Here is a 114,085-nt window from a genome sequence, read left to right as displayed (position 1 = left end):
CTGACATCAACGGTGGCGCGGCAGGCGGACGGAACGTCGAAAGATGCCCATCCGAACCGAAAGGGTCGCAAGCGCGTACGGTGCACACGTTCGACCCTGGTGCGGTCGTTCAGTGCCGCATCTCAGTCATCTTCCAACACCTTTCGAAATGCGCCCCAGTCGTGCGCCCCCACCAGGGCTAGCGTCCCTGAGCCATGGGACACCTGGACCACGCCACCTTCGGCTGGCTGACCCCCGTGCTGTCGTATCTGATGGCCTGCATCGGCGCGGCGCTCGGCCTGCGCTGCACCGTGCGCGCCCTCAACGCCACCGGCCGCACCCGGCGCAACTGGCTCATCACAGCGGCCTCGGCCCTCGGCACCGGGATCTGGACGATGCACTTCGTGGCGATGCTCGGCTTCGGCGTCACCGGTACCGAGATCCGCTACAACGTGCCGCTCACCATCCTGAGCCTCGTCGTCGCGATGGCCGTCGTCGGCGCCGGGGTCTTCGCCGTCGGCTACAGCCGCGAGCGGACCCGGGCCCTCGCCCTGGGCGGCCTCACCACCGGGCTCGGTGTCGCGAGCATGCACTACCTGGGGATGGCCGCCCTGCGTCTGCACGGCAGCATCAGCTACGACCCGCTCCTGGTGGCGCTGTCCGTGGTGGTCGCCGTCATCGCCGCCACCGTGGCGCTCTGGGCGGGCCTCAACATCAAGTCGCCTGCGGCGGTGGCGGTCGCGTCCCTGGTCATGGGCGGCGCGGTGAGCAGCATGCACTACACCGGCATGTTCGCGGTGAGCGTGCGCGTGACCCCCGCGACGACGTCGCTGCCCGGCGCCTCGGTGATGCAGTTCGTCTTCCCTCTCGCGGTGGGACTGGGCTCGTACCTCTTCTTGACCTCGGCGTTCGTCGCGCTGTCCCCGACCGCGCACGAACGGCGGGCCTCCGCGTCGGCCCAGCAAGCACTGGAGAGCAGCACAGCCCGCTGACCATCGGCCGCGACGCGTCCGCCGACCCCCATCCCGATCGAGGAGCCCATGCGCCCGCCCCGCAGTACTCCCGGCTCAGGCCCGCCACCGACCCCCGCGCCCCTGGCGCGCGGACGGCGCGCCCACGCCGGACCACCCGCTGCCGAGGACGCCGACGGGCTCCTGCCGGACGGGCGGCCCACGCGCGCGGGCCGCCGCCATCTGCGCCCCCGTACGGTCCGGGCGAAGATCATCTGTCTGCTGATGGTGCCCGTCGTCTCCCTGCTCGCCCTGTGGGGCTACGCGACCGTGGCCACCACCCAGGACGTCGCACGGATCCGGCAGGCGCAGCAGGTCGACTCCACGGTGCGCAAGCCCGTCATCAGGGCGGTGACGGCGCTCCAGGCGGAGCGGGAAGCGGCGGTGGGCTACGCCACCGCGCCCGCGGCCGACCGGGGCGATGTGCTCAAGCGGCTCGGCACCACCACCGATCGCGCAGTCGCCGCCCTGCGTACGGGCCGGGACACCACCGTGGCCGACGGCGTCGACCTGCCGCACGGCGTGGCCGACCGGCTCGCCGCCTTCGTCACGGGCGCCGAGAAGCTGCGCTCCGTACGCGTCGCGGTCCTGGAGCGCCGTACCGGCTGGGACACCGCCTACGGGCAGTACACCGGGAGCATCGGCACGGCCTTCACCGCGGTCGGGACACTCACCGGCATCCAGGACCCGGCATCGGGCTCCGACGCGCGCGTACTGCTCGAATTCGGCCGCGCGGCCGAGATGCTGTCCCGGGAGAACGCCCTGCTGACGAGCGCCCGGCTGACCGGAGACCTGGACGACGTGCGCCTCCGGCTGTTCATCGGCGCCGCCGAGACCCGCAGGACGCTCACCGACACGGCCACCACCGATCTGCGCGGGCCCGACCGAGCCGCCTGGAACCGCCTCGCGGAGGGGAGCGCGTACGGCGACGTACGCGCCGTCGAGGACCGGACGCTCAGCGCGCGGCCCGGGCGCAAGGCGCTCGCCGCGGCAGCCACGGACACCTGGGTCGTGGCACACGCGACCGTGCAGGACGGCATGCGCGCCATCGGTGCCGACACGACCACAGGCCGCGCCGGTCCGTTCACCAGGGGGCTGTTCACACCGGCGGGAGCGGCCGTGCTCTTCGGCCTCGTCGCCGTGGCCGCCTCGCTGGTGATCTCCGTCCGGATCGGCCGCGGCCTCGTGGTCGAACTGATCAGCCTGCGCAACACCGCCCTGGAGATCGCCCGACGCAAACTCCCGCACGCGATGGGCAAACTGCGGGCCGGCGAGGAGATCGACGTGGCGGCGGAGGCGCCCCAGGGGCCACCCGCGGAGGACGAGACCGGACAGGTCTCGGAAGCGCTCACCACGGTGCACCGCGCGGCCCTGCACGCAGCCGTGGAGCGCGCCGAACTCGCCAACGGCATCTCCGGTGTCTTCGTGAACCTGGCCCGCCGCAGCCAGGTGCTCGTCCACCGTCAACTCGGGCTCCTGGACAGCATGGAGCGCCGCGCCGAGGACCCCGGCGAACTCGGCGACCTCTTCCGCCTCGACCACCTCACCACCCGGATGCGCCGCCACGCGGAGAGCCTCATCATCCTCTCCGGAGCCGCACCGGGCCGCGCCTGGCGGGTACCCGTCCCGCTGACGAACGTCTGTCGTGCGGCGGTCTCGGAGATCGAGGACTACGCGCGCGTGGAGGTACGCCACCTCGCGGCCGTCGACGTCGCGGGCGCCGTCGTCGCCGACCTCACCCACCTGCTGGCCGAACTCGTCGAGAACGCCGCCCAGTTCTCACCTCCGCACACCAAAGTGCGCATCAATGGCGAGCCCGTCGCCAACGGCTATGCGATCGAGATCGAGGACCGCGGTCTCGGCATGGGCAGAGAGGCCCTCGACGAGGCGAACGAACGCATTCAGCAGTCCGAGACACTCCACCTGTTCGACAGCGACCGGCTCGGCCTCTTCGTGGTGAGCCGCCTCGCCCGTCGGCACGACATCAAGGTCAACCTGCGCACCTCCCCCTACGGGGGCACCACAGCGGTGGTCCTCATGCCGACCTCCCTGCTGCACAAGGACGTCGCCGAGACCGCCGACACCCCGCACCCACCGTCCGAAGAAGAGCGCCGCTACGCGCGCGTGCCCGAGCCCGAAGCAGCGCCCATGAACGGAAACCCCGTCCCCGCACCGACATCCCGCCCGGCGCTCGCCCCCTCGGCGGGACCGGCACCCGACGAAACGCCGCATCCTCCCGGCGTCACCGCGCTCGGGTCGCGCGTGCCCCCGAGCCCGGAAGGCGACGACTCCGAGGACACCAGAGGTCTGCCGCGCCGGGTGCGCCAGGCCAGTCTCGCGCCCCAACTGCGTACGCGCCCCGAGGACCGGCCGCCCTCCGTGCGTGGTGTTCCGGAGCCGGGGGAGCGCACCCCCGAACAGGTCCGGGCCCGGATGGCGTCCTTCCGGGACGGCTGGCTCCGGGGCGGCGGACGTCCACCAGGCAGTGACAGCAGCGGAGGAGACCTCACATGATCAAGGAACCGACGACGGGCACGGCCCACGGCTCCGGCGAACTCGACTGGCTCCTCGACGACCTGGTCACGCGGGTCACGGAACTACGGCACGCCGTGGTGCTCTCCAACGACGGGCTGGCCGTCGGCGCCTCCAACGGCCTCGTCCGCGAGGACGCCGAACACCTCGCCGCCGTCGCCTCCGGGTTCAACAGCCTCGCCAAGGGCACCGGCCGGCACTTCGGCACCGGCGGTGTGCGGCAGACCATGGTGGAGATGGACGACGGATTCCTTTTCGTGGCCGCCGCAGGTGACGGCTCCTGCCTCGCGGTCCTGAGCACCGCCATGGCGGACATCGGTCTCGTCGCCTACGAGATGGCCCGCCTGGTGAAGCGGGTCGGTGAACACCTGCGTACACCGACCCGGTTCGGCGGGTCGTCGGCCGGCGCGGTCTGAGCGAGCGGTTGCCACGCGATGGACGACGACGCGGACGACCCGCATCACCTGGACGACGACCTGTTCGACGACCCCTGGCAGACCCGCGCGGGCCCTCAGGAGCGCGGCCGTCCGGAAGTACCGGGCGGCCAGTGGTTCGATCACGAGGCCGGCCCGATGGTCCGTCCCTACACCGTGACGGCCGGCCGGACCTCGGCCGGCCCCCAGGGAGCGCAGTGCGACCTGATCGCCCTGGTGTCGCTGGAATCCGCGTCGTCGGACGTCTCCGACGACACCGACCTCGGGCCCGAGCACCGGTCGATCATCGAGATGTGCCGCGCCGAGACGCAGACCGTCGCCGAACTCGCCGCCGGCATCCAGGTTCCCGTGGGGGTGGTCCGGGTGCTCCTCGGTGACCTGCTCGAACGGGGCTGCGTCACGGTCAGCAGCCCCGTTCCGCCCGCACGGCTACCGGCCGAAACGATCTTGAGAGAAGTCATCGATGGACTCCGAGCACTCTGACGCCACCGCCGAGGGCGCGTCCCTGGCCCTGAAGATCCTGGTCGCGGGCGGCTTCGGGGTGGGCAAGACCACGCTGGTCGGCGCGGTCAGCGAGATCCGGCCGCTGCGCACCGAGGAACGCCTCAGCGAGCTGGGCCAGTCGGTGGACGACACCGCGGCCGTGGCCCGCAAGACCACCACGACCGTGGCCATGGACTTCGGGCGCATCACCATCAGATCAGGTCTGTCGCTCTACCTGTTCGGCACGCCGGGACAGGACCGCTTCTGGTTCCTGTGGGACGAGCTGTCGCAAGGGTCCCTCGGCGCCGTCGTCCTCGCGGACACCCGACGGCTCGAGGACTGCTTCCCCGCTGTGGACTACTTCGAGCACCGCCGCATCCCGTTCGTCGTGGCGGTCAACTGCTTCCCGGGCGCGAGGGCGTTCGGGGCGCACGAAGTGGCACAGGCCCTCGACCTCGACCGCGGGACCCCCGTGGTGCTGTGCGACGCGCGCGACAAGGACTCGGGGAAGGAGGTGCTGATCAGGCTCGTCGAGTACGCCGGGCGGATGTACACCGCCCGGCTGCTCGACTCGGTCGGCTGACCGGCCCGGCCGGTTCAGTCGGCTACGTCACCGAGCGCCACGACCTTGTCGACGCGGACCCGGACGACGAGTTCGCCGGGTACTCCGTTGCGCCTGCCGAACTCCTCGGCGCGGTCCGCGCCCATGTACCGGCCGCCGATCCGGGTGGCCGATTCCACCAGTTCCACCGGGTCCTCGCTGAGTTCGGCGTGGCCCTGGATCGTCACGAACGAGAACGGCGGCCGTTCGTCGTCCACGCACAGGGCGACGCGGCCGTCGCGGGCCAGATTGCGGCCCTTCATCGTGTCCTTGCCGGTGTTGAAGACGATGTCGTCGCCGTCCAGGACGAACCAGACCGGCGCGATGTGCGGTCTGCCGTCCTCCCGCACCGTGGACAGCTTGGCCGTGCGCGTGCCCTCGGAGACGAAGGCATGCCATTCCTCATCGGTCATCTTGTGTGCCATGGGTCCATCCTGCTTGCCCGGAGCGCGGCCGTGGGGAAGGCTTGCGAGACACATCCTCCGGGCAGGGGAGCGCCGTGCCCGGGGACGGGGAGTCACAGGGGATCGGGGAGACAGGAACATGGCGGAGAACACGGGACTCGGTTGGCTGCTCGACGACCTGACGGGGCGTGTCGAACACGTACGCCACGCCCTCGTCCTGTCGAACGACGGCCTCGTCACCGGTGCCAGTACCGAGCTGGGCCGGGAGGACGCCGAACACCTCGCCGCCGTCTCGTCAGGACTGCACAGCCTCGCCAAGGGATCGGGCCGGCACTTCGGCGCCGGGGGCGTCCGGCAGACGATGATCGAGTTCGATGACGCCGTCCTGTTCGTCACGGCCGCCGGGGACGGCAGCTGCCTGTGCGTGCTCAGCGACGCGGAGGCCGACATCGGCCAGGTCGCGTACGAGATGACCCTTCTGGTCAACCGGGTCGGCGAACACCTCGGGGTCGGCAAGCGACAGCCGGAAAGGACCCCCGCGGCGGAGCGCTGACCTGCGGTTTTTCGGCGGCGGTGGAGTTATCCACAGGCTCGCACGGGGAGGGTCGATCCGCGCTACGGTTTTCCCAGTCGGTCACGGAGAGTGATCAGACGGTTCCGTTCGACGGGGGAGAACCATCGTGCAAGGCAACACCATGACCAGGCCCCAGGGCAGCGCTGCGCGTGAACTGGGGCTCAAACGAGGCGAGTTCGATCTGGCCGTGCGGCTCGGCCGGATCCGCACCGTCGCGGCACCGGACGGCGGGCTGCGCCGGGTCCCGCGCGAAGAGATCGACCGCATTCGCGAAGCCGAAGGATTTCCGGACGCCCTGCGTGAGCAGGTCCGCGTGGTGGGCACCGCGCAGGGCGCGTCGATCATGGACATTCCGTCGAGCCGCTTCACCCGGCTCGCCCGCGCCGGGCTGCTGAGGCCCGCGAAGTTCTACGTGAACCGGTACAGGACCGTGGTGTGGCTGTATCTGGCGGAAGAACTGCGGGAGTTCGCGCGGTCCGAGGTCCACGCCCCGCTCCTGACCGGCCGGGCTCCGGCGGAGATGCGCGTCCGGATCGCCGCCGGGGAGGACCTGCGGCCACGGACCTGGCGGGCCCGGCACGCCGGATATCTGCTCGGCCAGTGCGGCGATCCCTGGGAGCGGGCCGCCGCGATCACCACGTTCCTCGACGCGGACCTGCTCGCCGAGATGGTCGAGAGCCCCCGCGAGCGGACCCACCTGCTGCGGCTGCGGCCCCACGAGAGCTGGTACGGGGCGCCGGACTCGCCCACGGCACAGGTCGTCGAGCGGATCCTCGTCGCCGACGGCCCGGACGAGATCAGCTGGCTGCGGACCCATCTGCTGATGAGCCTGGACAAGGCCCGCCGACTGCGACCGGCGCCACCCCTGACCGCTCAACGGCCCGCACTCAACGGACCGCGAACGCCCGAGGACCCGACGCGTCCCGAGAACTTCACGATCCCCGCCCCGGCCGAGCCGGCCCGAAGCCTGTGGGGGCGCCTCCTCGGCAGACGAGGCTGAACGCGACGGCGGGACGGCCTATGCGGAGCCGCCGCCCTCGACGGCGTCCAGGTCCTGGGCGTAGTGCTCGATCGCGGGCCGGTAGCCCACGATGTCCGGGTCGGAGCTGGTCGCTGCCAGCACCGTCAGGAGCAGCCGCATGCCGTCATGAGAGCGCCCCACGTTGTACAGCGCCATCGCCAGGAACGTCCTGAGCGCGTTGTCCTCGGGAAATTCGACGGTCGCCGCGCTCAGCGTGGCGACGGCGTCCTCGTACCGGCCGAGGGTGCGGTAGGTGCTGCCCAGGCCGAGCAGCGCACCGCGCCGTTCCTCCGTGGCCAGCCCCGGACCCGCGAGCGCGTCGACATAGTGCGGGACGGCCTCCGCCTCGAGGCCGAGCACGTCGTGGACCCACGCCGCCTGGTAGGCGACACGGACGTCCTCGGGGAACCGGGCGCGCAGGGCGAGCAGTTGCTCGCGTGCCTCCTCCCGGTGGCCGGTCTCGCGCAGCCGCACGGACTGCGCCAGCAGCGTTTCCAGGTCGTCCGACTCCACGGCGCTCACGACCCGAGCTTCCGGAACAGGCCTTCCTGCACCACGGACACCAGCAGTCGCCCCTCGACGTCGTAGATGCGGCCGCGGGCCAGACCGCGGCCGCCCGTCGCGATCGGAGACTCCTGGTCGTACAGGAACCACTCATCGGCACGGAAAGGACGGTGGAACCACATGGCGTGGTCGAGCGAGGCCATGTCGAAACCGCGCGGGCCCCACAGCGGCTCGACCGGCAGCCGCACGGCGTCGAGCAGCGTCATGTCGCTGGCGTACGTGAGCGCGCAGGTGTGCACGAGCGGGTCGTCACCGAGGGGACCGACCGCGCGCATCCACACGGCGCTGCGCGGCTCGGCGCTCTCGACCTCCTGCGGGGTCCAGCGCAGCCGGTCCACGTACCGGATGTCGAAGGGCTGGCGCCGGGCCATGCGCTCCAGAGCCTCGGGCAGCGCCCCCAGATGCCCCTTGATCTCTTCGGCGATGGTCGGCAGCGACTGCGGGTCCGGAACCTCCCGGGCCGGCGGCAACTGGTGCTCGAAGGCTCCCTCTTCGGGCATGTGGAAGGAGGCGGTGAGATTGAAGATCGTGCGGCCCTGCTGGACGGCGGTGACCCGGCGGGTGGTGAACGAGCGGCCGTCCCGGACCCGTTCGACCTGGTACACGATGGGCACGCCCGGGCGGCCCGGGCGCAGGAAGTACGCGTGCAGCGAGTGCACGGGACGGTCGCCCTCGGTGGTACGGCCCGCGGCCACCAGGGCCTGCCCGGCGACCTGCCCGCCGAAGACGCGCTGCAGGGACTCCTGCGGGCTGCGCCCACGGAAGATGTTGACCTCGATCTGCTCCAGGTCGAGCAGGTCGACAAGCCGCTCCGCGGGATTCGTCATGCGTGGTTCTCTCTCGTGTGGGCGCCCGGACGGATCCGGCGCGAGGACGCGGCCGGACCCTGTCGTCCGGCCGGTCGGGCGACTACAGCTGACCGACGTCCGTGACCCGGACGATGGCCCTGCCCTCGGCGTCGGAGGCCGCGAGGTCGACCTCGGCGCTGATACCCCAGTCGTGGTCGCCGTTCGGGTCGGCGAAGGTCTGGCGGACCTTCCACAGGCCGTGCTCGGGATCCTCCTCGATCATGAGCAGCTTCGGGCCGCGCGCGTCGGGCCCGGTGCCGAGGTCCTCGTACTCGTCCCAGTACTTGTCCATGGCGTCGCCCCACGCGTCGGCGTCCCAGCCCGCGTCGCCGTCCAGCTCACCGAGTTCCTCGACGTTGTCGAGCGCGGCGAGCTCGACCCGGCGGAACATCGCGTTGCGGACGAGGACGCGGAAGGCACGTGCGTTCGCGGTGACCGGCTTGACCTGGTCGGCCTTCTCCTGGGCCTCCTCGGCGGTCATCACCTCCGGGTTGGCCAGCTGCTCCCACTCGTCCAGGAGGCTGGAGTCGACCTGGCGCACCATCTCGCCCAGCCAGGCGATCAGATCCTCCAGGTCCTCCGACTTGAGGTCGTCGGGCACCGTGTGGTCGAGCGTCTTGTAGGCGCTGGCCAGGTAGCGCAGGACGATGCCCTCGGTGCGCGCGAGCTCGTAGTGGGAGACGAACTCGGTGAAGGTCATCGCCCGCTCGTACATGTCCCGGATCACCGACTTCGGCGACAGCGGGTGGTCACCGACCCACGGGTGGCTCGTGCGGTAGGTGTTGTACGCGTGGAAGAGCAGGTCCTCCAGGGGCTTGGGGTACGAGACGTCCTGGAGTCGCTCCATGCGCTCCTCGTACTCGACCCCGTCCGCCTTCATCAGGGCGACGGCCTCACCGCGCGCCTTGTTCTGCTGGGCGTGCAGGATCTGCCGCGGGTCGTCGAGCGTGGACTCCACGACCGACACCATGTCGAGCGCGTACGACGGCGACTCCTTGTCGAGCAGGTCGAAAGCGGCGAGCGCGAACGTCGACAGCGGCTGATTGAGCGCGAAGTCCTGCTGGAGGTCGACGGTCAGGCGGACGATGCGGCCCGTGGCGTCCGGCTGGTCCAGCTTCTCGACGATGCCGCCGTCGAGCAGCGACCGGTAGATCGCGATCGCCCGACGGATGTGCCGCAGCTGGGCCTTGCGCGGCTCGTGGTTGTCCTCGAGCAGCTTGCGCATCGCCTCGAACGCGTTGCCCGGGCGGGCGATGACCGACAGCAGCATCGTGTGCGTGACGCGGAAGCGGGAGGTCAGCGGCTCCGGATCGGAGGTGATGAGCTTGTCGAAGGTGCTCTCCGTCCACCCCACGAAACCCTCGGGAGCCTTCTTGCGGACGACCTTGCGCCGCTTCTTCGGGTCGTCGCCCGCCTTCGACAGCGCCTTCTCGTTCTCGATGACGTGCTCGGGCGCCTGGGCCACGACGAAGCCCGCCGTGTCGAAGCCGGCCCGCCCGGCCCGGCCCGCGATCTGGTGGAACTCACGGGCGCGCAGCGTCCGCACCCGGGTGCCGTCGTACTTGGTGAGCGCCGTGAACAGCACCGTACGGATCGGGACGTTGACGCCGACGCCGAGGGTGTCGGTGCCGCAGATGACCTTCAACAGGCCCGCCTGGGCGAGTTTTTCGACGAGGCGCCGGTACTTGGGCAGCATGCCGGCGTGGTGCACGCCGATGCCGTGCCGCACGTAACGGGACAGGTTGCGGCCGAACTTGGTGGTGAACCGGAAGTTGCCGATCAGCTCGGAGATCTGGTCCTTCTCCTCGCGCGTGCACATGTTGATGCTCATCAGCGCCTGCGCACGCTCGACGGCCTGCGCCTGGGTGAAGTGCACGATGTAGACCGGGGCCTGCCTCGTGTCGAGCAGCTCGGTCAGCGTCTCGGTGAGCGGCGTGAGCCGGTACTCGTAGGACAGCGGTACCGGGCGGGTGGCCGAGCGGACCACCGAGGTGGGGCGGCCGGTGCGGCGCGTCAGGTCCTTCTCGAACATCGAGACGTCGCCGAGCGTCGCCGACATCAGGATGAACTGCGCCTGCGGCAGTTCCAGCAGCGGGATCTGCCAGGCCCAGCCGCGGTCGCCCTCCGCGTAGAAGTGGAACTCGTCCATGACGACCTGGCCGATGTCGGCCTGGGCGCCGTCGCGCAGCGCGATGGAGGCCAGCACCTCGGCGGTGCAGCAGATCACGGGCGCGTCCGCGTTGACCGACGCGTCGCCGGTGAGCATGCCGACGTTCTCCGTGCCGAAGATCTTGCACAGCTCGAAGAACTTCTCGGAGACGAGCGCCTTGATCGGCGCCGTGTAGAAGGTGACCTCGTCCCGGGCGAGCGCCGCGAAGTGCGCAGCGGCCGCGATCATGCTCTTGCCGGAGCCGGTGGGCGTCGACACGATCACGTTCGCACCCGACACCACCTCGATCAGCGCCTCCTCCTGGTGGGGATAGAGGGTGAGACCACGCTCCTGCACCCACGACTCGAAGGCGTCGTAGAGGGCGTCCGGATCTGCGGTCTGCGGGAGCTGATCGATAAGGGTCACGTCACCATCTTGCCTGCCTTCTGCTCCGATCCGGCAATCGGATGCCCGTACGAAGATCACGAAGGTTACTCTGGGTCGCCGACGGGGCGTCAGGGTGCGCACACCCTCAAGGGGTCAACGGAGCGTCGGTGCAAGGGACATGTCGACACCACGCGGACGGTCGGCACAAGTGGGACAGGGGCGGAACAGAACAATGATGGGACCGGCACACTCGTTGTCAGGAGCGGCGGCCTGGCTGGGGGTGGGCGCGGCGGCGGCGGCCGCGGGGCATCCGATGCCCTGGCCGGTCGTCCTGGTGGGCGCGCTGATCTGCGCGGGTGCGGCACTCGCCCCCGACCTCGACCACAAGGCGGCGACCATCTCGCGCGCCTTCGGCCCGCTCTCCCGCTGGCTCTGCGAGATCGTCGACAAACTCTCGTACGCCGTCTACAAGGCGACCAGGAAGCCGGCCGACCCCCGTCGCTCAGGTGGACACCGCACCCTCACCCATACGTGGCTGTGGGCCGTCCTCATCGGCGCCGGCGCCTCGGTCGCGGCGATCACCGGCGGCCGCTGGGCCGTCCTCGCCATCCTCTTCGTCCACATGGTGCTCGCCATCGAAGGACTGCTGTGGCGGGCCGCCCGCGGATCCAGCAGCGACGTGCTGGTGTGGCTGCTCGCGGCCACCAGCGCCTGGATCCTCGCCGGTGTGCTGGACCAGCCGACGAACGGGTCGGACTGGCTGTTCACCGACCCCGGCCAGGAGTACCTGTGGCTGGGCCTGCCGATCGTGCTCGGCGCCCTCGTCCACGACATCGGGGACGCGCTCACGGTCTCGGGCTGCCCGATCCTGTGGCCCATCCCCGTCGGCCGCAAGCGCTGGTACCCGATCGGCCCGCCCAAGCCCATGCGGTTCCGGGCCGGCAGCTGGGTCGAGCTGAAGGTGCTCATGCCCGTGTTCATGCTGCTCGGCGGAGTGGGGTGCGCGGCCGCGCTCAACTTCATCTGAGCCCGGCCGCCCACCGCACCCTGGCACGGTCACCCGTGCCAGGACCGCCACAGCGCGGCGTACGCCCCGTCGGCCGCGACCAGCTCGTCATGGCTGCCCAGCTCGCGGATGCGGCCGCCCTCGACCACGGCGATCACGTCCGCGTCGTGCGCGGTGTGCAGCCGGTGCGCGATCGCCACGACCGTGCGGCCGTCCAGCACCTGGGCGAGCGAGCGCTCCAGGTGGCGGGCCGCGCGCGGGTCGAGCAGCGAGGTCGCCTCGTCCAGGACCAGGGTGTGCGGGTCGGCGAGGACCAGCCGGGCCAGGGCGATCTGCTGGGCCTGCGCCGGAGTGAGCGCCGTCCCGCCCGACCCGACCTCGGTGTCGAGGCCCTCGGCCAGACCCTGCGCCCATCCGTCGGCGTCGACCGCGCCGAGCGCCGCCCAGAGCTCGGCGTCCTCGGCGTCGGTGCGGGCCAGCCGCAGGTTGTCGCGGAGCGAGCCGACGAAGACGTGGTGCTCCTGATTGACCAGCGCCACGTGCGAGCGGACCCGCTCCGCCTGCATCCGGGACAGCTCCGCGCCGCCGAGCGTGACCTGCCCGGTGCGCGGCGCGTAGATACCGGCGAGCAGCCGGCCCAGCGTCGACTTGCCCGCGCCGGAGGGGCCGACCAGGGCGAGCCGTGTGCCCGGCCGCACCTCGAGGGAGACCCTGCGCAGCACGTCGACGCCCTCGCGGTAGCCGAAGTGCACCTCGTCCGCGTGCACGTCACGCCCCTCGGGGCGTACCGAGGCGTCGCCCGCGTCCGGCTCGATGTCCCGGACGCCGACGAGCCGCGCCAGGGACACCCCCGCCACCTGCAGCTCGTCGTACCAGCGCAGGATCAGGCCCACCGGATCCACCAGCATCTGCGCGATCAGCGCGCCGGTGGTCAGCTGGCCGACGTCGATCCAGCCCTGGAGGACGAAGACGCCGCCGACCAGGAGGACGGACAGCAGCACCAGGACATGCACCGCGTTGATCACGGGGAAGAGGACCGAGCGCAGATAGAGCGTGTAGCGCTCCCACGCGGTCCATTCCTTCACGCGCCGCTCGGACAGCTCCACACGGCGGTCGCCGAGCCGGTGCGCCTCGACGGTGCGTCCGGCGTCCACGGTCTCCGCGAGCGCCGCGGCGACGGCCGCGTACCCCGCCGCCTCCGAGCGGTACGCGGACGGCGCCCGCTTGAAGTACCAGCGACAGCCGATCACCAGGACCGGTACCGCGATCAGGACCGCGGGAGCGAGCGGCGGCGCGGTGACCGCGAGCCCGCCGATGAGCAGGGCCGCCCACACGACACCGATGGACAGCTGCGGCACGGCCTCCCGCATGGCGTTCGCCAGGCGGTCGATGTCCGTGGTGATCCGGGAGAGCAGATCGCCCGTGCCGGCCCGCTCCAGGACACCGGGCGGCAGCCCGACCGAGCGCACCAGGAAGTCCTCGCGCAGATCCGCCAGCATCCGCTCGCCGAGCATCGCCCCGCGCAGCCGCACCTGCCGGGTGAACACGGCCTGCACGACGAGAGCGAGCGCGAACACGGCGACGACGCGTTCCAGGTGCAGGTCGCGCAGTGCGCCCGCACCGGCCGTGACGTCCTCGATCAGGCCGCCCAGCAGATAGGGACCGACCATCGACGCGACGACCGAGACCGTGTTGACGCCGATGAGCAGCAGAAAGGCGCGCCGATGGCGCCGGTACAGCTCGCGCACATAGCCGCGCACCGTCGCAGGCGCGCCGATCGGCAGGGTGTTCGCCGTGGTCGGGGCCGCCGGGTCGTAGGCCGGTGGCGCTACGCCGATCATGCCGTCTCCTCGATGTCGATCTCGATGTCGGCTTCGGAAGCCGACCGTGGGCCCGTGCGCACGGCCGCGGGCTCCGCGTCGGTCTCACGGGTGACGACCGCGCGGTACCGGGGTTCTGTACGCACCAGTTCGCGGTGCTCGCCGACCGCGACGGCCGCGCCGTCCTGGACGAACACCACACGGTCCGCGCGGTCCAGGAGCAGCGGGGACGAGGTGAGGACCACCGTCGTGCGGCCATGCCGCAGGGCGCGCAGTCCCTGGGCGATCCGGGCCTCGGTGTGCGAGTCGACCGCGGACGTGGGCTCGTCGAGGACCAGCGCCTCCGGGTCGGTGACCAGTGACCGGGCCAGGGCCAGCCGCTGGCGCTGGCCGCCCGAGAGCGAGCGGCCGCGTTCGGTGATCCGGGCGTTCATCGGGTCCTCGTCCAGGGACGCCTGTGCCAGGGCGTCGAGGACGTCCGCGCACTGCGCCGCGGCCAGCGCCTCGTCCGGCCGGACCGATCCCGAGGACGGTACGGAGAGCAGTTCGGCGAGCGTCCCGGAGAGCAGCACCGGGTCCTTGTCCTGGACGAGCACGGCCGAGCGGGCCACGTCCAAGGGCAGTTCGTCCAGCGGCACTCCGCCCAGCAGGACGGACGGCAGCCCGGTCTCCTCGGCTCCACGCTCGTCCGCACCGGCGGCGGTGCCATCCACGGAGTCCACGGAGTCCGTGGTGTCCGGGGTGTCCGCCGGCTCCGTCGAGGCCGGATGGCCGCCGAGCCGGTCGGCCAGCCGTCCCGCCAGATCCGGGTCACCGCACACCACGGCGGTGAGGAGCCCGGACGGGGCGAGCACGCCGGTGGCCGGGTCGTACAGATCACCGGACGGCGCGGTCGCGTCGAGAAGCCCGCCCGCGGGCTCGGTGACGCGCTGCAGCGAGAGCACCCTGGCGGCGCGCTGCGCCGACGGCCGCGAGAAGGAGTACGCCATGGCGATCTCCTCGAAGTGCCGCAGCGGGTAGTTGAGGATCATCACGGCGCTGTACACGGTGACGAGTTCACCCACACTGATCCGGCCCTCGCGGGCCAGGTGGACGCCGTACCAGACGACCACGATCAGCAGCAGCCCGGGAAGGAGGACCTGGATCGCGGAGATGAGCGACCACATACGGGCACTGCGTACGGCGGCCCTGCGCACCTCCTGCGAGGCACGGCGGTAGCGGTCGAGGAAGAGTTCCTCGCCGCCGATGCCGCGCAGCACGCGCAGCCCGGCGACCGTGTCCGAGGCGAGTTCGGTGGCGCGGCCCGCCTTCTCCCGCTGATGGTCCGCGCGCCGGGTGGCGCGGGGCAGCAGCGGCAGGACGGCGAGCGCGAGAACCGGCATGCCGATCGCGACGACGGCCCCCAGCGCGGGCTGGTACACCACGAGTCCGACGCAGACCAGGAGGACGGTGAGCGCGGCGGCGGCGAAGCGCGACAGCGCCTCGACGAACCAGCCGATCTTCTCGACATCACCGGTGGACACCGCGACGACCTCACCGGCGGCCACCCGCCGGGTCAGCGCGGCGCCGAGCGCGGCGGTCTTGCGGGCGAGCAGTTGCTGCACCCGGGCGGCCGCGGTGATCCAGTTGGTGACCGCGGTGCGGTGCAGCATGGTGTCGCCGAGCGCGATGGCGACACCGAGCAGCACGATCAGCCCGCCCGCGGCGGCGAGCCGGGTGCCGGAGCGGTCGACGACGGCCTGGACGGCGTAGCCAACGCCGTACGGGAGGCCGGCGACCGAGCTGAAGTGGAGCAGTCCCCAGGCGAGGGACTTGAGCTGGCCACCGATCTGGTTCCGGCCGAGCCAGAGCAGGAACCGGGGGCCGGAGCGTGCGTCGGCCACACCCGGATCGGAGTACGGAAGGTCGGAGATCTGCATGACGTCCCAGGTATCGACATGTCGATAAGAAGAGGAAGGGGCTGGCGGAGTTGACGGAGACGGGAGAGAGGGAAGAGGTCGCGGAGGCGGCGGAGAGGGAGAAGGAGGAGATCAGGAGGGGTGGAGACCGGATGCGGACGGGCAGAGCGGAAGCGGGCGGAACAAACCGTGAAAGGTTCGCGCCCCTCAGTGACCGGAGGCAAACGGTTTTTCGCCGGGCGGCAAAGATTCGGCCGGGTACGACCGCGGCGGCCGGGCCCGGCGCGGGGGTTCGCCGGCCGGAGTGCGAGCATGGAACGCATGCGTATTGCGGGTGCGGTTCGGGCGGGTGTCGCGGCGGCGGCCTGCGGGGTGTTGCTGACGACGGTGGCGGCGTGCGGCGCGGACGACGGAAGCGCCACGTCAGGAGCGCGCAGATCCGATGACGGCGCGCACACCGACGCGGCGCGCCGGACCGACTCGAAGACGATCCCGGACGTCGGCGCCCGCTACCAGAAGCAGATCCCCGCGAACTCACGGCAGGTCGTCGCGGTCTACGGGGACGGGAAGAACTCCGCGGACTCGACGATCGTCGTCTACACCAAGTCGGGCGACACCTGGAAGAAGGCCCGCAGCTGGTCCGGGCACAACGGCAAGAAGGGCTGGACGACGAACCACCGGGAGGACGACAAGCGCAGCCCCGTCGGAGTGTTCACGCTCAGCGACGCCGGTGGTGTGCTGGCCGATCCGGGGGCGAAGCTGCCCTACACGCAGACTGCGTCGATCCAGGCGCCGCACTACTGGGCGAAGTCGCACTGGCACGACTTCGACTACGTCATCGCCATCGACTACAACCGGGTGAAGGGCACCGCGCCGAACGACCCGACCCGACCGCAGGGTCAGACCAAGGGCGGCAGCATCTGGCTGCACATGGACCACGGCAGCGGCACCTCGGCCTGCGTGAGCCAGTCGAAGGCGAACATGGAGTACCTGCTCAAGACCCTCGACCCCGCGCAGCATCCGGTGGTGGTCATGGGGGACAAGGCCGAACTCGCGGCGACCTGACACCGGGCCCCGGCTCAGCCGGCGCGACGCGGGCGGGACCGCATGTCCCGCCCGCGTGGCCGACGTCGACCAGCACCGCCCGGTACTCCGCGGTGCCTACTCCTCGGCCGGCTTCTCCGAGTCGACGCCGCCGCGCTTCTCATGCCACTTGCCGCGCGTGAAGTCCGGGATCGGCTGCGGCGCGCCCTTCGCCTTGATGGAGAGATGGCTCAGCGGCACCGGCGAGGTCCAGGTCGCGGCGTCGTACACGTCGAAGTCCGGAACGAGACCGAGCCGCATCGTCTGCGTCAGGCGGTAGACCATGATGTAGTCCATACCGCCGTGGCCGCCGGGCGGGTCGGCGTGCTCCTTCCACAGCCAGTGGTCCCAGTCGGCGTACGTCGAGAAGTCGCCCCACTCGTCGTCCTTGTGGTCGGGCTCGATGTAGATGCGCTCCGGATAGTCCTCGAACACGCCCTTCGTGCCGCCGAGTTGATTGATCCGCGAGTACGGGTGCGGGGTGCTGACATCGTGTTCGAGCCGGATCACCCGGCCCTTCGCCGTCTGGACGAGGCTGATCGTGCGGTCCGACTCGATGTAGGACTCCTTCCAGCTCGGATCGCCGGCGGGCATGTTCGCGGCCCGGTACTCGGCGAGACCGAGGGACGGCGTACCGAAGCTGGAGATGTGCGTGACCCGGTCACCGCGGTTGACGTCCATGTAGTTGGCGACCGGACCGAAGCCGTGGTTGGGGTAGAGATCGCCGCGCAGCCGGGTGTGCCACAGGCGACGCCACGGGCCCTCGTAGTAGTCGGGGTCGAACATCAGGCCGCGCAGATCGTGGTTGTACGCCCCCGCACCGTGCAGGAGCTGACCGAACTTGCCGGCGTGCGCCATCCGCAGCACCCGCATCTCGTTGCGGCCGTAGCAGCAGTTCTCCAGCTGCATGCAGTGCCGGCGGGTGCGCTCGGAGAGGTTCACCAGCTCCCACAGCTGGTCGAGCTGGAGCGCGATGGGGCATTCGACGCCGACGTGCTTGCCGTTCAGCATCGCCGTCTTCGCCATCTCGAAATGCCGGTCCCAGGGGGTCGCCGCGTACACGAAGTCCACGTCGCCGCGCTTGCACAGATTCTCGTAGTCGTGATCGCCCTTGGTGTACGTCGCCGGGGCCGGCTGGCCCGCGGCCGTCACCTTGGCGGCGGCCCGCTCGGTCTTGTCCTTCACCGGGTCGCACAGCGCGACCACCCGTACACCCGGCATCGCCAGGAAGAGGTCGATCATGCTGCCGCCGCGGTTGCCGAGGCCGATGATCCCGACACGCACCGTGGAGCGCCGCTCGAACGGTACGCCGATCATCGTGGCGCCCTGCCGGGCGGGAGCCGCGCTCTGCTGCGTCGGCTCGTCCGCGGACGGCGCGGCGTGTGCCGTTCCCGACCCCAGCGTGCCGAGCCCGATTCCGGCTCCCGCGACGCCTGCCGTGCGCAGGACGTCGCGTCGTGAACGGCCTTCGTTCTCAGGGGTGTTGAGAGGCGGGGTGGCGTCGTGCATCGGACCTCCAGGGTGGTGGGTGCGGTGCGTGGCAAACGCAAGCCACCCTGGAGGCGGTGCAGGCGGGGCGCAAGAGCCCCACGTGGTCGGAGCGTTGGACTTTCTTTACCGGGCCTTTGGACTCCCGTGCTCGGGGCGACCGGCGCCCGCCGGCCGCGTCGCACGCTCCAGTTCCACGAGAACCGAGTAGTAGGTGCGGCCCGTGGCGTGATCCATGCCGACCTCGCACATCCGGTTCGCCGACAGATGCGCGTCGTAGGAGCGGGAGGTGACCTCCGCGGCCTCCTTCGCCGTCGCCGACTCGGTCAGCTCCTTGTGCAGCATGCCGCGGTCGCCGGCGAAGGCGCAGCAGCCCGCGTCGTCCGGCATCACGACCTCGTCGGCACAGGCCTCGGCGACCGCCCGCAACTGGTCCACGTCACCCAGGTGTTCCATCGAGCAGGTGGGGTGCAGCACGGCCGAGCCGATCGTCCGCTCGACGGTGAGGTGGGGCAGCAGCTCCTCGGCCGCCCACACCAGGGAGTCGACGATGGTCAGCTCGGCGTGCAACGCGCGGTTGTGGTCGGTGAGATACGGCACCACCTCGTGCGCGATGCCGAGCGTGCACGAGGACGCGTCCACGACCAGCGGGAGACGGCCGCCCGCGGTCCAGCCCCAGGCCGCCTCGACGATCCGGTTCGCCATGATCGTGTTGCCCTCGTCGTAGCCCTTCGAGTGCCAGATCGTGGCGCAGCACGTCCCGGCGACGTCGTCGGGGATCCAGACCGGCTTGCCCGCGCGCGCGGAGACCGCGACGACGGCCTGGGGGAGGGAGACGTCGCCGGGGGTGCCGAAGATGCGGTTCACACAGGCCGGGTAGTAGACGGCCGTGGCGCTCGGGCGTGTCGTGCGCGGCATCGTGCGGGCCGCCGCGGCGGGGATCTCCGGCAGCCACTCGGGAACGAGGTCGGGGCGGATCGCCTTGCGGGCGGCGGCGGTGACGCCCGTCAGCAGCCGGTCACTGATCTTTCCGGCGGCTCCCACGGCGAGCCGGGCCGACGCCTCGACGGCCTTGAAGTTCTTCGCGGTGAGCGCGGCCACCTTCTCCTCGCGCGGCGAGTGCCGGGCGTGCCGGAAGCCCTTCATGTAGGCGCCCGTGTCGATGCCGACGGGACAGGCCAGCTTGCAGGTGGAGTCCCCGGCGCAGGTGTCGACCGCGTCGTACCCGTAGGCATCGACCAGCTCGTCCTCGACCGGTGATCCCGACGGCTGCCGCATCATCTCGCGGCGCAGCACGATCCGCTGCCGCGGCGTCGTGGTCAGATCCTCGCTGGGACAGGTGGACTCGCAGAAGCCGCACTCGATGCACGGATCCGCGATCAGCTCGACCTTCGGGATCGTCTTCAGGCCGCGCAGATGGGCCTTCGGATCGCGGTCCAGGACGATCCGCGGGGCCAGCACCCCGTCCGGGTCGATGACCTGCTTGGTGCGCCACATCAACTCCGTCGCCCTGGGGCCCCATTCGAGCTCCAGGAACGGCGCGATGTTGCGGCCCGTGGCGTGCTCCGCCTTCAGCGAGCCGTCGAACCGCTCCACCGTGAGCGCGCAGAAGTCGTCCATGAAGGCCGCATAACGGTCCACGTCCGCCGGCTTCCCCGCGTCGAACGCCAGCAGGAAGTGCAGATTCCCGTGCGCGGCGTGACCCGCCACAGCGGCGTCGAAGCCGTGCCGGGTCTGGAGTTCGAGCAGCGCCTCACAGGCCTCCGCCAGGCGCCCGGGCGGCACGGCGAAGTCCTCCGTGATCAGCGTCGTGCCGGAGGGGCGTGAGCCGCCGACCGCCGTCACGAACGCCTTGCGCGCCTTCCAGAAGCCCGAGATCGTCTTCGCGTCCCGCGTGAACTCATTGGTCACCGAGGCGACGGGCGCGACCAGGTCGAGCCCGTCGAGCACCTGCGCGGCCTTCTCCTCGTACGCCTCCTGCTGCGTCTCGTCCGGCGCGCGGAACTCCACGAGCAGCGCCGTCGTCTCCTTGGGCAGCTGGGCCCAGTCCTGCGGAACGCCCTGGACGCTCACCGAGGCGCGCAGTGTGTTGCCGTCCATCAGTTCGACGGCCAGCGCCCCCGCCTCGTTGAAGACCGGCACCGCCGCTGCCGCCGCCGGCAGCGAAGGGAAGAACAGCAGCGCCGTCGACACCCTGCGGTCCAACGGCAGCGTGTCGAAGACGACTTCGGAGATGAAGCCGAAGGTGCCCTCCGAACCCACCATCAGGCCGCGCAGGATCTCGACCGGCGTCGAACCGTCCAGGAACGCGTCGAGCCGATAGCCGTTCGTGTTCTTGATCTCGTACTTGGCCCGAATGCGCCGGGTCAGCTCGGCGTCCGCCTCGATCTCGCTCTTGATCGCCAGCAGGCCCTCGCACAGCGCCGGCTCGGCCTGCGCGAGATCCGCGTCCGCCTGCGGGTCCGCGGTGTCGACGACCGTGCCCGACGGCAGGACGAAGGTGAGCGAGGCGAGTGTCCGGTACGAGTTGCGTGTCGTGCCCGCCGTCATGCCCGAGGCGTTGTTCGCGACCACGCCGCCGATGGTGCAGGCGATCGCGCTCGCCGGATCGGGGCCCAGGACCCGCCCGTGACGCGCGAGCGTGACATTGGCCCGCACGATCGTGGTGCCGGGGCCGATACGGGCCCGCTCACCGTCGCCGAGCACCTCGACGCCCGCCCAGAACCGTCGTACGTCGACGAGGATGTCCTCGCCCTGCGCCTGCCCGTTCAGCGACGTGCCCGCCGCGCGGAAGACGACCTCGCGGCCCTTGCCGTGCGCGTACGACAGCACGGCCGAGACGTCGTCGATGTCCTCGGCGACCACCACGACCTGCGGCACGAAGCGGTACGGGCTCGCGTCCGAGGCGTAGCGCACCAGGTCCGAGATCTTGGTCAGCACCTTGTCCGCGCCGAGCAGCTCGGTCAGGTCCGTGCGCAGCGGCTCGGGCGTGCCGCCGGCCTGCCGGTCCCGGACCCGGTCGGGCGCCGGGTCGGACGGTCGGGACCCCGGACGCAGGGCTTCCGGCTTCGGCTCCAGCAGCGGCATGGCCTCTCCTAGGTCGGCGGACGATCAGCGGCCCGCGGTGTCAGCAGCCCCGCTCCCGCGGGGCTTCGAACAGAGCGTTCAGCAAGACCGTCAGCTGGGCGCGCTGCTCCGTGTCCAATGGGGCCAGGATCTCCTCTGCCGCCGCTCGGCGCGCGCTGCGCAGCTCCCGCAGGGCGGCCCGGCCCCGCTCCGTGAGCTCGATCCGGATGACCCGGCGATTGGTCGGGTCCGGCACCCGGCGGACCAGCTCGCCCGCCTCCAGGCCGTCCACCACGGTGGTCACGGCGCGCGGCACCACTTCCAGCCGATCGGCCAGATCGGCCATCCGGGGCGGCGTCTCGTAATGGACGAGGGCGCGCAGCAGTCGGGACTGAGCGGGGGTGATCCCGACCGGCTCCAGCTGGCGCTTCTGGATGCGGTGCAGGCGGCGGGTCAGCCGCAGCAGCTGTTCGGCGAGGAACCCGTCGGCGTCCGGGGTGTTCATGCCGGGAACATTACCAGGACTTTGTGCATTGTGAGTATAGGTAACAATGAGCTAAGCTCCTCGAGTCGCTCGACTTCGCAGAATCTAGGAGGCCCATGCCCCGCGACGACATCACCTGGACGCCGCCCCCCGATGCCAAGAGCTCGGGGCAGCCGCGACAGATCCGACGCATCCTGTCCCTCTTCCGCCCCTACCGCGGCCGCCTCGCCCTCGTCGGGCTACTGGTCGGCGCCGCCTCTCTGGTCACGGTCGCGACGCCGTTCCTGCTTCGAGAGATCCTCGACGTCGCCATCCCGCAGGGCCGCACCGGGCTGCTCAGCCTGCTGGCCCTCGGCATGATCGTGAGCGCGGTCGTCACCAGCGCCTTCGGCGTGCTGCAGACGCTCATCAGCACCACCGTCGGCCAGCGCGTCATGCACGACCTGCGCACGGCCGTCTACGGCCGGTTGCAGAGCATGTCCCTCGCCTTCTTCACCCGGACCCGCACCGGCGAGGTCCAGTCCCGCATCGCCAATGACATCGGCGGCATGCAGGCGACCGTGACCTCCACGGCGACCTCCCTGGTCTCGAACCTGACGAGCGTCGTCGCCACGATCATCGCGATGGTCGCCCTCGACTGGCGCCTCACGATCGTGTCCCTTCTCCTGCTGCCCGTCTTCGTGTGGATCAGCCGCAGGGTCGGCCGCGAGCGCAAGAAGATCGCCACCCAGCGCCAGAAGCAGATGGCGGCGATGGCCGCCACGGTCACCGAGTCGCTGTCCGTCAGCGGCATCCTGCTCGGCCGCACCATGGGCCGCGCCGACTCCCTCACCCGGTCCTTCGCCGACGAGTCGGACGGCCTGGTCGACCTCGAAGTCCGGTCGAACATGGCGGGCCGTTGGCGCATGGCGATCATCTCCATCGTCATGGCCGCCATGCCCGCGGTCATCTACTGGACGGCCGGCATAGCCCTTCAGCTCGGCGGCCCCACGGTCTCCATCGGCACGCTCGTCGCGTTCGTCTCGCTCCAGCAGGGCCTGTTCCGGCCGACCGTGAGCCTGCTGCAGACCGGCGTCCAGATCCAGACCTCGCTCGCCCTGTTCCAGCGCATCTTCGAGTACCTCGATCTGCCCATCGACATCACGGAGCGGGCGGACGCGGTCCACCTCGACGCCGTCAAGGGAGAGGTCCGCTTCGAGGACGTCGAGTTCCGCTACGACGTCACGGACGACCGGCACGGCCCGGTCCTCGACGGCATCGACCTCACGGTTCCCGCGGGCGGCAGCCTCGCCGTCGTCGGCCCCACCGGCTCCGGCAAGTCCACACTCAGCTATCTGGTGCCCCGGCTGTACGACGTCACGGGCGGCCGGGTCACGGTCGACGGCGTCGATGTGCGCGACCTGGACTTCGACACCCTCGCGCGGTCGATCGGCGTCGTCTCCCAGGAGGCCTATCTCTTCCACGCCTCGGTCGCGGAGAACCTGCGGTTCGCCAAGCCCGACGCCACCGACGCGGAGCTGCACGCCGCCGCGCGGGCCGCTCAGATCCACGACCACATAGCCTCGCTGCCCGACGGCTACGACACCGTGGTCGGCGAGCGCGGACATCGCTTCTCGGGAGGCGAGAAGCAGCGGCTGGCCATCGCCCGCACCATCCTGCGCGACCCGCCGATCCTCATCCTGGACGAGGCGACCAGCGCCCTCGACACCCGCACCGAGCACGCCGTGCAGGAAGCCATCGACGCGCTCTCGGCCGATCGCACCACGCTCACCATCGCGCACCGCCTGTCCACGGTCCGCGACGCCGACCAGATCGTGGTCCTGGACTCCGGCCGCATAGTCGAGCGCGGCACCCACGACGAGCTGCTGGACAGTGACGGCCGGTACGCGGCCCTGGTGCGGCGCGACGCCCAGCTGGAGAAGACGGCGGCGTGACGCCGGAGCGCCGTCGGGGCACCGTCGCGGGCACTGGCCCACCCGGGGGCGGTGCGGGTTCCGGAGTGAAGATATGCCGTAAATACCCTTATGGGCGGGTTACCGTTCCCGCATGCTGAACGAGACTCCGCGACGGAGCACGATCCGACTCACACGCAGAGGGCGCATCGCCCTGCTGGCGACCGGGGCCGTCGCGGCGGCCACCGCCGTGGTGGTACCGCTGACCATGTTCGGTGACGACGAGGGCGCTCCCCAGGCGCTGACCGTTCCCGAGGGCTGGCGGTCGAGCCAGGTCTACGCAGCCGTCGACAAGGTGCTCGGTGTGCCGGCCGGCACCACTAAGAAAGCCGTTCCCGAGGCGGGCCTCAAGCTCCCCAGCGACGCGGCGGGCAACCCCGAGGGCTACCTCTTCCCGGCGACCTATCCCCTGGGTGACAAGTCGACTCCGCAGTCCCTTCTCGCGTACATGGTCGACACGGCCAACAAGAAGTTCCGCGGGCCGAACTCCACGGCGGGGGCCCAGCCGAACACGGTGAGCCAGTACCAGACCGTCACCATCGCGAGCATCGTCGAGGCCGAAGCCGACAACAAGGAGGACATGGGCAAGGTCGCCCGCGTCGTCTACAACCGGCTGAACCACGGCATGCCGCTGCAGATGGACTCCACGCTCAACTACGGGCTCGGCCGTTCCACGCTGGCGACCACCGAGAAGGACACCAAGAGCGACAACCCGTACAACACGTACGCGCGTATGGGCCTGCCGCCGTCACCGATCGGCAACCCCGGCGAGCAGGCGCTGAAGGCGGCCGCCGCACCGCCGCAGGGCGACTGGCTGTACTTCGTCACGGTCAAGCCGGGGGACACCCGCTTCACCGCGGACTTCGCCGAGCACCAGAAGAACGTCGCGGAGTTCAACAAGAACAAGGCGGCGGAGAAGAAGAACGGCTGAGGGCTCTGGCCCACGCCGGTACGGCGGGCGCGGCCGGACTCGCCGCGCCCTCAAACCCGCAGATCGGCTCAGGCCACGACGGCCGACTCCTGCTTCCGGCCGTCACCACCATCGTGGTCCGCTTGGCTCTCGGGGTTCTCCCGGTCGAGCAGCCGCTGGATCTCTCGTACCGCGGCGCGCCCCGCACGGTTCGCGCCGATCGTGCTCGCCGACGGCCCGTACCCCACCAGATGCACCCGCGGATCGAGCGCCGCGCGCGTCCCCGCCATGCGGATCCCGCCGCCGGGCTCACGCAGCCTGAGCGGAGCGAGATGGTCGATCGCCGCACGGAACCCGGTGGCCCACAGGATCACATCGGCCGCGACCTCACGCCCGTCGTCCCAGGCCACGCCCGTCGGCGTGATCCGGTCGAACATCGGCAGCCGGCCCAGGACCCCGTTCGCCCGGGCCTCGCGGATCGCGTCGTTCACCGGAAGCCCGGTCACCGACACCACGCTCAGCGGCGTGAGCCCTTGTCGCACCCGCTCCTCGACCAGGGCGACCGCGGCCCGGCCCCGATCCTCGTCGAAAGGTCCCTCGCGGAAGACGGGTGGCCGCCGCGTCACCCAAGTCGTCGACGCGGCGTACGGGGCGATCTCCATCAGATGCTGGGTCCCGGACGCGCCCCCGCCGACCACGACGACCCGCTGTCCCGCGAAGGCCTCGGGCCCCGGGTACTGCGCGGTGTGCACCTGCCGCCCCAGGAACGTCTCCTGCCCCGGATAACGCGGCCAGAACGGCCGGTCCCAGGTCCCCGTCGCATTGATCAGCGCGCGCGTCGACCACACTCCGGCCGAGGTCTCGACGAGCAGCCGCCCGCCGTCACCCTCGCGCACCCGCCGCACGTCCACGGGCCGCCGCACCCGCAGCCCGAAGGTCTTCTCGTACGTGTCGAAGTACTCGGCGATGACCTCCGACGACGGCCGCGCCGCATCGGCGCCGGTCAGCTCCATACCCGGCAGCGAGTGCATCCCGTGCACCTTGCCGTAGGTGAGTGAGGGCCAGCGGAACTGCCAGGCACCGCCCGGCCGGGGCGCGTGGTCGAGGACGACGAAGTCCCGCTCCGGCTCGAAGCCGACCCGCCGCAGGTGGAAGGCGGCGGACAGGCCAGCCTGCCCCGCACCGATGACCACGACGTCGACCTGCCGCGCGCCCTCGGTACCGGCGGGCGTCTCTCGTACCCCGATCTCGTTCACATTTCTACCAACTCGTGCGGGGCCCGGGATCTTCCCGGGCCCCGCACGTCCGCGCCCGCCCGGACTCAGCGCCCGCCGGCCACCAGCAGCGGCGCACCGCTCCCGGCCGCCACCGGCGCCACGAGCCCGCGCGCCACCAGTTCGGGGATCACGCCCTCCCCGAACCAGTACGCCTCCTCCAGATGCGGATAGCCGGAGAGGACGAAGTGCTCGATGCCGAGCGCGTGGTACTCCTCGATCCGGTCGGCGACCTCGGCGTGGCTGCCGACGAGCGCGGTCCCCGCGCCACCGCGCACGAGACCGATCCCGGCCCACAGATTGGGCGAGATCTCCAGGCCCTCCCGCTTGCCGCCGTGCAGTGCGAGCATCCGCTGCTGTCCCACCGACTCGCTGCGCCCGAGCGCGGACTGCGCCGCCGCGACCGTCTCGGGGGAGAGGTCGTCGAGCAGCCGGTCGGCGGTGGTCCACGCGTCGCGCGCCGAGTCGCGGGTGATCGTGTGCAGCCGGATCCCGAACCGTACGGTCCGCCCCTCCTTCTCCGCGAGGGACCGGATCCAGTCGATCTTCTCCTTCACCTGCTCCGGCGGCTCGCCCCACGTCAGATAGACGTCCGTGTGGCGTGCGGCGACCGGCCCGGCCGCGGCCGACGAACCACCGAAGAAGATCTGCGGCACGGGCTCGGGCGGCAGCGCCGAGTAGCCCGCGTCGATCCGGTAGTGCTCGCCCGCGAAGTCGTACGGTGCCTGCGCGCTCCCGCCCCACACGCCGCGCACCACGGAGAGGAACTCGTCGGTGCGGGCATAGCGACGGTCGTGGTCGAGGTGATCGCCGTAGCGACGCTGCTCGGCCGAATCGCCACCCGTGACGACGTTGAGCAACAGCCGTCCCTGAGTGAGGCGTTGATACGTCGACGCCATCTGCGCGGCCAGCACCGGAGAGATCACACCGGGCCGGAACGCGACGAGGAACTTGAGCCGGCGTGTGTGCTGGGCGAGCGCCACGGTCGTCAGCCAGGCGTCCTCGCACCAGGTGCCGGTCGGCGTGAGGACCCCTTCGAAGCCCAACTGCTCGGCGGCCTTGGCGATCTGGATCAGATAGTCCAGGCTGGGCGCCCGCACCCCGGTGACCGCGCCGCCCGGAGTGCCGCCCAGCGCACCACCGCTGAACGCGTGCCGGTCGACCAGGCTCCGGCCGTCGCCACCGGTCGGCAGGAACCAGTGCAGGGACACGGTCATGGTCAGGACTCCTTGGCGTAGGTGCGCGGGGCGGTGCTGGAGGCGGGCAGATCGCCGTTGAACCGCGTATCGACGAACTCCGAGAAGTCGACCTTGCGCGGGATCAGCTTCAACTCCGTGAAGGCATCGGCTATCTGCTGCTCCGAGGCGATGACGTCCTTGTCGATGGCGACGGTCACGCGTGTGCCGTTCGTCCGCTTCACCGCGTCGAGCGCGACGTCGTAGGGCAGCCCGGTGTCCTTCGCCCAGACCTTCGCCCACTCCTCGGGGTGCTTGTAGACCCAGTTCTGGGCGCGCCGCAGCCGGTCCAGGTAGTCCTTGATGGCCGCGGACTTCTTCTTGTCGGCGAGGGCGGTCGGGGAGGCGACCTGGAAGGCCAGCCCGTTGGTGACCCCGTCGCCGTCGGTGAGCACCCGGCCCTGCTTGGCGCGCAGCACCTGCGAGGTGTACGGGTCCCAGACCGCCCACGCGTCGACCTTGCCGCCGGTGAACGCGGCCAGCGCGTCGGCCGGTTGGAGGTACTTGACCTTGACGTCCCCGAACCCGAGCCCGGCCTTCTTCAGGGAGGCGACCAACTGGTAGTGCGCGGACGATCCCTGCGCCACCGCGATGGACTTCCCCTTCAGCTCGGACGGTGTACGCAGCGAGGAGTCCTTCGGTACGAGGATGGTGTCGCCCTTCGCGGTGCCGTGACTGGCCGACACCACCTTGATCTTCGAGTCGGCGCCGGCCGCGAAGACGGGCGGGGTGTTGCCGACTCCGCCGATGTCCACGGCCTTGGCGTTGACGGCTTCGAGCAACGGTGGTCCGGAGGTGAAGGTGGACCAGCGGATCTTGTAGTCGAGGTCGTCCAGCTCACCGGCGGCCCGCAGGACGGCCTCCGAACCGCCCTTCTGGTCACCGACGTTGAGCGTGAGCGAGCCCTTTCCGTCTGTGCCGCCGCCTCCCGCACCCGCGGTGGACGTGGTGGCGGAGGAGGCGCCCGAGCAGGCGGCGAGGAGCAGGGCCAGCGGGGTGAGCAGGGCGGGGAGGGGGAGGAGGCGTCGCATGGTGGAAGTCCGTTCGGGGAGAGAGGAGTTGGGGAAGGTGGGGGAGCGGGCGTGATCAGGTGACGGGTTGCTTCGCGACCGTCGCCGAGGGAGCGTCCTGCGCGTCCTGCTGGTGGGGTCCACCGCCGGATCCGCTGCCGATGGCCTCGCCGCTGTCGGTGTTGTCGTCGACGCCGAGCCGCCGCAGCAACTCGGCCCGCAGTTCGGCGAAGCGCGGGTCGCCGATGTCGCGCGGCCGGTCCAGATCGATCCTGGTCTCGTACGCGATGACGCCGTCGTCCATCACGAGCACCCGGTCGGCGAGGAGTACCGCTTCCTCGACGTCGTGGGTGACCAGCAGGACGGCGCAGCCCCGCCGCTGCCACAGCTCGCCGACCAGGCGCTGGGCCTTGATCCGGGTCAGGGCGTCCAGCGCTCCGAACGGCTCGTCCAGCAGCAGCAGTTCGGGCTCACGGACGAGGGCCCGGGCGAGCGAGGCGCGCTGGGCCTCGCCGCCGGAGAGGGTCTTCGGCCAGGCATTCGTACGGTGGGCGAGACCGACCTCGTCCAGCGCCCGCTCGGCGACGTCCCGCCCCGGGGAGCCCGGCAGGCCGAGCAGGACGTTGCGCCACACCCGCTTCCACGGCATCAGGCGAGGCGCCTGGAAGGCCACGGCCTTGCGGCGCGGCACCAGGACGGTGCCCTTGATGTCCCGGTCGAGCCCGGCCAGGATCCGTAGCAGCGTCGACTTCCCGCACCCGCTCCGTCCGAGCAGAACGACGAACTCGCCCTCCTGTACGTCAAGGTGCAGATCATCGATGACGGCCCGTCCGTCGAAGGCGCGGGTGAGTCCTGAGACGCGTACCGCGGAGCGGGCGGTGGCGGGCGGGGTCACCGGCCGGTGAACGTCGGTCGCCATTGCAGCAACAGCCTTTCGAGGGTTCGGACGACGAAATCGGCGAGCAGGCCGAGGAACGCGTAGACAATCAGGCAGACGACGATGACGTCGGTCCGCAGGAAGTCCCGCGCCTGCACCATCAGGAAGCCGATGCCGGCGTCGGCGTTGATCTGCTCGGCGAACACGAGCGCGAGCCAGGAGATCCCGAGCGAGTACCGCAGCCCGGTCATGGCCCCGGGCAGCGCCCCCGGCAGCACGACATGGCGCACGAGCCCCCAGCGGCTCAGCCCCAACGACTCGCCCGCTTCCACGAGTTGGGAGTCGACGCCGCGAATCCCCGCGTAGACGTTGAGGTACAGCGGGAACGACACGCCCAGCGTGATGATGGCGATCTTCGGGGCCTCGCCGATCCCGAACCAGATGATGAACAGCGGGATGAGCCCCACGAAGGGGACGGTCCGCAGCATCTGCACACTCGCGTCGACCAGGTCCTCACCGATCCGGAACAGCCCCGACACCAGCGCGAGCCCGACTCCGACGACGACGCCGAACAGCAGCCCCAGGGCGACACGTTGCAGTGAGACGCCCATCGCGGTGGGCAGCGAGCCGTCGGCGAACAGGTCACGCGCTACACCGGCGATGGTGCCCGGCGAGGCCAGCACCTCGGGGGTCAACACACCCGTGGAGCTGAGTAGTTGCCACAGGGCGAGCAGAAGAAGAGGACCGGAGGTGCGGCGCAGCCACCGGGGGAGGCGGGTGCGACGGGCGGAGGAGGGAACGATCGGCACCAGTTCCAGCGCGGACGCGGGATCGGCGGGCGGGGGCGAATCCACCTCACCGGACTGACCGGATGCGTCGCTGGACGGTTTCTGGGGCGGGGCATGGCTGATGCTCATGGCACTCCAGGGCAGGGGAGGGTGCGCTCCGGTGGCGGTCGAGGCGGCGCCGGGCGTGCCTCAGCGACGCGTCGGCACAGGCGTGGACCGAGACGGAGCGAAAGGGGAAGGAAGAAGAAAAGCGAGAAGAAGGGCGTCAGCAGCCGCGGCGACACGCGGCGGAGGCCACCCGCAGCAGGTCGATGTGACCGCGCGTGGTGAGCAGGGCTGAACGCAACATGCGCCAGAACGTAGCCACCTGTCGACGTACCGTCAATGCCGTCTCGCTGGGTGGACCCCTGTACCAGGGTGCGGGATCCGGGCGATGGCCTTCCGTCGCTCGGCGGCCCTGGTGGGCGACAATGGCACCTATGTCCGATGCCTTCACAACCCACGTCCTGAACGTCACCACCGGCTCCGCCGAGCGGATCGTCGACCTCACCCGCGACTGCGAGTCCTTCCTGCGCGACGTCGCCCGCGGCCGCGACGGCCTGCTGAACATCTTCGTCCCGCACGCCACCGCGGGCATCGCCGTCATCGAGACGGGCGCGGGCAGCGACGACGACCTCCTCGCGGCCCTGCACACCCTCCTCCCGGCCGACGACCGCTGGCAGCACCGCCACGGCAGCCCCGGCCACGGCCGCGACCACGTCCTCCCGGCGTTCGTCCCGCCCCATGCGACGTTGCCGGTGATCGGGGGAGGACTGGAACTGGGGACGTGGCAGTCCGTGTGCTTGGTGGACACGAACGTGGACAATGCGCGGCGGCAGGTGCGGTTGTCGTTTCTCGGTTGACGAGAGCGTGAGCTGGGGCGGGCCCTGAAACCTCAGCGCCCGCCCCCCAGCCCCTCATGCGCCTCGGCGAGCCTGTCGATCGCCGTGTCGAGTGCCTCGGGCGGCAGGGTGAACGGGATGCGGAGGTAGCGGTCCAGGGCGCCGTCGGGGGAGAAGTGGTGGCCCGGGGTGAGGGCGAGGTTGCGGGTGGCCGCCAGCGTGGTCAGCTGGCCGGAGTCGGCGTCGAGGAGTTCCAGCCACAGGGACAGACCGCCCTGCGGAACCTGGAAGCGGCACCACGGCAACGTTCGTAGTCGTGTCGCCAAGTGGTCGCGCTGGAGGCGCAGTTGTGCGCGTCGGCGGGTGAGCACCGCTTCCCTGTGGTCCAGGAGCCGGGCTGCCACCAGCTGATCGAAGGGGGAGGGGGCCAGCGCTGCCGCGAGCGGGAGGGCCGCCAGGCGGCGGACGGTGTCCGGGTGGGCGCGGATCCAGCCCACGCGCAGGCCCGGCCACAGTGACTTGCTCAGGGAACCCGCGTACGCGACCCGCCGGTCACCGGCGCGCGCCGCGGTCCGGGGCGGCGGTGCGGCGTCGTCGCGCAGGTCCAGGTCCCGCATGGTCTCGTCGAGGACGAGCAGGGTGTCGTGGGCGCGCAGTCGCCGTCCGAGATCGGCACGGTCCTCCTCGCCCATCAGCAGGCCGGTCGGGTTGTGGAAGTCCGGGACCAGGTAGGTCAGGGACGGCCGGGCCTCGGTGAGGGTGCGGTCCAGGGCGGGGACGTCCCAGCCGGTGGGTGTGAGGGGCTGGGGGATCAGGCGGGCGCCGGCGGCCCGGAACAGGGCGAGCGCGCCGGGGTAGGTGGGGGAGTCCAGGACGACTCTGCTGTTCGGGCGCAGGTATGCGGCCGTGAGGAGGCTCAGTGCCGCGTCGGCTCCGCTGGTCAGAAGGACGTTCTCGGGGCCGGTCGGGAGGCCCTGGGAGTCGTAGAGCGCGGCGACCGCCGTGTGCAGGCCCGCGGAAGCGTTCCCCAGGAGCGCGGCCGGGAGTGCCTCGGTCGCCTCGCGCACGGCCCGGAGCAGTTCGTCGAAGGGCGCCGCGGGCTCCGCGACGGTGAGGTCCAGCGGCGCTCCGTCCCGGCCCGCCTCGCCCCGGTCGCTGGCCCACGGCGAGAGGCGGTCGTGCAGCCGGGGCGGCAGGGAGACCGTGCTGCCGGACCCGGTGCGGGTCACGATCAGCTGCTCGTCGCGCAGGATCTGGTAGGTCGCCGCCACGGTGCCCCGCGCGAGGCCCAGCTCGTCGGCGAGCAGACGCTCGGCCGGGAGCCGCGCCTCGAGGGGCAGCCGCCCGTCGCGCACGGCCTTCTCTACGGCGCCGGCCAGTCGGCGCGCCAGCGAACCGTCCCCCGCACGCCAGTCGCCGAGCAGGGACGGAAACCGTGACGCCGGGACCCGTCGCACCACACCATCCACCTGGTCCACGTTACGCGGATTGGACCATGACGGCCCGAGCGGCGCCGCCTAGCGTCGACACGTACCAGACCGCTCTCGCACCGCCCGGGAACCTCATGCCCCTGCTCTATCGCCACGTCGACGTGTTCGCCTCACGGGCGTACACCGGCAACAGCCTTGCCGTCTTCCCCGACGATCCCGGACTCTCCGCCGCGCAGATGCTGGCGATCACCCAGGAGCTCCGCCACTTCGAGACGATCTTCCTGAGCCGAGGAGAGGGGGTGCGGCACGTCACCGCGCGTATCTTCGACCTCTTCGAGGAGCTCGACTTCGCCGGACACCCGGTCCTGGGCGCCGCCGCCGTGCTCCACGAGCGCGACGGGGCACCCGGCCCCCTGCGCTGGACGTTCCACCTCACCGGAAGGACCGTCGAGGTGTCCACCCGGCCCATCACCGGCGGGTATCGCGCGGAACTCGACCAGGGCGCGCCGGAGTTCCTCGCGACCGTCCCGGAGGGGGGCAGGGCGGAGATCGCGGCTGCCCTGAACCTGCCCGAGCGGACGCTCGCCGACCTTCCGCTGCGCACGGTCTCCACGGGCCTGCGGTATCTCGTCGTGCCCGTCGTGGGAGGTCTCGCCGAGGCGAGGATCGTGCGCGACGACTTCGCGGAACTGGTCGGACGGTACGGTGCGCAGTTCGCGTACCTGCTCGACGTCGAGGCGTTGGAGGGCCGCCACTGGAACAACGACGGTGTCATGGAGGACGTCGCCACCGGCAGTGCGGCCGGCTGTGTCGGCGCCTACCTGGCCCAGCAGCAACTCGTGCCCGTCGACGAGGAGTTCACCCTGAGGCAGGGGCGCTTCACCGGCCGTCCCAGCCTCCTCACCGTTACGGCGCAGGGGCGCCCCGACGCGCCGCACAACATCCGCGTCGGCGGCGACGTGAGCGTCGTGGCCCGCGGGACCCTCGACACCCTGCCCGAGTGAGGACGCCTCCCATGCCCGACTTCGCCGTCCACCCGGCCGACCGCATCCGTGCCGCCGTGGACCTCGCCGACCTCGTGGAACCGGTCGCCGACGCCTTCGTCGCGTACAGCACTACCGAGGGTGCCCGGGCGCCGGTCATGGTGCTGCCCGTCGCCCACGGCGGAGACTCCCACATCAAGGCCGCCCACCTGCCCGGGAGCCGCCACTTCCTCGTCAAGATCGCCAACTGGTTCCCCGGCAACCGGGCCCACGGCCTGCCCGAAGGCGGCGGGTTCGTCGCGCTCTTCGACGCGTCGACCGGAGCCGTCACCGCCGTACTGGAGGACGAGCACCACCTCTCCGATCTCCGCACGGCCGCGGCGGGAGCCGTCTGCGCCCGCGCGCTGTCCCGTCCCGACGCCACCACCGCCACCGTCCTCGGCACCGGCAGGCAGGCCGGACTCCAGGCGCGGGCCCTCACCCTCGTGCGCCCGATCCGCGAGATGCACGTCTGGGGCCGCGACCCTCGCCGGGCGACGGCCCTCGCCGATCGTCTCGGCAAGGACCTGCCGCACGTGGAGGTCGTCGCGGCCACCGATCCGCAGCGGGCCGTGCGCCGGTCCGACATCGTCGTCACCGCGACGGCGAGCCCCACCCCCGTCCTCCTCGGCTCCTGGCTCCGCCCCGGGCAGCACATCACCGCGCTCGGCGCCGACGACCCGGACAAGCGTGAACTCGACGGCGCCTGCCTGCACCGCGCCACCCGCATCGTCGTGGACAGCCGCGAACTGGCCCTGCAGTACGGGGACGTGCATGCCGCCATCGCACGCGGCGAGATCACCGCGGAGCGCGTCGACGGTGAGATCGGCGAGGTCCTGGCCGGGCGGATCGCCGGACGGCGCACACCCGACGACATCACCGTAGCCAAGCTCATCGGCATCGGTCCCCAGGACCTCGCCGCGGCCGAGACGGCCCTCGACCGTCTCCGGCGGCCGTGAGAGGACCGGTGTTATCGTTGCCGGTGAAGCGACGACAAGGTCGCTCACGGAGATTTCCAGGAGGTGAGTTGCATGGTCGCTGTGGAGACCACCGCCGTCTGCGGTGCCCGGATCATCCTCACGTCCCGGGCCTCGTCCTGACCCACGCCTGCCTTCCCGCCTCTCCTTCTACGGGGGACCGGTTCCGGCACGCCTGCCGTCCGGCGGGGCCCCTGTCCAAGGGTCTCCACTGTGTCTCATCGACTCACTTCACCTTCACGTTCACATCCACCTGATCCTTCTGCGCCCGTGTGCGCCGTCCCGCAGGACCGGCGCGTCGACACCCTCCACCAGGCATGACAGAAAGGATCAAGGTCATGGACCTTCCCCGCATCTTCACCATCCGCGAGAGCGGCCACCGGATCCACAACCCGCTCACCGCGGTCAAGCTCGCCTCTCTCGGCGAGTCGCTGCGCCTCGCCCCCGGCACCCGGATGCTCGACCTGGCCAGCGGCTCGGGCGAGATGCTGTGCACCTGGGCGCGTGACCTGGGCTTCACCGGGACCGGCGTCGACATCAGCACCCTGTTCACCGAGCAGGCCAAGGCCCGCGCCGTCGAACTCGGCGTCGCCGACCGCGTCCGCTTCCTGCACGGGGACGCCGCCGGCCACGTCGCGGACGAGCCGGTCGATCTGGCGACCTGCATCGGCGCCACCTGGATCGGCGACGGCGTCGCCGGAACGATCGAGCTGCTCCGGCGCAGCCTGCGCCCCGGAGGCCTGATGCTGATCGGCGAGCCGTACTGGCGGCGGACCCCGCCGGACGAGCGGACCGCCCAGGACTGCCATGCCACGGCCATCGCCGACTTCCTCGAACTCCCGGACCTCATCGGGCGGTTCCAGGATCTCGGGTACGACGTCGTGGAGATGACGCTGGCCGACCAGGACAGCTGGGACCGGTACGCCGCCGCCCAGTGGCTCAGCATGCGCCGCTGGCTCGACGACAACCCGGACGACGCCATGGCCCCCGAGGTACGGGAGGAACTCACCGACGAGCCCGCCCGGTACGCCCGCGCCACGCGTGAACATCTCGGCTGGGGCGTCTTCGCTCTCATGCAGCGCTGACACACCCGTTCCGGAGACTTACGCACAAGCGTGGGCCCTGCTCCTCCCGTCAGTTGGAGGAGCAGGGCCCACGCCTGTGGAGGGTGCCCGGTCAGTGGGCGAAGCCCCAGTCGAGGATCTTCGCGGCGTCGGCGAAGACCTCCTTGTCGGCCCCGACGATCGCGCCGACCAGCGTGCGGTTGTCCCGCTGCGCGGCGAAGACCAGGGAGTAACCGGCCTCCGCGCCGCTGCCCGTCTTGATGCCCAGGGCGCCGTCGTAGCTGCTCAGCAGGTCGTTGGTGGTGACCCAGGTGTAGTAGCGCGTACGGCCGTTGGCCGCGGGGGCCTCGGTCTCGAACTTCTTCGTCTTCACGATGTCGGCGAACACCGGCTTGAGCATCGCGCGCTGGCCCAGCCTGGCCAGATCGCGGGCGGTGCTGCGGTTGTCGCCGTGCGAGATGCCGTCGAACGAGTCGAAGTGCGTGCCGGTCATGCCCAGCTGCTGCGCCTCGGTGTTCATTTGGCTTTCGAAGTCGGCGATCCGCGCGTCCATGGTGTCCCCGGTGCCGAAGCTGTCGGCCAGGGCCATCGCGGCGTCCCCGCCGGACGGGATCAGCATGGCGTGCAGCAACTGGCGGGCGGTCAGCGTGTCGCCGGTCTGGAGGTCCGCGGTGCTGGCGCCGTTCTCCTGGACGTAGTCGCGGTACTCCTGCTTCACCGTGATCTGCCGGTCCAGCCACTCCGGGTGCCGGAGCACGACGAGCGCGGTCATGATCTTGGTGGTGCTGGCCATCGACACGCTCTGGTCGGCCTGGGCCCCGGCCCACATCTCGCGCTCCTGGCTGCCGTCGCGGGCGTCCAGCAGATAGGCGTTGGCGAGTGCGGTGTCCGGTACGTCCTGGGACGTGGATCTGGTCTCCGCCGCGCTCGTGTCCTGGCCGGAGGCCGCGAGCGTGTCGGCGCTCGCCCGGTCGGTCTCGCCCGCGGAGTTCGTGACGGGCGCGGTGTCGGCCTGGGCGAGGCCCCCGGCGGTGATCGGCAGGAAGGCGCCGAACAGCGCGACCGTCGCGACGCGGGCCCCGGTGCGGTGCAGTCGGCTGGGGCGGGCGTGGCTACCCATAGGCATCCCTTCTCCCGGCGCGAGGGACGCCGGTTCGTCACAAGGAAAAAAATCAGTGCATACCGAACCTACTTGCGGGCCGACGGCGAGTGTCAAGATCGCCATGTCATAACCGGGTAACAGGCGCAAGGGTTCTGACGATCCATGAAGATTGCGTGCAGGCACCTGGCGGATCTCGTGCCGCCGAGCCGCCGGGCGGCCTGAGAGGATGCGGGCATGAAGACGATCTCTTTCCCCGGTACCGAGCTGCGCGCCTCGAACATCGTCCTGGGGCTCATGCGCATCGCCGACCTTCCCGACGAGGACATCCGTACGCTGTACGGCAGCGCCCGGGACGCGGGCGTCAACACCTTCGACCACGCCGACATCTACGGCCCCACGCGCCACGCCTGCGAAGAGCGGTTCGGGCAGGCCGTCAAGCTCACCGCCGCCGAGCGGGAGTCGATCGTCATCCAGAGCAAGGTCGGTATCCGGTCCGGGTACTTCGACTTCTCCAAAGAGCACATCCTGCGCACCGTCGACGAGTCGCTGGCGGCCCTGCGCACCGACTACCTCGACCTGCTCCTGCTGCACCGGCCCGACACCCTCGTGGAGCCCGAGGAGGTGGCCGCGGCCTTCGACGAGCTGCACGCGGCCGGCAAGGTCGTGAACTTCGGGGTCTCCAACCACACCCCGGGCCAGGTCGAACTCCTCAAGACCGCGGTGCGGCAGCCCCTCGTCGCCAATCAGGTGCAGCTGAGCATCACCCACTGCCCGATGATCGCTTCCGGGGTCGCCGCGAACATGGCCGGACTCGACCAGTCGGTCAGCCGGGACAACGGCCTGCTCGACTACTCCCGCCTGAAGGGGATGACCCTTCAGGCCTGGTCCCCGTTCCAGAAGGGCTTCTTCGACGGCGTCTTCATCGGCGACCGCGAGACGCACCCCGAACTCAACGACGTACTGGACGAGCTGGCCGCCAAGTACGAGGTGACGCCGACCGGCGTCGCCGTCGCCTGGATCACCCGACACCCGGCGAACATGCAGGTTGTCCTCGGCACCACCAACCCGGGCCGGGTCGCCGAGTCGGCGGCCGGCTCCGAGCTGCCGCTCACCCGCGAGGAGTGGTACCGGCTCTTCCGCGCGGCCGGGCACACGCTCCCGTAGCCGGACGCGCCGCTCAGCTCAGGCCGGGGGCGTCCCAGACGGGGAACCACCGGCCGAGGTCCTGCTCCACCCGCAGGTCGTCGGTGAGGGCGGCGCGCACCTCCAGCTCCAGGGAGTTGTCCCGCTTCTGCCCCTCCTTGGGGGCGAAGGGGTAGAAGGTGCCGCGCTTGTAGAGGTAGACGAGTGCGACGGAGCGCCCCTGGCCGTCCGTGAAGCCGACCAGGGAGCAGAGCAGGTGCGGGCCGAACCCGCTCTCCTCCAGCGAGGTGTTCACCGCGTGCAGGTCGTTGACCAGACCCGCCACGTCGTCCGGCGTGTGACGCACTTCGAGCCAGGTGTAGCCGAGGCCGTCCTGGGTGAACGTCACGGGGCCGTCGAGGAGTTCGCCCATGTCCTCCTGGATGCGGGCGAACGCTCCGCCCTCGACGGTCGCGAAGCAGACGGACCCCGCTCCGGTCGGGACGAGCGACGCCGCCGCCTGCAAGGTGATGGCGGCCGAGGGGAGGGCGAAGAGCTGGTCGAGGTCGGGCCGGACCGGTTTGCTCCGGCCGAGGATGGCGTCGAGGAATCCCATACGGCGTCCTGATTTCCTTCCCGTGGTGCCTTCTCCCGGCGAACGCCCGGGGTGCGCTTTTCGTGGGACTTTCGTGGGACTACGGGCGGCCGAGCTGCGCCGAGATGCGGCCCAGCTGGTCGAGGCGCTGTTCGAGCGTGGGGTGCGAGGACAGCAGCCGGCTGAAGCTCTCCTTGTTGAACGCGGGGGCGAAGAAGAAGGCGTTGAACGGCTCGGCCTTGCGCAGGTCCCGGGTCGGGATCTGCGCGATCTGGCCGGTCACCTTGGTCAGCGCCGAGGCGAGGGCGGACGGCCGGCCCGTCAGCAGCGCGGCCGCCCGGTCGGCGGACAGCTCGCGGTAGCGCGACAGCAGCCGGGTGAGCAGGAAGCTGATGGCGTAGACGACGGCGCTGACCGCGGTGACGATCAGGACGGCCGCTGCCGCGTTGTTGTCGCGGTTGCTGCGGCCCATGCCGCTCCACAGGGCGGACCGGGTGATCAGCCCGGCCAGCACGCCGAGGAACGAGGCGATGGTCATCACGGCCACGTCGCGGTGCGCCACGTGCGACAGCTCGTGCGCCAGGACGCCCTCCAGCTCCTCCGGTTCGAGGCGGCGCAGCAGGCCGGTCGTGGCGCACACCATCGAGTTCTTCCGGTTGCGGCCGGTCGCGAACGCGTTCGGCACGTCCGAGTCCGCGACGGCGACCCGCGGCTTGGGCATGTCCGCCAGCGCGCACAGCCGGTCCACCGCCGCGTGCAGCTCCGGCGCCTGCTCGGCGGTGACCTCGCGGGCGCCCATGCTGAAGGCGGCGATGCGGTCGCTGAACCAGAACTGGGCGATGAACAGGGCGCCGGCGAACAGCAGGATCACCACCCACGCGCCCTTGAGCAGGACGACGAGCACTCCGACGATCACGACGTACAGCAGTCCGATGAAGAACATCGTCGTGACCATGCGCGAGGTCAGCCCCCGGTCGGGGGCGAAGCGGGTCTGCGCCATGGCTCCTCCAGGTCCTCGGACTCGATTGTCCCCCTTTATCGCTGTTGGCGGCATAAACAAAGCCGGAGGAAACGCCCACGTGCCGGAGGGGCTTTCGGCCCCCGGGGGTCTGTAAATCGGACTGTACAGTTGCCCTTATGTCGGATATGTCCAGCCAATCTTTGCCAGGCTCCGATGACAGGGCGCCGTCCGCGCACGACGCCCGGCCCGTTCTGTCCGGGGCCCGCCTCCTGCTGGCCGACCGTGACGAGCGGATCGCGTCCGCCGCCGCCGAGGCGCTGCGCAACCACGGAGTGACCCATGTGCACACCGTGGGATCGTCCGCCGCGTTCCTCGAAGCCGGGCGCAGACCTCCGTCACCCGTGCGGGCTTGGGACATCGCCGTCTGGGACACCGGGCTCGGCGGGGGCGACGAGAACCTGACCGCGTTCCTCGGCGCGTGGTACGCGCAGAATCCCGGCGTTCCGGTCGTGGTCACCGACGACGCACCGAGCACCCACCGCGCGCTGGCCGCACTGCGCGGCCGCGCCGCCGACATGGTCGAACGCGGCGATACGGCCGGACTGGTCGCGGCGGTCGGCCGGGCCCGGCACCAGACTCTCGTGCCCCCGGCCGCGACCCCCGCGCCGAAGCCCGTGAGCATGCTCGTGGTCGGCGCCCATCCGGACGACGTCGAGATCGGCGCGGGCGGCACCATCCACCTGCGGGCCGCCGAGGGCTGGGACATCACCGTGCTGACCCTCTCCCACGGCGGCGGCGGGGGCGACCCCGAGCGGCGCGGCGGCGAGGCCCTGCGCGCCGCCGAGGTCATGGGCGCGCGACTCGTCATGGAGGACCTGCCGGACGGCTCGATCAGCGACGACAGCAGCACGGTCCGCGTCATCGAACGCACGGTGGAGAAGACCAGGCCGGACGTCGTGCTCGTGCACTCCGCCAGCGACACCCACCAGGACCACCGAGCGGTGCACCGGGCGACGCTCGTCGCCTGCCGGCGCGTCCCACGCCTCGCGTGCTACCAGTCGCCGTCGGCCACCGTTTCCTACCACCCCAACCGATTCGTCGGCCTGAGCGAGTCCGACCTGGACGCCAAGCTCGCCGCGATCCGGGCGCACGGCTCCCAGGCGGGCAGCCGCTGGTACCTCGACGAGGACCTGCTGCGCTCGACCGCCCGCTACTGGGGCCGCTTCTCCCAGGCCCGCTACGCCGAACCCCTGGAGGTCATCCGTGACGCCACTCCGCTCGGCTTCTTCGCAGGCGACCATGGCTGAGCCGACCCGGCCCGGCCCGGTCGCGGGACCCGATCTCGCGGCGCCCCTCGGCCGCCCGCCCAGAGTGCTGGTCACCGGCGCCGGAGGACCGTCCGGCGTCTGCTTCCTGCGCGCCCTCGACGGCGCGGCCGAGCGGTACGCCGCCGACATCGACCCGCTCGGCGCGGGCCTGTACCTCGTGCCCCGCGCCTACCGGCTGCTGCTGCCGCCCGGCGACGACCCGGCCTTCGCGCGGGCCGCCCTGGCCCTGTGCCGCAGATACGCCGTCGACGTGCTCGTCCCCACCGTGGACGCCGAGCTCGTGGCGCTCGCCCGCGCCGCCGACGGCTTCGCCGACGCCGGCGTACGGGTCCTGGTCCCCCACGCGGACGGGCTGGAGACCTGCCTGGACAAATGGCGGCTCGCCCAGGCGTGCGAGGGCGCCGTACGGGTCCCGGTCACCCGCCTGCTCGGTCCCTCGGGCGCCAGTGCCGAGAACGGGTTCGACGGCGGCTTCCCCGCCATCGCCAAACCCCGGACCGGATCCGGCTCGCGCGGGGTGACGCTCGTCGAGGACGCGGCCGGCCTCGCCCGGCTCCCGCAGGACGGCTCGTACCTGGTGCAGGAGATGCTGCCGGGCACCGAGTACTCGGTGGACGTGCTCACCGACGGCACCGGACGGGTGGTGGCCGCGGTGCCGCGCGCCCGGGACAAGACAGACTCCGGGATCGTCGTCGCGGGCCGCGTCCTGCACGCGCCCGAGCTGTCCGCCCTCGCCGAGGCCACCGTGCACACGCTGGGCCTGCGCGGAGTCCTCAACGTCCAGGTGCGCGAGGACCGCGACGGCCGCCCCGCGCTCCTGGAGGTCAACCCGCGCCCGCCGGGCGGGCTCTCGCTGACCGTCGCCGCCGGGGTCGACATGCCCCGCTGGGCCGTCGCCGGACTCCTGGGCGTCGACCTGCCCGACCGGATCGCCCACCGCGAGACCGCGGTCGTCCGGCACTGGCAGGACGTCGTCATGCACCCCGCCGAACTGGGCGACATGGGAGCCATGGAGGGCAAGGTGGACGCACGGGAGACCGGGACCGGCGCGGGAGGCCCGCGATGAGCCCGCGCCCCCCACTGGTCCTGCGCGCCGACTTCCACACCCACACCGACTTCTCCGACGGTCACGACCCGCTCGACCGGGTCGTCGCCGCCGCCGAGACCGCCGGGCTCGGCACCCTGATCGTCACCGATCACGTCCGCGCCGACACCACCTATCTGCCCCAGTACGTGGCCGCCGTGCGCGCCGCCCGCATCACCACCCCCGTCAGCCTCGTCTGCGGCGTCGAGGCGAAGATCATGGACACCGACGGCCGGATCGACCTGCCGGACGACCTCACCGGCATCGACCACGTCGCCCTCGCCGACCACCGCTTCCCCCTCCCGGCCGGACCCGCCCACCCCGACGAGGTCCGCGAGCGGCTCGCCACCGGCGCGCTCACCCCCGACACGGCGCTCGAACTCCTCGTCCGGGCCACGGCCCGGGCCGTGGCCGCGGTACCCGCGGGCCGCAGCGCTCATGTCGCCCACCTGTTCAGCGTGCTGCCCAAGGCCGGGCTCGACGAGGCGGCGGTCGACGCCACGCTCCTCGAACCGCTGGCCCGCGCCTGCCGCAGACACGGTGTCCCGGTCGAACTCAACGAGAAGTGGCGCTGCCCCGCCCCGCGCACCGCGGCCCTCCTCGCCCGCGCCGGGGTGCGGCTCGTCGCGGGCAGCGACGCGCACCGGGCGGACGCCGTCGGGGTCTTCCCCTGGGTGCGGCAGGCCCTGGCCGAGGCGGAGGCGCGATGAACGTCCTGGGCGGGATCGCGCACACCGTCGCCGAGGTGATCGTCTTCCTCGGCGCGGTGCCGCTGGTCGTCGGAGTGCTCCAGTTCCTGCTCATCGGGCTGCAACGGTTCCGGCACCTGTACGAGGACCGGGACGACCTGTACCTGCCGTGCACCGCCATCCTCATCCCCGCCTGGAACGAGGCCCCCGTCCTCACCGGCTCCGTCGAGGCCCTGCTCTCCCTGCACTACCCGGGAGACCGGCTGCGCGTCTTCATCATCGACGACGCCAGCACCGACGAGACGCCCGACGTGATGAGCGAGCTGATCCGCCGCCATCCCGGCCAGGTGGTCCACCTGCGCCGCGAACAGGGCGGCCAGGGCAAGGCCCACACCCTCAACCACGGCCTCGCCCACGTCCTGGACGACGACTGGGCCGAGGCGGTGCTCGTCATGGACGCCGACGTCGTCTTCGAGCACGACGCGCTGTGGCGGATGACCCGGCACCTCGCCGACCCCGAGGTGGGCGCCGTGACCGCGTACATCAAGGAGGGCAGCGGGAAACAGGGCAACTACCTCACCCGCTACATCGCCTACGAGTACATCACCGCCCAGGCCGCCGCCCGCCGCGCCCAGAACGTCCTGGGCGTCGTCGCCTGTCTGGCCGGCGGGGCCCAGCTGCACACCCGGGCCAACCTGGAGGCCATCGGCGGCCGGTTCGACACCGGCACGCTCGCCGAGGACACCGTCACCACCTTCGAGACCCAACTGGCCGGGCGGCGCGTCGTCTTCGACGGCTTCGCCACCGTGCTCGCCGAGGAACCGGCGACGCTGACGGGCCTGTGGAAGCAGCGGCTGCGCTGGGCGCGCGGCAACGTCCAGGTCACCCGCCGCTACCGCGACGTCTGGTTCCGCGGCCGGACCTCGGGCGGCACCCACCGGCTCGGCTCGTTCCTGTTCGGCCTGATCTGGTTCTCGCTGCTCGCCACTCCGGTGCTCCTCGTGGCGTGCTCCGCCTCGCTGCTGTTCCTGTACTTCACCGACCCCGACCGCGCCTGGCCGCTGTTCCACGTGCTGTGGGTGATCAACCTGATCTGCTATCTGCTGATCACGCTGCTCTGCGCGGTGATCGACCCGTCGACGTTCCGCCGCAGCTGGTTCGAGGCGCTGATCTATCCCGGCGCCATCGCCTTCTGCATCCTCGTGATCACCGCGCTGCCCGGCGTCTTCGTCCCCGTGCTCGACCGGATCGGCCTGGTGCCGCAGGACGGCACGTCCCACCCGGTGATGATCGCCGTCTACGCCTGGCTCGCCCTGTCCATGCCCATCGCGTGGTGCGCCAAGCTGCTGACCGGAACCCGCATGCGGTGGCTCGCACCGCCTCTCCTCCACCTCGCCGGATACGGCTCGCTGCTGGCCGCCTGCCTGGTCGCGTCGTTCGTCCAGGAACTCCGGCACGCCCAGATGACCTGGGACAAGACCGAGAAGACCGGAAAGGTGGCGGCGCCGCGATGACACCGCACAAGAGCCCCGGGAGCCAGGGGCCGTTCGACGTCCCCTCGCTCACCGAGCGGGCCCGCGAACTCACCCGCCGGGACCGGCGCGCCGATCACCGGCTGTTCTGGCTGGAGCTCGTCGTCCTGCTGGTCGTCGCGGCGCTTCTGGTGGCCCGCTGGTGGTGGCTGGTCTGACGGCGCGACCGGCGCGGCCGGGGGATCAGCCCAGTACGAACGGATTGGCACGCTGCCCGGCCAGGGCGAACCAGGCCGTGGTCCCGGTGTGCAGACTGGCGTAGAGCCGGTCGCCGTCGCCCGTGTCCAGGCCGTCGGACGAGGCCGCCACCAGCCCGTACCCGTCCGCGCCCGGCGCGTCGGACTGCGCCCTGCGCAGGGAGGCGAGGAGCCGGTCGGCCCGCGCCGCGTCCCCGCCGCCGTTCCTGGCTCGCAGCGCGCACACGAGGTGGCCGGTCCCCTCGAACCACACCTTCGAGGTGTCGGCGTCGCTGACCGACACCCCGACGAAGCCGTTGTCCTTCGCCGCGAGGTGCCGCAGCGCCCAGTCCAGGGACGTCGCATGGCGGTTGTCGCGGGTGGCCAGGTACGACCAGGTCTGCGGGTCCTCCGGCACCGGGCTGCGGTTCACCGTGCTGCCGTCGGTGCCGGTGCCGGTCCAGAAGGCGCCGCGGTCCGCGTCCCACATGGCGTCGAGGAAGGCCACCGCGGTGTCGGCCCGGCCGCCCCAGGCGTCGTCGTCCACCGCGCTGCCGAGCGCCCGGAAGAACCCGGCGACATCGGCGTTGTGCTCACTGGACCGCCAGGCCACCTTCTTCCCGGCGGCGGTGAGTCCGCCCGCGTACCCGGCGGTGCCCGACGAGCGGAAGGTGGTGTCCTGGATCCATTGCGCGGCACGCAGGGCTCCCGAGCGGAACGCGGCCGTGTCCGTGGCCTTGTGCGCGTGCAGCAGGGCGAGGCCCGCCCAGGCCAGGGTCCCGGTGAAGACGTCGTCGGCGGCGGCCTCCGGCACCCTCGCCCCCGCCGACGGGCGACCCGACGCGTAGGACTGGCGCAGCCTTCCGTCGTCCTCGGCGTCCTGCTCCTGGAGCGCCACCAGGGTGCGGGAGAGCGCGGCGGCCCGGTCCAGGTCCGCGTCCCTGCCCCGCATGCAGTACGCGATGATCACGAGCGCGACGTCGTAGGTGAAGGCCACCGTGGAGTGATGGCGCGCCATGTACCCGCCGGTGTAGCTCCGGGGCAGCCCGCCGGGAGTGCCCGCCGCCTCGTCGACCCGCCGGTCCAGGAACGTGTACGCGCGTCCGACGGCGTCCCGCGTCGATCCGCCGGAGGCCGGCCCCGATCCTCCCGACGAGCAGCCCGCCAGGGCGCAGCCCGTCAGCAGGGCGGTGAAGGCACGGCGGCTGATCGTGAGGTGCGGCATCCCTCCATGGAATCCCAGTAAGTCGCTTTATGCCCGGATACGGGGCGAGCGTCGCGGTCGTTCCCGCTCCGGGCGGGCGCGCCCCGGACCCGTGCTAGCGTGATCTGTTCTCCCGCCGCGCCCTCCTCGGTACGGTTCCCCTCAGAGGAAGGCTCCCCGTGAGCGAATCAGCACGCGCCGACTCCACTCCCACGCCCGCGCTGCCGCCGGTGGCGTCCTTCGCGGAGCTGGGGCTGCCGGCCGAGGTGCTGCGCACGCTCGACGAACACGGGGTGAGCGAGCCGTTCCCCATCCAGGCGGCCGCGCTGCCGAACGTGCTGGCGGGCCGGGACGTGCTCGGCCGCGGGCGCACCGGATCGGGCAAGACGCTCGCCTTCGGCCTGGGGTTGCTCGCCCGCACGGCCGGACGCCGCGCACAGCCCAAGCAGCCGCTCGTGCTCGTCCTGGTGCCCACGCGGGAGCTGGCACAGCAGGTCGGCGAGGCGCTCGCCCCGTACGCGCAGGCGCTGAAGCTGCGGCTGGCGACCGTCGTCGGCGGTGTCTCCATCGGCCGGCAGTCCGCCGCGCTGCGGGAGGGCGCCGAGATCGTGATCGCGACGCCCGGCCGGCTGCACGACCTGATCCAGCGCAAGGACTGCCGTCTGGACCGGGTGCGCATCACGGTCCTGGACGAGGCCGACCAGATGTGCGACATGGGATTCCTGCCGCAGGTCACCGAGGCCCTGGACCAGGTGCGTCCCGACGGGCAGCGGATGCTGTTCTCGGCCACCCTCGACCGCGACGTCGACTCACTGGTCGCCCGCTACCTCCACGACCCCGCCGTCCACGAGGTCGACCCGTCGGCCGGAGCCGTCGACGCCATCGCGCACCACGTCCTGCTCGTGCACGGACCGGACCGGTACGCCGTGGCCACGGAGATCGCCGCCCGCGACGGCCGCGTCCTGATGTTCCTGGACACCAAGCACGGCGTCGACCAGCTCACCCGCCATCTGCGGGCCAGCGGGGTCGCCGCCGCGGGCCTGCACAGCGGCAAGGCCCAGCCGCAGCGCACCCGCACCCTGGCGCAGTTCAAGAACGGGCAGGTCACCGCCCTGGTCGCGACCAATGTCGCGGCGCGCGGGCTGCACATCGACGATCTCGACCTGGTGGTCAGCGTCTCCCCGGCGACGGACCCGAAGGACTATCTGCACCGGGCGGGCCGCACGGCCCGGGCCGGCCGCTCCGGCACGGTCGTCACCCTGGTGCTCTCGGGCGAGCGCCGGGAGGCGAGCCGGGTGCTGGCGGAGGCCGGGGTCCGGGCCACGACCACCAAGGTGCGCTCCGGCGAGGCGGAACTGAGCCGGATCACCGGCGCCCGCAAGCCCTCCGGCGTCCCGCTCGACGGCGGTCCCGCCGCGGCCCGGCCCAAGAACCACAACGAGCCGTTCCGGGGCCTGGGCAGCAGGAAGGACAAGAGCAACTCCGGGGCCGGTTCCGGTTCCGGCGGCAGGTCGTCCCGCAAGTCGAGCGAGGCCCGCAAACTGGCCGAGGCCCGCAAGGCGGCCCGGGTGCGGCGCGGCGGCTGACGGCTCGACGGCGGGCGGTCAGCCCAGCCGCTTGAGCAGTTCCGTGGCGAGCGGCGCCGAGGAGGCCGGGTTCTGGCCGGTGACGAGGTTGCGGTCGGTGACCACCTTCGGCGCCCAAGGCTCGCCCACGAGGACCCGTACCCCGGCCTCGGTGAGCCGGTCCTGGAGGAGCCACTTCGCCCGGTCCGCGAGACCGGCCTGCGTCTCCTCCTCGTTGGTGAACGCGGCGACCTCGTAGCCCCGGAACACGTTCGTGCCGTCCTCGCGCGTCGCGGCGAGCAGGGCGGCCGGGCCGTGGCAGACGACGCCGAGCGGCTTGCCGGAGTCGAGGGCGGCCGTCAGCAGCGCGCCGGAGTCGGCGTCGACGGCGAGGTCCTCCATGGGCCCGTGACCGCCCGGGTAGAAGACGGCGGCGTAGTCGTCGAGGTCCACCTCCTCCAGCTTCAGCGGCGACCGCAGCTCCGTCATGGTGTCGAGTGCGCGCGCGATCCGGTCGGCGCCCTCCTGGCCGCCGTTCATCTCCGGCGCGAGGCTTCCCTGGTCCACGGTGGGCACGACTCCGCCGGGCGTGGCGACGACGACCTCGTGGCCCGCGGCCTTGAACGCCTCGTACGGGGCGGCGGCCTCCTCGGCCCAGAAGCCGGTGGGGTGCGGGGTGCCGTCGGCGAGGGTCCAGTGGTCCGCGCCGGTGACGACGAAAAGAATCTTCGACATGGGGGTCAGCTCCGTGTTCCGCGAGGGGGTACGAGGATCGGTCACCTCGACCGTAAAACCGATCCGCCCCCGTGTTCCACCGGAGAGGAGCTACGAGGTGGCTCCGCCCCCGAGCAACCGCGCGAGCACCAGCATCGTCTCCAGGCGGCCCTGCCCGCTCGGCTGGGCGTCCCTGGTCACCGCGGCGATCTGCCGCAGCCGGTAGCGCACCGTCTGCTCGTGGACGTACAGGCGCCGGGCCGTCACGACGGCGTTGTCGCCGCTGTCGAGGTAGGCGAACAGGGTGCGCAGCAGCGGGGCCCGGCGCCGCTCGGGCAGTTCCAGCAGCGGTCCCAGGGTCCGGACGGCCGCCGCGTCCAGCAGATCGCCAGCCCGCGAGGCGGTGAGCGTGCCGAGATGGTCGGCGCAGCGCAGCGGCCGGCCCGCGGGCAGCACACCGCGGCGCACGAGCTCGACGGCGTGCCGCGCCCAGCGCAGCGAGTCGGCGGCCCGGCCGACCGGCACCAGCGGGCCGAGCGCGGCGCCCCTCGTGCGCGGCAGCGGAAGCCCGGCGCGCTCGCCGGGCAGGATCAGATACGGCGCGTCGGGCGCGTCCTGCACCAGCACCTCGTCGGGCAGCGCCGCCGCGCGGGGCACCGTGCCCGGTGGCAGGGCGACCACCGCCACCGCGTCCGGCAACGGCCAGGCGGCCGCCTCGGCGAGCGCGGTGAGCGAGGCGCCGTCGACGGGGAGGTCCGCGACCAGCGCGTCCCGCAGCCGCGCCCGCCGCCCGTCGAGCGCCGAGCGCGGCCCGTCCTCCTGGGCGAAGCCGGCAAGCGCGGACTCGGTCGCCGCGCGGATCAGCACGAACGTCGTCTCGATCAGGCACCCGAGTGTCGACTCCGGCCAGTGGAACCGGTACGCGGCCCTGATCAGCCGCCGACGGGCCACCTGGCCCGCGACGCCCAGGGCCGTGCCCAGCGTGTCGACCGGATGGCCGGACCGGCAGTGCTGGGCGCCGAGCCGCTCGTAGAGGGCGGTGAGGTCCGACAGCGGGGCTGCCGCGCCGGGCCCGGGCGCCCCGAGCGCGGCGAGGAACAGGTGCACGGTCCGGTCGACGACCCGGTGCACCGTGAAGTCCCTGGTGCGGTTGAACGCGTCGGCATAGGCGGGGAGCCGGGCGGTGACCTCGTGCTCCATCTCCGCCACGGCGGCCGGGACGTACCGGCCGAGCAGGCGGCGCAGCTCGTGCGGGGGAGGCGCGGAGGGGAACGGATGCGCCAGAGCGGTGGTCATGGGGGTCTCCAGCAGAGGCGGGGATCCTGGGGGGAATCTGTAGGGGTTCTGCGGGGGTACGCCATGGTGGTGTCCCCGCGCCCCCGGCGCCAGACGTAACCTCCCGCCGCGCCGAACGGTGTCATGTATCTGACAGTTCTGTCGGCCCCCATGCTCACCGGCCCCTAGGAAACCGGCGCGGGCCCGCTGATTCCGAGTCCGGTCCGCGGTGCGAGCGCCAGCACCCCGACCTTGCCGATGTGCCGTCCGCTCTGCACGAGGCGGGCCGCCTCCGCCGTCTCCTCCAGCGGGTACGTCACCGACAGCGCGGGCCGCAGCCGGCCCAGCTCCACCAGGCGCTGCATGGCGGCCAGTTCGTCGAGGTTGACGCCGTGGCTGCCGATGACGCGCTTGAGCCGCATCCACAGGTAGCGGTTGTCGAACTCGTGCTGGTAGCCGGTGGTCGAGCCGCACGTCACCACAGTGCCGCCGCGCCCGACCACGTACACGGACACGCCGAAGGTCGCCCGGCCGACATGCTCGAAGACGATGTGCGGGTCCTCGCCGACCTCCTTCCTGATCAGCGCGCCGAGGCGGCGCCCCGGCACGGACGGGTCCTCGGGCACCCCGCCGTCGAGGCCGATCTCGCGCCGGTCGATCACGACGTGGCAGCCGAACTCCCGCGCCGCGCGCGCCTTCTCCTCGCTGCCGACGACACCGACGGCGATACCGCCACCGCCGCGCACGAGCTGCGCCGCGTACGCGCCGAGGCCGCCCGCGGCGCCCCAGATGAGGACGACGTCGCCCTGCTTCATCCGGGCGCCCCGCTCGCTGACGAGCATCCGGTACGCGGTGCCCGCGCACAGCGGGTTGCTGGCCGCCTCCTCCCACGTCAAGTGGGCTGGTTTCGGCAGGAGTTGGTTGGCGCGGGCGACGCAGTAGTGGGCGAGGCCGCCGAAGTTCGTCTCGAAGCCCCAGGCGAGCTGTGAGGCGCCGCGCATCCCGTCGGCGTGCGTCGCCGGGTCCTCGTCGTCGACGTACACGGGTGAGACGACCACCCGGTCGCCGACCCGCCAGCGCCGCACGCCCGCGCCCGCGCGCACGACCACTCCGGCCGCGTCCGAGCCGATGACGTGCTGCGGGGCGTCATGCCGTGCCGCCCAGCCGCCGTCGCGGCCGAACTTGCGCAGGAAGGAGAAGGTGGACAGCGGCTCGAACATCGCCGACCACACGGTGTTGTGGTTGATGCCGCTGGCGAGCACCGCCACCAACACTTCGTCCGGGGCGAGTTCGGGCATCGGGACCCGGCCGACGTGGATCGACTTGCGGACGTCCTTGTCGTCGACACCGGTGAACGTGCCGACGTCCTCGGCCCGCAGGTGCGCGGCCACGTAGTCGTCCGGTACCGGTAACCGGCCGAGGGTGTCGGGCGGCGCGTCGGCCAGTACCGCTTCGGCGAGCGGATCGAGTTCCATGACGTTCCTTCCGGGCGTGAGGGTGTGGCGGAGGGGTCAGTTGCCGGTGAGTCCGAGGCCCGCGGCGAGCGTCGGCCACGACGCCTCGAACTCGCCCTGCCAGGACGACCAGCCGTGCGTGCCGCCCTGGTACAGATGGGTCTGCGCGGGCACGCCCAGCGCCGCCAGGCGTGCGGTGAACTGCTTCGCCTGTCCCCACAACGTGCCCTCCAGGACGCCGCCTTCGAGGTTCCCGAAGTCGGTGCTGGGGATGCCGCTGCCCTGCGAGAGGTACAGGCGAGTGCCCTTGAGCCGGTCGGCCAGGGCGTACGGGTTGTGCGCGGTCCAGTTCGCGCGCTGCAGGATCGCGTTGCCCCACAACATGCCGGGCAGTTGCAGCTCCCGGGCCACGATCGCGCTCACGACGGTGACCATGCCGAGCGCGGTCGTGTCGAGGACGCCGCTGTACGAGGCGGCCGCGGCGAACGTGCCGGGCCTGCGCGCCGCGAACGCCAGCGCGCCGTACCCGCCGGTGGACACCCCAGCGACGGCCCGCCGCTCGCCCGCGTGGAACGCGCCGCGCAGCAGATGCATCACCTCGTCGACCTGGAACGTCTCGTAGTCGGGCGAACTCCGCCCGAGATTCCACCAGTCGGTGGGGATCCCGGTCGGCCCCGAGGACGGCATGACGGTGATGACGTCCTGGTCGGCGAGGAACGTCTCGATGTCCGTCTCCCGCGTCCACGACGTGTAGTCGTCGTGCGCGCCCTGCAACAGATAGAGGACGGGCCGCTCCCGGTCGGGCGCGCTCGCGTAGGAGGCGGGCAGCAGCACCCGCACCGGCACGTCGGCGCCCACGGCGGGGGAGCGGACGGTCAGATCGACCGTCCGGTCGTCCAGCCAGGTCTGCCCGACGATCGTGGCCCCGTCGGCGGCCCGTACCCCCTGCCCGACGGCCGTCACCGGCGCGCCCTGCGCCGTCGAGGCGCCGAGCGCGCCGCCGGTGGCGAAGAGGGCGACGGCGGCCACGAGCGCGGTCGAGCGGGCGCGGGCCGGTCTGCGGGGACGGCGCATGAGGACTCCAAGTGCAATGGGGTACGGGTCAGTTGGTGGCGAGGTCGCGGGTCAGGGCGGCGGCGAGATCGTCGACCACCGGCGGATCGAGCAGCGCCAGGTGGTGCCCGGTGAGCGGGGTGACGGTGAGATCGGTGCAGTACGCGTCCCAGCCGAGCGCTGTGTCGGTGCGCTCGTAGCGGGCGTCGCGCACCGTGTGCGGCGCGGGCAGCGTCGCCCGGTACAGCAGGGTGCGCCCCGCGTAGGGGCCCGGGGTGTGCCGTTCACCGCTGCGCAGATCGAGGTACGAGGTCCGCTGATGCGCGAGCACCGACGCGGGCAGCTCGACGGCCTGTTCCAGGAGCTTGAGGACCAGGTCGACCTGCCCGGTGTCGTCCAGCGCCCCCAAGTCCTCATAGGGGAGCCTGAGTTCGGCTCCATAGGTGGCGGCGATGTACGCGGCGAAGTCCGCGAAGCGGCGCCGTGCCTCGTCGGCCGGGGTCCGGGCCGGCGGCGCCGGGAGCGGCAGCACCGAGTCGACGAGGACGAGCGCCGGCACCGTGCCGTGCCGGGACAGCAGCCGCGCGGTCTCCTGGGCCACGAGCCCGCCGTACGACCAGCCGCCCACCGCCCACGGACCCGCGGGCCGGATCGCACGGATGCGGGACGCGAACTCGGCGGCCCGGGCCCGCACGTCGTCGGGCCGCTCGACCCGGTCGAAGCCGAACACCGGGCGCCGCCCGTCGAGCCGCGCCGCGAGCCGCCCGTACACGTCGCTCGAACCCCCCGCGGCATGGCACAGGAACAGCGGGGCACCGGGGCCGTCGCCGGGGAACGTGCGCAGGAGACCGGGCGTGCCGGAGTGCGCGGCGGGCACGGAGGGATCGGGGAGGAGGGGTGAGGCCGTGCCGGGCCCGCCGTCCAGCAGCTCCGCGACGCCCCGCAGCGTCCCCCGCCGCAGCAGCGCGCCCGGCTCCACCTCCACCCCGAACTCCCGCTCCACGGCGGTCCTGATGCGGACGGCGGTGAGGGAGTCGAGGCCCAGCTCGGTGAGCGGCACGTCCGGGTCGAGACGGTCGGGCCCGAAGCCCATCACCCCGGCGACCACGGCCCGCAACCGGTCCAGAGGCGTGGCGCGAACCCCCTCGGTGTCCGGCTCAGGGGTCTCGGGCGTCTCGGGTGTCTCGCCGAACCAGAACCGCCGGTGCCGCCACCGCGGCGAGGGCACGTCGACGATCCGTCCGCCGGGGTGCAGCGTCTCGCGCGCCGACGGCACCGGCACCCCGTGCACGAGCAGCGTCGCGAGCGAGGTGCGGAACGCGACCGCGTCGTCGGTGCCGCGGCGCAGCGTCGGCACGATCAGCGCGTCCGGCGCGCCCGCCGCCTCCAGGGTGCGGGTCAGCGGATGCAACTGCGTCGGATGCGGGGCGACTTCGACGAAGACGCGATGCCCGTCGTCGGCCGCCGCGCGCACCGCCTGCGCGAACCGCACCGGACGGCGCAGGTTGTGCCGCCAGTACGCCGTGTCGCAGGGATCGCCGGCCCGCGGATCGTCCAGGACCGTGGAGTAGCGTCGGCACAGCGGGGGCGCGCAGGACACCGTGCCCAGCTCCCAGGCGAACTCGTCGAGCAGCGGCTCCACGTCCGGCGAGTGCCCCGCCGCGGTCACCGGCAGGGTCCGCGCGAAGCCCCCGTCGGCGGTGACCCGGGCGACGAGCGCCGCCACGTCGTCGGCCGAACCGGTGACCACGCACTGCTCGGGCGAGGCGTGCACCGCGATGTGCACCGACGGCAGCGTGCCCGCCACGTCGGCGACGGCGTCGGCCGGCTGATCGACCACGGCCATCGCGCCGCCGCGCAGCGTCGCGAGGAGCCGGGACCGCACGGCGACGATGCGCGCGCCCGTCGTCGGGTCGAGGGCCTGCGCGGCGACGGCCGCCGCAATCTCGCCGAGCGAGTGCCCGATGACCGCCGCGGGCTCGACCCCGTAGGACCGCCACAGCTCGGCGAGCGCGACCTGAAGCCCGTACAGGACGGGCATGACGACGTCGGGCGACGACAGGTCGGCGCCGGGTTCGGTCGCGGCGCGCAGGGACACTCCGGCGTGCTCGCGCAGGACGGGTTCGAGCCGGTCGACGGTGGCCGCGAACACCGGTTCCGATGCGAGGAGCCGACGGCCCATGCCGGGCCACTGCGAGCCGTAGCCGGAGAACACCCAGACCGGGCCCGGGGCACCCGCGCGCAGCGGCGGCCGGTCCACCGTGACGAGACGGGCGTCCGGGGATCCGGCGGCGAAGCGGTGCAGGGCGGTCGCCGCCCCGGCCCGGTCGTGGGTCACGACGGCCGCCCGCGCCCGGCCCCGGCCGGTCCGGCCCGCCAGGGTCGTGCCGAGGTCCGTGAGGCGGGCCGGACCGCTGCCGGGGGAGTCGAGCCAGTCCGCCAGCTCGCCCGCCTGGGCGCGCAGCCGGGAAGGGGTCGGCGCGTCGAGCAGCAGTACCGACGGCCGGTCCGCCGGACCGGCGTCCGCCCCGGGCGGGACCCGGTGCTCGGCGAGCGCCACATGCGCGTTGGTGCCGCTGAACCCGAACGCGGATACGCCCGCCGTCGCCGTGCCCGAGTAGCGGGGCCACGGCTCGGGCTCCGCGACGACCCGCAGGCCGAGCGCGTCGAGGTCCAGGTGCGGTCCCGGCGCGGTGAAGTGCAGCTGCGGCGGCAGCTCGTCGTGGTGCAGGGCGAGCACCGTCTTGATGAGGCCGGCGATCCCGGCGGCGGCCTCCAGATGCCCGAGGTTCGTCTTCACCGAGCCGAGCAGCAGCGGCTGTCGAGGAAGGCGGCCCCGGCCGAGCGCGGCGCCGAGCGCGGCAGCCTCGACCGGGTCGCCGAGCGGCGTGCCGGTTCCGTGCGCCTCCACGTAGTCGACCAACGGGCCTCCGGAGCCGTGCACTTGGCGAACGAGGGCGCGCTGCGCGGAGCCGTTCGGCGCGGTCAGGCCGTTCGACCGGCCGTCGCTGTTCACTCCGGTACCGGTGATCACGGCGAGGATCCGGTCACCGTCCCGCTCCGCGTCCGCGAGCCGCTTGAGGACGACGACCCCGCAGCCCTCCCCGCGCACCATGCCGTCGGCGGCGGCGTCGAAGGCCTTGCAGCGGCCGTCCGCCGCCAGCGCGCCCGCCCGCTGGAAACCGAGCGTCACGGCGGGCGACAGCAGCACGTTCACCCCGGCCGCGAGCGCCACGTCCGACGTGCCCTCCGCCAGACTGCGCACCGCGTGGTCGACGACCACCAGCGACGAGGAGCACGCCGTGTCCACGGCCAGGGAGGGGCCCCGCAGATCCAGCAGGTACGACAGCCGGCCCGCGGTCACGCTCAGCGCGCCGCCCGACGCGGTCCACGGGGTCACCGACTCCGGCCGGGCCGCTGTGAGATGGGCGTACTCGGTGCCGCTGACCCCGACGAACACCCCGGTCCGCGAGCCCGCGAGCGAGGGCGCGGGCAGCGCCGCGTGGTCGAGCGCCTCCCGCGCCACCTCCAGGAGCAGCCGCTGCTGCGGATCGAGCGCGACGGCCTCGTCCACGCCGATCCCGAAGAACTCGGCGTCGAAAGCAGCCAGTTGATCGCCCCTGTCGTCACGGAGGAAGCCGCCGTGCCGGGACAGTCCGGCGGGCAGCTCCGAGCCCGGCGGCACGAAGGGATCCCAGCGGCCCTCGGGCACCGTCGTGACGGCGTCCCGCTCCTCGGTGAGCAGCCGCCAGTACGCGGCCGGGGAGTCGGCGCCGCCGGGGAAGCGACAGCCGAGACCGACGACGGCGACCGGTGAACTTCCTTGGTGGGAAGGTGCGTTGTCCTGGACCGGCTCCTCGGGTTCGGTCAGCGCCGCCAGCAGCGCGGCCGGGGTCGGCGACTCCCACAGCAGGGTCGCGGGCAGCCGCCGCCCCACCGCCTCCCCGAGCAGTGCCGTGAGCGCGACGGCGTCGCGCGAGGTGAGGCCCAGTTCGGCGAGCGGCCGGTCGTCCGTCACCTCCTCGGGCGCGACTCCGTACCAGGCGCCGAGCCGGGTGACCAGCAGCTCGCGGATCCCTTCGGCACCGCCCGTCCCGTCGCCCCGGCCGTTCACTCCGTCACCCCCGCCGGGAACGGCCGGAGATCTCCGGCGAGGAGACGCTCCCGGCACGCCGCCCGCGCCACCTTCCCGCTCGACGTGCGCGGCACCGAGTCCGCCGGGACGAGCAGCAGCGCGGCGAGGCGCAGCCCGTGCCGGGCGGCGACCTCGCCGCGCGCCGCCGCGACAGCCGCCCGCACCGACGCCTCCTCCGGAGCCGCGTCGCGCCGCGCCTCGGCGACGACCACCAGCTCCTCGCCCTCGTCGGCGCCGCCGGAGTGCGGGACGAGGAAGGCCGCGAGCCGGTCCCGGCGCACCAGCTCCACCACGGACTGCACGGTCTCCTCCACGTCCTGCGGATAGTGATTGCGGCCGTCGACGACGATGAGGTCCTTGAGGCGGCCCGTCACCAGCAGCCGCCCGTCGTGCAGCGCCCCCAGATCGCCGGTGCGCAGCCATCCGCCGCGGAACGTCTCCGCCGAGCGCTCGGGCTGCTTCCAGTAGCCCGCGCCGACGTTCGGCCCGCGCACCACGATCTCCCCGACCAGGTCCGCGCCGAGCTCCGTGCCCGTGTCCGGGTCCGTGATCCGCACCTCCTGGCCGACCGGACGGCCGCAGTCGACCAGGCGCGCGGTCCCGCCCGGCTCGATCCGGCCCGCCGCGAGCGCCGCCGCGTCGCACTCCACCGTCACCGACGGCTCCGTACGGTCGGCCGCCGTCACGAACACGGTCGCCTCCGCGAGCCCGTACGCGGGACACACCGCCTGTGGCGCGAGCCCCGCGGCGGCGAACACCGTCCGGAACCGCTCAAGGGTGTTGGGCCGCACCGGTTCGCTGCCGTTGAGCAGCGCCGCCACCCGGTCGAGCCGCAGCCCGGCCAGCTCCTCCGCGTCGACGCGCGAGACGCAGTAGTCGTACGCGAAGTTGGGCGCCGCGCTGATCGTCCCCGGATAGCCGCCGAGCAGCCGCAGCCAGCGCACCGGCCGCTCCAGGAACGCCACCGGGTCGAGCAGCACCGAGGAGAACCCCGCGTACACGGGCGCGGCCACGCTCAGCACCAGACCCATGTCGTGGAAGAGCGGCAGCCAGCCGACCGTCGTGGTGCGGCCCGCCGCGGCGCCGAACGCCGTCACCGCCTGCCGGGCGTTGGCGACGACGTTCGCGTGCGTCACCATCACCCCGGACGGGCTGCGGGTGGAGCCCGACGTGTACTGGAGATACGCCACGTCGTCGCCCGCCGGCCGCGGCAGCTCGTCCGCCGCCGGGGCCGGGCCCGCCCCGCTGGTGTCGAGTACGGGGATCCGGCCGTCGACGAACGCCTCCACGGAACCCCGCGACGGACCGTCGGTGAGCACACAGGCCGGTTCGCAGTCCGCCAGAACCGCCGCCAACCGCCCCTCGTGGCCCGGCAGTCCGGGGCCGAAGAGCGGCACCGCGACGACCCCCGCGTACAGGCACCCCAGAAACGCCACCGCGTAGTCGAGGCCCTGCGGCAGCAGCAGCGCGACCCGGTCCGCCGGGCGCACCGTCCGCGCGAGGAGCCCGGCGACCGCGCGGGCCCGCTCCTCCAGGGAGCGCCAGCCCAGGGTCCGGTGCACACCGGGGGAGTGCGGCTCGGGGAAGTCGACCTGGGTGAAGGCCCGGCGGGCGGCACGCTCGGCCGCCCAGTGACGCAGCCGGTCGGTGAGCAGCGGCGCGTCCTCGGGCGGCCCGCCGGCCGGGGCGCAGGCGGTCGGGTCAGTCGTCGGGGAGGTCATGACGGCAACTCCACGGAGGTGACGGACGGTGGGGCAGAGGCCCAAGGTTCCGCTTCGGCGCGTGCGGCAGAAAGACGAGGCGGTGACAGTTCGCGCGGCACCGGATGTCAGCCGGATGACAAGCCGCGCACCCCGAATGGGCATCCCGCGCAGCAGTGCGACCGCCGCTCCGGCCCGGACAATCCCGGTGTCCGACGGGCCAGGCGGAAGGGGAGCGGCACATGCACCGGGGACGACTGTCGGCGCTGCTCCTCCTGCTGTCCCTGGCCGGATTCCTCACCACGCTCGACAACACCGTCATCAACGTGGCGCTGCCCAGCGTGCAGGACGACCTGGGGCTCTCGGTCGCCGGCCTGGAGTGGGTCGCCACCAGCTACGTCCTGTCGTTCGGGGCGCTGCTGCTGGCCGGCGGCCGGCTCACCGACCTCGTCGGGCGCCGCCCGGTGCTCGCCGCCGGCCTCGCCGTGTTCACCCTCGCCTCCGCGGCGGCCGCCCTCGCGGACAGCGGCACCACGCTCGTCGCGGCCCGCGCCGTGCAGGGCACCGGAGCCGCTCTCGTCATCCCGGCGTCCCTCGCGGTCGTCGCCGCCGACCTGCCGGCCCGGCGCCGCGCCACCGCCGTCGGGCTGTGGACGGCCTCGCTGGCCATCGCCCTCGCGCTCGGCCCGGTCATCGGCGGCTTCGTCACCGAACACTGGGGCTGGCACTGGGTGTTCCTGCTCAACGTGCCGTTCGGGGTGCTCGCCCTGCTGCTCGTCCCCGCCGTCCCCGCCGCCCGCGGGCAACGCGCCGCGCGCCTGCCCGCCCTCCTGGACCTGCCCGGCGTCGCCCTCTCCGCGCTCGCCCTGTTCCTCCTGACCTACGCCCTGGTCAAAGGCGGCGAGGACACCTTCAGCACCCCGCCCGTCCCGCTGTGCCTGTGGCTGGCGGCGGCGGCCGGGGCGGCCTTCCTGGTGGTCGAGACCCGCACCTTCCTCCCGGTGGTGGACCTGCGGATGCTGCGCGACCGGTTCCTCGTCGGCGGGGTCGCGGCGCAGGTGCTGTGGGGCATCGGCGTCAACGGAGTCTTCTTCTTCACCGCCCTCTACCTCCAGCACGTGCTCGGCTTCTCCCCGGTGAAGGCGGGCCTCGCGTTCCTGCCGCTGGCCGGAGCCCTGCTGGTCTGCACGCCGTTCGCGGAGCGCGCGGCCCGCCTCCTCGGCGCGCACCGGTCCATCGCCGCAGGGCTCGCCCTGGTCGCGGCGGGCCTCGTCCTCGTCTCCCGCACCGGGGCGCACGCCACGTACGCGGAACTGCAGCCGGGGCTGCTGCTGATCGGCGTCGGCTCGGCGCTCACCACACCGCTGACCGTTCGCTCCGTCGCGGGCGTCCCCGCCACCCGCACCGGCATGGCGTCGGGCCTGGTCAGTGCGGCACGCGAGATCAGCGGCGTGTTCGGCGTCGTTCTCGTCGGCATCGTGCTCACCCGCACCGAACGCGGGGCGTTGCGCGACGGCGCCGACCCGCGTGCCGCCTTCCTCGACGGCTACGACAACGGACTCCAACTGGCCGCCGGATGCGTCCTGTTCGGGGCGCTGGTGACCCTCATCGCGCTCCGCCGCCCGGGACGCCACCGGAACCGCCGACGCCGGCGGCCCCGGTGGAGTCGCCGAGGAGCGTGACGAATCCGTCGGGCCCGCGCACCGCGAGCCGCCCCGTCCGCAGCCAGCCGTCCGGCAGCACGTCCTCGACCTCCCCGACGCGGAGCCTGCTGACCTGGGGGCCGCGCAGCAACAGCTCACCGGCGTCGCCCGGCAGCGCGTCCGCCGCGAGGTTCCCCTCCACCGCGATCCGCACCCGGGTGCCGGGCAGCGCGAGCCCCGCCGTGCCCGAACGGGCGTCCGCCGTCGGCGGGTTGGCGAGCGCGACACCGCAGGCCGCGTCCGGCCCGTACGCCTCCACGATCCGGGCGCCGAACGTCTCCCGCACCCGCCGCCCGGTCGCCGCGTCCAGCGGTGCGGTGAGCACCGCGCGCACCGTGGCGAGCGCCTCCCGCTCGTGCGCGGGACGCTCCAGGAGCCGGACCAGGGTGGCGGGCGGCGCCGCGAGCACGGTCGGCGCGGCCCGGCGTGCGGCCCGCAGCACCGCCGCCGGAGCCGGATCCGGCACCAGGACGGTGCGCGCCCCGACCAACGGCGCCGCCAGCGTCCCGAGGACGAGCCCCCGCACCGTCCACAGCGGCGCCAGCGAGAGCAGCCGTCCCCGACGCCGGGACAACTCCGGATACCAGGCGGCCAGTTGATGCGCGGCCGCCATCAGATGCCGGTGGCACAGCGCGACCGGGGCGCCGCCACGCCTGTACCGGATCACCGCGATGTCGTCGGGCTCCGGGCCGCGCGACCACGGCCGGTCCCGCACCTCGGGCAGCGCTCCCGTGCGGCTGCGGTCGAGGTCCCGCCAGCGGACCACGACCGGGCTCGGCTGACGCCTCACCCGCGGGCGGCCGACGGCGCCGGACGGCGCGGGGCGGGGCCCGGGGACGTCCACCGTCACCAGCACCTCGCAGCCCCACGCCTTGACGGTCTCGGCGTCCGGCTCGCGCGGCACCGCGACGACCACCGGCCCCGCCCGGCCCGCGAGGACGGCGCCCGCCGACCGGTGGTCCGCCGGATGCCACGGCACCAGGACCGCGCCGAGACGCCAGGCGGCCTGGCACAGCACGACCAGCTCCGGGCAGTCCGGCAGCAGCGTGAGCACCCAGGTGCCCCGCCGCACCCCCAGCCGTTCAAGAGCCGCCGCGACCCGCACCGTCGAGCGGCGCAGCGCGCGGTATCCGGTCCTGCGGCCGTGGTGGGACAGCGCCGTGCGGGACCCGAAGCGGCGGGCCGCGTCGTCCAGCAGCGCGGACAGCGGTACCCGGGGCACCGACAGGGACGGCGGCACCCCGTCCGCGTAGAACCGCAGACCCGGCTCGTCCTCGGGGCGTCGCGCGAACACGTCCGTCATGCACGGATGGTGCCGCAGCCCCCACCACCGCCTCTTGTGCGCGCACCCCGAACGTGTCGGTGCGGCCTTGTCAGCACGGTGACAAGACGTAGGGGGCCGCCGCCGGGTCTACCCGGCGTTCTGCGGACCGTCGCCGAACCGGGCCCTGCGGCGCAGCTTCGGCGGCCACTTGCGGGTGTCGCGCGGCTCCACGTAGGGCTCCTGCCCCTCCGGCAGCCCGCCGGAGATGGCGCGCTGCCGGGCCAGCTCCGCGTCGAATTCCAGGCCGAGCAGGATCGCCAGATTCGACAGCCACAGCCAGACCAGGAAGATGATGACGCCGGCCAGCGTGCCGTACGTCTTGTTGTACGAGCTGAACCCCGCCACGTACAGGGCGAACGCGCCCGAGGTCAGCAGCCACAGCAGCACCGCCACCACGCTGCCCGGGCTCAGCCAGCGGAAGCCGCCGCCACGGACGTTGGGCGCACGCCAGAACAGCAGCGCCACCATCAGCGCCACAAGGACCAGCAGCACCGGCCACTTCGCGATGTTCCAGGTGGTGACCGCGACGTCCCCGGCACCGATCGCCTCCCCGGCCCGGCGCGCCAGCGGCCCCGTGAACACGACGATCGTCGCGCTGACCGCGAGCAGCACCATCAACGTCACCGTCAGCGCCAGCCGCAGCGGTGTCACCTTCCACACCGGGCGGCCCTCGGGGAGGTCGTACACGGCGTTGGCGGTGCGGATGAACGCCCCGACGTAACCGGACGCCGACCAGATGGCCGCCACCAGGCTCACCACCGCGACGACCCCGCTCGAACCACCGGCGCCCTGGAGTTCCACGACGGCGTTGCCCAGCAGATCCCGTACCGGCCCCGGAGCGAGATGGCGCAGATTGTCGAGCACGCTCTTCGTCGCCGTCTCGCCGATGACGCCCAGCCCGGAGATCAGCACCAGCAGCGCGGGGAACAGCGACAGCACCCCGTAGTAGGTGAGGGAGGCGGCCTTGTCGGGCAGATCGTCGTCGATGAACTCCCTGGCCGTGCGGCGCACCACGGCCCACCACGAGCGGGCGGGCAGATCGGTCGGTTCACGCGGCTCCCGCGACCCCGACCGGTCTTCCCGCGCCTCGTCACTGTTCCGGTCACCGGTCATGGCGCCTCCTCGGGCTGCTGGGGCCGTTCTGCGCTCCGGGTGCCCCCGACGGCGCCGCGCACGCGTCGGCCGGCCCACGAGCGCCCCCGGTAGGGTCACCGTCATGGCGGACTGGGAGACAAGACCTGCTCAAGAGGCGGATGTCGAGACGATCGTCGAGCTGCGGGCCGTCGTGATGCGCCCCGATCTGGAGCGGCTCGGCCGCTTCGATCCGCACCGGGTGCGGCAGCGGTTCCGGGACGGTTTCGAGCCCGCGTACGCCTGGGTGATCGAGGTCGGCGGCGCGTTCGCCGGATGCGTCGCGCTGCGCCCGGCCGAGGACTGCCGCTGGCTGGAGCACTTCTTCCTCGCGCCCCACCTCCAGGGCAGCGGCATCGGCACGGCCGTCCTCACCCACCTCCTCGACCGCTGCGACCGGGACGGCGTCCCGGTCCGGCTGAACGTGTTGCAGGGCAGCCAGGCCCGACGCCTGTACGAACGGCTCGGATTCACCGTCGAGTCCGAGGACCCGGTGGACGTATTCATGGTGCGCAAGACGGCCTGAGGCGGTCAGGGCCGCAGATGGACGCCGAGCCCCGCGCGGCCCGGTGCGAGATCCGGGCGCAGCACCAGACCCTCGTCGTACCCGCCGCCCGCCTCGGCGCGGTACGCCAGGGGTTCCTCGTCGGGCAGCGTGCGCAGCCGCTCGCGCAGCGCGGCGGAGGTCCGGGCCGTGTCCGCCGGGTCGTGCCGGTCGGCGCCGTACACCACGAACGGCGCGAGCGGCGCCATCCCCGTGTACCAGAACGTGCCGTGCAGCAGCGGGAACAGCACCTCGTCCACGTGCCCGTGGATCCCGCGCGGCCCGAACCCGGACGGCCGGGCGCCCACCGACGTGACGACCAGCGCCCGCTTCCCGGCCAGGCCGCCGTCGCCGTAGCGGCGGGTGTGCCCGTCCGGCGCCTTCACCCCGAACCCGAGACCCTGCACCAGGACCCGGTCGAACCACCCCTTGAGGATGGCCGGCGGCCCGAACCACCACAGGGGGAAGTGCAGGACCACCACATCGGCCCGCGCCAGCTTCTCGATCTCCCCGCGGATGTCGGCACTCAACTCACCGCCCGCGTACGCGCGTTCCTGTGCGGCCCCGACGAACAGCCGCTCCCCGTCGGCGGGCGGGGGGCCGAAGTCGTCGGCGTCGAGCACCGCCTTCCACTTCATGGCGTACAGATCGGAGACCTCGTACGCGTGCCCGAGCCCGTCGAGGGTGCGGAGCGCGTCGGTCATCAAGGAGCCGTTGAGGGAGCGCTGTTCGGGATGGGCGAAGACCCAGAGGATGTTCATGCCTCCGATCGTGCGCGCCCGGCCCCGGGCCCGGTCAGTGGCCAGACGGCCATGAACCAAAAGAATCTGGCCAGTGCCGCCAAGGGGTCACCGCTCGTCCGGTGCCCGGCGCAGGACCACCTGGCGTTCCAGTTCCTGCCGGACCGCGGCGGGAAGCGTGCCGGTGCGGGGGAAGTCGATCAGCATCCGGGCCAGGCGGTCGGCCCGGACGCCGGTGCTCGCGGAGACCTCGCGCAGCGCGTCCAGGGCCTCGGCGGGCGTCATCCGGCCCATCGTGAGGATCACGCCGACGGCCTGGTCGATCCCGGCGTGCGAGGACATCTCGCGGCGCAGGTGGGCGATCTCGTCCTCCATCCGCGCCACGGTCGGCGCCGACGGCTCGGTGCCGTCGTCGGAGCCGGGCTGTGTGTCACGGGCGTCGGGCTGCAAGGCGCTACCTCCGGGGGCAAGGGGGGGGCGGGACGGAGAAAGGCGGGCGGAGGAGGCGTTGTTCAGCGGTCGGTCAGGGTGTGGAGCGGCGGCCGCCCGTAGGTGTCGCGGTAGAGCGTCGCGAAGCGGCCCGGGTGGTAGAAGCCCCAGCGGGCGGCGATGCCCGTGACCGTCACGCCCGTCGTCGGATCGGCGTCCCGCAGGTCGGCGTGCGCCCGCTCCAGACGGACCCGGCGCAGATGCGCGAGCGGCGTCGTGTCCAGGTGGCGGCGGAACGCGTACTGCAGGGCGCGGATGGTGACATGGGCCGCCGCGGCGATCTCCGCCACGGTGAGCGCCTCGTGCGCGTGCTCGTCGATGTGCGCGACGGCGCGGCGCAGCGTCGCCGAATGCGCGTCGTGGCGGTCCGTCCCGGTGGGCTCGGTGAGCGCCGTGTTCGGGAAGGCGGCCAGCACACTCGCGGCCAGGTGCTGGGCGGCCGTCGACACGATCAACGGCTCGGCCGCCGTGGCCGGATCGCCGAGCACGTGGTCGCGTACGTGGATGACGGTCCGCCGCAGATAGGAGGCCGCGGCGTCGGAGGTCGGCCGGTGGTCGAGCAGCCGGACGGGACCGGGGGCGGCCCGCGGATCGGTGGCGGCGACCCTGGTCAGCAGCTCCGGATCGAGCATGGTGATGTTGTAGCGGGCGGCGCAGATCCGCCCCTGGTAGGGCAGTTCGGGCGGCGCGAAGGAGACGACGTCGCCGGGGCCGAAGGCGTCCTCGACCTTCGCGAACCCGTGGTCCCGGATGGTGCCCTCGTGCACGAGACACAGACAGATCTTCTGCAACGGCGTCACGGCGTAGCTCATGTCGAAGTCGAGGTCGAGCTCGTCGACGGTCACGCCCGGCATCGCGTCACGCCGGATCCGGGCGCGGCCGGTCTCCGGGGTGCCGTTGCCGATCCGCATCCGCGCGTAGTTGCGCGAGAGGAAATCCTCCGTCACCTCGAGGTCGCTGCTGTCGAAGTGCAGGGTGTCCATGCCGCCTCTCCTCGTCCTCCACCGTGCCGTCTCGGCAGGAGAATATGACCGAGGGCGGCGCCACCGCCACGCGATCCCCCGAGCGGAGTCCTGTCCGCTTCGTTTTCTGGACAGCCCCGACCTGCGTCTTTCGTTTGCCGTGTCGTGTCGTGGGGCTCCGCTGGGCAGAGTTGTGCCCGTGGTGTGAACGGCACCACGACGAGGCGCGCGCAGGCGCGGGAACAGGAACGGAGGCGCGCTGCAAGGTGACGCGTCAGGACGACCGGTGTCCCAAGGCCACCGGACTGCAGGACGAGGTCCGTCAGCTGCAGCAGGCCATCGTTTCGCACAGCGTCGTCGACCAGGCGATCGGTGTGGTCATCGCCCTCGGCGGACTCACTCCCGAGCAGGGCTGGAGTGTGCTCCGAGAGGTCTCGCAGCATACGAACACGAAACTGCGGGAGATCGCCGAGCGGATCGTCGCCTGGACCGCCGGCGGTGAACTGCCCGACAGCGCGCGGCAGGCCCTCGACGCGGCGATGCTCCGCGCCCGGGACCCGGCGGAAGGCGATGGAGGCGACGGAGGCGACGGAGGCGACGGAGGCATGGAACGGTCCGGCTGACCCCCGTGCTCTCCCCGGCCGGGCTCAGCTCAGCTGCCGCCGCATCAGCGTCAGATCGAGCCACCTGCCGAACTTCGTGCCGACCTCCCGCAACGTCCCCGCGTGCGTGAAGCCGTGCCGCTCGTGCAGCCGGATCGACGCCGCGTTCCCCGCCTCGATCCCGGCGATCATGACGTGCAGCCCCGCCGCCTCCGCCGACGCGACGAGCGTGCCGAGCAGTGCGGATCCGACACCGCGGCCGTGGTTGCCCTCGGCGACGTACACCGAGTTCTCCACGGTGTGCCGGAACCCGGAGTAGTCCTTCCAGGGGCCGTAGACCCCGAACCCGACGACATCGCCCGCGCTGTCGGCCACGTACGCGGACCCGCGCCCCAGATGCGCGGCGAGCCAGGCCGCACCCTCCTCGCGGGACTGCGGCGTGTCCGTCCACAGCGCCGTGCCGTGCTCGATGGCGTGATTGCGGATGCCGAGGACGGCGTCCAGATCGGCCTCGTGCGCCGCGCGGACCTTCACGGACCCCGGCTGCGTCTCATATCGTAGATCCATGTCCAATATGATAGATCCCCTGGTGGAGCGGATCGGCGCCCGTATCCGCGCGGAGCGCGACCGGCGCGACTGGACCCTTGCGGAGCTCGCCGACGCCTCGGGCGTCTCGCGCGCCATGATCCACCGGATCGAGCGCGGCGAGAGCAATCCGACCGCCGTGGTGCTCGGCAAGCTGTCGGCCGCGTTCCGGCTGAGCGTGGCCACCCTGCTCGACCCGGACGGCACGGCGGAGGCCGAGCGCGTCCGGCGCGCCGAGGCGGCCCCGCGGTGGCTCGACCCGGAGACGGGGTACGCGCGGCGGCAGATCTCGGGCCCCGGGTTCCCCGCCGAGGTGGCCGAGGTCCGGCTGCCCGCCGGGGCCCGCGTGCCCTACCCCGCGGCCGCGTTCGCGTTCCACCGGCAGATCATCTGGGTGCTCGACGGCCGGCTCACCTTCCACGAGGGCGACACCGTGCACGAGCTGGCCGCGGGCGACACCGTCGAACTGGGCTCCCCGGCACCGTGCGTCTTCGTCAACTCCACCCCGAGCGAATGCCGTTACGCGGTCGTGCTCGTCCGGGACGAGACGCCGTGAGCCTGCCCCGCGGCGGCGTCGCGCTCCTCGGCTGCACCGCCGGGATCGCGCTCGCCAACAACTACGCCGTCCAGCCCGCGCTCGGAGACATCGCCCGCGACACCGGCACCTCGACGGCCGCCATCGGGCTCGTCACCACGGCCGCGCTCGCCGGCTGCATCGCGGGCTTCGCCTTCCTGCTGCCGCTCGTCGACCGCGCGGCGCCGCGCCGGCTCGTCACCGGACAGCTCCTGCTCCTGACCGCAGGACTGCTGCTCGCGGCGAGCGCCCGCGGTCTCGGGCCGCTGCTCGTCGCGTACGTCGTCGTGGGCGCCGGGGCGAGCGTCAGCGCGATGGCGTCGGCGATCGCGGGGCGAGGGGTGCCGGGGGAGCGGCGCGGTGCCGCCGTGGGGCTCGTCGCCGCCGGGATGTCCGCCGGGATCCTGCTCAGCCGGCTCATCGGCGGGGCGCTCGCCGATGCCGTCGGCTGGCGCGGGATGCTGCTCGTCTCCGCCGGGCTCGTGCTGGCCTGCGCGGGCGGCGCGTGGTGGCGGCTGCCGGACGAGCGGCCCGCGCCGCGGGGCGGCTATCTGGCGACGCTCGCCGAGCTGCCCGGACTGCTGCGCCGGTACCGCGCCCTGCGTCGGGCCGTCGTCCAGGGCAGCCTCTGGTACTTCGCCTTCAGCCTGGTCTGGGTGGCGCTCACGGTGCGGCTCGCGCAGCCCCCGTACGGGCTCGATGCCGCCGCCATCGGGCTCTACAGCCTCGCCGGGGCGCTGGGGTTCGCCGCGCTGCCGGTGGCCGGGCGGCTCGGTGACCGGTACTCGCCGCGCGCGGTGATCTGCGTGAGCATGGCGGTCGCCGCGGTGGGGGCGGGGGTGCTGTGCGCGGGGCTCGGGCGGCCGGTGCTCACCGGGGTGGGGCTCGCGCTGCTCGACGCGGGGTGCTTCACCGCGCAGGCCGCCAACCAGGCCCGGATCCTCGGGGTCGATCCGCGGCGGGGCGGGAGTCTCAGCGGGGTGTATCTGCTGCTGTACTTCTGCGCCGGAGCGGTGGGCTCCGCCGTGGCCGCGCCCCTGGTTTCCCGGGGTGGGTGGGGTGCGGCCTCTTTGGTGGTGCTGGGGGCGCTGGTGCTGGCCGGGGGGCTGGCGCTGGGGTGGCGGGACGCGTCCGCGTCTGCCGTTCCCGGGGGTCGTTCGGCGGGTGCGGCCCGGTGGGGCTTCGCGCGCAGTTCCCCGCGCCCCTGAAGCGAGCTGCGCTCGGTCAGGGGCGCGGGGAACTGCGCGCGAAGCCCCACCGGCCGTCAGCCGGGCGACGACCCGCTGCGTCACTTCTGAGCGCGGCGCGCTTCCTCTTCGGCGTGCTTCTTCTTGATGCGGACGTTTTCCTTGCGGACGTCGGCCTGCGTGGAGCGCTCCTTCTGGAGCCACTCGGGGTTCTCGGTCTTGAGGGACTCGATCTGCTCCGTGGTGAGGGCCTCGGTGACGCCGCCACGGGCCAGGCCCGCGATGGAGACGCCCAGCTTCTGCGCGACGACCGGGCGCGGGTGCGGGCCGTCGGCGCGCAGGGCGACGAGCCACTGCGGCGGGTCGGACTCCAGCGCGGCCAGTTCGGCGCGCGAGACGACGCCGTCCCGGAACTCGGCGGGGGTGGCATCGAGGTACACACCCAGCTTCTTCGCCGCGGTCGCGGGCTTCATGGTCTGGGTGCTCTGCTGCGAACTCATGAGGTCAAGGGTATCCAGCCGAACGGAGAGCCCCGACCACGCCGGGTAGCCTGGCCAGGTGACAGGCACGGAAGAAACCCCCGCACCGCCCGCGGCCCCCGGGTTCAGGCTCGCGTACGTTCCCGGCGCCACCCCCGCCAAGTGGGTGCGGATCTGGCGCGAGCGGCTGCCCGGCGTCCCGCTGGAGCTGGTCCCCGTGCCCGCCGCCGAGGTGGCCGACGTGCTGCGCGGCGGTGGCGCCGACGCCGGGCTGGTGCGGCTGCCCGTGGACCGTACGTTCTTCAGCGCGATCCCCCTGTACACGGAGACGACCGTCGTGCTGGTCCCGAAGGACCACGCTGTGGCCGCCGTCGAGGAGGTCACCCTGGCCGACCTCGCCGACGAGATCGTCCAGCACCCGCTCGACGACGTACTGGAGTGGGCGGAGCGCCCGCCGGGGCAGCCCGCGTTCGAACGGCCGGCCACCACGGCGGACGCCGTCGAGCTGGTCGCGGCGGGCGTCGGCCTGCTCGTCGTGCCGCAGTCCCTGGCCCGGCTGCACCACCGCCGCGACCTCACCTACCGCACGGTCACCGACGCGCCCGGCTCCAGCATCGGCCTCGCCTGGCCGGAGGAGCGGACCACCGACGAGGTCGAGGACCTCATCGGCATCGTGCGCGGCCGCACGGTCAACAGCTCCCGGGGCCGCACGCAGGCCGCTGCCGAGCGCCCGGCCAAGAAGGCCGCGGCACCGCGGAAGGGCGGCACCGGAAGGCAGCCGCAGAAGCAGGCGGCCAGTGGCCGCAAGCAGGGTGGAAAGCCCCAGGGCGGGAAGGCGCAGGGCGGCAAGCGGGGCAAGCCCCGCAAGCGGTCGTAGGGCGTTTTCCGAAAGGGGCGTCAGTGCGGCGCCCCGGCCCGCAGGCCGTCCATCACCAGATCGAGCAGGCGCCCCGCGCGTGCCTGCCAGTCGCCCCGCGGGTCGATCTGCCACAGGCCCGCTATGGCCAGCATGAAGTCGTCGGTGCTCACGCCGGGCCGGATCGTGCCGGCCTCCTCGTTCGCGGCGAGCAGGAGCGTGACCGCGTCCGTCAGCAGACCGTGCGCGATGGACTTGAAGGCGCCGGGGGCAGTCGTCGCCTCCCGCAGCGCGTTCGCCAGACCCGCCTTGGCCATCGCGTACTGGGCGAGCCGGTCCATCCACTCCCGCAGCGCCACCTCCGGCGCGCGGGCGCACAGCAACTGGGCGGCGGTGTCGGCGACCTGCTGTACCTCGTACCGGTACACCTCCAGGACCAGGGCCTCCCGGCTGGGGAAGTTGCGGTAGAACGTCCCCTGGCCGACACCCGCCTTCTTCGCGATCGCGCTCAGCGGCGCGTCGGCCGATCTGGTCAGCTCGGTGAGAGCCACCTCCAGGATGCGCTCGCGATTGCGCTGGGCGTCCGAGCGCAGCGGGGCCTGCTTGTCCGGGTGCACGCGTCCTCCTTCGGCCGTGGCTCGGAAACATCCTTGCTGGGCGGACAGTTGTCCACTACGGTCGATGACCGTAGAACGGACAGGTGTCCACTTAGGGTCACCATAGTGTCCCCGCGACGCACCCCCACCACCGAGGCGTCTCACCGAGACGTACGTCCACCGCCGCCCCCCTCCTGCGTACAGCGCCGATTCTCCTCGCACCAGAGCAACGCAACTGCGAAAGAAGGCTGTTCATGGCTCCGGCCGACAACTCCGCGTCCAGCACGATCACTCTGCACGTCAACGGGGAGAAGCACACCCTGCCCGTCGATCACCGCACCACCCTGCTCGACGCCCTGCGCGAGCGGCTCGATCTCACCGGCACCAAGAAGGGCTGCGACCAGGGGCAGTGCGGAGCCTGCACGGTGCTCGTGGACGGGCGCCGCGCGGTGTCCTGTCTCCAGCTCGCGGTCGCCGCCGAGGGGCGCGAGATCACCACCATCGAGGGCGTCGCCGAGGGCGACCGGCTGCACCCGGTGCAGGAGGCGTTCCTCGAACTCGACGGATACCAGTGCGGCTACTGCACCCCCGGCCAGATCTGCTCCGCGCTCGCCGTCCTGGAGGAGCACGCGGCGGGCTGGCCCAGCGCGGCCACCGGTGACGTACGCCCCGAGGCCGGTCCGCCACCGCTGACCCCGGAGGAGATCAGGGAACGGATGAGCGGGAACCTGTGCCGCTGCGGCGCCTACGGGTCGATCGTGCGCGCCGTCCAGCAGGCCGCCGAGACGAAGGAGCAGCTGGCATGAGGGAGTTCGGCTACGAGCGGGCGCTCGACGTGTCCGGTGCGGTGGCGGTGCTCGGCGCCGACCCCGAGGCACGCTTCCTCGGCGGCGGCACCAACCTCGTCGACCTGATGAAGGCGGGGATCGAGCGCCCCGCGCGCCTGGTCGACGTACGGGAACTGCCCCTGGACCGGATCGAGTCCACCCCCGACGGCGGGCTGCGGATCGGGGCCACCGTCACCAACAGCGACCTCGCCGCCCACCCCGAGGTGCGCCGTCGCTACCCCGCGCTGAGCCAGGCCGTGCTGGCCGGTGCCTCCGGGCAGCTGCGGAACATGGCGACCGTCGGCGGCAATCTGCTCCAGCGCACCCGCTGCGGCTACTTCACCGACGTCAGCAAGCCGTGCAACAAGCGCGTACCGGGCAGCGGTTGCCCCGCCGTCGAGGGCGAGCACCGCAACGCCGCCGTGTTCGGCGCGAGCGAGCACTGCGTGGCCGTGCACCCGTCCGACATGGGCGTCGCGCTCGCCGCCTTCGACGCGGTCGTCACGTACGAAACCGCCGAGGGGAGCGGGGAGTCGGCGCTCGCCGACTTCTATCTCGCCGTCGGCGACACCCCGCACCTGGAGACGGCCCTGCCGTCCGGCGCGCTCATCACCGGGGTGGTCCTGCCGCCCGCGCCCGTCGCCGCCCGCTCCCGCTACCGCAAGGTGCGCGAAAGGGCCTCGTACGCCTTCGCCATCGGCTCGGCGGCCGTCGCCCTCGACGTGCGGGACGGTGTCGTGCACGACGTGCGGCTCGCGTTCGGCGCCGTCGCCTCCCGGCCCTGGCGGGCCCGTACGGCCGAGCGGGCGCTGCTCGGCGGGCCCGCGACCGGCGAGGCGTTCGCCGCGGCGGCCGACGCCGAACTCGCGGCGGCGAGCCCGCTGTCGCAGAACGCGTACAAGGTGCCCCTGATGCGCAACCTCGTCGTGGCCATGCTCACCGAACTCACCGAACTCACCGGGCGCGACGGTTCCAGCGATTCCGACCAGGAGGCCGGCCGATGACCACCACAGCGACGACCAGCGGGCAGCGCTCGGTCGGGGCCGCGCGCACCCGCATCGAGGGACTGGAGAAGGTCACCGGCACCGCCCGGTACGCGAGCGAGCTGCCGTTCACCGAACTCGCCCACGGCTGGCTGGTGCTGTCGACGGTGGCGCGCGGCCGGATCCGGGAGATCGGCGACGCGGCGGTCTCGGCGATGCCCGGCGTCCTCGCCGTACTCCACCACGGCAACGCGCCACGGGTGTCGACCGACTACATCGGCCAGCTCGGCGCCCCCGACCCCATCCTCGGCGTCTTCCAGGACGGCCGGGTGCCGCACGCGGGCTGGCCCGTCGCGCTCGTCGTCGCCGAGACGTCCGAGCAGGCCAGGGAGGCCGCCGAGGCGCTCACCGTCGCGTACGACACCGAGCCGCACGACAGCGTGTTCCGCGCCGACCACCCGGCCGCCTACACGCCCGAGGCCCAGACCGAGACCAAGGGCGACCTGGAGGCCGAACTCGCCGCGTCCCAGGTGGTGTTCGACGCCACGTACACGACGCCCGAGCAGCACCACAGCGCCATGGAGCCGCACGCGTGCACCGCGCGCTGGGAGGACGGGCGCCTGGAGGTCGTCGACTCCAACCAGGGCAGCATGTGGGTCGCCGACGAACTGGCCAAGCTGTTCTCGCTCGACCTGTCGGCCGTGCGGGTCCGCTCCGAGCACGTCGGCGGCGCCTTCGGCTCCAAGGGCGTGCGGGCCCACCACGTCGCCGCCGTGATGGCCGCGACCCAGCTCCAGCGCCCGGTCCGCGTCTCCATGACACGCCGTCAGGTCTTCGCCGCCACCGGCTACCGCAGCCCGACCTCCCAGCGCGTACGGCTCGGCGCCGCGCCCGACGGCCGGCTGCGCGCCTTCGGCCATGAAGCCACCAGCATGACCTCGAACGTGAAGGAGTTCATCGAGTCGAGCGCCGGCTACGGGCGCGCGATGTACGCGGCCGACGCGCACCACACCGTGCACCGGGTGGTGCCGGTGGACGTGCCGACGCCGACGTTCATGCGGGCGCCGGGCGAGGCACCCGGCTCGTTCGCCGTGGAGTGCGCGCTCGACGAACTCGCCGAGAAGCTCGGCGTGGACCCGATCGCGCTGCGCGTGCGCAACGAACCCGAGGTCGGCCCGGTCTCCGGCCTGCCGTTCAGCAGCCGCAACCTGCTGGCCTGCTTCGACGAGGGCGCGCGCCGCTTCGGCTGGGCCGGGCGCGATCCACGGCCCAGGACGCGCCGCGACGGGCGCTGGCTGATCGGCACCGGCGTCTCCGCGTCGACCTTCCCCTCCGGGGTCGCCCCGTCCACCGCGTCGGTCACCGCCGAGCAGGACGGCACCTTCACCGTCCGGATCACCGCGTCCGACGTCGGCACGGGCGCGCGCACGGCCCTGTCGTCGATCGCCGCCGACGCGCTGGACGTGACGCCCGACCGGGTCCATGTCCGCATCGCCGACAGCGACTTCGGGCCCGCCTGGGTCTCCGGCGGCTCGATGGGCACCCGCTCCTGGGGCTGGGCCGTCATGGCGGCCGCCCGCGAACTGCGCGAGACGCTGCCGCTCGCGCCGGGGGAGATCCCGGAGGGCGGCATCACGGTCCGTACGGACACCGCGAGCCTCGTGGCCGAACTGGCGCAGAAGGAACGGCACTCGTTCGGCGCCCAGTTCGCCGAGGTCGCCGTCGACGTCACCACCGGCGAGGTCCGCGTACGCCGACTCCTCGGGGTCTTCGCGGCGGGCCGCATCATCAACCCCCTCACCGCGCGCAGCCAGTTGACCGGAGGTATGACCTGGGGCATCTCCATGGCGCTGCACGAGGAGGCGGTGCGCGACGAGACGTCCGGCGGCCACGTCGGGGCGGACTTCGCCGGCTACCACTTCGCCGCCAACGCCGACATCCCCGCCATCGAGGCCGACTGGGTCGACGACCCGGACCCGACCGACCCCGTCGGCATCAAGGGCATCGGCGAGATCGGCATCGTCGGCACCGCCGCGGCGATCGCCAACGCGGTGTGGCACGCGACCGGCGTCCGCCACCGCGATCTGCCGCTGCGCCCCGACCGGATCCTCGACGGTGAATCGCGGGCCGCGGACCGGGAAGGGCCGCATGCTTGACCTGGCCGCCGAACTGGCCGATTGGGTCGCCCAGGGACGGGAGTTCGCCGTCGCCACCGTCGTCTCGGTGAGCGGCAGCGCACCCCGTCCGCCGGGCGCGGCCCTCGCCGTCGACACCGCGGGCGAGGTCATCGGCTCGGTCTCCGGCGGCTGCGTCGAGGGCGCCGTCTACGAGCTGTGCGAGCAGGCCCTCGCGGACGGCGTGCCGGTCCGCGAGAGCTTCGGGTACAGCGACGACGACGCGTTCGCGGTGGGCCTGTCCTGCGGGGGAGTCGTCGAGGTCCACGTCGTCCCCGTACGCACCGGCTCGCCGTCCCGTACGACGGTGGAGGCGGCCCTCGCGCTCGCGGCGCGCGGCGAGGCGGTGGCCCTCGCCCGGGTCCTCGACGGGCCCGCGCCGCTCGTCGACTCCGGCGGGCTGCTCCTCGTACGTCCCGACGGCTCGGCGGAAGGGGCCCTCGGCTCGGCCGACGACGCCGGGCTCGCCGCGCAGGCCCGGGCCCTCCTCGACCTCGGGCGCACCGGCGTCTGCGCGGTCCCGGAGAGCTCGGCGCGCTGCGGCGCGGACGTCACCCTGTTCGTCGAGTCGAGCGTGCCGCCCGCGCGGATGATCGTGTTCGGCGCCGTCGACTTCGCCGGGGCGCTGGTGCGGGTCGGCAAGCTGCTCGGGTTCCACGTGACCTTGTGCGACGCGCGCCCGGTGTTCGCGACGCGCGCCCGCTTCCCGGAGGCCGACGAGGTCGTCGTGGAGTGGCCCGACCGCTATCTGCGGGCCACCGCCACCGACGAGCGGACGGTGCTGTGCGTACTCACGCACGACGCCAAGTTCGACGTGCCGCTCCTGGAGGTGGCGCTGCGGCTGCCCGCGGCGTACGTCGGCGCGATGGGCTCCCGGCGCACCCACGCGGACCGCTCGCAGCGGCTGCGCGAGGCGGGCGTGACCCCGCGCGAACTGTCCCGTCTGCGCTCACCGATCGGCCTCGACCTCGGGGGCCGCACCCCCGAGGAGACCGCCATGTCCATCGGCGCGGAGATCGTGGCGGTGCGGCGGGGCGGGAGCGGGGCTCCGCTGGCCGAGGGGGACGGCGCGATCCACGCCGGGTGAGAGCGGCACGGAGTGAGGGCCGCACGAAAGGCGTGCGGCCCTGCTCCCCGCCCGGTCAGGCGCCCACCGTGCCGTCGACGCCCTCGCGCAGGAAGTCGGCGTGCCCGTTGTGACGGCCGTACTCCAGGAGGACGTGCACCATCACCATCCGCAGCGATACGTCCTCGCCCCAGCGCGGCTGATGCCCGGCGACGTCCAGGGACGCGGCCTCCCGCTCGATCCGCCGGGAGGTCTCCACCTCGGCCCGCCACGCGGTGAACGCCTCGGCGCGGGTCGACGTGCTCGCGTCGTACGCCGCCTGGAAGTCGATCTCGTCGGACCAGACCATCGGCGCGTCATGGTCCTCGAACACCCGCCGGAACCAGGCGCGCTCCACCTCCGCCATGTGCCGCACCAGACCGAGCAGCGACAGCGTGGACGGTGCCATCGACTGCTTCCGCAGCTCCTCGTCGGTCAGGCCCTCGCACTTCATGGCGAGGGTCTCCCGGTGGTAGTCGAGGAAGGCGCGCAGCGTCTCGCGTTCCGTACCGAAGTGCGGGGGCCCTACCCGGGTGTCGGTGGTCATGGGATGTCCTTCGTGGTGAGACCTGACGTCGTACGCGCGTCCGGTGACCGTACCGGGTACGGTGCGCGGGGTGTGCGGGGCGGGTCGGCCGAGGTGAGAGGGGCGCGTGACGATGCTGGCTTCGGAGGTGGCGCGGGCGGTGCCCGCGGCGAAGGCGATCGCCTCGTCACTCGGCCTGGCGGCCGACGACGCGATCGTGCTCCAGAACTCGAACAAGCTCACGCTGCGCCTGCTGCCGGGCGACGTCCTGGCCCGGGTGGCGCCGGAGACGGACCACGTCGCCCGGTTCGAGATCGAGCTGGCGCGACGGCTCACCGAGGCCGGCTGCCCGGTGGCCGCCCTCGACCCCAGAGTGGCGCCGGACGTCCACGAGCGGGACGGCTTCGCGGTGACCCTGTGGACCCACTACGCGTCCGTGGCGCCGGGAGAGATCGGAGACGCCGAGTACGCGGTCGCGCTGAAGAAGCTCCACACCGGAATGCGTCAACTCGACGTCCCTGCGCCCCACTTCACCGAACGAGTCGCGCAGGCCCGCGGCCTCGTCGCCGACCGCGACCGCACTCCCGCGCTCGGCGACGCGGACCGGCGGCTGCTCGCCGACACCCTGGACGAGCGGTGCCGGGCGATCACTGGGCGCGGCGGCCCCGAGCAACTGCTGCACGGCGAGCCGCACCCGGGCAACCTCCTCGCCACCCGGCACGGCCCGCTCTTCATCGACCTGGAGACGGTGTGCCGGGGGCCGGTCGAGTTCGACCTCGCCCATGCCCCCGACGCCGTCGCCGCCCACTGTTCGGGCATCGATCCCGACCTGCTGCACGACTGCCGGATCCTGGTGCTCGCGATCATCACGACGTGGCGCTGGGATCGGGACGACCAGTTGCCGGACGGGCATCGTCTGGGCAGGGAGTGGCTGGACCGGATCCGGGCCGAGGGCCCGAGCGCGTAGACAGACCGCTGTCGCGCGCCTATCGGGCGAAGTTGGCGGCGATGCGTTGCTGGATGTAGTCGCCGCCGGTGATCGGCGGATAGCGCCGCTCGGGCCCCTCGATCACCGCGTCACGGTCGGCCTGCGCGAAGAACGCGATGCTGTAGCGCGCCGACCGGTCGTCGTCGGGCCCCGGCGACTTCACCCGGTGGAAGTTGGACGGCAGCCGGTCGTCGCTCCACCGCATCAGCATGTCGCCGATGTTGCACGTGATGACGCCGTCGGCTGGCTCCACCGGAGTCCACTCCTGGGCCTCGGCCTCCTTGCCGGGGCACACCTGGAGACCGCCCTGCCCGTCGCGCTGGAACAGCAGCGTCAGACAGTCGAAGTCGGTGTGCGCGCCCGCCCGCCACACGTCCGCGGGGATCTCGGCGTCGTCGGGAACGGCGAAGTAGTGCAGCATCCGCAGCGTCGACTGGTACTGCGCGCTCTCCGGGTCGTGGGCCCGCGCGAAGAATCCCTCGGGCAGCGCCAGCCTGTCGGCGAAGCAGCCCAGGACGCGCATCGCGAGGTCCCGGCAGCGCGCCTCGAAGGCGAGGGTGCGCTCCTGGAAGCCGGGCAGTGCGTCGTCCGGCCACAGTCCCTCCATGTGCGGCCGGGTGACCTGGTACGACTCCTTCTGGTCCGGTGTCCCCACCGACGGCCGGACCTGGGTCATCGACTCCCAGCCGGAGTTGAGCCCCTTCTTCAGTCCGTGCCGCGCCTTGGTGTCCTCCGGCAGCCCGAAGAACCCCGCGGCGTCGGCGAACGCGCCGTCCACGACGGGCTGTTCGATGCCGTGGTTCACGAGCTGGAAGAAGCCGATGTCGGTCGCGGCCGCCCACAGCTCCTCGGTGATCTCGGCCCTGCGGGCGTCGAAGTCGGTGAGGTCGATCCGGCGGATCTCCCGGTCGGAGGTCTCCGTCCCGGCCCCGCCCATCCGGGTTTCCTTGTCCAACTCGGCCAGCTGGTACGTGGTGTTGGTCATCGCGGTTTTCGCTCCTGAGGAGTGAGGTCCCACGGGATGCAGTCACCGCCCCTGCGATCCCCACCACGGACGCACAGAGGTCCGCGGGCACGGTCACGGCGGACCCCGTCCGGGCCCGGCGCCGTGGGCTGGCACGGTCCCCGGTGAACCGGGGCCGTGCGCGATGCCCTCACCTTGCCGGGCCCGTGTTTCGTCGCGGGATCCTGTTGTTACGCGGCCGTAAAGGTGAGCCCGGCGGCCAGCTCCCGCCCGGGCAGCCGCACATGCTCGCCGTCCTCGACCAGCACCTCGCCGCCGACCAGCACGGCGGCCACGGTCCTGCTGCCGGCGCAGGTCAGCAGGGTTGCCCCCGGATCGCGGACGGGGAGGCAGGCGTAGTCCCGGTCGAAGCGGTGCAGCACCAGATCCGCCTGCATGCCCACCTGCACCCCGTCGGGCCGCTCCTCCAGGCCGAGGACGCGGTTGGCGCCGTTCGCGGCCAGGGCGAACATCTCGGGGAATCCGAGGAGGTCGGCCTTGCGGTGCGCGGCCCGCTGCAGATACGCGCCGATGCGCAGTGCCTCCAGCATGTCCTGCGTGTCGTTGCTCGCGGCGCCGTCCACCCCGAGCCCGACCCGCAGCCCCGCCTCCAGCATCTCCGGCACCGGGGCGATGCCGGAGCCGAGCCGCATGTTGGAGAGCGGGTTGTAGGAGACGCCGACCCCGTTCCTGGCCAGCGTCGCGCGGCCCGCCGCGTCCAGCTCCACGCAGTGCACGGCCAGCAGCCGCTCCCACAGGAACCCGGCCCGTTCCAGATACTCGACGGCGCCGGTCCCCGCATGCTCGCGGCACATCACGTCGTCGGTCGTCGTCTCCAACAGGTGCAGGGAGACCGGCAGTTCGCGCTCGTCGGCGTACGCGCGCACCGCCGCCATGCCCTCCGGGGTCAGACAGCGCGGATTGGGCACGGCCACCCCGACCGCCACCCGGCTGCCGCGCGCCGCCCCGATCAGCTCGTCCGTGTGGGCGAGGGCCTCCTTCAGCGGCTGCATCAGGCGCGGGTCGAAGCCCCACTTGCGGCTGCCGTCGGCCCGGTCGGCTACCCCGCGGCACAGCACGGCCCGCACCCCGCTGTCCCGCAGGGCCCGCAGCACCGCGTCGTGCACCTCGGGGGAGGGGTGCGGCCACATGTGCTCGACGAGCGTGGTCGTACCGCTGCGCAGGGCCTCGGCCGCGGCGGCGGCAGCGGTCCAGTACGCGCGCTCGGGCGTCAGCCGTGCCGCCTCCTCGCCGACGGCGCTCAGCCACGACAGCAGCGGCAGCCCCTCACCGATGCCGCGCAGCCCGGCCTGGAAGAGATGGGTGTGCGTGTTGACGAGACCGGGCGTCAGATGGGCGCCGGATCCGTCCAGGACCCGCTCCCCGTGCGGCAGTTCACCCTTCGGTACGAGGGCGTGGACGCGGCCGTCGACGAGGTGGACGTCCATCGCGGCGTGCCAGGTGCCGCCGCTGAAGACGGTGACGTCGGAGATCGTGTCGGGGGTCATCGCGCGGATTCCTTCCGGAGGCGGAGCGGGCGGCCGGGAGTGTGGTGGAACAGCAGGTTGAGGAGGAAGGCGACGATCCCGGTGACGGCGATGCCGCTGTCCAGGACCGTGCGCGCGTACGAGGGCAGCGGCGCGTAGAAGTCGGGGGCGCCGACCGGGATCATGCCGAGCCCGAACGCGAGCGCCACGGTCAGCAGATTGCGGGAGTCCGTGAGGTCGGCCCTGGAGACGATCCGCAGTCCGACCGCGCCGACCGTGCCGAACATGACCAGCGACACCCCGCCGAGCACCGGCCCCGGCACGGCCGCCACGGCCGCGCCGAGCACCGGGACGAGGGCCAGGACGACCATGAGCGCCCCGGACAGCGCCACGACATGGCGGCTCCTCACCCGCGTCACGCTGACCAGGCCCACCGACTGCCCGAACGTCACGATCGGGAAGGAGGACAGGGCGCCCGAGACCACGGTCGCCGCGCCGTCCGCGCGCAGGGCTCGCACCACGGTCGGCGCGTCGTCGCCGCGCCCCACGATCTGCCCGACGGCGAGGGTGTCACCGACCGACTCGACCATGTTCACCAGCTGCACGACGAGCATCGCGGCGATCGCGGGCACCACGAAGGTCGGCGCCCCGAACGCGGCGGGTTCGGGGACCGTGACGGCGTCCGCCCCGGTCACCCCCGAGCCGTCGAACAGGCCCAGCGGCACGGCCAGTACGGTTCCCGCGGCCATCGCGACGAGCACCGAGAACCGGGCGACGGCGGGCGGCGCGAGCCGCTCGACGAGCACGACCAGGACGACGGTCACGGCGGCGAGCGCGAGCCCCTTGCCGCCGCCCCCGCCGCCGGTCACGAGCCCGGCCGCGGACGGCACGAGCGAGAACCCGATCACGGCGATGACCGTCCCCGTCACCAGCGGCGGGAACAGGTGCAGACAGCGCCCGAACCACGGCGCGACCGCCAGCGTCACCAGACCCGACACGATGGTCGCGCCGAACACCGCGGCGAGCCCGTGCTCCTGCCCGATGAGCACCGCCGGGGTGATGGCCGTGAACGTCGACCCCATGACCAGGGGAAGGCGCGCCCCGGCGAAGCCCTTGACCCCCAGCGACTGGAGCAGCGTCGCGAGACCGCTCACCAGCAGGTTGGCGGTGATGAGAAGCCGTATCCGGTCCTCGGGCAGATGCAGCGCGGTGCCCACGAGCAGCGGCATCGTGGCCATGCCCGCGTAGGCGACGAGCAGGTGCTGAAGGCTGAGCGGGATCAGCCGGCGCAGCGGCGGCTGTGCGTCCACGGGGTGCGGGCCCTGCTCGGGTGCGACGGCTTCGGTGTCGGCGGGGGCATCGGTGCGCGCGGAGACAGCCATCGTTCCTCCCTGAAAGCTCGGTGGAAGACGGCTGGTTAGCGTCCGGGGCGATGAACGGCCGGACGCGCACCGGCCGTTGCAGCCATGACCGGTGTGCGGGTGACGGTAGGCAGCGGGTGTTTCGGACGCGTTGCCGTCAGGAAACCGCCACCGACCGCACACCTCTCGGCCGTGCCCTCACACGTGCGCAGATTGGTCCAGACCCATTGACGAAAGGTCTGGACCTGCTTAGCGTGCGACATGCTCGCGACACCCCACCACTGTCCAGCGAGAACCAGGGAGCCCCCATGTCACCGCGCCCTCGCACCGCCCGCCTCCTCGCCGCCGCCCTCACCGCGGCCGCGACCGTCACCACCCTCCTCGTCACCGCACCGGCCGCCCCCGCCGCCGACACCTGCGCCACGAAGCCGAGACCGTCCGGCAAGGTCCTCCAGGGCTACTGGGAGAACTGGGACGGCGCCGCCAACGGCGTCCACCCGCCCTTCGGCTGGACCCCCCTCACCGACCCCGCGATCGCCCAGCACGGCTACAACGTCATCAACGCCGCCTTCCCCGTGATCCGCTCCGACGGCACGGCGCTCTGGGAGGACGGCATGGACACGGGGGTGAAGGTCGCGACCCCGGCCGAGATGTGCCAGGCCAAGGACGCGGGCCAGACCGTCCTGATGTCGATCGGCGGCGCGACGGCCGGGATCGACCTCAACTCCACGGCGGTCGCGGACCGTTTCGTCGAGACGATCGTCCCGATCCTGAAGCAGTACAACTTCGACGGCATCGACATCGACATCGAGACCGGCCTCACCGGCAGCGGCAGCATCTCCCAGCTGTCCACGTCCCAGTCCAACCTGATCCGGATCATCGACGGCATCCTGGCGCAGATGCCGGCCGGGTTCGGCCTGACGATGGCCCCCGAGACCGCCTATGTCACCGGCGGCAGCGTCACGTACGGCTCGATCTGGGGCGCGTACCTCCCGATCATCAAGAAGTACGCGGACAACGGCCGCCTGTGGTGGCTCAACATGCAGTACTACAACGGCTCGATGTACGGCTGCTCCGGCGACTCCTACTCCGCCGGAACGGTAGAGGGCTTCACCGCCCAGACCAGCTGCCTCAACCAGGGCCTCGTCGTCCAGGGCACGACCATCAAGGTGCCCTACGACAAGCAGGTGCCGGGACTTCCCGCCCAAGCGGGCGCCGGCGGCGGCTACATGACGACCGGTCAGGTGGCCCAGGCCTGGAACACGTACGGCGGGGCGCTGAAGGGTCTGATGACCTGGTCGATCAACTGGGACGGGTCGAAGGGCTGGACCTTCGGCGACAACGTGAAGGGTCTCTAGCCGCCGGTCCCCGCCGCCTCGCTCCGGCGCACGCGCCGCGTCATCACGGCGGCGGGGACGGCGACCGCCAGGAGGACCGGCGTCGCGGCCAGGATCCCGAACCAGAGGAAGAGGGCGAGGTAGCCGTAGGCGCCGGATCCGCCGCGCGTGTCCGCGTCGGCCTGCGAGACGAGGACGCCGCTGATCACGGCGGCGACCGCCATGACGCCGCCGACGGTGAGCGCGGACCGCGTGAGGAGGGTGGCCCGCCGCCGGTAGCCGTCACTGATCTCCTGGCCGACGGGTGGCGCGTACCCCCACCGCGGACCGGTCCTCGGTGCCGGGCGATGGGCCGGCCTCTGGTCAGACATGAGGCCCAGTTCTACTGTGCGCGACCCCGCGTCCGCCACTTGAACGGCGCGAGTGCACATTCCCTGATGGTGGGTCAACTCCCTTATGAGTCAACGCCGGTGACCGCGGCGCCCGTCGGACCGTCGGCGTCCGGCGCGGGGTCGGCCGGGCCGAGCGGCTCGCCCTCCCACAGCACGCAGCGCCACCCGGTCTCGGGGGAGCCGTCGAGGACGACGACGCCGGTGTTGGAGAGGGGGTGGGACGCCGAGTGGGCGACGTCGATGTTGGTGGCCCGGGCCGCCACCCAGGTGCGGATGGCCGCGCCGTGGCTGACCATCGCCACCGTCCCCGCCCCGGAGCCGGCCGCCTCGGCGACGACGGCGTCGAAGCGGCCGAGGGCCTCGGTGCCGTTCTCCGCGCCCGGCATCCGCCGCTCGACGTCACCGGCCGCCCAGGCGAACGCGGTCGTCATGTAGATGCCCGCGGCCTCGTCGTCGCCGCGCATCTCCAGCTCACCGGCGATCAGCTCCCGCAGCCCCTCGCGCACGACGGGCTCCAGGCCCCTGGCCTCGGCCAGCGGCGCGGCGGTGAGCTGGGTGCGCAGCAGCGTGGAGACGTACAGCGCGTCGATCTCCTCGCCCGCCAGGGCCTCGGGCAGCGCGGCGGCCTGCTCCAGGCCGAGCGGGGTGAGGCCGGGGCCGGGCACCGCGGTGTCCAGGAGGTGCTTCAGGTTGGACGGGGTCTGGCCGTGGCGGATGAGGATCAGACGCATGTGGGGCGGGCCTCCAGGTCTCCGGGGATGTCCAGTGCAACCTCTCCACTGTGCCACCCGCCGAGCCGGACCGGCCCGCCCCCTGTCCTGCGCAGCAGGTGTTACTTGTCGCCCTCGCGCATCGGCACCCGCACCCCGCGCGCGTCGGCGACCTCGGCCGCGTGCTCGTAACCGGCGTCGACATGCCGGATGACACCCATCGCCGGGTCGTTGGTGAGCACCCGCTCGATCTTGCGGGCGGCCAGCTCGGTGCCGTCGGCGACGCAGACCTGACCGGCGTGGATGGAGCGGCCCATGCCGACGCCGCCACCGTGGTGCAGGGAGACCCAGGAGGCGCCCGACGCGGTGTTGACCAGCGCGTTCAGCAGCGGCCAGTCGGCGATCGCGTCCGAGCCGTCCTTCATGGCCTCGGTCTCGCGGTACGGGGAGGCCACCGAACCCGAGTCGAGGTGGTCGCGGCCGATGGCCACGGGAGCCGACAGTTCGCCGCTCGCCACCATCTCGTTGAACTTCAGGCCCGCGAGGTGGCGCTCGCCGTAGCCCAGCCAGCAGATACGGGCCGGCAGGCCCTCGAAGGAGATCCGCTCGGCGGCCATGTCCAGCCAGCGGTGCAGGTGCTTGTTCTCCGGGAACAGCTCCTTGATCGCCTTGTCCGTCTTGGCGATGTCCTCCGGGTCGCCGGACAGCGCGGCCCAGCGGAACGGGCCGAGGCCCTCCTCGAACAGCGGCCGGATGTGCGCGGGCACGAAGCCGGGGAAGTCGAAGGCCCGCTCGCAGCCGGCCTTGCGGGCCTCGTCGCGGATCGAGTTTCCGTAGTCGAAGACCTCCTTGCCCTGGTCGAGGAAGCCGACCATGGCCTCCACGTGCAGGCGCATCGACTGCCGGGCCTTCTCGGTGAACCCGGCCGGGTCCGCCTCGCGCTCCTTGTCCCAGTCCTCGACCGAGATGCCGACGGGCAGATAGGCGAGCGGGTCGTGGGCCGAGGTCTGGTCGGTGACGATGTCGATCGGTGCGCCGCGGCGCAGCAGCTCCGGGAAGACCTCGGCGGCGTTGCCGACGACGCCGATGGACAGGCCGCGGCGCTCGTCGCGGGCCTTGACCGCCAGCTCCAGGGCGTGGTCGAGGTTGTCGGCCTTCACGTCCAGGTAGCGGGTGCCGATGCGGCGGTCGACGCGCGACTCGTCGACGTCGACGCAGATCGCGACGCCCTCGTTCATCGTCACGGCGAGCGGCTGGGCGCCGCCCATGCCGCCGAGACCGGCGGTCAGCGTGATCGTCCCGGCGAGGGTGCCGTCGAACTTCTTGCGGGCGACGGCGCCGAAGGTCTCGTACGTGCCCTGGACGATGCCCTGCGAGCCGATGTAGATCCACGACCCGGCCGTCATCTGGCCGTACATGGTCAGGCCCTCGGCCTCCAGCTTGCGGAACTCCTCCCAGTTGGCCCAGTCGCCCACGAGGTTGGAGTTGGCGAGCAGCACGCGCGGCGCCCACTCGTTCGTGCGCAGCACGCCGACCGGCTTGCCCGACTGCACGAGCAGCGTCTCGTCGTCCTTCAGCGTCTTCAGGGTGCGCACGATCGCGTCGTACGCGTCCCAGGACCGGGCCGCCTTGCCGGTGCCGCCGTAGACGACGAGCTTGTCCGGGTGCTCGGCGACCTCGCCGTCGAGGTTGTTCATGAGCATCCGCAGGGCGCCCTCCTGCTGCCAGCCGAGGGTGTTCAGCTCGGTGCCGCGCGGGGCGCGTACCGGACGAGGCTGCGCCCCGGAGGGGCTCTCCTGAGGGTGGTGGCGGGTGACGGGCGGGAGGGGGCCGGAGCCGGTCATGAGACCTCCAGAAGAGCCGGTGTTCCCGACGGTACGGGGCGCCGGCGGGGAACGGGTGGATCACCGCCCCGGACGGGGAACGGTTCGTGCTCTGCCATCACAGAAGAAGGGGGACTCCCGGACCAGTGCGCCGGGGAAGATGTCTCGGATCCGAGACTGCTTCGCCCGGCGGGCCCGTCGGGGCTCAGGCGGGGGAGTGGCCGAGCATCGCCGCGGTGAGCCGGGCCGCCGCGCGCCGCAGCCGTTCCGCGATCTCCTCCACCGAGTGGCGCCCCGCCGCCTGCCGCCAGGTCGTGGACAGCGCGGCGACGGGCTGCCCGAGGTGGTCGAAGGCGGGCACCGCGAGCGACCGCATCCCCTCCGTCACCAGGCCGACCTCCTCCGACCAGCCCCGCTCCCGCTCGTCGGCGAGGCCGCGCCGCAGCTCGGCGGGGGTGCGCGGGCCCCGGCCCGTACGGGTGATCAGCGGCCCGGTGGGGAACAGCGCGCGGACCTGGGCGGGCGAGGAGTGGGCGAGCAGGGCGCGGCCGTTCGCCGTCAGGTGGGCGGGCAGCCGGACACCGACATCGGTCACGAGGTCCGGCGCGGGCTCCGGCGTGTGCGAGGCCGACGGCAGCTCCTTGAGCAGATAGACGCTCTCCGCCCCGTGCAGCACCCCGAGGTGCACCGGCTGGCCCAGCTCCCTGGCGAGCGTGCGCACGAGCGGGCGGGCCAGCCGCTCCAGGGGCTCGTGCCGCAGATAGGCCGAGCCGACCTCGAAGGCCGAGACCCCGAGCCCGTAGAGCTGTCCCTCCGGGATGTACGTGACGAAGCCGCGGTCCACCAGCACGGTGAGGATGTGGTAGACGCTGGAGCGCGGGATCCCCAGGTCGGCGGCGAGCGCCGGTGCGCGGACCGGACCCGGCCGGCCGGACAGATGGAGCAGGATGTCCAGGGCGCGGCCGACGGCCGGAGAGGCGCTGGTGGGCATGGGGGCGACCCTACGCCGGGCGGCGACGATCGCGGAAACCTCAGATGGGCGGCGCGCCGGTCCGCGTAGCGTGCGGGCGTGGAACTCTTCTCACGTACCTGGACCGACCTGCTCGCGGCGGTCGCGGAGCTGACGGACGAGGACTTCGCGCGGCCGTCCGGCTGTGCCGGCTGGCTCGTCCGCGACCTGGTCTGCCATCTCGTCATCGACGCGCAGGACGTACTGATCACCCTGGTGACCCCCGCGGACACCGCTCCGACCCGGGACGCGGTGACCTACTGGACCATCGACGACCACCGGCCCGGCGAGGACGATCCCCTCGCCGCGCTCACGGTCCGGCTCGCCGCCGCCTACGAGGACCCGGGCCTGCTCCGGTTCCACCTCGACGACGTCGGCTCCGCCGCCGGACGCGCCGCGCGGCTCGTGGACCCGGCGCTGCGGGTCGCCACCCGCGACGAGGTGCTGACCGCGGGCGACTACCTCGACGCCTACGTGCTGGAGTGGACGCTGCACCACCTCGACCTGATCGCCGACCTCCCCGACGCGCCCCGGCCCTCGGCCGAAGGGCTGCGCCGCGCACGGGAGTTGCTGGAGGCGGTCGCGGGCGCGGCGCTGCCCGCCGCGTTCTCCGACACGGACGCCCTCCTGCTCGGCACCGGGCGCCGCGCGCCGGACGCGGCGGAGCGGGCGGCGCTGGGGGAGGTGGTGGACCGGCTGCCGGTGCTGCTCGGTTGAGAGGGGCCGTGGCCGTCGTGGCGCGGGCGCGCCGATCCGTCCTGACGTCCTTTCAACCGGCCTTCCTGTGTCGCTCTCTGGCATCAACAACGCGTAAAGATTGCCGGAATCCGGCAATGCGCGAAACCCCTGTCCCAGGACAGGATGACCACGGCAGAAACGGGGGCCGGACCCCGGTGCCGCGGCTCGGAAACGAGGCGTGGCACCGGGGCGGAGCCGAGCACGGGGTGAGGGGGGCGTAGGAATGGGGGAGTTCCTCACGGCCGGCTTCGGGACGGACGCGGGCAGGCGCACGGCGCGCCCGACGGACCGTATCGCTCCCGACGAACCCGGGCCGTCGTCGCACGGCTCCGGCGCGATCACTCACCCGGCCTCCGCCTAGGCGGTCCGGGCGCCGGCAGGAGTGTGCGGCACGGCCGCCTCCGACCGCGTTCTCTCATCTTCTTCTCGGGGTGCGATCCGCCCCCGGATCCAAAGGATTCCACCATGGATGCCACCACCGTGGGCATCGGCGTGTCCGTCGTCGCTGTCCTTCTCGTCCTCGCCGTCATGCTGCTGGTGTTCACCAGACTCTTCCGGAAGGTGGAGCAGGGCAAGGCGCTCATCGTCTCCAAGATGCGCAAGGTGGACGTCACCTTCACCGGGCAGGTCGTGCTGCCCGTCCTGCACAAGGCCGAGGTCATGGACATCTCGGTGAAGGTCATCGAGATCACCCGCACCGGCCGCGACGGCCTGATCTGCCGGGACAACATCCGGGCCGACATCCGGATCTCGTTCTTCGTGAAGGTCAACAAGACCGTCGACGACGTCATCCGGGTCGCACAGTCGGTCGGCACCGCCCGCGCCAGCGACGTGAAGACGCTCCAGGAACTGTTCCACGCGAAGTTCTCCGAGGCGCTCAAGACCGTCGGCAAGGGCATGGACTTCACCGACCTCTACACCAAGCGCGAGGAACTCCGCTTCAAGATCATCGAGGTCATCGGCGTCGACCTGAGCGGCTACCACCTGGAGGACGCGGCGATCGACTACCTGGAGCAGACGCCGCTCAGCCAGCTCGACCCGCACAACGTCCTCGACGCGCAGGGCATCCGCAAGATCACCGAACTGACGGCGATCGAGCACGTCAAGACCAACGAGTTCCAGCGCACCGAGGAGAAGGAGATCACCCGGCAGAACGTCGACGCCCGGGAGACCATCCTCGAACTGGAGCGCCGCCAGGCCGACGCCGAGATCAAGCAGAAGCGGGAGATCGACACCGTGCGGGCCCGCGAGGAGGCCGAGACCGCGCGGGTGGTCGAGGAAGAGCGGCTGCGCGCCCAGGGAGCCTTCCTCGCCACCGAGGAGAAGCTCGGCGTGCAGCGCGAGAACCAGGCCCGCGAGGTCGCCGTCGCGCAGAAGAACCGCGAGCGCGTCATCGCCGTCGAGAACGAGCGCATCGAGAAGGACCGCCTCCTCGAAGTCATCGCCCGGGAGCGCGAGACGCAGCTGACGAAGATCGCCGCCGAGAAGGAGGTCGAGGCGGAGAAGCGGGAGATCGCCGAGGTCATCCGCGAGCGCGTCGCCGTCGACCGCACGGTCGCCGAGCAGGAGGAGTCCATCAAGAAGCTCCGCGCGATCGAGTCGGCCGAACGCGACCGGCAGGCCGTCGTCATCGCCGCCGAGGCCGAGGCGCAGGAGAAGCTGGTCAAGGACATCAAGGCCGCGGAGGCCGCCGAGCAGGCCGCCACGCACCGCGCCGCCGAACGGCTCACCCTCGCCGAGGCCGAGCTGAAGTCCGCCGACCTCCAGGCGCAGGCCAAGGTCAAGCTGGCCGCGGGCATCCAGGCCGAGACGGCGGCCGCCGGTCTCGCCGAGGTGCAGGTGCGCGAGCAGGAGGCCGACGTCATCGAGAAGGCCGGGCGCGCGGAGGCCGAGGCGACCGGGGCGCGGCTGCGCGCCGAGGCGGACGGCGAGCGGGCCAAGGCACTCGCCGAGGCCGAGGGCGGCCGGGCCAAGGCGCTCGCCGAGGCCGAGGCCATCGCCGCCAAGCTGAAGGCCGAGGCGGCGGGCATCAACGAGAAGGCCGCCGCCATGGCCGCCCTCGACGACGCCTCGCGCGGCCACGAGGAGTACCGGCTGCGGCTCCAGGCCGAGAAGGAGATCCGGCTCGCCGGGATCGACGTGCAGCGGCAGGTCGCCGAGGCGCAGGCCACGGTGCTGGCGACCGGCCTGGAGAGCGCCGACATCAGCATCGTGGGCGGCGAGTCCGTCTTCTTCGACCGGCTCATGTCCTCGATCGCGCTCGGCAAGGGCGTCGACTCCTTCGTCCAGCACTCCGACACCGCACAGGCCCTCGCCAAGCCGTGGCTGGACGGCTCGGCCAGCTTCACCGACGACCTGTCGAAGATCCTCGGCTCCGTCTCCACGGCCGACGTGCAGAACCTCACCGTCTCCGCGCTGCTGATGAAGATGATGCGCGACGGCGGCGAGCAGTCCGGACAGATCCGCGAACTGCTCGACAAGGCGAGCCAGTTGGGCGTCGCCGACCTGCCGCTCGGCAAGCTGAACGGCGCGGCGCACGCCTGACCGCACAGACCGGCCGGGGCCGCCGTACGGGGGTCGGCGGTTCCGGCCGCACCACATCTCTGCCCGAACGTGCAGGACGCAGGAAAGGACGCCACGCATGGAGACCGGCACGGCCCGGACGGCCGACGGCCCCGACGCGGGCACGTACGAAGTACTGCGCGACCGGCTCGCCGCGCAGGCTCGCGAACTCGCGACCCGCGCAGGGGCGTTGAACGACCGGCGCGGCGCCGCGTTCGGCTCCACGGAGCTGAGGCTCACCGGCAGCGGTAACCTCCGCACCGAGGCGCCGCGACTGGCCCGCGACGTCGTCGCCGTCGGCGGTGTCCTCCTCGTCGGCCTGCGCGACGTGCTCGGCACCGAGCCGCCCGGCGTCGGCGACATCTTCGCCCTGCACGCCCCCGACGGCGACCTGGCGAGGCTGCCCGACGACGCCGTGCCCGGACTGCTCGACGACCCGGCGTTCCGCACCGAGTTCGCCGGCCTCTTCCGCTACTACCGCGACGGCCGCCTCCTCGAACTCCGGCTCGTCGACGGCAAGTTGCTCGCCGTCTTCCAGACCGGCGACAAGGCCGACGACATCCGGGTCCTGCGCTGGGAGCTCGACGGCCGCGGCGGCGCCCGCTTCCTCGACGCGCGCGGCGACCGCGACGACGTACGGCCCGCCGCCCACGACATCACCTGGCAGCCGACGACCCGCGAGGACCACGTCCTCGGCCGCCACCCGCACATCGCGATCCCCGGCGGCGAGGTGTACGTCTCCACGGTCGGCGGCAGCCTCACCGTCAAGACCGAGGACGACACCGAGACCGGCGCGGGCATCCACGCCGAACCCGTCGACGAACCGCTCCAGTCGCTCGCCGACGCCGCCGTCGCGCACGCCCGCGTCGGCCCGCTGATCCTGCTGCGCGTGCGCCCCTACAAGGAGGCGGCCGACCGCCACCTCGTCTTCAACACCCTCACCAAGGCCGTCGTCCGCCTTGACGGTATCGGCCAGGCCTGCCGGGTCCTCCCCGACGAGCAGGGCGTCGTCTTCCCCGGCGGCTACTGCCTGGCCACCGGCGCCCACAAGACCTTCGACGCCGTCGACACCACCGGCCTCGCCTACGAGCGCACCGTCCGCGCCCCCGGCGGCGAGGACGTCCTCTACGTCTTCCGGGCCCGCGCGGCAGGCCGCACCCTGCTGCTGCCCTACCACCTCATCCGCAAGGAGATCGCCACCCCGCTCACCGGCCGCGGCCACGCCCTCTTCGACGACGGCACCCTCGTGCTGCTGCGCGACACCGCGGGCACCGAACCCGGCCGGACCCACGCCGTGCAGAGCTGGGCGACCCCCTTCACCGCCGACACCCACGAGACCGCCGCAGGCTCCGGCGACCCCGAACTGGCCCGCATCGGCAACGCCGACCTGGTGCGCGGCATCGCCGACTGCCTCTCCCTCGTCCACACCGTCCAGGAGGCCGCGGCCACCCCGGCGGCCACCGCCTACGAAGCCCTGGCCGCCGCCTGCGAACGCGTCACCGACACCTTCCCCTGGCTCGCCGACACCGGCGAACTCCGCAAGCCAGTTGACGAGTTGCGGTCCACAGCCGCCCGGATCGTCACCGAGTACGAGACCGTGCGCGCCCTCACCCAGCAGGCCGCCGACGCCTTCGACGAGACCGCCGCCCACCTCGCCACCCTGGTCCGGCGGATCCGGGGCGAGGCACCCCGCAGCGCCCACGAATGGGTCGAGCGGCTCACCGAGCTGCGCCGCGCCCAGGGCCACCTGCTCACCCTCAAGGACCTGCGCTACGCCGACGTCGAGCGCATCGACTCCCTCGCCGAGCAGCTCGCCGCCGACCTCGCCTCGGCGGGCGCCCGCGCCGTCGCCTTCCTCGCCAGGCCCGACGCCCTCGCCGCCCACCACGCCGACCTCGACCAGCTCACCGAGCAGGCCGCACAGCTCGCCACCACCGCCGAGGCCGCACCGCTCGCCGAGCGCGTCGCCGAACTCGCCGAGCAGTTGCAGACCGTCACCGACGTCGTCGGCGGCCTCGACATCGACGACGCGACCGTACGCGCCGACGTCCTGGAGCGCATCGCCGAGGCCCTCGCCGGGGTCAACCGGGCCCGCGCCACCCTCGACGCCCGCCGCCGCGAACTCGCCGTCCACGAGGGGCGGGCCGAGTTCGCCGCCGAGTTCTCGCTGCTCGGCCAGGCCGTCACCGGGGCCCTGGCCGCCGCCACGACCCCCGAGGCCTGCGACGACCAGCTCGCCCGCCTGCTGCTGCGCCTGGAGAAACTGGAGGGACGCTTCGCGGACAGCGACGAGTTCCTCGCCGACCTCGACGCCCGGCGCGTCGAGATCCACGAGGCGTTCGCCGCCCGCAAGCAGACCCTCGCCGACGACCGCGCCCGGCACACCGAACGCCTCGCCACCTCCGCACAGCGCATCCTGGAGACCGTCGCCCGGCGCCTGTCCGACCTCGGCTCCCTCGACGAGATCAGCACGTTCCTGGCCTCCGACCCGATGGTCGCCAAGGTCCGCCGCACCGTCGAGGCGCTGCGCGAGCGCGAGGACCAGGTCCGCGCCGACGAACTCGACGGCCGGCTCGCCGTCGCCCGCCAGGACGCCCTGCGCGCCCTGCGCGACCGCACCGAGCTGTACGCCGACGGCGGCACCGCGCTCCGGCTCGGCCGGCACCGCATCGCGGTCAACACCCGGCTGCCCGAACTCGCCCTCGTCCCGCACGGCGACGACGGCATGGCCTACGCGCTCACCGGCACCGACTACCGCGCCCCCGTCGACGACCCGGACTTCGCCGGACTCCGCGCCCACTGGGGCCAGTCACTGGCCTCCGAGAATGCCTACGTCTACCGCGCCGAACACCTCGCCGCCCGCCTCCTCGCCGAGCGCGGCGCCGAGGACCTCCTCGCCGCCGCCGACCTGCCCGCCCTGGTCCGCGCGGCGGCCGAGGAGGCGTACGACGAGGGCTACGAACGCGGCGTCCACGACCACGACGCCACCGCGATCCTCACCGTGCTGCTGACCCTGCACACCGGCGCCGGACTGCTCCGCCACACCCCGGCCGTCCGCGCCGCCGCCCAGCTGTTCTGGGCACACGCCACGACCGAGACCCAGCGCGGTCAGTGGACCCGACGCGCCGTGTCGCTGGCCCGCGCCCGCGACACGTTCGGCCTCGCGCCCGCCATCGACGACTGGTGCGCCGAGGTCGCCGAGCGCATCGGGCCCGCCGCCGAGGAAGCCGGGCACGTCGCCGCCTACCTCTTCGAGGAGCTCACCACCGGCCCCGAGGGCTTCGTCACCGCCACCGGCGCCCGCACCTTCCTCGACAAGTTCCGCCGCGCCGTCGACAGTTCGGCGTACGAGGACGACCTCGCCGCCGTCGGTGACCTCGGCGCGCGCCGCTCCCTCGTCGAGGCCTGGCTGACCGCGTACGCGACCGCCGTCGGCGACGACGCCGGTGAACTGCCCGAGGCCGTCGCCCTCGAACTCTGCCCGGACCTGCCGCGCCACGACGCCGACGCACCGCTGGCCGCCACCGTCGAAGGGCTGCTCGGCACCCACCCGCGGATCGACGGGCGGCGCCTCACCTTCCGCCTCGACGAACTCCTCGCCCGCACCCGCGACTTCCGCGAGCACACCGTCCCCGGCTTCCGTGCCTACCAGCGGCTGCGGACCTCGCTGGTCGCCGCCGAACACGACCGGCTGCGGCTCGCCGACCACCGGCCGCGCGTCCTGCCCACCTTCGTCCGCAGCCGCCTCGTCGACGAGGTGTACCTGCCGCTCATCGGCGACAGCCTCGCCAAGCAACTCGGCACGGCGGGCGGCCTGTTGCTGCTGATCTCGCCGCCCGGCTACGGCAAGACGACCCTCGTCGAGTACGTCGCCGACCGGCTCGGCATGCTCCTCGTCAAGGTCGACGGACCGGCCCTGGGTCACGACGTCACCTCCCTCGACCCGGCCGAGGCCCCGAACGTCACCGCCCGCCAGGAGATCGAGAAGGTCAACTTCGCCCTGGAGGCGGGCAACAACGTCCTGCTCTACCTCGACGACATCCAGCACACCTCGCCCGAACTGCTGCAGAAGTTCATCGCCCTGTGCGACGGGCAGCGCCGCATGGACGGCGTGTGGAACGGCGAGCCCCGCAGCCACGACCTGCGCGGCAAAAGGTTCGCGGTGTGCATGGCCGGCAACCCGTACACCGAGTCGGGCCACCGCTTCCGCATCCCCGACATGCTGGCCAACCGCGCCGACGTGTGGAACCTCGGCGACGTCCTCAGCGGCAAGGAGGAGGCGTTCGCGCTGAGCTTCGTCGAGAACGCGCTCACCGCCAACCCGCACCTCGCCCCGCTCGCCGGCCGCGACCGCGCCGACCTCGACCTCCTGCTGCGGCTCGCCGCGGACGACCCCACGGCCCGCGCCGACCGGCTCACCCACCCCTACGCCCCGGCCGAGACCGAGCGGATCGTCACCGTCCTGCGCCATCTGCGCACGGCCCGCGACACGGTCCTCGCCGTCAACGCCGCCTACATCGCCTCGGCCGCCCAGTCCGACGACGCCCGTACCGAACCGCCCTTCCTGCTCCAGGGCTCGTACCGCAACATGAACAAGATCGCCGCCCGGATCGACCCCGCCATGAACGCCGCGGAACTCTCCGCCGTCCTCGACGACCACTACACCGGCGAGGCCCAGACCCTCACCTCCGGCGCCGAGGCGAACCTGCTCAAGCTGGCCGAGCTGCGCGGCCGGATGAGCGATGAAGAGGCAGACCGCTGGGCCGAGTTGAAAGCCGCCCACGTCCGCACCCGGTCCCTCGGCGGCGCCGACGGCGACGACCCCGTCGTCCGCGCCGTCGCCGCCCTCGGCCTGCTCGCCGACCGGGTCGCGGCCGTCGAGTCCGCCATCACCCGGGCCGCCGGCCCCCTGCCACGTCAGGAACAGCAGCCGTGAACCGGCGAACCATGGGCCCCTCGCTGATCGTCTCCGCCGACGATGCGTTAATAAGGCGGAGCCGACAGAGCACGACAGTGAGGGCGCCCATGGCCGATCACGACATACCCGACCACTACCTGGACGGGTACGCCGCGCTGCTCGCCGACGCCTCCGCGACCGGCCGCCGTCTCACCCGCGACGAACTCGACACCCGCCGCGCACTCGGCGAACAGGCCGCCGACGCCGGATACGGGCTGCGCGCCCTCATCGCCGCACACCTCGCCGGCGCACGCGTCGGCTGGCCGGCCGGAGCCGTCGCCCCGGACAGCGTGATGGCCGCCGTCGAACAGGCCGTCGACGCCTTCGCCGAGGGCTACGAGCGTGCTCAGCGCCAGGCCATGCGACAGGAGGAGGCCGCCCGCCGCGAGTTCATCGACGACCTCCTCTACGGCCGCAGCGACATGGGCCAACTGGCCCAGCGCGCCGAACGGTTCGGCCTCCGGCTCGCCAACGAGCACGCGGTCGCCGTCGCCGAGGGCGAGTTCGCGTACGACGAGGGCGACGCCGTGGCGCGCGGGGTGGAACAGGCGATGATCGGCCGGTTCGGCGACCGGGACATCCTCCTCACCACCAAGGACGGCCGCCTCGTCTGCGTCGCCCCCGGAGACCAGGACGAGATCCTCAGCTTCTTCGCCAAGCAGGCGTACGCCGCCACCGACGGCGGCCACGTCGCGATCGGCCGCCCCCAGCCGGGCCCCGGCGGCGTCGTCCAGTCCTATGAGGAAGCCCTCAGCACCCTCGAACTAGCCCAGCGCCTGGAGTTCGACGAGCCGGTGCTGCGCTCTGCCGACCTGCTCGTCTATCCGGTGCTCACCCGCGACCGGCAGGCCATGGCGGACCTCGTGCAGACCACGCTCGGGCCGCTCCAGAGCGCCCGCGGGGGAGCCCAGCCGCTCATCGACACCCTCACCGCCTACTTCGACTCCGGCTGCGTGGCCGCCGAAGCGGCCCGGCGGCTGAAACTGAGCGTGCGCGCGCTCACGTACCGGCTGGCTCGCATCCACAAACTGACCGGCGCCGACGCCACCGACCCGGTCTCCCGCTACACGCTCCAGACCGCGGTGATCGGGGCACGGCTGCTCGACTGGCCGGGCCGCCCGTTGTGAGCGGCGCCCGCTAGACCGGCAGCAGCCGGCCCACCAGCGCGCTCAACTGGCGTGCGTTGCGGCACTCGTACATCTCGACGACGTCGCCGTACACCCCGGCCGCCGAGTCCCCGGTGTCCCACTGGGCGCGCGACTCCGGGTTGAGCCAGTAGGTGCGGCGGGCGGAGCGGACGATCCGGCGCAGCGCCGGGAGGTTCGGATCCTGCTGGTTGTTGCGGGCGTCGCCGAGGACGAACACGGAGGTGCGCGGGCCGACCGCGGCGCCGTAGCGCTCCACGAACTCGCCCAGCGCCGTGCCGTAGTCGCTGCTGCCGTGCCAGCCGGTCAGCGTCGCCTCCGCCGTGATCCGCCCGCTCAGCCCCTCCGGGTCGGCGGCGCCGTCCGCGATCAGGTCGGTCACCTCGTCCATGCGGTTGACGAAGGCGAACACCCGGATCTTGCTGAACTGGTCGTGCAGCGCCTGCACCAGCAGCATCGTGAAGTTCGCGAAGCCCGCGACCGAACCGGACACGTCGCACAGCAGCACGAGTTCGGGACGCGCCGGGCGCCGTCTGCGCAGCACCGGGTTCATCGGCACACCGCCGGTCGACAGCGAGCCGCGCAGCGTGCGGCGCAGATCGATGTGGCCGCGGGACGCGCGTCGTCTCCGGGCCGCGAGCCGGGTGGCCAGCTTGCGGGCCAGCGGGTGCACGGTCCTGCGCAGCTCGGCGAGCTGGTCCTTGCCCGCGTACAGGAACAGCGTGCGGTCCGGGGTCTGCACGGGCATCCGGCGGGCGACCTCGTCCCGGTCGCGGACCTCGGCGACCCGGCGCCGCGCCTCGTCGCGCACCCGGGCGCGGAACTCCTCGATGCGGCGCCGGATCTCGTCGGCCTCGATGCGGTCGGTGAACGCCCCCGACTGCCCGCCGCCGGCCCGGATCCCCGCCATGAGCTGCGCGAGCAGCGTCTGCGGACGCAGCCGGTCCAGGGCCTGCTGCGAGGAGAAGCCCGAGCCGCCGTCGTAGCCCCCGAAGCCGTCCACGGCCTCCGCCGCGAGGGCGTCGAGCGCGGCCCGGTCGTTCGTGGCCAGCGCCTCGGCGAGCCGGGCGCGCAGCTCGTCCCGGTCGGCGGGCCCCGACGGCCCGTCCGGCGCCCCGACCGTGCGCGGGAAGTACAGGTCGAAGACCGGGTCGAACACGGCGCGCTGCCCCTGGTCGTGCAGCAGCGCCGCGGCGAGCCCCTCGCGCACGTGCTCCCGGTCGGTCAGACCGAGCGCGGCGACGGCGCGGGCGGCGTCCACGCTCTCGCCGGTGCCGATCCGCATCCCGTGCGCGCGCAGCGCCCGGACGAGGGCGGTGACGCGGTCCGCGGTGCTCACACGGCGTCCAGATCGAGCTTGGCCGCCGCTGTCCGCACATCCTCCTGGTGCTTGAGGACGACGCCGAGCGAAGCCCGTACGACCTCCTCGTCGAGCCGGTCCGCGCCGAGCGCCAGCAGGGTGCGCGCCCAGTCGACCGTCTCCGCGACCGAGGGCACCTTGCGCAGGTCCATCGCGCGCAGCGCCCCCACGACCCGGACCAGCGACTCGGCGAGCACCGCGTCCAGCTCGGGCACCTTCAGCGCGACGATCCGCCGTTCCAGCTCCTCCTCGGGGAACCCGATGTGCAGGAACAGACAGCGGCGGCGCAGCGCCTCGGACAGCTCACGCGACGCGTTCGAGGTGAGGACCACGAACGGGCGGCGCGTCGCCTCGATCGTGCCCAGCTCAGGCACCGTCACCTGGAAGTCGGAGAGCACTTCGAGCAGCAGCCCCTCGACCTCGACGTCCGCCTTGTCCATCTCGTCGATGAGGAGGACCTTGGCGTCGTCGCCGCGGATCGCCGTGAGCAGCGGGCGCGACAGCAGGAACTCCTCGCTGAAGATGTCCGTCCGCGTCCGGTCCCAGGTCTCGTCGCGCCCGGCGGTGATCCGCAGCAGCTGCTTGGCGTGGTTCCACTCGTACAGGGCGCGGGACTCGTCGACGCCCTCGTAGCACTGGAGCCGGATCAGGCGCGCGTCGCTGATCGCGGCGACCGCCTTCGCCAGCTCCGTCTTGCCGACGCCGGCCGGGCCCTCCACGAGGAGCGGCTTGCCGAGCTTCGCGGCGAGGAAGACGGTGGTCGCCACCGCGGGGGAGGCCAGATAGCCGGTCCCGGCCAGACGAGCGGTGACATCGTCCACGGACGTGAACAACAGGGCCTCCAGAACGGGTGCGTCGCGGACTGCCAGCTGATCAGTTCGTTCAGCGCTCCACAATGACCCGGGACGCTTCATGGCGAACGTCACGTCCCGCACCGCCTCCTGAGTCTTGAACAAGGACCGACTCGGCGAACCGTCCGTATCCTGACCCCATGAGGCGCACTTCCTTTGCCGACTGGCCCTGCTCCATCGCCCGCACCATGGACCTCCTGGGCGACTGGTGGACGCCGCTCGTGCTGCGCGAGGCCTTCTACGGGATCACGCGCTTCGACGTCTTCCAGCAGGAACTCGGCATCGCCCGCACCACCCTCGCCGAGCGTCTGCGCCGCCTGGTCGACGAAGGGCTGATGGAGAAGCGGGCCTACGAGACGGCGCCGGTCCGCCACGACTACGTCCTCACCGACAAGGGCCGCGACTTCTTCGGAGTCCTCGCCGCCATGAACGCGTGGGGCAACCGCTGGCTGTCCGGCGAGGAGGGGGCGCCCGTCGTCTTCGAGCACGACCGGTGCGGGCAGGTCGCGGAGGCCGCGGTGGTGTGCGGCGGCTGCGGCGAGCCGATGACGGCCGCCGACACCCGCCCCCGCATGGGCCCCGGCTACCCGGAGCGACTGGCCAAGCGCCCGGACATCGCGGCCCGCTTCACCCGCTGAACGACCCGCGGCCGACCGGCCCGTTCCTCTTCACGCAGTTCTCTTGACGGAGTGAGTCCATCTACGAAACTCTCAAGGTCAGAACCGAGAGAGGTGGTCACCATGGAGTGGACGGGTGCGCGCTACGCGGACACCCCGACGGTCGAGGTGCGGCGCGGGATCGCGGCACCGCCGGAGCGGGTGTGGGAGCTGGTCACGGACATCGGCCTCATGCCACGCCTGAGCGACGAGCTGCAGGCCACCGAGTGGCTGGCGGAGGCGGGCGGACCCGAGGCCGGCGCGCGGTTCCTCGGCCGCAACCGGCACCCGTCCTTCGGCGACTGGGAGACCACGTCGTACGTCGTCGAGTGCGCGCCCTGCCGGGTGTTCGCCTGGGCCGTGTCCGACCCCGAACTCCCCAGCGCCGTCTGGCGCTTCACGCTCGACGCGCAGGACGACGGGTCCACGGGCCTGACCCAGTGGGTCCAGCTCGGCCCCGGCCGCTCCGGACTCTCGTACGCGATCGACCGGATGCCCGACAAGGAGCAGAAGATCGTCCACGTGCGGCTCAACGAGCTGGAGCGCGCCATGGCTGCCACGCTCGACGGGCTCAAGTCCCTCGCCGAGGGGGCCGGGACCCGCTGATGCGTACCTCTACGACGATCGAGGCGTCCGGCGGGAACTGGCGCGAGACGGTCGACTTCGTGACCGAGGCCGAGAAGCTCGGCATGGACATCTGCTGGGTCGCCGAGGCGTGGGGCTCCGAAGCGCCGTCCCCGCTGGGCTACTTGGCGGCCCGTACCGAGCGCATGCTGCTCGGCTCCGGCATCATCCAGCTCGCCACCCGCACCCCGGCCGCCATCGCGCGGGCGGCGATCACCCTGTCGAACCTCTCCGAGGGCCGTTTCCTGCTCGGCCTCGGCCCGTCGGGGCCGCAGGTCATCGAGGGACTGCACGGGGTGCCGTTCGCACGGCCGCTGGCCCGGATGCGGGAGACGGTCGAGATCGTGCGGCTTGCGGCGAGCGGGGAGAAGATCGCCTACGACGGCCGGGAGTTCACGCTTCCGCTGCCGGGCGGGGATGCCCGGCCGATGCGCCTCTCGATGCGGGCCGAGCACGAAATCCCCATCTACCTGGCCACGTTGTCGCCGAAGATGCTGCGGCTGACCGGGGAGGTGGCGGACGGGTGGCTGGGGACGAGTTTTGTTCCCGAGGGCGCCAAGGAGGCCTACTTCGACCACCTGGACGCCGGGCTTGCCCTCGCGGGGCGCTCCCGTGCCGACCTGGACATCTGCCAGGGCGCCGAGGTCGACTTCGCCGAGGACGAGGAATCCCTGCGGGCCATCGTCGCGAGCCGCAAGAAGGAACTCGCCTTCAGCCTCGGCGGCATGGGCTCCGCCTCGACCAACTTCTACAACCAGGCGTACAGCAGGCAGGGGTGGGGGGAGGTCGCGGCGCTGGTGCGTGACCGATGGCAGGCCGGGGACCGTGACGGCGCCGCCGCCTTGATCACCGACGACATGGTGCTGGCGACGACGCTCATCGGCACGGAGGAGATGGTGCGGGCCCGTTTGAAGGTGTGGCGGGACGCCGGGGTGGACACCGTGCGCCTGTACCCGGCGGGCGACTCGCTGACCGCCCGCCTCGACACGCTGGGCCGCGCCATTGCCCTGGTCCACGAGGTGGGTTGACCGCCGTTCGCGCAGTTCCCCGCGCCCCTGAAGACATGCGTTTCGTCATCGGCTGACGGCCGGTGGGGCTTCTCGCGCAGTTCCCCGCGCCCCTGAGGCAGGCGCTTCGCGCAGCCTCCCCTTGAGGCTGCGCTCCGCGCGCCTCCCGATAGGGGGCAGCGGCGGCGCGCCTCTTTGATGAGATGGCGCACGAAGTGCGCATCTCAGGGGCGCGGGGAACTGCGCGAGAAGCGGCCACCGGGCCGCGCCCGAAGAACGACCCAGGGGCGCGGGGAACTGCGCGACCAGCCACGACGGTGGCGCGCTCGAAGAAACGACCCAGGGGCGCGGGGAACTGCGCGGGAAGCGGCCACCGGGCCGCGCTCGACGAACGACCCGGGGTACGCGGCAGGCGGGCGGATCAGCGTTGGCCGGCTACCCGGAGGACTCGGGGCGCCGTGGGCGCCCCGGGATCGGCCCACCACGCGCTGTCCCCCTCGATGCGCCGCAACAGAATCCCCTCCCGGATCGCCCACGGGCAGATCGTGAGCCGGCGAATCCCCATCAGCTTCATCGCGGTATGCCCCACAAGCGCCCCGGCCAGCGCCTGAGCGGCCCGAGGCGCCGAGATACCCGGCAGCTCGGCGCGCCGCGCCACGGGCAGCGAGGCGAGATCGGTCACCGCCCCGCGCAGGGAGTCCCGATACAACTCCCGCCGCACAAAGGGCCCATGCCTCCCCGGAGGGGCCCCGCACAGACGGGCCAGCTGAGTGAACGTCCGCGACGTGGCGGCGGCCGTGATGGGCCCTTCCCAGCGGATCCGGGCCGCGACATCCCGGAGCTGATGCCGCACATGGCGCCGCAGCGCCCGCAACTCCTCCTCGCCGGGCACCTCGGCATCGTGCAGATGCTCACGGGTCAGCCGCCGCGCCCCGAGCGGCAGCGACACCGCGAAGTCCGGCAGCCGCCCCCGGCCGAAGGCGACTTCGAGGGAACCGCCCCCGATGTCGAGCACCCCGAGCGGACCCGCGCGCCAGCCCATCCAGCGCCGCGCCGCGAGGAAGGTCAGCTCGGCCTCCACCTCGCCGGGCAGCACCCGGACCCGTACCCCGGCGCCCTGCTCGACGGCGTCCAGGATCTCGTCCCGGTTGGGCGCGTCGCGGACGATGGCCGTGGCGAACACGAACGGCTCGTCGCTGCCCCACCGCTCGGCCTCCGCGCACGCCTCCGCGACCGCGTCCACGATGCGCCGCACGGCACGCGGCCTGAGCCGCCGGTCACCGTCGACCTCCTCGGACAGCCGCAGCCGCCGCTTGGCCGTGTGCACCGGCAGCGGAGCCCCGTCCCTGGCGTCCGCGATGGCCAGCCGCACCGTGTTCGAACCGACATCCACCACACTGATTCGCATGATCGTCGAAGCCCCCCTCTTCCGGCGCAGATGATAGCCGGGGTGCTCAGGTGTCGAGAGCGGAAAGAAGCCAACTCCGGGACCGCTCGGGGTCGATGACCGTGTCGATCTCCAGCGCGGCGGCCGCGTTCACCGCCCTGCCGTGCTCGTACAGCTCGGCGACGCGCGCCTCGAAGGCCCGCTCCCGCTCGGCCGGGTCGGCGATGGCGGCCAGCTCCCGCCGGTAGCCGAGCCGCACCGCGCCCTCCAGTCCCATGCCGCCGAACTCCCCGCTCGGCCAGGCCGCCGTGGCGACCGGCGCCTGGGTCGAACCGCCCATCATGGCCATGGCGCCGAGCCCGTACGCCTTGCGCAGCACGAGGCAGACCAGCGGCACCGTGAGCCGCGCGCCCGCGACGAAGAGGTCCGCGAACTGCCGTACCGTCGCCGTGCGTTCGGCGTCCGGGCCGACCATGAACCCCGGGGTGTCGCAGAGCGAGAGCACCGGCAGCCCGGACGCCTCGCACTGGCGCAGGAACCGCGCGGCCTTGTCGGCGGCGTCCCGGTCGATCGCCCCGCCGAGGTGGGCCGGGTTGTTGGCGATCAGCCCGAGCGGCCGGCCCTCGACGCGCACCAGCGCCGTGATGATCCCGGCACCGAACCCGCGCCGCAGTTCGAGGACGGACCCCGTGTCGGCGAGCCCGTCGATCGCGGCCCGGATGTCGTAGGCGCGCCGCCGGTTCTCGGGTACGGCATGCCGCAGCATCCGCTGGTCCGGTGCCTCCCAGTCGACCTGGGCGCCCTGGACGTACGAGAGATAGGCGCGGGCCGCGCGCACCGCCTCCGCCTCGTCGGCGACCGGCAGGTCCACCACGCCGTTCGGCACCTGCACCGACAGCGGCCCGATCTCCTCCGGCCGGTACACCCCGAGCCCGCCGCCCTCGATCATGGCGGGGCCGCCCATGCCGATGTTCGCCTCCGGCGTCGCGATCACCACGTCGCAGCAGCCGAGCAGCGCCGCGTTGCCCGCGAAGCAGCGGCCCGACGCGATACCGATCAGCGGCACCCGGCCGCTGAGCCGCGCCATCCGCTGGAACGTCGGCACGTTCAGACCCGCCACGACGGTGGTGTCGGTGTCGCCGGGCCGCCCGCCCCCGCCCTCCGCGAACAGCACGACGGGCAGCCCGCGCTCCTCGGCGATCTGGAGCATCCGGTCGGTCTTGCGGTGGTTGTTGTGGCCCTGGGTCCCGGCGAGCACCGTGTAGTCGTACGACATGACGACGGCGGCCGTGCCGCCGATCCGGGCGGTGCCGGTGACCATGCCGTCGGCGGGCGTCGTGCGGATCAGCTCCTCCAGCGGCCGGCGCTGCCGCTGGGCCGCCACGGCGAGCGCCCCGAACTCGGTGAACGAGCCCGGGTCGCACAGCTCCTCGATGTTCTCGCGGGCGGTGCGCCGCCCGGTCGCGTGCCGCTTGGCGACGGCCTCGGGCCGGTTCTCGTCGAGCCCGAACGCGTGCCGCGCCCGCGCCTGCGCGAGGTCGGGCCGGATCGCGTCGGGGTCGAGGTCGGCCGCCGCCTCCCGCTGCCCGGGCCCGTCCTCCGTTACGTCCAGGAGCACCAGTTCGGCGCCCTCCGTGACGGTGTCCCCGACCTCCGCCCGCACGGCCCGGACGACCCCGGACCGCTCCGCGCGCACGACGTGTTCCATCTTCATCGCTTCCAGGACCAGCAACACCGTTCCGTCCGTGACGAGTTGACCCGGCTCCACCTCGATGGAGGTGACCGTGCCGCTCATCGGCGCCGTGGTCGTGCCCGGCTCCGCGACACCCGTGTCCGGCGGCGGGCCGGCGGGCACCAGCTCGGGCAGATGGCGCTGCACGAAGCCCGTGTCGACACCGCCCGCGGTGAACCCCGGGTGCTCAAGGAGGTTGGCCAGTACGGGAATCGAGGTCCGTACGCCCTCCACCACGAACTCGTCGAGAGCCCGCCCGGCCCGAGCGCACGCGGCCTCGAAACCGCCCCGCGGGGCGTGCGCGACGACCTTCGCGAGCAGCGAGTCGTAGCGCGCCCCGATCTCCGTGCCGGTGCGCGCGGCCGTGTCGACCCGGATCCCAGGGCCCGTCGGCACGTCGTAGCGGGTGATCCGGCCGGCCGACGCCCGCACCGAGCCGTCCGCCTCGGCCACCTCCGCGTTCACCCGCACCTGCACCGCGAACCCGCGGACCGGCGGCGGCACATCGAGCCCGAGAGCGGCGAGGGTGTCGCCCGCGGCGATGCGCAACTGCGCCGCGACGAGATCGACCCCCGTCACCTCCTCCGTCACCGTGTGCTCCACCTGGAGCCGCGGATTGGCCTCCATGAACACGAACTCCTCGCCCTGGACGAGGAATTCGACCGTGCCGAGCCCTTGATAGCGGGCGGCGCGGGCCAGGCCGAGCGCGGCGTCCAGGAGCCGGTCCCGCAGCGCCGGATCGAGCGCGGGCGCCGGAGCGATCTCCACCAGCTTCTGATGGCGGCGCTGCGCGCTGCAGTCCCGCTCCCACAGATGCCCCACCGCGCCCGCGCCGTCCGCCACGATCTGCACCTCGATGTGGCGGGCCCCCTCCCACAGCCGCTCCGCGTACAACTCGTCCCGCCCGAAGCCCTGCCGGGCCTCCGAACGGCAGCGCTCCCAGGCGTCGGGAAGCTCCTCCACGGTCCGCACGACCCGCATCCCGCGGCCGCCGCCCCCGCCCACCGCCTTCACCATCACCGGCCCGTCCGCGAGCAGGGCCCGCGCCTGCTCCAGGGTCGCCGCGCCGTCCGTGCCCGGCAGCACCGGCACCCCGGCCCCGACGGCCAGCGCCCGGGCCCGCGCCTTGTCCCCGAACAGCTCCAGCGCCTGGGGCGACGGCCCGACGAACACGATGCCCGCCTCGCCACACCGCCGGGCCAGCTCCGCCGACTCGCTCAGGAACCCGTACCCCGGATGCAGATACCCGCAGCCCGACCGGCGGGCCGCGGCCACCAGCTCCGCCGCGTCCAGATAGCCGCCCGCGGGCAGCGCCACCACCTCGTCCGCGCGCCGCACATGTGCGTCGTCCCCCGGCTCGTGCACGGCGACCGCGCGCAGCCCGAGATCGGCGGCGGCGCGCAGCACCCGGACGGCGATCTCGCCCCGGTTGGCGACGAGTACAGCGGCAGACCCCATGGGACCCTCCGGAAGGAAGCGGCGTGGACGGGTTCCGTCATGCTCATTGACACTGACGTCAACGTCAATACTCTGGCGCTGTGGCAGCACGCAGACGGCAGGCAGCGCAGGAATGGGCGACCCGCACCGCCCGCGACCGCACGGACGCACCGGCCCGCGGCCGGCTCCTCGACGCGGCGGAGGCGGTGTTCGGGCGGCTCGGGTACGGGCCCGCGACCATCGCCGACATCACCGCGGAGGCCGAGGTGTCACGGGCCGGCTTCTACGTGTACTTCGCGTCGAAGGACGAGGTGTTCCGGGTGCTCGCGCGGCGGGTGCGGGACGCGTTCCTCGCCGCGCAGGACGTGCCGGGCGTCGACACGGACGACGTGGCGGCGGTCGCCGAGGCGTCGACGGCCGCGTTCATCGCCGCCTACGCCCGCCATCTGCCGCTCCTCGTCCTCCTGGAGCAGCAGGCGCGCGGCGACGACGAGGTGCGGGCGCTGTGGGAGGAGATCCGAGAACGGCCGGTGCGCCGCGCCGCCCGCTATGTGCGCCGGGTCGCGGCCGAGGGACGGGCCCGTCCGGTCGTCGACCCGCTCACCCTCTCCCGTGCCGTCGGCGGCATGAGCGTGGAGTTCGCCCGCACGGTGGCGGCGCGCCCGGCCTCGTACGACGCGGCGGTCCGCGACGTCACCACCATGTACCGGCACCTCCTCGGTATCGGAGCCCCCGACCGGCAGTAGCGAACGACAGCAGGGAGCCGCACCTTGTCCACCGGCATACCGACCGACGCGTACCTCGACGACCTCCGGGCCCGCCAGGCGAAGGCGCGCCAGGGGCGCCAGCCCGCCGCCACCGTCCATCCCGCGGGCGAGCTGACCCTGCCCGCCCATGTCGCCCGCTGGGCCGTGCTCCGGCCCGAGCGGCCCGCGCTCGTCGCCGCCGACGAGACCCTCTCGTACCGTGAACTCGACGACCGCGCCGCCCGGTTGGCGGGCTGGCTGACCGCGCGAGGGGTGCGGCCGGGCGACCGCGTCGGCGTCTTCCTGCCCAACGGCGCCCGGTTCGTCGTCGCCCTGCTCGCCGTGCTGCGGCTGGGCGCCGTGCACGTACCGGTGAACCCGATGTTCCGCGCGGCCGAGCTGCGCCACGAACTCCGCGACGCGGGGCCCGAGGTGATCGTCACCCAGGACGCGCTGGTGCCGGTCCTCGACGAGGTGCGGCACGAGACGCCCGTACGGACCGTGCTCGCCGACGCCGACTGGCCCGCCGCGACGGCCCACCCGCGCCACGAGCCGATCGCCGACGACCTCGACGCGCTCGCCGCCCTCAACTACACCGGCGGTACCACCGGTCTGCCCAAGGGCTGCGAGCACACCCAGCGGCACATGGTCTACACGGCCACCGCCATCGACAACGGCCGGATGCCCGACGCCGCGGAGCAGGAGCGCGGCATCGTCTCCGTCTGCTTCCTGCCCGTCTTCTGGATCGCGGGCGAGAACCTCGGCATCCTCGCCCCGCTCGTCTCCGGCGGCACCAGCGTCCTCCTCGCCCGCTGGGACGCCGGCGAGGTGCTGCGCGCCATCGAGACGCACGGCGCGACCACGATGGCCGGCACCGTCGAGAACTACCTGGAACTCCTGGACCACCCCGACCTCGCCCGCCGCGACCTGAGCACCCTCACCGCCCCGCTCACCGTCTCCTTCATCCGCAAGCTCACCCCGGCGCTGCGCGCCCGCTGGAAGGCGGCCGTCGGCGCGCGCAGCGTCCTGCGCGAGGCCTCGTACGGCATGACGGAGACGCACACCAGCGACACCAACACCCTCGGCTTCCAGGACGCCGACCACGACCTGCTGAGCGACCCCGTCTTCTGCGGACTGCCCGTCCCCGGCACGGACTTCATGGTCGTCGACTTCGCCACCGGCACCCCGCTGCCGCTCGGCGAACGCGGCGAGATCGTCGTACGCGGCCCGTCCGTGCTCACCCGCTACTGGCGCGCCCCCGAGGCCACCGAGAGCGCGCTGCGCGACGGCTGGCTGCACACCGGCGACATCGGCGCCCTCGACGAGGAGGGCGCCCTGCACTACCTCGGCCGCGACAAGGACATGATCAAGGTGAAGGGCATGAGCGTCTTCCCCACCGAGGTCGAGACGCTGCTCGCGCACCACCCCGACGTGCTGGCCGCCGCGGTCGTCGCCGTACCCGACGACGCGAGCGGGGAGCGCCCCTACGCGTTCGTGCGCACCGCCCCCGGCTCCCCGCTCACCGGCGGCGAACTGCGGGAATGGGCGGCCGCGACGATGGCCACGTACAAGGTCCCGGCCGTCGTCGAGGTCGTCGCCGAGCTGCCGCTCACGCCCACCGGAAAGATCAGGAAGACGGAGCTGACCGCTCGAGCCAGTCGTACGCGGCCCGCGCCGTGAACTCCTCCTGACCGCCCTTGAAGAGCAGGTCCGCAGCGGTGAACGCCGGATCGTCCGCCTGCGCCGCCACGTACGGCAGCGCGATGCAGCGCATGCCCGCCGCGTGCGCGGCGCGGGCGCCCGGCGCCGCGTCCTCCAGGACGACGCAGCACGCGGGAGCCACGTCCAGGCGGCGGGCCGCCTCCAGGAACACGTCGGGCGCGGGCTTGCCGTGCGGCACCTCGTCCGCCGAGACGTAGCGCGACAGCTGCGCGCCGAGACCGGTGCCGGTGAGGATCGCCTCGATGGCCTCGGGCGACGAACCCGACGCCACGATCATGGGCGCGCCGGCCGCGTGCAGCCGCTCCACGAACAGCCGCATCTGCGGGAAGACATGGGTGTCGGCGCGGGCGAGGTCGAGATAGCGGGCGTTGAGGTCGTCGAGCATCTCGGACGCGGGCGCCTCGATGCCGTACCGCCGCTTCCACAGGCCGATCGTCTCCAGGGTGGAGATGCCGACGTACGCCTCGTTGTCCGCCCATGTGTAGTCGGTGATGCCGTAGCGGGCCAGGGTGCCGAGGGTCGCCCGGTAGTAGTTGGGCTCGCTGTCGACGAGCGTGCCGTCGAGGTCGAAGACGACGGCGGTGCCACCGAGGGGGCGGATGAGGTCGTTCATACCTTCCAGCATGCAGGAAAGCGGTCCCGGCCGATCACCTGCGGTCCGCTGCCGCCGCCCTGCCGACCGCCTCGACCAGCGGCAGCAGCCGGTACGGGACCCGCTCGCGCAGCGCCACCTCGGTGCGGGTGCGGACCACGCCGGGCAGCCGGTTGAGCTGCTGCACGACGTCCTCCAGGTGCGCGGCGTCCCGGGCGGCGACCCGGGCCAGGAGGTCGCCGCCGCCGGTGATCGAGTGCGCCTCGATGATCTCCGGGACACCGGCCAGGCCGTCGGCGACATCGGCCAGGTGGCCCTGGGTCACCTCGATGTGCACGAAGGCGAGCACCGGGTGGCCGAGCGCGGCGGGGGAGAGGGCCGGGGCGGCGCCCGTGATCACACCGTCCCGCTCCAGCCGGTCCAGCCGGGCCTGGAGGGTGCCGCGGGCCACCCCGAGGATCCGGGCGTACTCCCGGACGCTGGTGCGCGGCTGCTCCAGGAGGAGCCGCAGGATACGGGTGTCGAGCTGGTCCACGGCCATCGGCGGCGAGCTCCTTCGGGCGGTCCGGACGATCAAGGCCGACTGTACCAATGGCCGGTGCACCGCACCTTTCCACCGCCGTGTGGCCGGGGCTTGACTGTAGGGGCGGGCCAATGGCCGCGTGCCGCCCTCCCGCGGGATCACGGGGTGCCCGCGCGTTCACCGCTCTTCGGCGTCCGCCGTCTTCTACCTTGTCCGGATGAATCAGCACTCCACGGACCCGTCGTCCGTGTCCCTGCCGTCCGCCGTCCCGACTCGCGAGGCCGCCGACTGGTGGCGGGACGCGGTGATCTACCAGGTGTATCCGCGCAGTTTCGCCGACAGTGACGCCGACGGCACGGGTGACCTGGAGGGCATCCGGCGCCGTCTGCCGTACCTGAAGGACCTCGGTGTGGACGCGGTCTGGCTGTCGCCGTTCTATGCGTCGCCGCAGGCGGACGGTGGTTACGACGTCGCGGACTACCGGGCCGTCGATCCGATGTACGGGACTTTGCTCGATGCCGATGCGGTGATCCGGGACGCGCACGCGCTGGGTCAGCGGATCATCGTGGACCTGGTGCCGAACCATTCCTCGGACCAGCACGAGTGGTTCAAGCGGGCGGTCGCGGAGGGGCCGGGTTCGCCGCTGCGGGAGCGCTATCACTTCCGTGCGGGCAAGGGTGAGAGTGGTGAACTGCCGCCGAACGACTGGGAGTCCGTCTTCGGCGGCCCGGCGTGGACGCGGCTTGCGGACGGGGAGTGGTATCTGCATCTGTTCGCGCCGGAGCAGCCGGACTTCAACTGGGAGCACCCGGCGGTCGCGGACGAGTTCCGGTCGATCCTCAGGTTCTGGCTCGACATGGGCGTCGACGGCTTCCGGATCGACGTGGCGCACGGCCTGGTGAAGGAGGAGGGACTGCCGGATCTCGGCGGTGGCGGCGACCAGTTGAAGCTGCTGGGCAACGATGTCATGCCGTTCTTCGACCAGGACGGTGTGCACGCGATCTACCGTTCCTGGCGCACGGTCCTGGACGAGTACGACGGCGAGCGGATCTTCGTCGCGGAGGCGTGGACGCCGACCGTCGAGCGCACGGCCAACTACGTCCGGCCCGACGAACTTCACCAGGCCTTCAACTTCCAGTATCTCAGCACGTATTGGGACGCGGACGAACTGCGCGCCACCATCGACCGCTCCCTCGACGCGATGCGGTCCGTCGGTGCTCCCACCACCTGGGTGCTGTCGAACCACGACGTGACGCGGCACGCGACGCGGTACGCGAATCCGCCGGGTCTGGGTACGCAGATCAGGACGCCGGGCGATCGGGAGCTGGGGCTGCGGCGGGCCCGCGCGGCCACGCTGCTGATGCTGGCGCTGCCGGGGTCCGCGTACATCTACCAGGGCGAGGAACTGGGCTTGCCGGACGTCACGGACCTGCCCGACGAGGTCCGCCAGGACCCGTCCTTCTTCCGTGCCCAGGGCCAGGACGGCTTCCGCGACGGCTGCCGGGTGCCGATCCCGTGGACGCGGACCGGAACCTCGTACGGCTTCGGGGAAGGTGGCAGCTGGCTGCCGCAGCCCGACAGCTGGGGCGAGCTGAGCGTGGAGGCGCAGACCGGGCAGAAGGGCTCCACGCTGGAGCTGTACCGGACGGCGCTGACCGTGCGGCGCGAGCAGGCCGGGCTCGGCGCGGGCTCCGAGGTGACGTGGCGGGAGGACGCGCCCGTTGGGGTGCTGCACTTCGAGCGTCCCGGGTTCGCCTGCACCGTCAACACCACCGGTGCCGCCGTGCGTATCCCCGCGCCCGGCACCGTGCTGCTCGCCTCCGGCCCGGTCACCGTCGACGACGGCACGATCGAACTGCCCGCCGACTGCACGGTCTGGTGGAAGACGGACTGAGCCCACCGGCGCACACCGCGCCTTGACCCTGACACCGTGTGAGCCAGTGGAGTGGAGCCATCATGTTCACCATCGGAGACTTCGCCCGCCACGGCCGCGTCTCGGTCCGCATGCTGCGCCACTACGACGCACTGGGACTGCTGCGCCCGGCCCGGGTCGACCCTGCCACCGGCTACCGCCACTACTCCGCCGCCCAGCTGGCCCGGCTCAACCGCATCATCGCGCTGAAAGACCTCGGCCTCACCCTTCAGCAGGTCGGGGAGATCCTCGACGAGAAGGTCGACGCCGGGGAACTGCGCGCCATGCTGCGGCTGCGCCGCGCCGACCTGGAGGCGGAGATGGCGGCGGCCGCGGCCCGGCTGACCCAGGTGGAGGCGCGGCTCCGGTCCATCGAGAGCGAGGGACACATGTCCACCGAAGACGTCGTCGTCAAGCACCTGCCCCGGGTACGCGTGGCCGAACTCACCGCCGTGGCAACCGACTTCGAGCCGCCCAGCATCAGCGCCGTGATCCAGCCGCTGTACGACGAACTGTTCCGCCGGCTCGACGCGGCCGGAATCCGGCCGACCGGACCCGGCATCGCCCGCTATGAGGACGCGCCCGGCGGCGGCATCGTCGTCCACGCGGGCGTCGAGGTGTCCGCCGCGCCCCGCGAGGACGACGGTCTGCGCATCCTCGACCTGCCGCCCGTGGAGCGCGCCGCGACCCTCGTGCACCGTGGCGCGATGGAAGCCGTGCTGCCCGCGGTGCAGAACCTCGCCCACTGGATCGACGCCCACGGCCACCGCTCGGCCGGCTACCCGCGGGAGATCAACCTGGAGTGCCCGGCCGACCGCGACGCGTGGGTGACCGAACTCCAGGAGCCGCTGCGATAGCACCCCGTCGAAAGCACTTCACGTAATTAGACAGCCCGGACTGCGCAGCCTGAGTTGCACAGTCTGGGCTGTCGATTTACGGTGGAGGCATGACCGAGAAGGAAGAACCCTCCGAGGCCGCCGTGCAGGCGGCCGCCGAGGTGTGGGTCGTGGTCGGACGGCTCCGTCGCAAGCTCCAGTCCCTGATCGGGGACGTGGAGGGAGGCAGTGACCTCTCTCCGGCGCAGGCGTCCGTCCTGGCCCGCCTCGACAAGATCGGACCCTCCTCCGCGAGCGAGCTCGCCGCGGTCGAGGGGGTGCGGCCGCAGTCCATGGCCAAGACCGTGATCGCCCTGGAGGAGGCCGGACTCGTCGCACGGCACCCCGACCCCGACGACGGACGCCGCCAGCTCGTCACGCTCACCGGGCCCGGCCTGGAGCGGCGCCAGGACGACCGGGAGGCCCGCCGCGTCTGGCTCGCCCGTGCTCTGGACGAGCACGGCACCGAGGAGCAGGTGCGCGCGGTGATCACCGCCATGCGGCTCCTCGACGAGGTGGCGCAGGCGTGAGCGGTATAGCCGAGCGCATCCGCCGGGCCAGGACCGGCGACCCCGGCGGCTTCGACCGCCGCCTCGTCGCGCCGATGATCCTGGGCACGATCCTGAACCCGATCAACTCCTCGATGCTCGCGGTGGCGCTGGTCCCGATCGGCCACGCCTTCGGCGTTCCGCCGTCGCAGACCGCGTGGCTCGTCTCGGGGCTCTATCTCGCCACGGCCGTCGGCCAGCCGGTCATCGGCCGCCTCGTCGACGCGTTCGGGCCGCGCCCGCTCTACCTGATCGGAACGGCCCTCGTCGGCGCCGCCGGACTGCTCGGCACCCTCGCGCCGAGCCTGTGGGTGCTCGTCCTGTCCCGGGTCCTGCTCGGCTTCGGCACCTCCGCCGCGTACCCGGCGTCGATGTCCCTGCTGCGCACCGAGTCGGAGCGCACCGGGCTGCGCAGCCCCAGCGGCATCCTCGCCGCGCTCACCGCCTCCGGGCAGGTCATCGCCGTCGTCGGGCCCACCCTCGGCGGGGTCCTGATCGGCCTCGGCAGCTGGCACCTGATCTTCGCCATCAACGTGCCGCTGTCCCTGATCTGCCTGTTCCTGGGATTCCGCCGGCTGCCCAAGGGCGCGCCGAAGGGCGCGCCCGGGCGCACGGACGTGCCCGGCATGCTGCTGTTCGCCGCCGCACTCACCGCGTTCATGCTGTTCCTGATGGAGCCGGGCCTCGCGCACTGGTACCTGCCCGCGCTCGGCGTCGCCGCCGGCGCCTGGTTCGTCCGCCGCGAGCACGGCACCGCCGAACCCTTCATCGACCTGCACGTCCTGCGCGGCAACCGCCCGCTCCTGGCCACCTACGGCCGCCAGCTCCTCGCGTACACCACCTCGTACGCCTTCCTGTACGGCTACGGGCAGTGGCTCCAGGAAGGGCGCGGGCTGAGCGCCTCGCAGGCCGGACTGCTCCTGCTGCCGATGTCCGCCATGGGGGTCGCCGTCACCGTCCTCACCGGGCGCCGCCGCGAGGTCCGCGGCAAGCTCGCCGTCGGAGCCGTCGTCCAACTCGTCGGCTGCGTCGCCCTGCTGCCGCTCGGGGCCGACAGCCCCGTCTGGCTCCTGGCCGTCGTCGGCCTGCTCTTCGGCGTCCCGCAAGGGCTCATCGGGCTCGCCAACCAGAACGCCCTGTACGCCCAGGCGGACCCGGCCCGCATGGGCTCGTCGTCCGGGCTGCTGCGCACCTTCACCTACCTCGGCGCCCTGCTCGCCTCCGCCGCCAACGCCGCGTTCTTCCGCGACGGCGCCACCAGTGCCGGGCTGCACAGCATGGCCTGGATGCTGATCGGCGTGGCCGCGCTGTGCCTGGCGGCGAGCGTCGCCGACCGCTCGCTCGCCCGCGTCGGCCGCGACATCTGAGACCTCCGCGACCTCAATCCAGCATCAACCCCCGCTACACGAAAGCGAGTTCAGCATGCCCCTCACCACGCTCGACCCCCGCACCGCCCTCATCGTGGTCGACCTCCAGAACGGAGTCGTCGGCATCCCCGGCGCCCCGTACGCCACGTCCGACGTCGTGGAGCGCAATGTGCGGCTCGCCGACGCCTTCCGCGCCGCGGGCCTCCCGGTCGTCCTCGTCCGCGTCTCCTTCGCCGCCGACGGCGGCGACGTGGTCCCGGGCCGCACCGAGCGCGCCCCGCGCACCACGAACCCGCCCGCCGGATGGGACCAGATCACCGACGTGCTCGCCGGGCACCCCGAGGACATCACCGTCACCAAGCGGAACTGGTCCGCCTTCTACGGCACCGACCTCGATCTGCACCTGCGCCGCCGCGGCGTCACCCAGGTCGTCGTGACCGGCGTCGCCACCAGCATCGGCGTGGACTCCACCGCCCGTGCCGCCCACGAGCACGGCTACCACGTCACCCTCCCCACGGACGCCATGACCGACATGGACGCCGAGGCGCACCGCAACAGCGTCGAGCGGATCTTCCCGCGCCTGGGAGAAACCGGGACGACCGAGGATGTCCTGAAGCTCCTCGGCACCGCTTAATCCTTGGGTGATCACACACGCAAGACCCGTGCAGTATGGCGTTTTTCACCAAGTGATCACCGACCGGAATCCATTGACCTGCTGAAATCCCCACCCGTAACGTCCACTCCGCAGCGACGGAAGATTTATTTCGTATAGCGGAACGGGAGGGGTCTTCGATGGCCACTGCTGAGCAACGGACCCCGCCCTCGGCCTCGGAGCCCCTGACGGCGGCGGGTGTGGACATCAGCCCCCGCCTCTACCACCAGGATCTGGCCCCGACCAAGACGCAGGGCCGCAGCTGGGGCGCGTACAACGTCTTCACCCTCTGGGGCAACGACGTGCACAGCCTCGGCAACTACGCCTTCGCCATCGGGCTCTTCGCGCTCGGCATGAGCGTGTGGGACATCCTCATCGCGTTCGCCATCGCCTCGGTGCTGCTGTTCGCGCTGCTCACCCTCTCCGGACGGATGGGACACCGCACCGGTGTCCCGTTCCCGGTGATGAGCCGGATCGCCTTCGGCGTGCGCGGCTCCCAACTGCCCGCCGTGGTCAGAGGAGCCGTCGCCATCGCCTGGTTCGGCATCCAGACCTACCTCGCCTCCCAGGTGCTGCGCACCCTCCTCAAGGCGCTCTGGCCGGGCGTGGCGTCGTACGACACGAACTCCTTCCTCGGCCTGTCCACGCTCGGCTGGATCTCCTTCCTGATCCTGTGGCTGGTGCAGGTCCTCATCGTCAGCTTCGGGATGCAGGTCATCCGCCGCTACATGGCGATCGCCGCGCCCACCGTCCTCGTCACGATGCTGGCGCTCGCCGTGTGGATGTTCGTCAAGGCCGACGGGTCGATCGCGCTCAGCGGCGACACCCACTTCACCGGCGGCGCCCAGTGGCTGCACATCTTCGAGGCCGCCGCGCTGTGGGTCGTCGTCTACGGCACGTTCGTCCTCAACTTCTGCGACTTCACCCGCTCCGCGACCTCCCAGCGGGCCATCGTGCGCGGCAACCTCATCGGCATCCCCGTGAACATGCTGTTCTTCGCGGCCATCGCCGCCGTGCTCAGCGGCGCCCAGTTCCGCCTCGACGGCGAGGTCATCACCAGCCCCACCGACATCGTGCGGACCATCCCCAGCACGGCCCTGCTCGCCCTGGCCTGCCTCGCCCTGCTGATGCTGACGGTCGCGGTGAACCTCCTCGCCAACTTCGTCGCCCCGGTCTACATGCTGGTCAACCTGTTCCCTCAGCGGCTCAACTTCCGCAGGGCGGGCCTCGTCAGCGCCGTCGTCGGCCTCGTCATCCTGCCGTGGAACCTGTACGACAGCCCGGTCGCCGTCACCTACTTCCTCGGCGGCCTCGGCGCCCTCCTCGGCCCCGTCTTCGGCGTCGTCATGGCCGACTACTGGCTGCTGCGCAAGGCCCAGATCAACGTCCCGCACCTCTACACCGAGGACCCGGCCGGCACCTACCACTACACGCGCGGCGTCAACCCGAAGGCCATCGGCGCCTTCGTCCCCGCCGCCGGATGCGCCGTGATCGTCGCCCTCGTCCCCTACTTCTCCGGCATCGCGGGCTTCTCCTGGTTCATCGGCGCGCTGCTCGCCGCCGGGCTCTACTGGCTCCTGAGCGACCGCACGCAGACCTACGACCACGTCGACGGCGAACCGATCGCCGTCGCCGCCGAATGACCGCCGCCTCCCGGCGACTTCCTGGAGAACCCGCATGCGCATCCTCGTAGTGAACGTCAACACCACCGCAACGATGACGGAGAGCATCGGCCGGCAGGCCGCGGCCGTCGCCGCCCCCGGTACCGAGATCGTCCCGCTCACCCCGGACTTCGGCGCCGAGTCCTGCGAGGGCAACTACGAGAGCTACCTCGCCGCCGTCGCCGTCATGGAGAAGGTGCGCGCCTACCGGGAGCCGTACGACGCCGTCATCCAGGCCGGCTACGGCGAGCACGGCCGCGAGGGACTCCAGGAACTCCTCGACGTGCCCGTCGTCGACATCACCGAGGCCGCCGCGAGCACCGCCCAGTTCCTCGGCCACAAGTACTCCGTCGTCACCACCCTCGACCGGGCCGTGCCGCTCATCGAGGACCGCCTCAAGCTGGCGGGCCTCACCGACCGGCTCGCCTCGGTGCGCGCCAGCGGGCTGCCCGTGCTCGCCCTGGAGGCCGACCCGGACGCCGCCGTCGCCGCGATCGTCGAACAGGCCGCCGCAGCGGTCGAGTCGGACCGCGCCGAGGTCATCTGCCTGGGCTGCGGCGGCATGGCGGGCCTGACGGAACAGGTCGTCGCCCG

The 114,085-nt window shown here is 72.6% G+C and carries 97 protein-coding genes (1 of these 97 only partly in view); 50 read left to right on the top strand and 47 right to left on the bottom strand.

Going from position 1 to position 114,085, the window contains the following annotated elements; translation table 11 throughout:
• Positions 1-194 precede the first annotated feature (194 nt).
• The 5 genes from K377_RS13325 (at position 195) to K377_RS13305 (ending at position 5,021) form a co-directional block, all read left to right on the top strand.
• Positions 195-971, top strand: coding sequence for an MHYT domain-containing protein (locus tag K377_RS13325; RefSeq protein ID WP_111663505.1), 777 nt, complete (start codon positions 195-197; stop codon positions 969-971).
• Positions 972-1,019: 48 nt separating this feature from the next.
• Positions 1,020-3,503, top strand: a complete 2,484-nt coding sequence (locus K377_RS13320) for a nitrate- and nitrite sensing domain-containing protein (RefSeq protein WP_111663504.1) — start codon at positions 1,020-1,022, stop codon at positions 3,501-3,503.
• The gene (locus K377_RS13315) at positions 3,500-3,937 is read left to right on the top strand and encodes a roadblock/LC7 domain-containing protein (RefSeq protein WP_111663503.1); all 438 of its coding nucleotides are present in this window, start codon (positions 3,500-3,502) and stop codon (positions 3,935-3,937) included. The genes K377_RS13320 and K377_RS13315 overlap by 4 nt, the downstream gene beginning before the upstream one ends.
• A 156-nt stretch (positions 3,938-4,093) precedes the next feature.
• Positions 4,094-4,438: a DUF742 domain-containing protein gene (locus K377_RS13310; protein WP_237552002.1), complete on the top strand. Its 345-nt coding sequence runs from the start codon at positions 4,094-4,096 to the stop codon at positions 4,436-4,438.
• Positions 4,419-5,021: an ATP/GTP-binding protein gene (locus tag K377_RS13305; protein ID WP_111663501.1), complete on the top strand. Its 603-nt coding sequence runs from the start codon at positions 4,419-4,421 to the stop codon at positions 5,019-5,021. Before K377_RS13310 ends, K377_RS13305 begins: the two co-directional genes overlap by 20 nt.
• A 14-nt stretch (positions 5,022-5,035) precedes the next feature.
• Here K377_RS13305 and K377_RS13300 read toward each other — a convergent pair whose 3' ends face one another.
• Positions 5,036-5,464 (bottom strand): PPOX class F420-dependent oxidoreductase, encoded by a 429-nt coding sequence (locus tag K377_RS13300; RefSeq protein WP_111663500.1) that lies wholly within the window; start codon positions 5,462-5,464, stop codon positions 5,036-5,038.
• Positions 5,465-5,582: 118 nt separating this feature from the next.
• Here K377_RS13300 and K377_RS13295 point away from each other — a divergent pair, with 118 nt between their 5' ends.
• Together K377_RS13295 and K377_RS13290 are read left to right on the top strand one after the other, a co-directional pair.
• Positions 5,583-5,996, top strand: a complete 414-nt coding sequence (locus tag K377_RS13295) for a roadblock/LC7 domain-containing protein (protein ID WP_111663499.1) — start codon at positions 5,583-5,585, stop codon at positions 5,994-5,996.
• A 142-nt stretch (positions 5,997-6,138) separates the two neighbouring features.
• Complete coding sequence (locus tag K377_RS13290; RefSeq protein WP_202455910.1) at positions 6,139-7,017, top strand: DUF6397 family protein; 879 nt, start codon at positions 6,139-6,141, stop codon at positions 7,015-7,017.
• A gap of 18 nt (positions 7,018-7,035) precedes the next feature.
• Here K377_RS13290 and K377_RS13285 read toward each other — a convergent pair whose 3' ends face one another.
• The 3 genes from K377_RS13285 to K377_RS13275 form a co-directional block, all read right to left on the bottom strand.
• On the bottom strand, positions 7,036-7,551 hold the full coding sequence (locus K377_RS13285; RefSeq protein WP_111663718.1) for a tetratricopeptide repeat protein: 516 nt from the start codon (positions 7,549-7,551) through the stop codon (positions 7,036-7,038).
• A 5-nt stretch (positions 7,552-7,556) separates the two neighbouring features.
• A complete protein-coding gene (locus K377_RS13280; RefSeq protein ID WP_111663497.1) occupies positions 7,557-8,429 on the bottom strand; it encodes an acyl-CoA thioesterase II in 873 nt (290 codons plus the stop codon).
• 82 nt (positions 8,430-8,511) lie between these two features.
• Positions 8,512-11,085, bottom strand: coding sequence for an RNA helicase (locus K377_RS13275; protein WP_161195183.1), 2,574 nt, complete (start codon positions 11,083-11,085; stop codon positions 8,512-8,514).
• A gap of 133 nt (positions 11,086-11,218) precedes the next feature.
• On the opposite strand from K377_RS13275, the gene K377_RS13270 reads away from it, so the two are divergent.
• A complete protein-coding gene (locus K377_RS13270; protein WP_111663496.1) occupies positions 11,219-12,013 on the top strand; it encodes a metal-dependent hydrolase in 795 nt (264 codons plus the stop codon).
• Between the two features lie 29 nt (positions 12,014-12,042).
• On the opposite strand, the gene K377_RS13265 is transcribed toward K377_RS13270, so the two are convergent.
• The gene (locus K377_RS13265) at positions 12,043-13,833 is read right to left on the bottom strand and encodes an ABC transporter ATP-binding protein (RefSeq protein WP_111663495.1); all 1,791 of its coding nucleotides are present in this window, start codon (positions 13,831-13,833) and stop codon (positions 12,043-12,045) included.
• Entirely contained in the window at positions 13,830-15,731 is a 1,902-nt protein-coding gene (locus tag K377_RS13260) for an ABC transporter ATP-binding protein (RefSeq protein WP_111663494.1), read from the bottom strand. Before K377_RS13260 ends, K377_RS13265 begins: the two co-directional genes overlap by 4 nt.
• Positions 15,732-16,031: 300 nt before the next feature.
• Between K377_RS13260 and K377_RS13255 the strand changes: the two genes are divergently transcribed.
• Positions 16,032-16,775 (top strand): hypothetical protein, encoded by a 744-nt coding sequence (locus tag K377_RS13255; RefSeq protein ID WP_111663716.1) that lies wholly within the window; start codon positions 16,032-16,034, stop codon positions 16,773-16,775.
• 96 nt (positions 16,776-16,871) lie between these two features.
• Here K377_RS13255 and K377_RS13250 read toward each other — a convergent pair whose 3' ends face one another.
• From K377_RS13250 to K377_RS13240, 3 genes are all read right to left on the bottom strand, one after another.
• The gene (locus tag K377_RS13250; RefSeq protein ID WP_111663493.1) at positions 16,872-18,302 is read right to left on the bottom strand and encodes a Gfo/Idh/MocA family oxidoreductase; all 1,431 of its coding nucleotides are present in this window, start codon (positions 18,300-18,302) and stop codon (positions 16,872-16,874) included.
• Between the two features lie 105 nt (positions 18,303-18,407).
• Entirely contained in the window at positions 18,408-21,368 is a 2,961-nt protein-coding gene (locus tag K377_RS13245; protein ID WP_111663492.1) for an FAD-binding and (Fe-S)-binding domain-containing protein, read from the bottom strand.
• A 40-nt stretch (positions 21,369-21,408) separates the two neighbouring features.
• Positions 21,409-21,852: a MarR family winged helix-turn-helix transcriptional regulator gene (locus K377_RS13240; RefSeq protein ID WP_111663491.1), complete on the bottom strand. Its 444-nt coding sequence runs from the start codon at positions 21,850-21,852 to the stop codon at positions 21,409-21,411.
• Positions 21,853-21,947: 95 nt separating this feature from the next.
• On the opposite strand from K377_RS13240, the gene K377_RS13235 reads away from it, so the two are divergent.
• Positions 21,948-23,765: an ABC transporter ATP-binding protein gene (locus K377_RS13235; RefSeq protein ID WP_111663490.1), complete on the top strand. Its 1,818-nt coding sequence runs from the start codon at positions 21,948-21,950 to the stop codon at positions 23,763-23,765.
• 112 nt (positions 23,766-23,877) lie between these two features.
• Positions 23,878-24,714, top strand: a complete 837-nt coding sequence (mltG, locus tag K377_RS13230; protein WP_111663489.1) for an endolytic transglycosylase MltG — start codon at positions 23,878-23,880, stop codon at positions 24,712-24,714.
• A 68-nt stretch (positions 24,715-24,782) separates the two neighbouring features.
• On the opposite strand, the gene K377_RS13225 is transcribed toward mltG, so the two are convergent.
• The 5 genes from K377_RS13225 to K377_RS13205 all read right to left on the bottom strand — a co-directional run bounded on the left by K377_RS13225 (position 24,783) and on the right by K377_RS13205 (position 30,006).
• On the bottom strand, positions 24,783-25,949 hold the full coding sequence (locus K377_RS13225; protein WP_111663488.1) for an NAD(P)-binding domain-containing protein: 1,167 nt from the start codon (positions 25,947-25,949) through the stop codon (positions 24,783-24,785).
• A gap of 65 nt (positions 25,950-26,014) precedes the next feature.
• Positions 26,015-27,184 (bottom strand): LLM class flavin-dependent oxidoreductase, encoded by a 1,170-nt coding sequence (locus tag K377_RS13220; protein ID WP_111663487.1) that lies wholly within the window; start codon positions 27,182-27,184, stop codon positions 26,015-26,017.
• Positions 27,185-27,186: 2 nt separating this feature from the next.
• Positions 27,187-28,233, bottom strand: coding sequence for an ABC transporter substrate-binding protein (locus K377_RS13215; protein ID WP_111663486.1), 1,047 nt, complete (start codon positions 28,231-28,233; stop codon positions 27,187-27,189).
• A gap of 55 nt (positions 28,234-28,288) precedes the next feature.
• The gene (locus tag K377_RS13210; RefSeq protein ID WP_111663485.1) at positions 28,289-29,131 is read right to left on the bottom strand and encodes an ABC transporter ATP-binding protein; all 843 of its coding nucleotides are present in this window, start codon (positions 29,129-29,131) and stop codon (positions 28,289-28,291) included.
• A complete protein-coding gene (locus K377_RS13205; protein WP_111663484.1) occupies positions 29,104-30,006 on the bottom strand; it encodes an ABC transporter permease in 903 nt (300 codons plus the stop codon). The genes K377_RS13210 and K377_RS13205 overlap by 28 nt, the downstream gene beginning before the upstream one ends.
• Before the next feature lie 350 nt (positions 30,007-30,356).
• On the opposite strand from K377_RS13205, the gene K377_RS13200 reads away from it, so the two are divergent.
• Positions 30,357-30,779 carry a YjbQ family protein gene (locus K377_RS13200; RefSeq protein ID WP_111663483.1) on the top strand — a complete coding sequence of 141 codons (423 nt, stop codon included), beginning with the start codon at positions 30,357-30,359 and terminating at the stop codon, positions 30,777-30,779.
• Positions 30,780-30,811: 32 nt separating this feature from the next.
• On the opposite strand, the gene K377_RS13195 is transcribed toward K377_RS13200, so the two are convergent.
• On the bottom strand, positions 30,812-32,218 hold the full coding sequence (locus K377_RS13195) for a PLP-dependent aminotransferase family protein (RefSeq protein WP_161195182.1): 1,407 nt from the start codon (positions 32,216-32,218) through the stop codon (positions 30,812-30,814).
• Between the two features lie 104 nt (positions 32,219-32,322).
• Between K377_RS13195 and K377_RS13190 the strand changes: the two genes are divergently transcribed.
• From K377_RS13190 to K377_RS13180, 3 genes are all read left to right on the top strand, one after another.
• A complete protein-coding gene (locus K377_RS13190; RefSeq protein WP_111663481.1) occupies positions 32,323-33,192 on the top strand; it encodes a PhzF family phenazine biosynthesis protein in 870 nt (289 codons plus the stop codon).
• A gap of 11 nt (positions 33,193-33,203) precedes the next feature.
• Positions 33,204-34,169 (top strand): ornithine cyclodeaminase family protein, encoded by a 966-nt coding sequence (locus K377_RS13185; protein ID WP_111663480.1) that lies wholly within the window; start codon positions 33,204-33,206, stop codon positions 34,167-34,169.
• A 356-nt stretch (positions 34,170-34,525) separates the two neighbouring features.
• A complete protein-coding gene (locus K377_RS13180; RefSeq protein ID WP_111663479.1) occupies positions 34,526-35,272 on the top strand; it encodes a cyclopropane-fatty-acyl-phospholipid synthase family protein in 747 nt (248 codons plus the stop codon).
• A 91-nt stretch (positions 35,273-35,363) separates the two neighbouring features.
• On the opposite strand, the gene K377_RS13175 is transcribed toward K377_RS13180, so the two are convergent.
• Positions 35,364-36,371 (bottom strand): D-alanyl-D-alanine carboxypeptidase family protein, encoded by a 1,008-nt coding sequence (locus K377_RS13175; protein WP_111663478.1) that lies wholly within the window; start codon positions 36,369-36,371, stop codon positions 35,364-35,366.
• 216 nt (positions 36,372-36,587) lie between these two features.
• On the opposite strand from K377_RS13175, the gene K377_RS13170 reads away from it, so the two are divergent.
• Positions 36,588-37,517: an aldo/keto reductase family oxidoreductase gene (locus tag K377_RS13170; RefSeq protein WP_111663477.1), complete on the top strand. Its 930-nt coding sequence runs from the start codon at positions 36,588-36,590 to the stop codon at positions 37,515-37,517.
• Between the two features lie 13 nt (positions 37,518-37,530).
• Here the strand turns inward: K377_RS13170 and K377_RS13165 are convergent, their stop codons facing one another.
• Together K377_RS13165 and htpX are read right to left on the bottom strand one after the other, a co-directional pair.
• On the bottom strand, positions 37,531-38,091 hold the full coding sequence (locus tag K377_RS13165; RefSeq protein WP_111663476.1) for a hypothetical protein: 561 nt from the start codon (positions 38,089-38,091) through the stop codon (positions 37,531-37,533).
• 79 nt (positions 38,092-38,170) lie between these two features.
• Positions 38,171-39,070, bottom strand: a complete 900-nt coding sequence (gene htpX / locus K377_RS13160) for a zinc metalloprotease HtpX (RefSeq protein ID WP_111663475.1) — start codon at positions 39,068-39,070, stop codon at positions 38,171-38,173.
• Between the two features lie 137 nt (positions 39,071-39,207).
• On the opposite strand from htpX, the gene K377_RS13155 reads away from it, so the two are divergent.
• From K377_RS13155 to K377_RS13135, 5 genes are read left to right on the top strand one after another with little or no spacing between them, the layout of a single operon-like run.
• Positions 39,208-40,338, top strand: coding sequence for a PIG-L deacetylase family protein (locus tag K377_RS13155; protein WP_111663474.1), 1,131 nt, complete (start codon positions 39,208-39,210; stop codon positions 40,336-40,338).
• A complete protein-coding gene (locus K377_RS13150; RefSeq protein WP_111663473.1) occupies positions 40,331-41,425 on the top strand; it encodes an ATP-grasp domain-containing protein in 1,095 nt (364 codons plus the stop codon). The genes K377_RS13155 and K377_RS13150 overlap by 8 nt, the downstream gene beginning before the upstream one ends.
• Positions 41,422-42,153 carry a PHP domain-containing protein gene (locus K377_RS13145; protein WP_111663472.1) on the top strand — a complete coding sequence of 244 codons (732 nt, stop codon included), beginning with the start codon at positions 41,422-41,424 and terminating at the stop codon, positions 42,151-42,153. Before K377_RS13150 ends, K377_RS13145 begins: the two co-directional genes overlap by 4 nt.
• On the top strand, positions 42,150-43,646 hold the full coding sequence (locus tag K377_RS13140; RefSeq protein ID WP_111663471.1) for a glycosyltransferase family 2 protein: 1,497 nt from the start codon (positions 42,150-42,152) through the stop codon (positions 43,644-43,646). The genes K377_RS13145 and K377_RS13140 overlap by 4 nt, the downstream gene beginning before the upstream one ends.
• On the top strand, positions 43,643-43,822 hold the full coding sequence (locus K377_RS13135; RefSeq protein ID WP_111663470.1) for a hypothetical protein: 180 nt from the start codon (positions 43,643-43,645) through the stop codon (positions 43,820-43,822). The genes K377_RS13140 and K377_RS13135 overlap by 4 nt, the downstream gene beginning before the upstream one ends.
• Positions 43,823-43,847: 25 nt before the next feature.
• On the opposite strand, the gene K377_RS13130 is transcribed toward K377_RS13135, so the two are convergent.
• Positions 43,848-45,065 (bottom strand): hypothetical protein, encoded by a 1,218-nt coding sequence (locus K377_RS13130; protein WP_111663469.1) that lies wholly within the window; start codon positions 45,063-45,065, stop codon positions 43,848-43,850.
• A 158-nt stretch (positions 45,066-45,223) separates the two neighbouring features.
• On the opposite strand from K377_RS13130, the gene K377_RS13125 reads away from it, so the two are divergent.
• Positions 45,224-46,630 (top strand): DEAD/DEAH box helicase, encoded by a 1,407-nt coding sequence (locus K377_RS13125; protein ID WP_111663468.1) that lies wholly within the window; start codon positions 45,224-45,226, stop codon positions 46,628-46,630.
• An 18-nt stretch (positions 46,631-46,648) separates the two neighbouring features.
• Here the strand turns inward: K377_RS13125 and K377_RS13120 are convergent, their stop codons facing one another.
• From K377_RS13120 to K377_RS13095, 6 genes are all read right to left on the bottom strand, one after another.
• The gene (locus K377_RS13120) at positions 46,649-47,344 is read right to left on the bottom strand and encodes a type 1 glutamine amidotransferase domain-containing protein (RefSeq protein ID WP_111663467.1); all 696 of its coding nucleotides are present in this window, start codon (positions 47,342-47,344) and stop codon (positions 46,649-46,651) included.
• A gap of 90 nt (positions 47,345-47,434) precedes the next feature.
• Complete coding sequence (locus tag K377_RS13115) at positions 47,435-48,619, bottom strand: CdaR family transcriptional regulator (RefSeq protein ID WP_111663466.1); 1,185 nt, start codon at positions 48,617-48,619, stop codon at positions 47,435-47,437.
• Between the two features lie 164 nt (positions 48,620-48,783).
• Positions 48,784-50,073: a crotonyl-CoA carboxylase/reductase gene (ccrA, locus tag K377_RS13110; RefSeq protein WP_111663465.1), complete on the bottom strand. Its 1,290-nt coding sequence runs from the start codon at positions 50,071-50,073 to the stop codon at positions 48,784-48,786.
• Positions 50,074-50,109: 36 nt separating this feature from the next.
• Positions 50,110-51,126: an alpha/beta hydrolase family protein gene (locus K377_RS13105; protein WP_111663464.1), complete on the bottom strand. Its 1,017-nt coding sequence runs from the start codon at positions 51,124-51,126 to the stop codon at positions 50,110-50,112.
• A 28-nt stretch (positions 51,127-51,154) separates the two neighbouring features.
• Positions 51,155-55,219 (bottom strand): type I polyketide synthase, encoded by a 4,065-nt coding sequence (locus K377_RS13100; protein WP_111663463.1) that lies wholly within the window; start codon positions 55,217-55,219, stop codon positions 51,155-51,157.
• Positions 55,216-56,961, bottom strand: a complete 1,746-nt coding sequence (locus tag K377_RS13095; protein ID WP_111663462.1) for a fatty acyl-AMP ligase — start codon at positions 56,959-56,961, stop codon at positions 55,216-55,218. Before K377_RS13095 ends, K377_RS13100 begins: the two co-directional genes overlap by 4 nt.
• 221 nt (positions 56,962-57,182) lie before the next feature.
• On the opposite strand from K377_RS13095, the gene K377_RS13090 reads away from it, so the two are divergent.
• Positions 57,183-58,622, top strand: coding sequence for an MFS transporter (locus K377_RS13090; protein ID WP_111663461.1), 1,440 nt, complete (start codon positions 57,183-57,185; stop codon positions 58,620-58,622).
• Here K377_RS13090 and K377_RS13085 read toward each other — a convergent pair.
• Positions 58,546-59,946 carry an AMP-binding protein gene (locus K377_RS13085; RefSeq protein WP_111663460.1) on the bottom strand — a complete coding sequence of 467 codons (1,401 nt, stop codon included), beginning with the start codon at positions 59,944-59,946 and terminating at the stop codon, positions 58,546-58,548. The genes K377_RS13090 and K377_RS13085 overlap by 77 nt on opposite strands.
• Positions 59,947-60,054: 108 nt before the next feature.
• Positions 60,055-61,080 carry a YihY/virulence factor BrkB family protein gene (locus K377_RS13080; RefSeq protein WP_111663459.1) on the bottom strand — a complete coding sequence of 342 codons (1,026 nt, stop codon included), beginning with the start codon at positions 61,078-61,080 and terminating at the stop codon, positions 60,055-60,057.
• A 103-nt stretch (positions 61,081-61,183) separates the two neighbouring features.
• Here K377_RS13080 and K377_RS13075 point away from each other — a divergent pair, with 103 nt between their 5' ends.
• A complete protein-coding gene (locus tag K377_RS13075; protein ID WP_111663458.1) occupies positions 61,184-61,624 on the top strand; it encodes a GNAT family N-acetyltransferase in 441 nt (146 codons plus the stop codon).
• 5 nt (positions 61,625-61,629) lie between these two features.
• Here K377_RS13075 and K377_RS13070 read toward each other — a convergent pair whose 3' ends face one another.
• From K377_RS13070 to K377_RS13060, 3 genes are all read right to left on the bottom strand, one after another.
• On the bottom strand, positions 61,630-62,403 hold the full coding sequence (locus K377_RS13070; RefSeq protein WP_111663457.1) for an NAD(P)H-dependent oxidoreductase: 774 nt from the start codon (positions 62,401-62,403) through the stop codon (positions 61,630-61,632).
• A gap of 87 nt (positions 62,404-62,490) precedes the next feature.
• Entirely contained in the window at positions 62,491-62,832 is a 342-nt protein-coding gene (locus K377_RS13065; RefSeq protein WP_111663456.1) for an ANTAR domain-containing protein, read from the bottom strand.
• A 62-nt stretch (positions 62,833-62,894) separates the two neighbouring features.
• A complete protein-coding gene (locus tag K377_RS13060; RefSeq protein ID WP_111663455.1) occupies positions 62,895-63,854 on the bottom strand; it encodes a helix-turn-helix transcriptional regulator in 960 nt (319 codons plus the stop codon).
• A gap of 245 nt (positions 63,855-64,099) precedes the next feature.
• Between K377_RS13060 and K377_RS42235 the strand changes: the two genes are divergently transcribed.
• A complete protein-coding gene (locus tag K377_RS42235) occupies positions 64,100-64,456 on the top strand; it encodes an ANTAR domain-containing protein (RefSeq protein ID WP_258395031.1) in 357 nt (118 codons plus the stop codon).
• A gap of 24 nt (positions 64,457-64,480) precedes the next feature.
• Here the strand turns inward: K377_RS42235 and K377_RS13050 are convergent, their stop codons facing one another.
• Positions 64,481-65,002 carry a GNAT family N-acetyltransferase gene (locus K377_RS13050; RefSeq protein WP_181512555.1) on the bottom strand — a complete coding sequence of 174 codons (522 nt, stop codon included), beginning with the start codon at positions 65,000-65,002 and terminating at the stop codon, positions 64,481-64,483.
• Between K377_RS13050 and K377_RS13045 the strand changes: the two genes are divergently transcribed.
• Together K377_RS13045 and K377_RS13040 are read left to right on the top strand one after the other, a co-directional pair.
• The gene (locus tag K377_RS13045) at positions 65,001-65,576 is read left to right on the top strand and encodes an XRE family transcriptional regulator (RefSeq protein ID WP_111663452.1); all 576 of its coding nucleotides are present in this window, start codon (positions 65,001-65,003) and stop codon (positions 65,574-65,576) included. The genes K377_RS13050 and K377_RS13045 overlap by 2 nt on opposite strands.
• The gene (locus K377_RS13040) at positions 65,573-66,802 is read left to right on the top strand and encodes an MFS transporter (RefSeq protein ID WP_111663451.1); all 1,230 of its coding nucleotides are present in this window, start codon (positions 65,573-65,575) and stop codon (positions 66,800-66,802) included. Before K377_RS13045 ends, K377_RS13040 begins: the two co-directional genes overlap by 4 nt.
• An 80-nt stretch (positions 66,803-66,882) precedes the next feature.
• Here the strand turns inward: K377_RS13040 and K377_RS13035 are convergent, their stop codons facing one another.
• Positions 66,883-67,281 carry a DUF5997 family protein gene (locus K377_RS13035; protein ID WP_111663450.1) on the bottom strand — a complete coding sequence of 133 codons (399 nt, stop codon included), beginning with the start codon at positions 67,279-67,281 and terminating at the stop codon, positions 66,883-66,885.
• Between the two features lie 58 nt (positions 67,282-67,339).
• On the opposite strand from K377_RS13035, the gene K377_RS13030 reads away from it, so the two are divergent.
• Positions 67,340-68,137, top strand: coding sequence for a LysR substrate-binding domain-containing protein (locus K377_RS13030; protein WP_111663449.1), 798 nt, complete (start codon positions 67,340-67,342; stop codon positions 68,135-68,137).
• A gap of 20 nt (positions 68,138-68,157) precedes the next feature.
• Here K377_RS13030 and K377_RS13025 read toward each other — a convergent pair whose 3' ends face one another.
• Entirely contained in the window at positions 68,158-68,733 is a 576-nt protein-coding gene (locus K377_RS13025; RefSeq protein ID WP_111663448.1) for a TetR/AcrR family transcriptional regulator, read from the bottom strand.
• A 233-nt stretch (positions 68,734-68,966) separates the two neighbouring features.
• Here K377_RS13025 and K377_RS13020 point away from each other — a divergent pair, with 233 nt between their 5' ends.
• The 4 genes from K377_RS13020 to K377_RS13005 are packed head-to-tail and all read left to right on the top strand — an operon-like array spanning position 68,967 to position 73,783.
• Complete coding sequence (locus tag K377_RS13020) at positions 68,967-69,518, top strand: (2Fe-2S)-binding protein (protein WP_111663447.1); 552 nt, start codon at positions 68,967-68,969, stop codon at positions 69,516-69,518.
• Positions 69,515-70,543 carry a xanthine dehydrogenase family protein subunit M gene (locus K377_RS13015; protein ID WP_111663446.1) on the top strand — a complete coding sequence of 343 codons (1,029 nt, stop codon included), beginning with the start codon at positions 69,515-69,517 and terminating at the stop codon, positions 70,541-70,543. Before K377_RS13020 ends, K377_RS13015 begins: the two co-directional genes overlap by 4 nt.
• Complete coding sequence (locus K377_RS13010) at positions 70,540-72,678, top strand: xanthine dehydrogenase family protein molybdopterin-binding subunit (RefSeq protein ID WP_111663445.1); 2,139 nt, start codon at positions 70,540-70,542, stop codon at positions 72,676-72,678. The genes K377_RS13015 and K377_RS13010 overlap by 4 nt, the downstream gene beginning before the upstream one ends.
• Positions 72,671-73,783, top strand: coding sequence for an XdhC family protein (locus K377_RS13005; RefSeq protein ID WP_111663444.1), 1,113 nt, complete (start codon positions 72,671-72,673; stop codon positions 73,781-73,783). Before K377_RS13010 ends, K377_RS13005 begins: the two co-directional genes overlap by 8 nt.
• Positions 73,784-73,838: 55 nt before the next feature.
• Here K377_RS13005 and K377_RS13000 read toward each other — a convergent pair whose 3' ends face one another.
• The gene (locus K377_RS13000; RefSeq protein ID WP_111663443.1) at positions 73,839-74,348 is read right to left on the bottom strand and encodes a DinB family protein; all 510 of its coding nucleotides are present in this window, start codon (positions 74,346-74,348) and stop codon (positions 73,839-73,841) included.
• 112 nt (positions 74,349-74,460) lie between these two features.
• Between K377_RS13000 and K377_RS12995 the strand changes: the two genes are divergently transcribed.
• Positions 74,461-75,294, top strand: coding sequence for an aminoglycoside phosphotransferase family protein (locus K377_RS12995; protein WP_111663715.1), 834 nt, complete (start codon positions 74,461-74,463; stop codon positions 75,292-75,294).
• Positions 75,295-75,313: 19 nt separating this feature from the next.
• On the opposite strand, the gene K377_RS12990 is transcribed toward K377_RS12995, so the two are convergent.
• The 3 genes from K377_RS12990 to K377_RS12980 all read right to left on the bottom strand — a co-directional run bounded on the left by K377_RS12990 (position 75,314) and on the right by K377_RS12980 (position 79,187).
• Complete coding sequence (locus tag K377_RS12990) at positions 75,314-76,300, bottom strand: isopenicillin N synthase family oxygenase (protein WP_111663442.1); 987 nt, start codon at positions 76,298-76,300, stop codon at positions 75,314-75,316.
• A 209-nt stretch (positions 76,301-76,509) separates the two neighbouring features.
• Positions 76,510-77,826, bottom strand: coding sequence for an amidohydrolase family protein (locus K377_RS12985; protein WP_111663441.1), 1,317 nt, complete (start codon positions 77,824-77,826; stop codon positions 76,510-76,512).
• Entirely contained in the window at positions 77,823-79,187 is a 1,365-nt protein-coding gene (locus tag K377_RS12980; protein WP_161195180.1) for a uracil-xanthine permease family protein, read from the bottom strand. The genes K377_RS12985 and K377_RS12980 overlap by 4 nt, the downstream gene beginning before the upstream one ends.
• A 287-nt stretch (positions 79,188-79,474) precedes the next feature.
• Here K377_RS12980 and K377_RS12975 point away from each other — a divergent pair, with 287 nt between their 5' ends.
• On the top strand, positions 79,475-80,524 hold the full coding sequence (locus tag K377_RS12975) for a chitinase (protein WP_111663440.1): 1,050 nt from the start codon (positions 79,475-79,477) through the stop codon (positions 80,522-80,524).
• Here the strand turns inward: K377_RS12975 and K377_RS12970 are convergent.
• The 4 genes from K377_RS12970 to K377_RS12955 all read right to left on the bottom strand — a co-directional run bounded on the left by K377_RS12970 (position 80,521) and on the right by K377_RS12955 (position 84,419).
• Positions 80,521-80,874, bottom strand: a complete 354-nt coding sequence (locus tag K377_RS12970) for a hypothetical protein (RefSeq protein WP_111663439.1) — start codon at positions 80,872-80,874, stop codon at positions 80,521-80,523. The genes K377_RS12975 and K377_RS12970 overlap by 4 nt on opposite strands.
• An 83-nt stretch (positions 80,875-80,957) precedes the next feature.
• Positions 80,958-81,626, bottom strand: a complete 669-nt coding sequence (locus K377_RS12965) for a histidine phosphatase family protein (RefSeq protein ID WP_111663438.1) — start codon at positions 81,624-81,626, stop codon at positions 80,958-80,960.
• Positions 81,627-81,727: 101 nt separating this feature from the next.
• Positions 81,728-83,449 (bottom strand): urocanate hydratase, encoded by a 1,722-nt coding sequence (gene hutU / locus K377_RS12960; protein ID WP_111663437.1) that lies wholly within the window; start codon positions 83,447-83,449, stop codon positions 81,728-81,730.
• A 184-nt stretch (positions 83,450-83,633) separates the two neighbouring features.
• The gene (locus K377_RS12955) at positions 83,634-84,419 is read right to left on the bottom strand and encodes an IclR family transcriptional regulator (protein WP_111663436.1); all 786 of its coding nucleotides are present in this window, start codon (positions 84,417-84,419) and stop codon (positions 83,634-83,636) included.
• A 78-nt stretch (positions 84,420-84,497) separates the two neighbouring features.
• Between K377_RS12955 and K377_RS12950 the strand changes: the two genes are divergently transcribed.
• From K377_RS12950 to K377_RS12935, 4 genes are all read left to right on the top strand, one after another.
• Positions 84,498-85,154 carry a maleylpyruvate isomerase N-terminal domain-containing protein gene (locus K377_RS12950; RefSeq protein ID WP_111663435.1) on the top strand — a complete coding sequence of 219 codons (657 nt, stop codon included), beginning with the start codon at positions 84,498-84,500 and terminating at the stop codon, positions 85,152-85,154.
• 486 nt (positions 85,155-85,640) lie between these two features.
• Positions 85,641-87,719 (top strand): flotillin family protein, encoded by a 2,079-nt coding sequence (locus K377_RS12945; protein ID WP_111663434.1) that lies wholly within the window; start codon positions 85,641-85,643, stop codon positions 87,717-87,719.
• A 97-nt stretch (positions 87,720-87,816) separates the two neighbouring features.
• Positions 87,817-92,673 (top strand): DNA repair ATPase, encoded by a 4,857-nt coding sequence (locus K377_RS12940; RefSeq protein ID WP_111663433.1) that lies wholly within the window; start codon positions 87,817-87,819, stop codon positions 92,671-92,673.
• A gap of 89 nt (positions 92,674-92,762) precedes the next feature.
• Positions 92,763-93,821, top strand: a complete 1,059-nt coding sequence (locus tag K377_RS12935; RefSeq protein ID WP_111663432.1) for a CdaR family transcriptional regulator — start codon at positions 92,763-92,765, stop codon at positions 93,819-93,821.
• Between the two features lie 10 nt (positions 93,822-93,831).
• Here K377_RS12935 and K377_RS12930 read toward each other — a convergent pair whose 3' ends face one another.
• Complete coding sequence (locus tag K377_RS12930) at positions 93,832-95,124, bottom strand: VWA domain-containing protein (RefSeq protein WP_237551995.1); 1,293 nt, start codon at positions 95,122-95,124, stop codon at positions 93,832-93,834.
• Between the two features lie 50 nt (positions 95,125-95,174).
• Positions 95,175-96,032, bottom strand: a complete 858-nt coding sequence (locus K377_RS12925; protein ID WP_111663430.1) for a MoxR family ATPase — start codon at positions 96,030-96,032, stop codon at positions 95,175-95,177.
• A gap of 158 nt (positions 96,033-96,190) precedes the next feature.
• On the opposite strand from K377_RS12925, the gene K377_RS12920 reads away from it, so the two are divergent.
• The 3 genes from K377_RS12920 to K377_RS12910 all read left to right on the top strand — a co-directional run bounded on the left by K377_RS12920 (position 96,191) and on the right by K377_RS12910 (position 98,358).
• Positions 96,191-96,688 carry a helix-turn-helix domain-containing protein gene (locus K377_RS12920; protein ID WP_111663429.1) on the top strand — a complete coding sequence of 166 codons (498 nt, stop codon included), beginning with the start codon at positions 96,191-96,193 and terminating at the stop codon, positions 96,686-96,688.
• Positions 96,689-96,790: 102 nt separating this feature from the next.
• The gene (locus K377_RS12915; protein WP_111663428.1) at positions 96,791-97,312 is read left to right on the top strand and encodes an SRPBCC family protein; all 522 of its coding nucleotides are present in this window, start codon (positions 96,791-96,793) and stop codon (positions 97,310-97,312) included.
• A complete protein-coding gene (locus tag K377_RS12910; protein ID WP_111663427.1) occupies positions 97,312-98,358 on the top strand; it encodes an LLM class flavin-dependent oxidoreductase in 1,047 nt (348 codons plus the stop codon). Before K377_RS12915 ends, K377_RS12910 begins: the two co-directional genes overlap by 1 nt.
• A 400-nt stretch (positions 98,359-98,758) precedes the next feature.
• Here K377_RS12910 and K377_RS12905 read toward each other — a convergent pair whose 3' ends face one another.
• Positions 98,759-99,745, bottom strand: coding sequence for a Ppx/GppA family phosphatase (locus K377_RS12905; protein WP_111663426.1), 987 nt, complete (start codon positions 99,743-99,745; stop codon positions 98,759-98,761).
• 46 nt (positions 99,746-99,791) lie between these two features.
• The gene (locus tag K377_RS12900; RefSeq protein WP_111663425.1) at positions 99,792-102,914 is read right to left on the bottom strand and encodes a carboxyl transferase domain-containing protein; all 3,123 of its coding nucleotides are present in this window, start codon (positions 102,912-102,914) and stop codon (positions 99,792-99,794) included.
• An 80-nt stretch (positions 102,915-102,994) separates the two neighbouring features.
• Between K377_RS12900 and K377_RS12895 the strand changes: the two genes are divergently transcribed.
• Positions 102,995-103,639, top strand: a complete 645-nt coding sequence (locus tag K377_RS12895) for a TetR/AcrR family transcriptional regulator (protein WP_111663424.1) — start codon at positions 102,995-102,997, stop codon at positions 103,637-103,639.
• A 24-nt stretch (positions 103,640-103,663) separates the two neighbouring features.
• Positions 103,664-105,319: an AMP-binding protein gene (locus K377_RS12890; protein ID WP_111663423.1), complete on the top strand. Its 1,656-nt coding sequence runs from the start codon at positions 103,664-103,666 to the stop codon at positions 105,317-105,319.
• Here K377_RS12890 and K377_RS12885 read toward each other — a convergent pair.
• Both K377_RS12885 and K377_RS12880 read right to left on the bottom strand, forming a co-directional pair.
• The gene (locus K377_RS12885) at positions 105,267-105,974 is read right to left on the bottom strand and encodes an HAD family phosphatase (protein WP_111663422.1); all 708 of its coding nucleotides are present in this window, start codon (positions 105,972-105,974) and stop codon (positions 105,267-105,269) included. The two genes, K377_RS12890 and K377_RS12885, sit on opposite strands and share 53 nt — an antisense overlap.
• A gap of 34 nt (positions 105,975-106,008) precedes the next feature.
• Positions 106,009-106,494 carry an Lrp/AsnC family transcriptional regulator gene (locus K377_RS12880; RefSeq protein ID WP_111663421.1) on the bottom strand — a complete coding sequence of 162 codons (486 nt, stop codon included), beginning with the start codon at positions 106,492-106,494 and terminating at the stop codon, positions 106,009-106,011.
• 199 nt (positions 106,495-106,693) lie between these two features.
• Between K377_RS12880 and K377_RS12875 the strand changes: the two genes are divergently transcribed.
• From K377_RS12875 to K377_RS12845, 7 genes are all read left to right on the top strand, one after another.
• Positions 106,694-108,370 (top strand): glycoside hydrolase family 13 protein, encoded by a 1,677-nt coding sequence (locus tag K377_RS12875; RefSeq protein ID WP_111663420.1) that lies wholly within the window; start codon positions 106,694-106,696, stop codon positions 108,368-108,370.
• Positions 108,371-108,432: 62 nt separating this feature from the next.
• Complete coding sequence (locus tag K377_RS12870; protein WP_111663419.1) at positions 108,433-109,245, top strand: MerR family transcriptional regulator; 813 nt, start codon at positions 108,433-108,435, stop codon at positions 109,243-109,245.
• Positions 109,246-109,334: 89 nt separating this feature from the next.
• Positions 109,335-109,793 carry a MarR family winged helix-turn-helix transcriptional regulator gene (locus tag K377_RS12865; RefSeq protein WP_111663418.1) on the top strand — a complete coding sequence of 153 codons (459 nt, stop codon included), beginning with the start codon at positions 109,335-109,337 and terminating at the stop codon, positions 109,791-109,793.
• A gap of 74 nt (positions 109,794-109,867) precedes the next feature.
• Positions 109,868-111,178: an MFS transporter gene (locus K377_RS12860; RefSeq protein WP_111663713.1), complete on the top strand. Its 1,311-nt coding sequence runs from the start codon at positions 109,868-109,870 to the stop codon at positions 111,176-111,178.
• A 55-nt stretch (positions 111,179-111,233) separates the two neighbouring features.
• Positions 111,234-111,812 carry an isochorismatase family protein gene (locus K377_RS12855; protein WP_111663417.1) on the top strand — a complete coding sequence of 193 codons (579 nt, stop codon included), beginning with the start codon at positions 111,234-111,236 and terminating at the stop codon, positions 111,810-111,812.
• 158 nt (positions 111,813-111,970) lie between these two features.
• A complete protein-coding gene (locus tag K377_RS12850) occupies positions 111,971-113,473 on the top strand; it encodes an NCS1 family nucleobase:cation symporter-1 (RefSeq protein ID WP_202455908.1) in 1,503 nt (500 codons plus the stop codon).
• 34 nt (positions 113,474-113,507) lie between these two features.
• Positions 113,508-114,085 carry the 5' portion of an aspartate/glutamate racemase family protein gene (locus K377_RS12845; protein WP_111663415.1) on the top strand. 148 nt of this gene lie beyond the right edge of the window, so 578 of the gene's 726 nt are visible here — the first part of the coding sequence; the start codon lies at positions 113,508-113,510; its stop codon lies off the right edge, out of view.

The sequence above is a fragment of the Streptomyces sp. PsTaAH-137 genome, assembly GCF_003259365.1.
Lineage (GTDB): Bacteria > Actinomycetota > Actinomycetes > Streptomycetales > Streptomycetaceae > Streptomyces.
This window is presented reverse-complemented; position numbering and strand designations above follow the sequence as displayed.

Bases quoted from the DNA above. Each gene is read 5' to 3' on its own strand.
- K377_RS12880 (WP_111663421.1), bottom strand. From the start codon at position 106,494: ATGGCCGTGGACCAGCTCGACACCCGTATCCTGCGGCTCCTCCTGGAG.
- K377_RS12970 (WP_111663439.1), bottom strand. From the start codon at position 80,874: ATGTCTGACCAGAGGCCGGCCCATCGCCCGGCACCGAGGACCGGTCCG.
- K377_RS13265 (WP_111663495.1), bottom strand. From the start codon at position 13,833: ATGATCGGCGTAGCGCCACCGGCCTACGACCCGGCGGCCCCGACCACG.
- K377_RS13140 (WP_111663471.1), top strand. From the start codon at position 42,150: ATGAACGTCCTGGGCGGGATCGCGCACACCGTCGCCGAGGTGATCGTC.
- K377_RS12985 (WP_111663441.1), bottom strand. From the start codon at position 77,826: ATGACCCCCGACACGATCTCCGACGTCACCGTCTTCAGCGGCGGCACC.
- K377_RS13095 (WP_111663462.1), bottom strand. From the start codon at position 56,961: ATGACCTCCCCGACGACTGACCCGACCGCCTGCGCCCCGGCCGGCGGG.
- K377_RS13085 (WP_111663460.1), bottom strand. From the start codon at position 59,946: ATGACGGACGTGTTCGCGCGACGCCCCGAGGACGAGCCGGGTCTGCGG.
- K377_RS13015 (WP_111663446.1), top strand. From the start codon at position 69,515: ATGAGGGAGTTCGGCTACGAGCGGGCGCTCGACGTGTCCGGTGCGGTG.
- K377_RS13300 (WP_111663500.1), bottom strand. From the start codon at position 5,464: ATGGCACACAAGATGACCGATGAGGAATGGCATGCCTTCGTCTCCGAG.
- K377_RS13130 (WP_111663469.1), bottom strand. From the start codon at position 45,065: ATGCCGCACCTCACGATCAGCCGCCGTGCCTTCACCGCCCTGCTGACG.
- K377_RS13190 (WP_111663481.1), top strand. From the start codon at position 32,323: ATGCCCCTGCTCTATCGCCACGTCGACGTGTTCGCCTCACGGGCGTAC.
- K377_RS13295 (WP_111663499.1), top strand. From the start codon at position 5,583: ATGGCGGAGAACACGGGACTCGGTTGGCTGCTCGACGACCTGACGGGG.
- K377_RS12920 (WP_111663429.1), top strand. From the start codon at position 96,191: ATGAGGCGCACTTCCTTTGCCGACTGGCCCTGCTCCATCGCCCGCACC.
- htpX (WP_111663475.1), bottom strand. From the start codon at position 39,070: ATGGCGCAGACCCGCTTCGCCCCCGACCGGGGGCTGACCTCGCGCATG.
- K377_RS12990 (WP_111663442.1), bottom strand. From the start codon at position 76,300: ATGACCAACACCACGTACCAGCTGGCCGAGTTGGACAAGGAAACCCGG.
- K377_RS13005 (WP_111663444.1), top strand. From the start codon at position 72,671: ATGCTTGACCTGGCCGCCGAACTGGCCGATTGGGTCGCCCAGGGACGG.
- K377_RS13105 (WP_111663464.1), bottom strand. From the start codon at position 51,126: ATGCGCCGTCCCCGCAGACCGGCCCGCGCCCGCTCGACCGCGCTCGTG.
- K377_RS13290 (WP_202455910.1), top strand. From the start codon at position 6,139: ATGACCAGGCCCCAGGGCAGCGCTGCGCGTGAACTGGGGCTCAAACGA.
- K377_RS12885 (WP_111663422.1), bottom strand. From the start codon at position 105,974: ATGAACGACCTCATCCGCCCCCTCGGTGGCACCGCCGTCGTCTTCGAC.
- K377_RS13045 (WP_111663452.1), top strand. From the start codon at position 65,001: ATGTCCAATATGATAGATCCCCTGGTGGAGCGGATCGGCGCCCGTATC.
- K377_RS13155 (WP_111663474.1), top strand. From the start codon at position 39,208: ATGTCGGATATGTCCAGCCAATCTTTGCCAGGCTCCGATGACAGGGCG.
- K377_RS13115 (WP_111663466.1), bottom strand. From the start codon at position 48,619: ATGACCACCGCTCTGGCGCATCCGTTCCCCTCCGCGCCTCCCCCGCAC.
- K377_RS13180 (WP_111663479.1), top strand. From the start codon at position 34,526: ATGGACCTTCCCCGCATCTTCACCATCCGCGAGAGCGGCCACCGGATC.
- K377_RS13080 (WP_111663459.1), bottom strand. From the start codon at position 61,080: ATGACCGGTGACCGGAACAGTGACGAGGCGCGGGAAGACCGGTCGGGG.
- K377_RS13325 (WP_111663505.1), top strand. From the start codon at position 195: ATGGGACACCTGGACCACGCCACCTTCGGCTGGCTGACCCCCGTGCTG.
- K377_RS12965 (WP_111663438.1), bottom strand. From the start codon at position 81,626: ATGCGTCTGATCCTCATCCGCCACGGCCAGACCCCGTCCAACCTGAAG.
- K377_RS13220 (WP_111663487.1), bottom strand. From the start codon at position 27,184: ATGACCGTGTCCCTGCACTGGTTCCTGCCGACCGGTGGCGACGGCCGG.
- K377_RS13010 (WP_111663445.1), top strand. From the start codon at position 70,540: ATGACCACCACAGCGACGACCAGCGGGCAGCGCTCGGTCGGGGCCGCG.
- K377_RS13090 (WP_111663461.1), top strand. From the start codon at position 57,183: ATGCACCGGGGACGACTGTCGGCGCTGCTCCTCCTGCTGTCCCTGGCC.
- K377_RS13070 (WP_111663457.1), bottom strand. From the start codon at position 62,403: ATGAACATCCTCTGGGTCTTCGCCCATCCCGAACAGCGCTCCCTCAAC.
- K377_RS12980 (WP_161195180.1), bottom strand. From the start codon at position 79,187: ATGGCTGTCTCCGCGCGCACCGATGCCCCCGCCGACACCGAAGCCGTC.
- K377_RS13185 (WP_111663480.1), top strand. From the start codon at position 33,204: ATGCCCGACTTCGCCGTCCACCCGGCCGACCGCATCCGTGCCGCCGTG.
- K377_RS12850 (WP_202455908.1), top strand. From the start codon at position 111,971: ATGGCCACTGCTGAGCAACGGACCCCGCCCTCGGCCTCGGAGCCCCTG.
- ccrA (WP_111663465.1), bottom strand. From the start codon at position 50,073: ATGGAACTCGATCCGCTCGCCGAAGCGGTACTGGCCGACGCGCCGCCC.
- K377_RS13175 (WP_111663478.1), bottom strand. From the start codon at position 36,371: ATGGGTAGCCACGCCCGCCCCAGCCGACTGCACCGCACCGGGGCCCGC.
- K377_RS13145 (WP_111663472.1), top strand. From the start codon at position 41,422: ATGAGCCCGCGCCCCCCACTGGTCCTGCGCGCCGACTTCCACACCCAC.
- K377_RS12935 (WP_111663432.1), top strand. From the start codon at position 92,763: ATGGCCGATCACGACATACCCGACCACTACCTGGACGGGTACGCCGCG.
- K377_RS12915 (WP_111663428.1), top strand. From the start codon at position 96,791: ATGGAGTGGACGGGTGCGCGCTACGCGGACACCCCGACGGTCGAGGTG.
- K377_RS12905 (WP_111663426.1), bottom strand. From the start codon at position 99,745: ATGCGAATCAGTGTGGTGGATGTCGGTTCGAACACGGTGCGGCTGGCC.
- K377_RS13310 (WP_237552002.1), top strand. From the start codon at position 4,094: ATGGTCCGTCCCTACACCGTGACGGCCGGCCGGACCTCGGCCGGCCCC.
- K377_RS13305 (WP_111663501.1), top strand. From the start codon at position 4,419: ATGGACTCCGAGCACTCTGACGCCACCGCCGAGGGCGCGTCCCTGGCC.
- K377_RS13020 (WP_111663447.1), top strand. From the start codon at position 68,967: ATGGCTCCGGCCGACAACTCCGCGTCCAGCACGATCACTCTGCACGTC.
- K377_RS13255 (WP_111663716.1), top strand. From the start codon at position 16,032: ATGCGTATTGCGGGTGCGGTTCGGGCGGGTGTCGCGGCGGCGGCCTGC.
- K377_RS13120 (WP_111663467.1), bottom strand. From the start codon at position 47,344: ATGTCGAAGATTCTTTTCGTCGTCACCGGCGCGGACCACTGGACCCTC.
- K377_RS12930 (WP_237551995.1), bottom strand. From the start codon at position 95,124: ATGCGGATCGGCACCGGCGAGAGCGTGGACGCCGCCCGCGCCGTCGCC.
- K377_RS13215 (WP_111663486.1), bottom strand. From the start codon at position 28,233: ATGCGACGCCTCCTCCCCCTCCCCGCCCTGCTCACCCCGCTGGCCCTG.
- K377_RS13205 (WP_111663484.1), bottom strand. From the start codon at position 30,006: ATGAGCATCAGCCATGCCCCGCCCCAGAAACCGTCCAGCGACGCATCC.
- K377_RS13135 (WP_111663470.1), top strand. From the start codon at position 43,643: ATGACACCGCACAAGAGCCCCGGGAGCCAGGGGCCGTTCGACGTCCCC.
- K377_RS13165 (WP_111663476.1), bottom strand. From the start codon at position 38,091: ATGGGATTCCTCGACGCCATCCTCGGCCGGAGCAAACCGGTCCGGCCC.
- K377_RS13235 (WP_111663490.1), top strand. From the start codon at position 21,948: ATGCCCCGCGACGACATCACCTGGACGCCGCCCCCCGATGCCAAGAGC.
- K377_RS12955 (WP_111663436.1), bottom strand. From the start codon at position 84,419: ATGCCCACCAGCGCCTCTCCGGCCGTCGGCCGCGCCCTGGACATCCTG.
- K377_RS12995 (WP_111663715.1), top strand. From the start codon at position 74,461: ATGCTGGCTTCGGAGGTGGCGCGGGCGGTGCCCGCGGCGAAGGCGATC.
- K377_RS13245 (WP_111663492.1), bottom strand. From the start codon at position 21,368: ATGCCGCTGCTGGAGCCGAAGCCGGAAGCCCTGCGTCCGGGGTCCCGA.
- K377_RS13250 (WP_111663493.1), bottom strand. From the start codon at position 18,302: ATGCACGACGCCACCCCGCCTCTCAACACCCCTGAGAACGAAGGCCGT.
- K377_RS12875 (WP_111663420.1), top strand. From the start codon at position 106,694: ATGAATCAGCACTCCACGGACCCGTCGTCCGTGTCCCTGCCGTCCGCC.
- hutU (WP_111663437.1), bottom strand. From the start codon at position 83,449: ATGACCGGCTCCGGCCCCCTCCCGCCCGTCACCCGCCACCACCCTCAG.
- K377_RS13150 (WP_111663473.1), top strand. From the start codon at position 40,331: ATGGCTGAGCCGACCCGGCCCGGCCCGGTCGCGGGACCCGATCTCGCG.
- K377_RS13280 (WP_111663497.1), bottom strand. From the start codon at position 8,429: ATGACGAATCCCGCGGAGCGGCTTGTCGACCTGCTCGACCTGGAGCAG.
- K377_RS13050 (WP_181512555.1), bottom strand. From the start codon at position 65,002: ATGGATCTACGATATGAGACGCAGCCGGGGTCCGTGAAGGTCCGCGCG.
- K377_RS13260 (WP_111663494.1), bottom strand. From the start codon at position 15,731: ATGCAGATCTCCGACCTTCCGTACTCCGATCCGGGTGTGGCCGACGCA.
- K377_RS13075 (WP_111663458.1), top strand. From the start codon at position 61,184: ATGGCGGACTGGGAGACAAGACCTGCTCAAGAGGCGGATGTCGAGACG.
- K377_RS13240 (WP_111663491.1), bottom strand. From the start codon at position 21,852: ATGAACACCCCGGACGCCGACGGGTTCCTCGCCGAACAGCTGCTGCGG.
- K377_RS12975 (WP_111663440.1), top strand. From the start codon at position 79,475: ATGTCACCGCGCCCTCGCACCGCCCGCCTCCTCGCCGCCGCCCTCACC.
- K377_RS12860 (WP_111663713.1), top strand. From the start codon at position 109,868: ATGATCCTGGGCACGATCCTGAACCCGATCAACTCCTCGATGCTCGCG.
- K377_RS12945 (WP_111663434.1), top strand. From the start codon at position 85,641: ATGGATGCCACCACCGTGGGCATCGGCGTGTCCGTCGTCGCTGTCCTT.
- K377_RS13060 (WP_111663455.1), bottom strand. From the start codon at position 63,854: ATGGACACCCTGCACTTCGACAGCAGCGACCTCGAGGTGACGGAGGAT.
- K377_RS13270 (WP_111663496.1), top strand. From the start codon at position 11,219: ATGATGGGACCGGCACACTCGTTGTCAGGAGCGGCGGCCTGGCTGGGG.
- K377_RS12855 (WP_111663417.1), top strand. From the start codon at position 111,234: ATGCCCCTCACCACGCTCGACCCCCGCACCGCCCTCATCGTGGTCGAC.
- K377_RS13315 (WP_111663503.1), top strand. From the start codon at position 3,500: ATGATCAAGGAACCGACGACGGGCACGGCCCACGGCTCCGGCGAACTC.
- K377_RS12870 (WP_111663419.1), top strand. From the start codon at position 108,433: ATGTTCACCATCGGAGACTTCGCCCGCCACGGCCGCGTCTCGGTCCGC.
- K377_RS13320 (WP_111663504.1), top strand. From the start codon at position 1,020: ATGCGCCCGCCCCGCAGTACTCCCGGCTCAGGCCCGCCACCGACCCCC.
- K377_RS13210 (WP_111663485.1), bottom strand. From the start codon at position 29,131: ATGGCGACCGACGTTCACCGGCCGGTGACCCCGCCCGCCACCGCCCGC.
- K377_RS12940 (WP_111663433.1), top strand. From the start codon at position 87,817: ATGGAGACCGGCACGGCCCGGACGGCCGACGGCCCCGACGCGGGCACG.
- K377_RS12900 (WP_111663425.1), bottom strand. From the start codon at position 102,914: ATGGGGTCTGCCGCTGTACTCGTCGCCAACCGGGGCGAGATCGCCGTC.
- K377_RS13035 (WP_111663450.1), bottom strand. From the start codon at position 67,281: ATGAGTTCGCAGCAGAGCACCCAGACCATGAAGCCCGCGACCGCGGCG.
- K377_RS12865 (WP_111663418.1), top strand. From the start codon at position 109,335: ATGACCGAGAAGGAAGAACCCTCCGAGGCCGCCGTGCAGGCGGCCGCC.
- K377_RS13000 (WP_111663443.1), bottom strand. From the start codon at position 74,348: ATGACCACCGACACCCGGGTAGGGCCCCCGCACTTCGGTACGGAACGC.
- mltG (WP_111663489.1), top strand. From the start codon at position 23,878: ATGCTGAACGAGACTCCGCGACGGAGCACGATCCGACTCACACGCAGA.
- K377_RS12910 (WP_111663427.1), top strand. From the start codon at position 97,312: ATGCGTACCTCTACGACGATCGAGGCGTCCGGCGGGAACTGGCGCGAG.
- K377_RS13200 (WP_111663483.1), top strand. From the start codon at position 30,357: ATGTCCGATGCCTTCACAACCCACGTCCTGAACGTCACCACCGGCTCC.
- K377_RS13170 (WP_111663477.1), top strand. From the start codon at position 36,588: ATGAAGACGATCTCTTTCCCCGGTACCGAGCTGCGCGCCTCGAACATC.